The sequence below is a fragment of the Pseudomonas sp. DR 5-09 genome, from assembly GCF_001655595.1.
Taxonomy (GTDB): Bacteria; Pseudomonadota; Gammaproteobacteria; order Pseudomonadales; family Pseudomonadaceae; genus Aquipseudomonas; species Aquipseudomonas pharyngis.
Window position 1 is genome coordinate 2,055,447 of record NZ_CP011566.1, and the last position, 115,343, is coordinate 2,170,789.

The 115,343-nt window shown below is 61.7% G+C and carries 70 protein-coding genes and 5 tRNA genes (1 of these 75 only partly in view); 49 read left to right on the plus strand and 26 right to left on the minus strand.

Going from position 1 to position 115,343, the window contains the following annotated elements; all coding sequences use genetic code 11:
* Positions 1-106: 106 nt before the first annotated feature.
* Positions 107-793 (minus strand): isonitrile hydratase, encoded by a 687-nt coding sequence (gene inhA, locus PDR5_RS09300; protein WP_064594749.1) that lies wholly within the window; start codon positions 791-793, stop codon positions 107-109.
* Between the two features lie 88 nt (positions 794-881).
* Here inhA and PDR5_RS09305 point away from each other — a divergent pair, with 88 nt between their 5' ends.
* Entirely contained in the window at positions 882-1,865 is a 984-nt protein-coding gene (locus PDR5_RS09305; RefSeq protein WP_064594751.1) for a GlxA family transcriptional regulator, read from the plus strand.
* On the opposite strand, the gene PDR5_RS09310 is transcribed toward PDR5_RS09305, so the two are convergent.
* The 4 genes from PDR5_RS09310 to PDR5_RS09325 form a co-directional block, all read right to left on the minus strand.
* Entirely contained in the window at positions 1,834-2,733 is a 900-nt protein-coding gene (locus tag PDR5_RS09310) for an alpha/beta fold hydrolase (RefSeq protein ID WP_064594753.1), read from the minus strand. The genes PDR5_RS09305 and PDR5_RS09310 overlap by 32 nt on opposite strands.
* An 11-nt stretch (positions 2,734-2,744) precedes the next feature.
* Positions 2,745-3,134 (minus strand): hypothetical protein, encoded by a 390-nt coding sequence (locus tag PDR5_RS09315; RefSeq protein WP_064594755.1) that lies wholly within the window; start codon positions 3,132-3,134, stop codon positions 2,745-2,747.
* A gap of 308 nt (positions 3,135-3,442) precedes the next feature.
* The gene (locus PDR5_RS09320; RefSeq protein WP_064594757.1) at positions 3,443-5,272 is read right to left on the minus strand and encodes a glycoside hydrolase family 15 protein; all 1,830 of its coding nucleotides are present in this window, start codon (positions 5,270-5,272) and stop codon (positions 3,443-3,445) included.
* A complete protein-coding gene (locus PDR5_RS09325) occupies positions 5,265-6,065 on the minus strand; it encodes a glucose 1-dehydrogenase (RefSeq protein ID WP_064594759.1) in 801 nt (266 codons plus the stop codon). The genes PDR5_RS09320 and PDR5_RS09325 overlap by 8 nt, the downstream gene beginning before the upstream one ends.
* Before the next feature lie 208 nt (positions 6,066-6,273).
* Between PDR5_RS09325 and PDR5_RS09330 the strand changes: the two genes are divergently transcribed.
* The 5 genes from PDR5_RS09330 to PDR5_RS09350 all read left to right on the plus strand — a co-directional run bounded on the left by PDR5_RS09330 (position 6,274) and on the right by PDR5_RS09350 (position 38,646).
* The gene (locus PDR5_RS09330) at positions 6,274-7,446 is read left to right on the plus strand and encodes an MFS transporter (protein ID WP_064594762.1); all 1,173 of its coding nucleotides are present in this window, start codon (positions 6,274-6,276) and stop codon (positions 7,444-7,446) included.
* Between the two features lie 78 nt (positions 7,447-7,524).
* Positions 7,525-8,259: a thioesterase II family protein gene (locus tag PDR5_RS09335; protein ID WP_082934373.1), complete on the plus strand. Its 735-nt coding sequence runs from the start codon at positions 7,525-7,527 to the stop codon at positions 8,257-8,259.
* Between the two features lie 180 nt (positions 8,260-8,439).
* Positions 8,440-24,000 carry a non-ribosomal peptide synthetase gene (locus PDR5_RS09340; protein WP_064594766.1) on the plus strand — a complete coding sequence of 5,187 codons (15,561 nt, stop codon included), beginning with the start codon at positions 8,440-8,442 and terminating at the stop codon, positions 23,998-24,000.
* 12 nt (positions 24,001-24,012) lie between these two features.
* Positions 24,013-37,635, plus strand: a complete 13,623-nt coding sequence (locus tag PDR5_RS09345; protein ID WP_064594767.1) for a non-ribosomal peptide synthetase — start codon at positions 24,013-24,015, stop codon at positions 37,633-37,635.
* 63 nt (positions 37,636-37,698) lie between these two features.
* A complete protein-coding gene (locus PDR5_RS09350) occupies positions 37,699-38,646 on the plus strand; it encodes an alpha/beta hydrolase (RefSeq protein WP_064594768.1) in 948 nt (315 codons plus the stop codon).
* Between the two features lie 112 nt (positions 38,647-38,758).
* On the opposite strand, the gene PDR5_RS09355 is transcribed toward PDR5_RS09350, so the two are convergent.
* The 7 genes from PDR5_RS09355 to pvdM form a co-directional block, all read right to left on the minus strand.
* Positions 38,759-39,019, minus strand: coding sequence for a bacteriocin immunity protein (locus tag PDR5_RS09355; protein ID WP_064594769.1), 261 nt, complete (start codon positions 39,017-39,019; stop codon positions 38,759-38,761).
* The gene (locus PDR5_RS09360; RefSeq protein ID WP_237233822.1) at positions 39,016-41,118 is read right to left on the minus strand and encodes an S-type pyocin domain-containing protein; all 2,103 of its coding nucleotides are present in this window, start codon (positions 41,116-41,118) and stop codon (positions 39,016-39,018) included. Before PDR5_RS09360 ends, PDR5_RS09355 begins: the two co-directional genes overlap by 4 nt.
* Before the next feature lie 290 nt (positions 41,119-41,408).
* Entirely contained in the window at positions 41,409-43,835 is a 2,427-nt protein-coding gene (locus tag PDR5_RS09365) for a TonB-dependent siderophore receptor (RefSeq protein WP_082934374.1), read from the minus strand.
* A 153-nt stretch (positions 43,836-43,988) separates the two neighbouring features.
* Positions 43,989-45,638: a cyclic peptide export ABC transporter gene (locus PDR5_RS09370; RefSeq protein ID WP_064594771.1), complete on the minus strand. Its 1,650-nt coding sequence runs from the start codon at positions 45,636-45,638 to the stop codon at positions 43,989-43,991.
* Between the two features lie 118 nt (positions 45,639-45,756).
* Complete coding sequence (pvdO, locus tag PDR5_RS09375; RefSeq protein ID WP_064594772.1) at positions 45,757-46,650, minus strand: dihydropyoverdine dehydrogenase; 894 nt, start codon at positions 46,648-46,650, stop codon at positions 45,757-45,759.
* Between the two features lie 30 nt (positions 46,651-46,680).
* Positions 46,681-47,961 carry a pyoverdine-tailoring periplasmic protein PvdN gene (pvdN, locus tag PDR5_RS09380; RefSeq protein WP_064594774.1) on the minus strand — a complete coding sequence of 427 codons (1,281 nt, stop codon included), beginning with the start codon at positions 47,959-47,961 and terminating at the stop codon, positions 46,681-46,683.
* A 28-nt stretch (positions 47,962-47,989) separates the two neighbouring features.
* Complete coding sequence (gene pvdM, locus PDR5_RS09385; protein ID WP_064594775.1) at positions 47,990-49,339, minus strand: pyoverdine-tailoring dipeptidase-like protein PvdM; 1,350 nt, start codon at positions 49,337-49,339, stop codon at positions 47,990-47,992.
* A gap of 222 nt (positions 49,340-49,561) precedes the next feature.
* Between pvdM and pvdP the strand changes: the two genes are divergently transcribed.
* Positions 49,562-51,190, plus strand: a complete 1,629-nt coding sequence (pvdP, locus tag PDR5_RS09390; RefSeq protein WP_064594776.1) for a pyoverdine maturation tyrosinase PvdP — start codon at positions 49,562-49,564, stop codon at positions 51,188-51,190.
* Between the two features lie 100 nt (positions 51,191-51,290).
* On the opposite strand, the gene PDR5_RS09395 is transcribed toward pvdP, so the two are convergent.
* From PDR5_RS09395 to PDR5_RS09405, 3 genes are read right to left on the minus strand one after another with little or no spacing between them, the layout of a single operon-like run.
* Positions 51,291-52,694 carry an efflux transporter outer membrane subunit gene (locus PDR5_RS09395; RefSeq protein WP_064594777.1) on the minus strand — a complete coding sequence of 468 codons (1,404 nt, stop codon included), beginning with the start codon at positions 52,692-52,694 and terminating at the stop codon, positions 51,291-51,293.
* A 7-nt stretch (positions 52,695-52,701) separates the two neighbouring features.
* On the minus strand, positions 52,702-54,675 hold the full coding sequence (locus PDR5_RS09400) for a MacB family efflux pump subunit (RefSeq protein ID WP_064594779.1): 1,974 nt from the start codon (positions 54,673-54,675) through the stop codon (positions 52,702-52,704).
* On the minus strand, positions 54,676-55,848 hold the full coding sequence (locus PDR5_RS09405; RefSeq protein ID WP_064594782.1) for an efflux RND transporter periplasmic adaptor subunit: 1,173 nt from the start codon (positions 55,846-55,848) through the stop codon (positions 54,676-54,678). It lies immediately after the preceding gene.
* Between the two features lie 333 nt (positions 55,849-56,181).
* Between PDR5_RS09405 and PDR5_RS09410 the strand changes: the two genes are divergently transcribed.
* The 7 genes from PDR5_RS09410 (at position 56,182) to PDR5_RS09440 (ending at position 66,633) form a co-directional block, all read left to right on the plus strand.
* On the plus strand, positions 56,182-56,664 hold the full coding sequence (locus PDR5_RS09410) for a sigma-70 family RNA polymerase sigma factor (RefSeq protein WP_064594786.1): 483 nt from the start codon (positions 56,182-56,184) through the stop codon (positions 56,662-56,664).
* A gap of 133 nt (positions 56,665-56,797) precedes the next feature.
* A complete protein-coding gene (locus tag PDR5_RS09415; protein ID WP_064594788.1) occupies positions 56,798-58,135 on the plus strand; it encodes a lysine N(6)-hydroxylase/L-ornithine N(5)-oxygenase family protein in 1,338 nt (445 codons plus the stop codon).
* Between the two features lie 516 nt (positions 58,136-58,651).
* Positions 58,652-61,351, plus strand: a complete 2,700-nt coding sequence (mgtA, locus tag PDR5_RS09420) for a magnesium-translocating P-type ATPase (protein WP_064594790.1) — start codon at positions 58,652-58,654, stop codon at positions 61,349-61,351.
* 54 nt (positions 61,352-61,405) lie between these two features.
* Positions 61,406-62,122 (plus strand): MgtC/SapB family protein, encoded by a 717-nt coding sequence (locus PDR5_RS09425; protein WP_064594791.1) that lies wholly within the window; start codon positions 61,406-61,408, stop codon positions 62,120-62,122.
* A gap of 109 nt (positions 62,123-62,231) precedes the next feature.
* The gene (locus PDR5_RS09430) at positions 62,232-62,666 is read left to right on the plus strand and encodes a hypothetical protein (RefSeq protein WP_064594792.1); all 435 of its coding nucleotides are present in this window, start codon (positions 62,232-62,234) and stop codon (positions 62,664-62,666) included.
* A gap of 108 nt (positions 62,667-62,774) precedes the next feature.
* Positions 62,775-63,401, plus strand: a complete 627-nt coding sequence (locus PDR5_RS09435; RefSeq protein WP_064594793.1) for a response regulator transcription factor — start codon at positions 62,775-62,777, stop codon at positions 63,399-63,401.
* A gap of 10 nt (positions 63,402-63,411) precedes the next feature.
* A complete protein-coding gene (locus PDR5_RS09440) occupies positions 63,412-66,633 on the plus strand; it encodes an ATP-binding protein (protein WP_156669315.1) in 3,222 nt (1,073 codons plus the stop codon).
* Positions 66,634-66,637: 4 nt separating this feature from the next.
* Here PDR5_RS09440 and dkgB read toward each other — a convergent pair whose 3' ends face one another.
* Positions 66,638-67,441, minus strand: coding sequence for a 2,5-didehydrogluconate reductase DkgB (dkgB, locus tag PDR5_RS09445; protein WP_064594794.1), 804 nt, complete (start codon positions 67,439-67,441; stop codon positions 66,638-66,640).
* 222 nt (positions 67,442-67,663) lie between these two features.
* On the opposite strand from dkgB, the gene PDR5_RS09450 reads away from it, so the two are divergent.
* Both PDR5_RS09450 and PDR5_RS09455 read left to right on the plus strand, forming a co-directional pair.
* On the plus strand, positions 67,664-68,530 hold the full coding sequence (locus PDR5_RS09450) for a pirin family protein (RefSeq protein ID WP_064594795.1): 867 nt from the start codon (positions 67,664-67,666) through the stop codon (positions 68,528-68,530).
* A 140-nt stretch (positions 68,531-68,670) separates the two neighbouring features.
* Positions 68,671-70,113 (plus strand): mechanosensitive ion channel family protein, encoded by a 1,443-nt coding sequence (locus PDR5_RS09455; protein ID WP_064594797.1) that lies wholly within the window; start codon positions 68,671-68,673, stop codon positions 70,111-70,113.
* Positions 70,114-70,117: 4 nt separating this feature from the next.
* Here PDR5_RS09455 and PDR5_RS09460 read toward each other — a convergent pair whose 3' ends face one another.
* Entirely contained in the window at positions 70,118-70,705 is a 588-nt protein-coding gene (locus PDR5_RS09460; protein ID WP_064594798.1) for a GNAT family N-acetyltransferase, read from the minus strand.
* A 117-nt stretch (positions 70,706-70,822) separates the two neighbouring features.
* Here PDR5_RS09460 and PDR5_RS09465 point away from each other — a divergent pair, with 117 nt between their 5' ends.
* Both PDR5_RS09465 and PDR5_RS09470 read left to right on the plus strand, forming a co-directional pair.
* Entirely contained in the window at positions 70,823-71,617 is a 795-nt protein-coding gene (locus tag PDR5_RS09465; RefSeq protein ID WP_064594799.1) for an exodeoxyribonuclease III, read from the plus strand.
* Positions 71,618-71,718: 101 nt separating this feature from the next.
* Positions 71,719-72,546, plus strand: a complete 828-nt coding sequence (locus tag PDR5_RS09470) for an arylamine N-acetyltransferase family protein (RefSeq protein WP_064594801.1) — start codon at positions 71,719-71,721, stop codon at positions 72,544-72,546.
* A gap of 3 nt (positions 72,547-72,549) precedes the next feature.
* Here the strand turns inward: PDR5_RS09470 and PDR5_RS09475 are convergent, their stop codons facing one another.
* Positions 72,550-72,879, minus strand: a complete 330-nt coding sequence (locus PDR5_RS09475) for a BrnA antitoxin family protein (RefSeq protein ID WP_064594803.1) — start codon at positions 72,877-72,879, stop codon at positions 72,550-72,552.
* A 347-nt stretch (positions 72,880-73,226) separates the two neighbouring features.
* Between PDR5_RS09475 and PDR5_RS09480 the strand changes: the two genes are divergently transcribed.
* Positions 73,227-74,747: a nucleobase:cation symporter-2 family protein gene (locus PDR5_RS09480; RefSeq protein WP_064594804.1), complete on the plus strand. Its 1,521-nt coding sequence runs from the start codon at positions 73,227-73,229 to the stop codon at positions 74,745-74,747.
* A 123-nt stretch (positions 74,748-74,870) separates the two neighbouring features.
* On the opposite strand, the gene PDR5_RS09485 is transcribed toward PDR5_RS09480, so the two are convergent.
* Positions 74,871-74,946 (minus strand) — tRNA-Asn (locus PDR5_RS09485).
* A 228-nt stretch (positions 74,947-75,174) separates the two neighbouring features.
* Between PDR5_RS09485 and PDR5_RS09490 the strand changes: the two genes are divergently transcribed.
* Entirely contained in the window at positions 75,175-75,405 is a 231-nt protein-coding gene (locus tag PDR5_RS09490; protein ID WP_064594806.1) for a hypothetical protein, read from the plus strand.
* Here the strand turns inward: PDR5_RS09490 and PDR5_RS09495 are convergent.
* Positions 75,402-75,602, minus strand: coding sequence for a hypothetical protein (locus PDR5_RS09495; RefSeq protein ID WP_007956421.1), 201 nt, complete (start codon positions 75,600-75,602; stop codon positions 75,402-75,404). The genes PDR5_RS09490 and PDR5_RS09495 overlap by 4 nt on opposite strands.
* A 112-nt stretch (positions 75,603-75,714) precedes the next feature.
* Positions 75,715-76,911: an amino acid aminotransferase gene (locus PDR5_RS09500; RefSeq protein WP_064594808.1), complete on the minus strand. Its 1,197-nt coding sequence runs from the start codon at positions 76,909-76,911 to the stop codon at positions 75,715-75,717.
* 336 nt (positions 76,912-77,247) lie between these two features.
* On the opposite strand from PDR5_RS09500, the gene uvrB reads away from it, so the two are divergent.
* Entirely contained in the window at positions 77,248-79,263 is a 2,016-nt protein-coding gene (gene uvrB / locus PDR5_RS09505; RefSeq protein WP_011333338.1) for an excinuclease ABC subunit UvrB, read from the plus strand.
* Between the two features lie 60 nt (positions 79,264-79,323).
* Here uvrB and PDR5_RS09510 read toward each other — a convergent pair whose 3' ends face one another.
* A complete protein-coding gene (locus PDR5_RS09510) occupies positions 79,324-80,814 on the minus strand; it encodes an MDR family MFS transporter (protein ID WP_172829521.1) in 1,491 nt (496 codons plus the stop codon).
* A 49-nt stretch (positions 80,815-80,863) separates the two neighbouring features.
* Positions 80,864-81,913 carry an HlyD family secretion protein gene (locus tag PDR5_RS09515; protein ID WP_064594815.1) on the minus strand — a complete coding sequence of 350 codons (1,050 nt, stop codon included), beginning with the start codon at positions 81,911-81,913 and terminating at the stop codon, positions 80,864-80,866.
* Between the two features lie 230 nt (positions 81,914-82,143).
* Here PDR5_RS09515 and gltX point away from each other — a divergent pair, with 230 nt between their 5' ends.
* The 12 genes from gltX (at position 82,144) to PDR5_RS09575 (ending at position 91,571) form a co-directional block, all read left to right on the plus strand.
* Positions 82,144-83,625: a glutamate--tRNA ligase gene (gltX, locus tag PDR5_RS09520; RefSeq protein WP_007956429.1), complete on the plus strand. Its 1,482-nt coding sequence runs from the start codon at positions 82,144-82,146 to the stop codon at positions 83,623-83,625.
* Positions 83,626-83,827: 202 nt separating this feature from the next.
* Positions 83,828-83,903: transfer RNA gene (locus PDR5_RS09525), tRNA-Ala, on the plus strand.
* Positions 83,904-83,982: 79 nt separating this feature from the next.
* Positions 83,983-84,058: transfer RNA gene (locus PDR5_RS09530), tRNA-Glu, on the plus strand.
* 53 nt (positions 84,059-84,111) lie between these two features.
* A tRNA-Ala gene (locus PDR5_RS09535) sits at positions 84,112-84,187 on the plus strand.
* 78 nt (positions 84,188-84,265) lie between these two features.
* Positions 84,266-84,341 (plus strand) — tRNA-Glu (locus PDR5_RS09540).
* 183 nt (positions 84,342-84,524) lie between these two features.
* Positions 84,525-85,064: a TetR/AcrR family transcriptional regulator gene (locus PDR5_RS09545; RefSeq protein ID WP_039770145.1), complete on the plus strand. Its 540-nt coding sequence runs from the start codon at positions 84,525-84,527 to the stop codon at positions 85,062-85,064.
* Between the two features lie 30 nt (positions 85,065-85,094).
* Entirely contained in the window at positions 85,095-85,928 is an 834-nt protein-coding gene (locus tag PDR5_RS09550; RefSeq protein ID WP_039770146.1) for an alpha/beta fold hydrolase, read from the plus strand.
* A gap of 47 nt (positions 85,929-85,975) precedes the next feature.
* Entirely contained in the window at positions 85,976-86,437 is a 462-nt protein-coding gene (locus PDR5_RS09555) for an acyl-CoA thioesterase (RefSeq protein WP_011333342.1), read from the plus strand.
* A 35-nt stretch (positions 86,438-86,472) separates the two neighbouring features.
* Positions 86,473-87,432, plus strand: coding sequence for a tRNA dihydrouridine synthase (locus PDR5_RS09560; protein WP_064594817.1), 960 nt, complete (start codon positions 86,473-86,475; stop codon positions 87,430-87,432).
* A 121-nt stretch (positions 87,433-87,553) separates the two neighbouring features.
* On the plus strand, positions 87,554-87,997 hold the full coding sequence (locus PDR5_RS09565; RefSeq protein WP_011333344.1) for an Hsp20 family protein: 444 nt from the start codon (positions 87,554-87,556) through the stop codon (positions 87,995-87,997).
* A gap of 185 nt (positions 87,998-88,182) precedes the next feature.
* Positions 88,183-88,878, plus strand: coding sequence for a DUF1266 domain-containing protein (locus PDR5_RS09570; RefSeq protein WP_064594819.1), 696 nt, complete (start codon positions 88,183-88,185; stop codon positions 88,876-88,878).
* A complete protein-coding gene (locus PDR5_RS09575) occupies positions 88,875-91,571 on the plus strand; it encodes a J domain-containing protein (RefSeq protein ID WP_064594821.1) in 2,697 nt (898 codons plus the stop codon). Before PDR5_RS09570 ends, PDR5_RS09575 begins: the two co-directional genes overlap by 4 nt.
* Here PDR5_RS09575 and PDR5_RS09580 read toward each other — a convergent pair.
* The 3 genes from PDR5_RS09580 to PDR5_RS09590 all read right to left on the minus strand — a co-directional run bounded on the left by PDR5_RS09580 (position 91,568) and on the right by PDR5_RS09590 (position 97,604).
* A complete protein-coding gene (locus tag PDR5_RS09580) occupies positions 91,568-93,259 on the minus strand; it encodes a molecular chaperone HscC (protein WP_064594823.1) in 1,692 nt (563 codons plus the stop codon). The genes PDR5_RS09575 and PDR5_RS09580 overlap by 4 nt on opposite strands.
* A 107-nt stretch (positions 93,260-93,366) precedes the next feature.
* A complete protein-coding gene (locus PDR5_RS09585; RefSeq protein WP_064594824.1) occupies positions 93,367-96,645 on the minus strand; it encodes a bifunctional diguanylate cyclase/phosphodiesterase in 3,279 nt (1,092 codons plus the stop codon).
* 68 nt (positions 96,646-96,713) lie between these two features.
* Complete coding sequence (locus PDR5_RS09590) at positions 96,714-97,604, minus strand: LysR family transcriptional regulator (protein WP_007956444.1); 891 nt, start codon at positions 97,602-97,604, stop codon at positions 96,714-96,716.
* Positions 97,605-97,744: 140 nt separating this feature from the next.
* Between PDR5_RS09590 and leuC the strand changes: the two genes are divergently transcribed.
* The 16 genes from leuC to PDR5_RS09670 all read left to right on the plus strand — a co-directional run.
* Positions 97,745-99,163: a 3-isopropylmalate dehydratase large subunit gene (gene leuC, locus PDR5_RS09595; protein ID WP_011333350.1), complete on the plus strand. Its 1,419-nt coding sequence runs from the start codon at positions 97,745-97,747 to the stop codon at positions 99,161-99,163.
* An 11-nt stretch (positions 99,164-99,174) separates the two neighbouring features.
* Positions 99,175-99,819, plus strand: a complete 645-nt coding sequence (gene leuD, locus PDR5_RS09600; RefSeq protein WP_064594825.1) for a 3-isopropylmalate dehydratase small subunit — start codon at positions 99,175-99,177, stop codon at positions 99,817-99,819.
* A gap of 144 nt (positions 99,820-99,963) precedes the next feature.
* Positions 99,964-100,728, plus strand: coding sequence for a class I SAM-dependent methyltransferase (locus PDR5_RS09605; RefSeq protein ID WP_064594826.1), 765 nt, complete (start codon positions 99,964-99,966; stop codon positions 100,726-100,728).
* 68 nt (positions 100,729-100,796) lie between these two features.
* Positions 100,797-101,879, plus strand: coding sequence for a 3-isopropylmalate dehydrogenase (leuB, locus tag PDR5_RS09610; RefSeq protein WP_064594828.1), 1,083 nt, complete (start codon positions 100,797-100,799; stop codon positions 101,877-101,879).
* A 66-nt stretch (positions 101,880-101,945) separates the two neighbouring features.
* Positions 101,946-103,058, plus strand: coding sequence for an aspartate-semialdehyde dehydrogenase (asd, locus tag PDR5_RS09615; RefSeq protein ID WP_011333354.1), 1,113 nt, complete (start codon positions 101,946-101,948; stop codon positions 103,056-103,058).
* A gap of 193 nt (positions 103,059-103,251) precedes the next feature.
* The gene (locus tag PDR5_RS09620; protein ID WP_064594829.1) at positions 103,252-104,262 is read left to right on the plus strand and encodes an aspartate-semialdehyde dehydrogenase; all 1,011 of its coding nucleotides are present in this window, start codon (positions 103,252-103,254) and stop codon (positions 104,260-104,262) included.
* Between the two features lie 209 nt (positions 104,263-104,471).
* Positions 104,472-107,102, plus strand: a complete 2,631-nt coding sequence (locus tag PDR5_RS09625) for a FimV/HubP family polar landmark protein (RefSeq protein WP_064594831.1) — start codon at positions 104,472-104,474, stop codon at positions 107,100-107,102.
* Positions 107,103-107,252: 150 nt separating this feature from the next.
* Positions 107,253-108,077 carry a tRNA pseudouridine(38-40) synthase TruA gene (gene truA / locus PDR5_RS09630; RefSeq protein ID WP_064594832.1) on the plus strand — a complete coding sequence of 275 codons (825 nt, stop codon included), beginning with the start codon at positions 107,253-107,255 and terminating at the stop codon, positions 108,075-108,077.
* Positions 108,078-108,141: 64 nt separating this feature from the next.
* Positions 108,142-108,756, plus strand: a complete 615-nt coding sequence (locus PDR5_RS09635) for a phosphoribosylanthranilate isomerase (RefSeq protein ID WP_039771595.1) — start codon at positions 108,142-108,144, stop codon at positions 108,754-108,756.
* Between the two features lie 192 nt (positions 108,757-108,948).
* On the plus strand, positions 108,949-109,869 hold the full coding sequence (gene accD / locus PDR5_RS09640) for an acetyl-CoA carboxylase, carboxyltransferase subunit beta (RefSeq protein WP_064378840.1): 921 nt from the start codon (positions 108,949-108,951) through the stop codon (positions 109,867-109,869).
* Positions 109,866-111,173: a bifunctional tetrahydrofolate synthase/dihydrofolate synthase gene (gene folC / locus PDR5_RS09645; protein WP_064594838.1), complete on the plus strand. Its 1,308-nt coding sequence runs from the start codon at positions 109,866-109,868 to the stop codon at positions 111,171-111,173. Before accD ends, folC begins: the two co-directional genes overlap by 4 nt.
* Positions 111,157-111,825: an SPOR domain-containing protein gene (locus PDR5_RS09650; RefSeq protein ID WP_064594839.1), complete on the plus strand. Its 669-nt coding sequence runs from the start codon at positions 111,157-111,159 to the stop codon at positions 111,823-111,825. The genes folC and PDR5_RS09650 overlap by 17 nt, the downstream gene beginning before the upstream one ends.
* Positions 111,826-111,923: 98 nt before the next feature.
* Entirely contained in the window at positions 111,924-112,484 is a 561-nt protein-coding gene (locus PDR5_RS09655) for a CvpA family protein (protein ID WP_039771589.1), read from the plus strand.
* A gap of 41 nt (positions 112,485-112,525) precedes the next feature.
* Positions 112,526-114,031 carry an amidophosphoribosyltransferase gene (gene purF, locus PDR5_RS09660; RefSeq protein WP_007956466.1) on the plus strand — a complete coding sequence of 502 codons (1,506 nt, stop codon included), beginning with the start codon at positions 112,526-112,528 and terminating at the stop codon, positions 114,029-114,031.
* Between the two features lie 80 nt (positions 114,032-114,111).
* Positions 114,112-115,323: an O-succinylhomoserine sulfhydrylase gene (locus tag PDR5_RS09665; protein ID WP_064594841.1), complete on the plus strand. Its 1,212-nt coding sequence runs from the start codon at positions 114,112-114,114 to the stop codon at positions 115,321-115,323.
* A protein-coding gene (locus PDR5_RS09670; RefSeq protein ID WP_041475192.1) for an SDR family oxidoreductase crosses the window boundary here: on the plus strand, positions 115,320-115,343 show its 5' end (the start). It continues 753 nt past the right edge of the window; 24 of the gene's 777 nt are visible here — the first part of the coding sequence; its start codon is at positions 115,320-115,322; its stop codon lies off the right edge, out of view. The genes PDR5_RS09665 and PDR5_RS09670 overlap by 4 nt, the downstream gene beginning before the upstream one ends.

Consider the following 115,343-nt stretch of genomic DNA (forward strand, 5'->3'; position numbering starts at 1 on the left):
GCTGGCTTGCCAGCGATGGCGTCTGCACAGTCGACACCTTCATTAACTGACTCACCGCTATCGCTGGCAAGCCAGCTCCCACAAGTTCTCGGGTGTGGCTGAAATGTCAGCGCAGGTTGAGCTTTGCCGCCGCGCGCTCGGTGATCTCCTTGCGCAACTTCAACGAAGGCGCCGCACGTTTGCGGGCTTCTTCAACAACCGCACCCGGCGCCGTCTCCGGGCTGCCCGAATCAAACGGCGGCGCCGGCGCATATTCCAGCTGCAACTGCACCAGTTGCGCCGTATCGACACCGACCAGCTCTTGCGCCAGGGTCAGGGCAAAATCGATCCCGGCCGTGATGCCGCCTCCGGTGAACAGATTGCCGTCACGCACCACCCGATCCTTCACCGCAATCGCGCCCAGCGTCGGCAGCAGATCGTGATAAGCCCAGTGCGTGGTCGCCCGCTTACCTTGCAACAGACCCGCCGCGCCGAGCACCAGCGATCCGGTGCACACCGACGTCACGTACCGCGCCTCCGCCGCTTGCGCCTTGATGAACGCCAGCGTCTGCTCATCTTCCATCAACGGCCCGACGCCCGCACCGCCGGGCACGCAGATCACATCCAGAGCCGGGCAATCCTCGAAGGTGGTGGTCGGTTTCAGCACCAGCCCGGTGCTGGCGGTGACCGGTACCAGATCCTTCCAGACCAGATGCACCTGCACGTCCGGCAATGAGGCCAGCACGTCGTACGGGCCGGTCAGGTCGAGTTGCTGCACCTGGGGAAACAACAGAAAACCGATCTGCAACGCCATGGTTCTTCTCCGTGAAAAGGGGTGGACGGCTTTACTGTAGGCGCGTAGGTTTTGGCGCATACGCCAATCAGCCCACGAATTACGCCAAATGCCGAAAACCATTCACGTCCTCGCGTTCGCCAATGTGCAATTGCTCGATGTCACCGGGCCGTTGCAGGTCTTCGCCTCGGCCAACGATATCGCCCGTCAGCAGGGTTTGCCTGCGCCATATGCGCCAACGGTGATTGCCAGCGGTGGCGGGGCGGTCAACTCTTCCGCCGGGTTGGCGATGTTGGTCGAGCCGCTGCCGAAACTGCCCAGCGATACGCTGATCATTGCCGGCGGCTGGGGTGTTTACGCCGCTGCCGAAGACGCCGGGTTGGTGAATTGGGTGCGTGAACATGCGAATGGCTGTCGGCGCGTGGCCTCGGTCTGCACCGGCGCCTTTCTGCTGGCAGCCAGCGGCTGGCTCGACGGTCGCCGGGTCGTCACCCACTGGACCCGCTGCGAGCAACTGGCGCAGCAGCACCCGCAATTACAGGTCGAACCGAATCCGATCTTCATCAACGACGGCCCGGTCTGGACCTCGGCGGGCGTCACCGCCGGTATCGACCTGGCGCTGGCCATGGTCGAAGACGACCTCGGCCGCGACATGGCCCTGGACGTCGCCCGGCAACTGGTGGTGTTCCTCAAGCGCCCGGGCGGGCAGTCGCAGTTCAGCGTGACGCTGTCGCTGCAAAAACAGGGCAACCGCTTTGACGATTTGCACGCGTGGATCGCCGAACACCTGACCTGCGACCTGGGCATCCCGACCCTCGCGGAACAGGCCGGCATGAGCGAACGCAGCTTCGTGCGCCACTACCGCGCCGACACCGGCCAGACCCCGGCCCGGGCCATCGAACTGATCCGCGTCGAAACCGCCCGCCGGTTGCTGAGCGACACCGGATTGCCGATCAAACGGGTCGCGGCCAACTGTGGATTTGGCAGTGAAGAAACCTTGAGACGCAGTTTCCTGCGGGCCATGGGCGTGACGCCGCAGGCGTATCGGGAGCGGTTTTCGGTCAGCGCTGCAGCAGATCCAGTAATGCCTTGAGCGTTTCGCCCGGCGCTTCCTCGGGAATGTTATGCCCGACACCCGTCAGCACTCGCCGCTCATAAGGCCCGGTAAAGTGGTGTGCATCTTCATCGTCCGCCGGTGCCGGGCCAACGCCATCATCGGCACCGCACAGCGAAATCGTCGGCACGCCGATCGCCGGTTGTTTCTCCAGCGCCTGCTCCATCCCCTCCAGCGCCGGATCGCCCGGCGCATACATGAAGCGATGACGGTAGGAGTGAATCACCACCTCAACGAAATCCGGGTTGTCGAACGCCGGCGCGCTCAGTGGAAAACGCTCGGCATTCCGCGCCCAGGTTGGTGACCACAATTGCCACAGCAACTCGCACAGCGCCCGACGATTCTGCGTCAGCCCTTCAACGCCACGGGGCGTGTGGAAGTAATACTGATACCAGAAGCGATGCTCGGTCTCGGGATCAAGCGGCCGGACCGAATTCGGAATGTCTTGCAGGTTATAGCCGTCGCCCGTCACCAAACCGCGCACACGCTCGGGAAACAGCGCCGCCACAATGCACGCCGCCCGACCGCCCCAGTCGTAACCGCACAGCGTCGCTTGCTCGATTCCCAGCGCATCCATCAACTCCAGCAGATCCTGAGCCAGCGCCGCTTGCTGGCCGGAACGCAGCATTTCCGGTCTGTTGAAACGGGTTGGGCCGTAACCGCGCAGGTAGGGCACGATCACCCGATAACCCTGGGCGGCGAGCGGCGGGGCGATTTCGTCGTAGGCGCGGGGAGAGTAGGGGAAACCGTGGAGCAGGATGACCGGCGTGCCGTTTTCCGGGCCGTGATGCTCATAGGCGATGGTCAGGCTTGGTGTCTGGCTGAATCGGATTTCCGCACGGGTCATGGACAGTCTCCTTACATCTCGGCTTCCGCAACCTGATTGAAATACTTGCTGCGATCCGGGGTAAACGTCACCACCATCTTGGTCCGCGAGCAGGTCATGACCCGCTCGGCGCCCAGATCAATATCCAGATCCTCCCCGCGCAAACCCTGCCACTGGGCGAGGTATTTCAGCGATCCGTATTTTTCGTTTTTCTTCAGGCTGCGGCTCACGCCGCCTTTCCAGCCGAGTACCGGTAATTCGTCGGCACGACAGCGTTGGGCGAGGTCGGGGAAGCGGGTGGCGCGCTGGCGACCGATTTCCCAGCATTTGATCAGGCCCTTGTCGGTGGCTTCCCACAGTTCGTCGCGGGTCAGGCCTGTGCGCAGAGGGGTGTCGATCTGGCGGTGGATGCGTTGGCTCATTCTGGTTCCTTGAATCGGGTTTTTATTGGACAGCTCCGCTGTGCCCGTTGCGGTGGATGGTAGGGGGGGATGTAACAGCTGGCAACAAGGTATTTCGGGGTGTAAGTGCGAGTTGCGGGCCAAGCGTTACACGGGGTTGGCAGGTTTCTGTAGGCCGTGCCATCAACAAGTTGTATCCAAAGGAATCGATTGTGTGGGCCAGCCCTCCAACCGCAAGGGTCTGGGGTGTTTGCCGTTCGTAGGTGGTCATCCTACAAACGGCGGTTGGAGTGGAGATCTTTCTTACAGGCTCTATCGAAAAAGGACGACTACGGCTGCCAGTAATTCTTCTCCCCACTCAACTTGCGATCGAGAAAACTCGCCGCGCTGATCAGCGCCAGATGGGTCAACGCCTGTGGCGTGTTGCCCAGATGCCGGCCGCGGTTGTCGAATTCCTCCGCATAAAGCCCCAACGGATTGGCATAACGCAGCAGTTGCTCGAACTCCAGGTGGGCCTTTTCCACTTGCCCGGCGCGGGCCAGGCATTCGACGTACCAGAACGAGCACGCGGCGAACGCGCCTTCGGTGCCGGACAAACCGTCGATGCCGGCATCATCGTTGCGATAGCGATAAACCATGCCGTCACGCACCAGATGTTTCTCGATGGCTTCCAGCGTCGCCAGCCATTTCGGATCCTTGGCGCTGACGAAGCGCACCAACGGCATCAGCAACATCGAGCCATCCAGCGCTGTGCCGCCCTGGTACTGCACGAAATGCCCGCGCTCTTCATTCCAGAAGTTGTCCCAGATGTCGGCATGGATCGCCTGACGGGTCTGGTCCCAGCGGGCGAAGGGCGCCGGCAGCGATCGTTTTGAAGCCAGGCGGATCGCCCGGTCCAGCGCCACCCAGCACATCAGTCGCGAGTGCAGGAAGTGATGTTGCTCACCGCGCATTTCCCAGATGCCTACGTCCTTGGTCTGCCAGGTCTCACAGACCTGATCGACCACTTCCGTCACGTGTTGCCAGCCTTCGTGAGAAATCGCGTCGCCGTACTTGTTGACCAGATAAACGGCGTCCATCAGTTCGCCGAAGATATCCAGTTGAATCTGGTCGTAGGCGCCATTGCCGATGCGCACCGGTTTGGCACCGCCATGCCCGGCCAAATGCGTGAGTTCGGTTTCCGGCAGTTCCTGGCGGCCGTCGATGGCGTAGAGGATGTTCAGCTTCATCGATGACTGGCCGCAGCAGTCGCTGACCCGCCCGCGCAGCCAGCGCATGTAGGCGTTGGCTTCATCGACAAACCCCAGGCGCATGAAGGCGTAAACGGTGAAGGAGGCGTCGCGGATCCAGGTGTAGCGATAGTCCCAGTTGCGTTCGCCGCCGGGTGTTTCCGGCAGGCCGAAGGTGGCGGCAGCGAGGATTGCGCCGTGCTGGCGTGAGGTCAGCAGCTTCAGGGCCAGGGCCGAGCGGTTGACCATTTCCCGCCAGCGACCGCGATAGTTGGACTGGCCGATCCAGTCACGCCAGAATTTCAGCGTGCGTTCGATGCACAGTTGGGCGGCGCCTTCGGCGAAGCGCGGATCGTCGCTGGCGCCGAGCATGAACGCCGCCGTCTGATCCTGCTTGAGGGTGAATTGCCCGACCGCTGCTTCCTGATCGACGCTCAAGGCTTGATCCGAGGCCAGCCGCAGTGTCGGCTGCCCGCTGGCGCTGAACAGCACATCCTGTTTATCGATGACGGCGCGGGTCTCAGCGCGGGCGTAGTCATGCCGTACCGCGCAGCGCAGGTGAAACGTCGCCTGCCCGCTGACCACCCGCACCCGGCGTATCAACAGCGGCAGGGCATCGTCGTTGTCGCCAATCGGCAGCAGATCGGTGATTTCCACCACGGCGTGATCGCTGAGCCAGCGGGTTTGCAGGACGTTGGTGTCCGGCAGGTAGATCTGCTCGCGCCGGGCATCGGGCAGGTCCGGCGCAAGCTGGAAAATCCCCGCGTCGGGGGTGTCCAGCAGCGAGCAGAAGATCGACGGGCTGTCGAACGCCGGCCAGCAGAAAAAATCCACGCTGCCCTTGTCATTGACCAGCGCGGCGCTGCGCAGGTCGCCAATGATGCCGTGGGCGTCGATGGGGCTTTGTCGTTCGGATTGATGCTCAGCCATTGCCACGGAACTCCGGATAGAGGCTCATGCCGCCGTCGATGAACAGGGTGGTGCCGACGATGTAGTCGGAGGCATCGGAGGCGAGAAACACCACCGCGTTGGCCACGTCCTCGACATCGCCGATGCGACCGTAGGGGATGAGTTTGAGCAGCTCCTGCGCGGCGTCGCCTTCGGTGGCGTCTTTATTGATGGCCGTGCGAATCGCCCCCGGCGCGATGCCGTTGATGCGGATGCGCTGGTGGCTGACTTCCTGGGCCAGGGTCTGCATCAACTGATCGACGCCGCCCTTGGATGCCGCGTAATTGACGTGCCCGGCCCAAGGGATGCGCTGGTGCACCGAACTCATGTGGATGATCTTGCCGGCGGCTCGCGACACGCCTTCGCGCACGCCCTGGCGGTTGAAGATCCGCAGCGCGGCACGGGCGCAGAGGAACTGGCCGGTGAGGTTGACGCCGATCACCGCGTTCCAGTCGGCCAGCGACATATCCACCGCCGCCGCGTCTTTTTGCAGGCCGGAGTTGGCCACCAGAATGTCCAGCGTTCCAAAGGCGTCGAGGGTCTGCTGGAACAGCCGCTCAACGTCTTCCTCCTTCGAAACGTCGGCGCCAATGGCGATGGCCTGGCCACCGTCGGCGACGATCTGCCGGGCCAGCGCTTCGGCGGGCTCGGCCTGACGGTTGTAGTTGATGACCACGGCAGCACCGGCGTCGGCCAGGGCTTTGGCGGCACCGTGGCCGATGCCGGAACTGGCGCCGGTGACCAGTGCCACCTGACGGGCGAGGGAAATCTGCATGCAGGGTCGCGCCTTGGGTTGAGGGCTTACTTAGCTGACTGATGGGCGGCGGCGAGAGTTCATCCGCGTACATGAAATCATCGACAGCTTTATGCTGCAGCGATTGGCCCTGCACGCCACAGGGACTTCACACTCCACCAACAATTCCTCGCTTCCCCGCCCGTCAGGCTTTGTGGCAACTTGGCCGCCCCTGATGAGGCTGCATCCGATGGCAAACCCTTACCGCGAACTGTTCAACGCCCCCGGCGCCCGGGCTTTTGTGATTGCCGCGATGATCGCGCGCATGCCGATTTCCATGACCGGCATCGGCGTCATCACCATGCTCTCGCAATTGACCGGCGGCTACGCACTGGCGGGTGGGGTGGCGGCGACGTTTGCGCTGGCCACGGCGTTTTGCGCGCCGCAGGTGTCACGGTTGGTGGACCGTTTCGGCCAGGGGCGGGTGCTGCCGGTGGCGGCGCTGATCGGCGGGGGCGCGCTGTTGATGTTGCTATTGTGTACCCGTTTGCAGGCGCCGACCTGGACGCTGTTTGTCTGCGCCGCATTGGCCGGTTGCATGCCGAGCATGTCGGCGATGGCGCGGGCGCGCTGGACCGAAATCTATCGCGGCCAGCCGCAATTGCAGACCGCGTATGCGCTGGAGTCGGTGCTCGACGAAGTCTGCTTCATCGTCGGCCCGCCGTTGTCGGTGGGCTTGTGCGTCGGCGTGTTCCCTGAGGCCGGGCCGCTGGCGGCGTTGTTGATGCTGGCGATTGGTGTGACGGCGTTTGTGGCCCAGCGCAGCACCGAGCCACCGGTGCATCCGCACGAATCGCAGCATCAGGGTTCGATCATTCGTTCGACCGACGTGCAGTGGCTGCTGGCGTTGATGCTTGCCATGGGCGTGATCGTCGGCGTGGTGGATGTGGTCAGCGTCGCGTTCGCCCAGCAGCAGGGCCAGCCGGCGGCGGCAAGCATCGTGCTGTCGGTGTACGCCATCGGTTCCTGTCTGGCCGGTATCGCCTTCGGCGCGATGCGCTCGAAACTGCCGTTGTCCAGGTTGTTTCTGTATGGCGGGATCGCGACGGCGGTGACCACTTTGCCGTTGTTGCTGGCGAACAACATTTTCGGGTTGGCTGTCGCGGTGTTCATCGCCGGGCTGTTCTTCTCGCCGACCCTGATCGTGGCGATGGCTTTGATCGAGCGCATCGTGCCGCCGGCCAAACTCACCGAAGGCCTGACCTGGCTGGTGACCGGTTTGAGCATCGGCGTGGCCATCGGCGCCGCCGGTTCCGGCGCACTGGTGGATGCGTTCGGCGCCCGCAGCGGCTTCTGGCTGGCGATTGCCGCCGGGGCGGTGGTGCTGGGCTCGGCGGTGCAGAGTTTCCGCCACTTGAAATGACTGGATAGACGCGCGCGGGCTAATTTCTGCAGGGCCGCCTTCGTTCTTTTATACAGACAACTTTTCGAGGTAAGCCGGGTGACTCAGCTGACATTGCTGTGCCTTCCTTATTCGGGCGCCAGTGCCATGGTCTACAGCCGCTGGCGCCGCAAATTGCCGCAGTGGCTGACGCTGCAGCCGGTAGAGCTACCGGGTCGCGGCGCACGTTTTGGCGAAGCGCTGCAAACCGACATGCGGGCGCTGGCCCGTCAGTTGGCCAGCGAACTGCAAACGACCCTGCGTGCGCCTTATGCCATTTTCGGCCACAGCCTCGGCGCGCTGCTTGCCTGCGAACTGGCCCATGCCTTGCGCGCTCTGGGGTTGCCGGAGCCGGTTGCGCTGTTCGCCTCCGGCACGGCGGCGCCGACGCTGCGCAGTGAATATGACCGCGGCTTTGCCGAACCGAAGAGCGATGCCGAACTGATCGAGCAGTTACGCACCTTGAATGGCACCAGCGAGGAAATTCTCGCCAATGCCGAATTGATGAGCCTGACCCTGCCGGTGCTGCGTGCCGACTTTCTGTTGTGCGGACGTTTTCAGCCGATCCAGCGTCCGCTGCTCAAATGCCCGGTGCATGTGCTGGGTGGTACGACCGACCGCGCGACCACCGAGCAATTGATCGGCTGGAGCAAGGAAACCCTCGGCAGTTTCTCCGTGGACATGCTTGCTGGCGGTCATTTCTTCATCCATGAACACGAGGCCAAGGTGCTGAAGGTCATCAAGGATCAGCTCGACGTACACCATCGCCGGCACTCAATGCCCGCCATTGCCTGAACAACGGGAAACCCTGTGTGAGCGAGCTGATCGCGCCCACAGGGTTTCCTGCCCGTCTGAAACTTCCCGCCTGCTTCCCTCCTGATAGTTCTTCTCATTCGCTAATTTTTCCGATGTGCATTCGTTTTATAGGGACGACGTGCCTTTGTGCTTCCTGCCTACTGATCCGGATGCTAAGAAATGAATGCTGAAGACTCCTTGAAACTTGCTCGCCGGTTTATCGGGTTGCCCCTGGAAAAGCGCCAGATGTTCCTCGCGGCCCTGCAAAAGGAGGGCGTGGATTTCGCCCGTTTCCCGATTCCCGCCGGGATCGAGGCCGACGATCGCCAGGCGTTGTCTTACGCGCAGCAACGGATGTGGTTTCTCTGGCAACTGGATCCGCACAGCGGCGCCTACAACTTGCCGGGCGCGGTACGCCTGACCGGGCGGCTGAATCTGTCAGCGCTGGAGCAGGCCTTTGCTGCGCTGGTGGCGCGACATGAAACCTTGCGCACGGTGTTCCAGCGCCAGGCGGATGACAGCCTGCTGCAAGTGCCGGCCCCGGCGACCTTGAACATCCATCATGAAGATTTCACTGTGCTGCCGGCCACCGAACGCGAGGAAGCGGTTGTTCGTGCCGCCGAGCAGCAATCGGTGTTGCCGTTCGATCTGGCGGTCGGGCCGTTGCTGCGAGTCACCTTGCTCAAGCTCGCCGAGCAGGAGCACGTCTTGCTGCTGACCCTGCACCACATCGTTTCCGATGGCTGGTCGATGAACGTGCTGATCGACGAATTCATCCGTTGCTACGACGCCTTTGACGCCGGCCAGTCGCCGGCGCTGGCAGTCCTGCCGGTTCAGTACAGCGATTACGCCCTGTGGCAGCGTCGCTGGCTGGAGGCCGGGGAGCAAGCGCGGCAACTGGAGTATTGGCAGGCGCAACTGGGTGATGAGCATCCCGTGCTGGAACTGCCGCTGGACCATTCGCGTCCGGCCATGCCGAGCTATCGCGGCACACGCTATGAGTTTGCCGTCGACGGCCAGTTGGCCGACCAGTTGCGCGCCACCGCGCAACAGCATCAGGTCACGTTGTTCATGTTGTTGCTTGGCGCGTTCAATGCGCTGCTGCACCGTTACACCGGGCAGACCGATATCCGTGTCGGCGTGCCGATTGCCAACCGCAATCGCGCCGAGATCGAAGGTCTGATCGGTTTCTTCGTCAACACCCAGGTGCTGCGCACAAAAGTCGATGGCCAGACGCGCGTCGATGCGTTGCTGCAGGCGGTCAAAGAGACGGCGCTCGGCGCCCAGGCGCATCAGGATCTGCCGTTCGAGCAACTGGTCGAAGCACTGAAACTGGAGCGCAGCCTCAGTCACACGCCGCTGTTCCAGGTGATGTACAACCACCAGCCGCAGGTGGCCGATATCGCCGCCCTGGGCACAGCCTCGGGCCTGGTGCTCGAAAGCCTCGACTGGCAAAGCCGCACCACTCAGTTTGACTTGACACTCGACACCTACGAGAAGGGCGGCAAGCTGCACGCCGCACTGACTTACGCCAGCGACCTGTTCGACGCGCCGACCATCGAACGCATGGCGCGCCACTGGTTGCGTCTGCTCAAGGCCATGGTCGCTGATCCTGCGCAACGCATTGGCGAGCTGCCGTTGCTGGACGCGGATGAGCAGCACACGCTGGTGCATGCCTGGAACGGTGCAACAGCGGTTTATCCCACCGAGCAACCCATTCATCAATTGATCGAAGCCCAGGTGACCCGCACTCCGGATGCACCGGCGCTGGTGTTCGGCGAACAAACCCTGAGCTACGCGCAACTCGACGCGCGGGCCAACCAACTGGCCCATCTGCTGCGTGAGCAAGGCGTGCGAGCCGACAGCCTGGTGGGGATCTGTGTCGAGCGTTCGCTGGAAATGGTCATTGGCCTTTTGGCGATTCTCAAGGCCGGCGGCGCCTATGTGCCGCTGGATCCGGAGTACCCGCAAGAGCGCCTGGCCTACATGATCGAGGACAGCGGCATTACCTTGCTGCTGACCCAGAGTGCGTTGCTGGCGTCGCTGCCAACGGCCGGGGTGAACGTCATTACGCTTGATCAGGAAGCCGAATGGCTGGATCGCTACAGCGAAGGCCGTGTCGAGGCGGTCATCGATCCGCAGAACCTTGCGTACGTGATTTACACCTCCGGCTCCACCGGTAAACCGAAAGGCGCCGGCAACAGTCATGCGGCGCTGGTCAACCGTTTGTGCTGGATGCAGGAGGCTTACCGGCTGGATGCCAGCGATTCGGTGCTGCAGAAGACACCGTTCAGTTTTGACGTGTCGGTCTGGGAGTTTTTCTGGCCGCTGCTGACCGGCGCCCGACTGGTCGTGGCAGCGCCGGGCGCGCACCGCGATCCATCGCTGTTGATCGAGACCATCAACCACTACGGCATCAGCACGTTGCACTTTGTCCCGTCGATGTTGCAGGCGTTCATTCATGAGCCGGGCGTCGAGGCCTGTGTCGGCCTCAAACGCATTGTCTGCAGCGGCGAGGCACTGCCGCTGGACGCGCAACTGCAGGTGTTTGCCAAGCTGCCGAACGCCGGGCTCTATAACCTGTATGGCCCGACCGAAGCGGCCATCGACGTCACCCACTGGACCTGTGTCGACGAAGGTGCCGACAGCGTGCCGATCGGACGGCCGATCGCCAACCTGCGCACCCATGTGCTCGACGCCGAACTGATGACGGTGCCGAGCGGCGTGGCGGGTGAGCTGTACCTGGGCGGAGCAGGGTTGGCGCGCAGTTATCACCAGCGCCCGGCGCTGACCGCCGAGCGTTTTGTCCCGTGCCCGTTCCACGAAGGTGCGCGTCTGTACCGCACCGGTGACCGGGTACGCCAACGTGCCGACGGCGTCATCGAATACCTCGGGCGTCTCGATCATCAGGTCAAGCTGCGTGGCTTGCGTATCGAGCTGGGCGAAATCGAAACCCGCCTGATGCAGCATCCGCTGGTGCGTGAAGCCGTGGTGCTGGTGCAGGGCGGCAAACATCTGGTCGGCTATCTGGTGCTGGAAAATGCTCAGGCAGACGAACAATGGCAACAGGACGTCAAGGCGTGGCTGCTCGGCAGCCTGCCGGAATTCATGGTGCCGACCTACCTGATGACGCTGGCCAAATTGCCGGTCACCGCCAACGGCAAGCTCGATCGCAAAGCCTTGCCGCAGCCGGATGCTGCGCCGCAGCAAGCTTTTGTCGCGCCGCAGGATGCTATGCAAAAAGCCCTGGCGGCGATCTGGGAAGACGTGCTCGGTTTGCAACGCGTGGGTCTGGAGGACAACTTTTTCGAGCTGGGCGGCGATTCGATCATTTCGATTCAAGTGGTCAGCCGCGCGCGGCAGGCCGGGATCCGTATCAGCCCGCGCGATCTGTTCCAGTATCAGACTGTGCGCAGTCTGGCGCTGGTCGCGATCCTCGACAGCCACAGTTCGGTGGATCAGGCGCCGGCCACGGGCGAGGCCTTGTTGGGGCCGATCCAGCAGCAGTTCTTCAGCCGGGTGATGCCTCGGCGTGAACATTGGAACCAGTCCCTATTGCTGACCCCGCGCGAGGCGCTGAATGCGCAGTGGCTCGATGCCGCATTGACCCATGTGATCAATCATCACGATGCCTTGCGCCTGCGTTTTGTCGAGGGCGCCGACGGCTGGCAGCAAGCGTACGCCGCACAGGTCGAACGCGCTGATCTGTGGCTGCGCACGGCCGAGACGACCGAGCAACTGACCGCCCATTGCGACGATGCCCAGCGCAGTCTTGATCTGGCCAACGGGCCGTTGTTGCGTGCCGTGTTGGTGTCCATGGCCGATGGCAGTCAGCGCCTGTCGCTGATCCTCCATCACCTGGTGGTGGACGGCGTGTCGTGGCGCGTGTTGCTGGAAGATCTGCAGCAAGCCTACGAACAGCTGGCGGCGGGCGGTGGCGTGCAATTGCCGGCCAAAACCAGCGCGTTCCAGAGCTGGACGGCGCGCCTGAGCACCGAGGCTTCGCGCTTCGACGATCAACTGGCTTACTGGAAAGCCCAGCACCACGACGCACGGGATCTGCCGTGCGAGCGCCCTGAAGGCAGCCTGCAAAACCGCTTCGGGGAAAAGATCGAATGGCGTCTGGACGCCGAGCGCACGCGCCAATTGCTGCAACAGGCGCCGGCGGCGTATCGCACGCAGGTCAACGATCTGCTGCTGACGGCACTGGCGCGCACCATCAGTGGCTGGAGCGGTCAGCCGGGCACCTTGATTCAACTCGAAGGCCATGGCCGTGAAGACCTGTTCGACGACATCGACCTGACGCGCAGCATCGGCTGGTTCACCAGCCTGTTCGCCGTCAATCTGGTGGCGAGCGAGGATCTCGACGGTTCGATCAAGGCGATCAAAGAACAACTGCGTGCGGTGCCGGACAAAGGTCTGGGTTACGGCGTGCTGCGTTATCTGGCAGCGCCGTCGGTGCGTGAAGAGTTGGCGTTGCTGCCGCCGCCGCGCATCACCTTCAACTATCTGGGGCAATTCGACCGGCAGTTCGATGAGCAGGCGTTGCTGGTGCCATCCACCGAGTCCGGCGGTGTCGCCCAGGATTCACAGGCGCCGCTGGATAACTGGTTGACGATCGAAGGCCAGGTCTATGGCGGCGAATTGAGTCTGAGTTGGGGCTTCAGTTCGCAGATGTTCGACAGTGCCACCGTGCAAAGGCTGGCTGATCGCTACGCCGCCGAACTGATGGCACTGATCGAGCACTGCTGCACCCTCGACACCGCGCAAGCGACGCCATCGGACTTCCCGTTGGCACGCCTCAGCCAGGCGCAACTGGATGCATTGCCGGTCGCCGCCGCTGTCATCGAAGATGTCTATCCGCTGTCGCCGATGCAGCAGGGCATGTTGTTCCACACCTTGTACGAACCGCAGGCCGAGGCCTATATCAGCCAGATGCGTCTGGACATCCAGGGCCTTGATCCGCAGCGTTTTGCCAGTGCCTGGCAAGCGGCGCTGGCGCGTCATGATGTGCTGCGCAGCAGCTTCCACTGGCAAGGCCTGGACAGCGCCCATCAGGTGATCAGCCGCGAGGTGCAACTGCCGCTGCAGGTACTGGACAACACTGACACCGATGCGCTGGCCGAGACCGAGCGGGCGCAGGGTTTCGAACTCGACTGCGCGCCGTTGCTGCGCCTGAAACTGGTGCGCACCGGCGCCGATCATTGGCACTTGATCTACACCAGCCATCACATCCTGATGGACGGCTGGAGTAATGCGCAGTTGCTCGGCGAGGTGATTTCCCACTACGCCGCCGGGCGCCCACTGCCGGCGCCGGTCGGGCATTACCGCGATTACATGGGTTGGTTGCAGCAGCAATCGGCAGGCGCCGGCAAGGCGTTCTGGAATGCTGCGCTGGCCCCGTTGCAGGCGCCGACGCTGCTTGCCGACACTCTGCGTCCACCCGTGGGCGGCCACGGCACAGACGAACATCGCGAGGTGCTCGACGAAGCCGCAACACGGCGTCTGGGCGAGTTCGCCCGTCAGCAGAAAGTCACCCTCAACACGTTGTTGCAAGCGGCCTGGAGCCTGCTGCTGCAACGCTACACCGGTCAGGACTGCGTAGCGTTCGGCGCCACAGTGGCCGGTCGTTCGGCTCCGCTGCCAGGCATCGAGCAGCAACTGGGGCTGTTCATCAACACCCTGCCGCTGGTGTGCAATCCGCGCCCGGATCATCGCGTCGGCCAGTGGCTGGCTGATCTGCAGGCGCAGAACCTGGCCCTGCGTGAGTTCGAGCATGTGCCGCTGTACGACATTCAGGGTTGGGCAGGGCATCAGGGCTCGGCGCTGTTCGACAGCCTGCTGGTGTTCGAAAACTTCCCGGTCGCCGAGGCGCTGAAACAAGGTGCTCCGGCCGGGTTGACCTTCGGCAACCTGCACAACCATGAACGCACCCACTATCCGCTGACGCTGGGTATCGAACTCGGTGCCACGCTGAGCCTGGAGATGAGCTACGACGCCGCACGATTCAGCGCCGCCCAGGTGCACAGGCTCTGCGCCAACCTGCGCCACTTGCTTGAGCAACTGATCAGCAATGCCACAGGCTGCCTGGGCAACCTGACGCTGCTCGATGACGCCACCACGCGCGCCATGCTCGCCCACTGTCAGCCGCCAGCGTTGCAGTTGCAGCATGCAGGTCTGGTGCACGAACGCATTGCCGCGCAGGCCAAAGCCACACCGCAGGCGCTGGCCGTGCAGTGCGGTGAACAGCGCCTGAGCTATGACGAACTGAACCGCCAGGCGAATCGCCTCGCCCACCGTTTGCTGGCCAGCGGTGCGGCGCCGGGCAAGCGTGTCGGCCTGGCGCTGCGTCGTGGCCCGCAAATGATCGTCAGCCTGCTGGCAGTGCTGAAGACGGGCGCCGCGTACGTGCCGCTTGATGCCAACTACCCGGCCCAGCGTCTGGCCTACATGATCGAAGACAGCCGTGTCGATCTGCTGCTCGATGAATCCGCTCTCCTGCAAGACGTGCCGCTTGCGGCTGGCCTGGAGTATTTGCACCTGGGCGACATCATCCAGACGCTGGGTGCTTATCCGGACAGCGATCCGCTGAATCACGCCACGGCCGATGACCTGGCCTACGTGATCTACACCTCGGGCTCCACCGGTCAGCCAAAAGGCGTGGCGATTGCTCACGCGGCGCTGCGCGAGTTCTGCCAGACCGGTGCCGAGTATTCGGCGCTCACGGCCGATGATCGCGTGCTGCAGTTTGCGACCTTCAGCTTCGACGGTTTTGTCGAGCAGTGTTACCCGCCGCTGTGTGTCGGCGCGGCGCTGATCATGCGCGGCGACGAACTCTGGGACGTCGTGCAACTGGCGGACGAGATCGTCGACCATGGCGTGACTCTGGCGGACTTGCCGGCGGCCTACTGGTTCTTGCTGGCGCGTGAATGCGCGGGCGGCAACATCACCGGTCTGGGCGCGTTGCGTCAGGTGCATGTCGGCGGCGAAGCCATGTCGGTCGAAGGGCTGCGCCTGTGGCACGAAGCAGGACTGAGCCACGTGCGCTTGCTCAACACCTACGGGCCGACCGAGGCGACGGTGGTGTCGAGCGTTCACGACTGCCGCTTGAGCGATGCCAGCGACAGCTTCGGCATTCCGATTGGCCGGGCCATTGCTGGCCGCGCGTTGTACGTGCTCGACAGCGCCGGGCAATTGCTGCCTGCCGGTGGCGTCGGCGAGTTGTGCATTGGCGCGAGTGCCTGTCTGGCGCAGCAGTATTTCGATCGTCCGGCCCTCACCGCCGAACGTTTCCTGCCAGACCCGTTTGCCACCGAGCCGGGGGCGCGGCTGTATCGCAGTGGCGACCTGGCGCGTTACAACGAAAACGCTGATCTGGAGTACGCCGGGCGTATCGACCACCAGGTGAAGATCCGTGGCTTGCGCATTGAAATGGGTGAAATCGAAGCCTGCCTGCAAGCACAGGAGGGCGTGCGCGCCGCTGCGGTGATCGCTCAGGATTTCCCGGGTGGCGCGCAACTGGTGGCTTATGTGGTGCCCGAGACAGGAACCGAACCTGCGACCGCGCAGGCGCAGTGGCTGGACTCGCTCAAGGCTTCGCTGCAACAGCTGCTGCCTGATTACATGGTGCCGGCGCACCTGCTGTCGCTGGACGCGTTGCCGTTGAACAACAACGGCAAACTTGATCGTACCGCACTGCCGAACGTCGAACTGAGCCAGGACCTGAGCGTTTATGCAGCGCCGCAGACCTTGCTGCAAGTGCAATTGGCGCAGATCTGGGAAGCCGTACTGGAGTCCGGCGCGGTGGGGCTCAACGATCACTTCTTCGAGCGAGGCGGTCACTCGCTGCTGGCCACTCAAGTGATTTCCCGGGTCCGCCAGACGCTCAAACTCGATGTGCCGATGCGCACCCTGTTCGAGCAGCCGACGCTGCAAGCCTTTGCCGCCGCCTGCGCCACCCTGCAACACAGCGAAAGCGTGCCGATGATGGCGCTGCAGCGCGGTGCTGCACTGGCGTTGTCTTATGCCCAGGAACGGCAGTGGTTCCTCTGGCAGCTGGAGCCGGACAGTGCTGCTTACCACGTGCCAAGTGCGCTGCGCTTGCGCGGTGCTCTGGACATCGTCGGGTTGCAGAACAGCTTCAATCAACTGGTGGCGCGTCACGAACCGTTGCGCACCACGTTCCGCCAGGACGACGAGCGCACTGTGCAGGTGGTTCATGCGCACGGCCAATTGACGATTGAACAGCACAGCCTCGACGCCGAGGACAATCTTTCGAGCTGGGTGCAGGCGCAGATTCGTCAGCCGTTCGATCTGCTGAACGGGCCGCTGCTGCGCGTCAGTCTGTTGCGGTTGGCGGCGGATGATCACGTATTGGTGATCACCCAGCACCACATCGTGTCTGACGGCTGGTCGATGCAAGTGATGGTGCGCGAACTGATGGCGATGTATGCCGCAGAACGCGCCGGACAACCCCTCGAACTGGCCGCGCTGCCGCTGCAATACGCCGATTTCGCGCAGTGGCAACGGCAGTGGATGGAGGCGGGCGAGCGGCAGCGTCAACTCGATTATTGGGTGGGCCAGCTTGGCGGCGAACAACCGGTGCTGGAGTTGCCGCTGGACCATTCGCGTCCGGCGGTGCAGAGCTACCGTGGCGCGCGGCTGGAGGCGCCATTGGAATCTGCATTGAGCGCGCAGTTGCAGGCGCTTGCCGGACGTGAGGGGGTGACGATGTTCATGCTCTTGCTGGCCTCGTTTCAGACCCTGCTGCACCGCTACAGCGGTCAGGACGATATCCGCGTCGGCGTGCCGATTGCCAACCGCAACCGCGCCGAAACCGAGGGCCTGATCGGCTTCTTCGTCAACACCCAGGTGATGCGCGCACAGTTTGCCGGCGACCTGAGTTTCCGTGATCTGCTGGCGCAGACCCGGCAGGCTGCAATGGGCGCCCAGGCGCATCAGGATCTGCCGTTCGAGCAATTGGTGGAAGCACTGGCGCCGGAGCGCAGCCTCAGCCACAGTCCGTTGTTCCAGGTGCTGTTCAACCATCAGCGTGACGCCGCGCCGGTCACCGATGTGGCGGATCTGCGCATCGAAGGCCTGCCGTGGGACAGCGCCACCGCACAGTTCGACTTGACCCTGGACACCACGGAAACCGCCGCCGGGCTGATGGTCAGCCTGACCTACGCCAGCGACTTGTTTGAAGCGGCAACCATCGCGCGCCTGTTCGAACACTGGCAGGCATTGTTGCGGGCGATTGTCGCAGCGCCGCAGCAATCGATCGCTGCGTTGCCGATGCTCGCCGCGCAAGAACGCCAACGGATTCTCGAAGACTGGAACGCTACCGCCACCGAGTACCCGTTACACCTGAGCGTGCAGCAGCTGATCGAGGCACAGGTCCTGCGCACCCCGGACGCCGCAGCGCTGAAGTTCGCCGATGAATGCCTGAGCTACGCGCAGCTCAATGCCCGCGCCAACCGGTTGGCACACAAGCTGATGGCGCTGGGTGTCGGACCTGAAAGCCTGGTCGGCATCGCTGCCGAACGGTCGATGGAAATGGTCGTCGGTCTGTTGGCCGTGCTCAAGGCCGGAGGCGCCTACGTGCCGCTCGACCCGGAATACCCGCAGGATCGCCTGGCCTACATGATCGAAGACAGCGGCGTGCAGCTGTTGCTGACCCAGGCGCATCTGCTCGATGCCTTGCCATTGAACGGGCAGGTGCAAACCCTGTTGCTTGAAGCATCGCTGAAGGGCTTCGCCAGCCACAATCCGGACGTGGCGGTCACCGGTGAAAACCTCGCCTATGTGATTTACACCTCAGGCTCCACCGGCAAACCGAAAGGTGCCGGCAACCGTCATATCGCCCTGACCAACCGTCTGTGCTGGATGCAACAGGCCTATGAGATCGGCGCGGGCGACAGCGTGCTGCAGAAGACGCCGTTCAGCTTTGACGTTTCGGTGTGGGAGTTCTTCTGGCCACTGATGACCGGCGCACGGCTGGTCGTCGCAGCGCCGGGCGATCACCGCGATCCAGCCAAACTGGTGGCGTTGATCAAGCGCGAACACATCACCACGCTGCACTTTGTGCCGTCGATGTTGCAGGCCTTCCTGCAGGACGCCGACGTTGCCACGTGCACCAGCCTGCAACGCATCGTGTGCAGCGGCGAAGCGCTGCCGGCGGACGCGCAACAGCAAGTCTTCGCCAAACTGCCAACGGCCGGGCTTTATAACCTTTACGGCCCGACGGAAGCCGCCATCGACGTCACGCACTGGACGTGTGTAGAGGAGGGCCGCGACAGCGTGCCGATCGGACAGCCGATTGCCAACCTCGGCTGCTACATCCTTGACGACAATCTCGAGCCGGTGCCGACCGGTGTGCTCGGCGAGTTGTACCTGGCGGGCGTCGGTCTGGCGCGCGGCTACCATCAGCGTCCGGCGCTGACCGCCGAACGTTTTGCCGTCAGCCCCTATGGCGATGGCGAGCGGATCTACCGCACCGGTGACCTGGCGCGTTACCGCGCCGACGGCGTGATCGAATACGCTGGCCGGATCGACCATCAGGTCAAGCTGCGCGGCTTGCGTATCGAGCTCGGTGAAATCGAAGCGCGTCTGCTGGAGCATGGCAACGTCCGTGAAGCGGCGGTGCTGGTGATCGACGGCAAGCTGCTGACCGCTTACGTGGTGTTGAACGAAGAAAGCGCGGACTGGCGCGACGCCCTGATGCGGCATCTGCACGCCGGACTGCCGGAGTACATGGTGCCCAATCAGTGGCTGAATCTTGCGCAGATGCCGTTGAGCCCCAACGGCAAGCTGGATCGCAAGGCGCTGCCGAAACCTGAATGGGGGGCGGGCAAGGCCGAATACATCGCGCCGCGCAATGCGCTGGAGCAGCGTATCGCTGCGGTGTGGGCCGATGTACTGAAGCTGCCGCGAGTCGGGCTGGGCGATAACTTCTTTGAACTGGGTGGCGATTCGATCATTTCGATTCAGGTGGTGGCCCGTGCCCGTCAGGCCGGCATCCGCTTTACCCCCAAAGACTTGTTCCAGTACCAAACCGTCCAGGCGCTGGCGGGTGTGGCAACGCTGGGCGATGGCGCGGGGCAGATCGATCAGGGCCCGGTCGGCGGCGCTACGCCGCTGCTGCCGTTCCAGCAGTGGTTCTTCGCGACGGACATTGCCGAGCGTCACCACTGGAACCAGTCGGTGATGCTCAAGCCGGCCATCAGCATCGAGGCCGACGCACTTGAGCAAGCCTTGCAAGCGTTGGTCGAGCATCACGATGCCTTGCGCCTGTCGTTCACTGAAACCACCGACGGCTGGACCGCGAATCACCACGCAACAACCGTTCGGCACAACCTGCTGATGCAGGCTTCAGTCAGCGATGAACAACAGTTGCAGGCCGCCTGCCTGGCAGCGCAGCGCAGCTTCGACCTGGCGCAAGGCCCGCTGTTGCGTGGCTTGCTGGTGACTGTGGGCGATGGTTCGCAACGCTTGCTGCTGGCGGTGCACCACCTGGTGGTGGACGGTGTGTCCTGGCGGATTCTGCTGGAAGATCTACAAAGCGCTTATCAGCAGCGCATCGACGGCAAGCCCCTGGTTCTGCCGGCCAAGACCAGCGCCTTCAAGCATTGGGCAGAACGTTTGCAACAGCACGCGCCACGACTCGCGGGTGAACTCGAGCTGTGGCGTACGCAACTGGCCGATGCGCCGGTCGACCTGCCGTGCATCAATCCGCAGGCCAGTCTGCAAAACCGCGATGCGCACACCGTACAGACGCGCCTCGATCAAGCGCTGACCCGACAACTGCTGCAACAGGCGCCGGCGGCGTATCGCACTCAGGTCAATGACTTGCTGATGACCGCGCTGGCCCGAGTCATCTGCCGCTGGACGGGGCAGGCCTCGACCTTGATTCAGCTGGAAGGACACGGTCGTGAAGACCTGTTCGACGACCTTGACCTGAGTCGCAGCGTCGGCTGGTTCACCAGTCTGTTCCCGGTGCGCCTGACCCCGACTGCGTCGGTCGACGGTTCGATCAAGCAGATCAAGGAACAGTTGCGGGCGATTCCCGGCAAGGGCCTGGGCTTCGGCGTGCTGCGTTACTTCGGTGATGAAGCGACCCGCCGTGAGCTGGCGGCGCTGCCGACACCGCGCATCACGTTCAACTACCTCGGACAATTCGACCGCCAGTTCGATGACGGCGCGCTGTTCGCCCCGGCCCGCGAAAAGGCCGGGGACGAACAGAGCCCGTTGGCGCCACTGGGCAACTGGCTGGAACTCAATGGTCAGGTTTACGCGGGCGAGTTGAGTCTGGGCTGGACGTTCAGCCGCGAGATGTTCGATGAAGCCACCATTCAGCGTCTGGCCGATGAGTACGCGATCGAACTGGCGGTGCTGATCGAACATTGCTGCGCTGCACAGAATGCCGGCGTCACACCGTCGGACTTCCCGTTGGCGCCGCTCGACCAGCAACAGCTCGATGCCTTGCCGGGCGCCGGTGCCGAGGTCGAAGACATCTACCCGCTGTCGCCGATGCAACAGGGCATGTTGTTCCACAGCCTGTACGAACAGGGTTCGGGGGATTACATCAACCAGATGCGCGTCAGCGTCGAAGGCCTCGATCCCGAGCGTCTGCGTCAGGCCTGGCAGGGCGCGGTCGATCGCCATGGGATTCTGCGCACGCGTTTTGTGTGGATTTCCGAGCAGGAGCAGCCGCTGCAAATCGTCCAGCGTCAGGCCGAGTTGCCGTTCAGCCTGCATGACTGGCGAGGTCGCGCTGACCTGACGGGGGCGCTCGACGTGCTGGCACAGGAGCAACTGCAACAAGGCTTCGACCTGTTGCAGGCGCCACTGCTGCGTCTGGTGCTGGTCCGCACTGACGATGACCGCTTTGAGATGATCTACACCAGCCATCACATTCTCATGGACGGCTGGAGCAACTCGCAGTTGCTCGGCGAAGTGATGCAGCGCTACGCCGGTGAAACCCCGGCCGCGCCGGTGGGCCGTTATGGCGATTACATTGGCTGGCTGCAGCGTCAGGACGGTCAGGCCAGCGAGCGATTCTGGACTGAGCGTCTGGCCGACCTGGATGAGCCGACCCACCTGGCCCGCAGCTGCCTCGATACGCTGGCGACCGCCGGGCAGAGCGGTTACGACCAGCAGACCCGTTGGCTGGACCGTGAGCAGACTCAACGTCTGGGGGCGTTCGCCCGTCAGCACAAGGTCACCCTCAATACCGTGGTGCAGGCCGCCTGGTTGTTGCTGTTGCAGCGTTACACCGGGCAACTGACCGTGGCGTTCGGCGCTACGGTCGCCGGGCGTCCGGCCGAGCTGCCAGGTGTCGAGCAACAGATCGGTTTGTTCATCAACACCTTGCCGGTGATCGCCACCCCGCGTGTCGAGCAATCCCTCGGTGAGTGGCTGCAAACGGTGCAGGCGCTGAACCTGGCCATGCGCGAATTCGAATACACGCCACTGGCGGACATTCAGCGCTGGTCCGGGCAACGCGGCGAAGGCTTGTTCGACAGCCTGCTGGTGTTCGAGAACTACCCGGTGTCGGAGGCGTTGAACAACGGTGCGCCGCAAGGCTTGCGTTTCGACCAGGCACGCAGCCAGGAACAGACCAACCTGCCGTTGACGGTGCTGGTGGACCTGAGCGACAGCCTGTCGTTGCAATTGGCCTATGCCCGGCAGCATTTCAGCGCTGCGCAGATCGAGCAGATCGCCGGCCACTTGCAGCACCTGTTGCAGCAAATGGCCGACTCGCCCGCGCAACGTCTGCTGGCCGATCTGAGCCTGTTCGATGCCGCACAACAACAGGCGACGCTGCACGACTGGAACCGTGCGCCAGCCACCTTTGCCCAAACCCGCACCCTGCCACAGCTGATCGAAGCACAGGTGCGTCGCGCACCGCAGGCGATTGCCGTGAGTCTGGGCGAGGAGCAATTGAGTTACGGCGAACTCAACGCCCGTGCCAACCGTCTGGCTCATGCCCTGATCGCGCGGGGTGTCGGTGCCGATGTGCTGGTGGGTCTGGCTGCCGAGCGATCCATCGAAATGATCGTCGGCCTGGTCGCCATCCTCAAGGCTGGCGGGGCTTACCTGCCGCTGGATCCGCAGTACCCGGCCGAACGTCTGCAGTACATGATCGAGGACAGCGGCATTGCCCTGCTGCTGATGCAGCCGGGTGTGCTCGATCACCTGGAGGTTGCCGAGAGCGTTGAAACCCTGCTGTTGGGTGATGACAGCCGCTGGCAGGATCAGTTGGCAACCGACCCGCAGGTCTGGGCCGACAGCGCCAGCCTCGCTTACGTGATCTACACCTCGGGCTCCACCGGCAAACCGAAAGGTACGCTGCTGGCTCACGACAACGTGCTGCGCCTGTTCGAGGCAACAGAGCCTTGGTTCAGCTTCGGTGCCGAGGATCGCTGGACGCTGTTCCACTCCTACGCGTTTGACTTCTCGGTCTGGGAAATCTTCGGCGCACTGCTGCATGGCGGGCGCCTGGTGATCGTGCCGCACAGCGTCAGCCGCTCGCCGCAGGAGTTCCATGCGCTGCTGTGCCGTGAGCGCATCACCGTGCTCAACCAGACGCCGTCGGCATTCAAGCAACTGATGCAGGTCGCTTGCGACGCGCCCCAGGATCCGCAACTGTCGTTGCGTTACGTGGTGTTTGGCGGTGAAGCGCTGGAAGTACGCAGCCTGCGCCCATGGTTCGAACGCTTCGGCGATACCGCGCCACAGCTGATCAACATGTACGGCATCACCGAAACCACGGTTCATGTGACTTACCGTCCGTTGACCCTGGCCGATCTCGAACAGGACGCCGGCAGCCCGCTGGGCGAGCCGATCCCGGACCTGGGCTGGTACGTGCTCGACGCCGACCTGAAACCGGTGGCCAAGGGCTGCATCGGCGAGTTGCACGTCAGCGGCGCCGGGCTGGCACGCGGTTATCTCAAGCGTGCCGACCTCAGCGCCTTGCGTTTCGTGCCCAACCCGTTCGGGGGCGACGGTGCGCGGCTGTATCGCACCGGTGACCTGGCGCGCTATCGCGCCGATGGCCGGATCGAGTACGCCGGGCGCATCGACCATCAGGTGAAGATCCGTGGTTTCCGGATCGAGCTGGGTGAGATCGAGGCGCAACTGTTGGCGCTGCCGCAAATCCGTCAGGCCGTGGTGCTGGATCAGCCAGGCGCCGGCGGCGTGCAGCTGGTGGCGTATCTGGTGGCCGATCAGTCGGTCGACCTCGACCAGCAGGGCCAGTGGCGTGAGCTGCTGCGCCAGGCGCTCAAGCACAACCTGCCGGATTACATGGTGCCGGCGCACCTGTTGCTGCTCGACAGCCTGCCGCTGACCGCCAACGGCAAGCTTGACCGCAAGGCCCTGCCACAACCGGACGCCAGCCTGCTGCAAAACAGCTATGTGGCGCCCGAAAGTGAACTGCAACAGCAGATCGCCGGGGTCTGGGCCGATGTCCTGAAACTGGAGCGGGTCGGCCTGACAGACAACTTCTTTGAACTCGGCGGTCATTCCTTGCTGGCCACCCAGGTGGCCCTGCGTCTGCGCGAGTTGCTGGGCTTCGACGTGCCGTTGGCCAGCCTGTTCGCCAGTGCCGATCTGGCGGCTTTCAGCGACGCCGTACAAGCTCTGCAACCCGATTTGCAGCCCGTTCATGATGTTTTGGCTAAATCCTTGGAGGCTCTCAATCGTTTATCAGCAGATGAACTTGAAAAACTGATTTCCTGAGAGGACCACGGCATGCAGCAGTTGATTGAATCGGTAGGCGCGCTTTCTCCCGAGAAACGCAAGGCGCTGGCGATTCTACTGGGCAAACAGGGCATTAACCTTTATGGCATCGCGCCGATTTTTCGGCGCACCGAAGGTGAACCGCTGCTTTTGTCTTATGCCCAGGAGCGGCAGTGGTTTCTCTGGCAGATGGAGCCGGACAGCGCGGCGTACCACATTCCCACGGCGTTGCGCTTGCGCGGTGCCCTGGACATGGCGGTACTGCAGCGCAGTTTCGATACGCTGATCGAGCGTCACGAAAGTCTGCGCACCGGGTTTGCCCGAGGTGATCAGGACAAGGCCATTCAGCTGATCAAGGCGCCGTTTGCCTTGCAGATCGAGGTTCGCGAGCTGGAGGGCGAAGTCGATGAGCCGCGTTTGCGCGCGGCCATCGAGGCCGAAATTGCCCGCCCGTTCGATCTCGAACAGGACACCTTGCTGCGCGTCTGCCTGCTGCGGCTGGCACCGGACGATCACGTTCTGGTGATGGTGCAACATCACATCATTTCCGATGGCTGGTCGATGCAAGTGATGGTCGGCGAACTGATCGAGCTCTATGCCGGGTTCAGTCAGGGCGCACCGGCCACGCTGGCACCGTTGCCGATCCAGTACGCCGATTTCGCCCAGTGGCAACGCAGCTGGATGGACGCCGGTGAGCGCGAACGGCAATTGAGCTATTGGGTCGAGCATCTGGGTTCGGATCCGGGCGTGCTGGAACTGCCGGCCGATCACCCACGCCCGCTGGTGCAAAGCTATCGCGGTGCACGTCTGGATATGCAGCTGGATGCCGCGTTGAGCAAAGGCCTGCAAGATCTTGCGCGTCGTGAAGGCGTGACGATGTTCATGCTGTTGCTGGCGGCGTTCCAGACCTTGCTGCATCGCTACAGCGGTCAGGACGACATTCGCATCGGCGTGCCGATTGCCAACCGCAACCGTGCGGAAACCGAAGGGCTGATCGGCTTCTTCGTCAACACCCAGGTCTTGCGTGCCACCCTCGACAGCAGCATGACGTTCAGCGCCTTGCTGGCCCAGGCCAGGCAATCGGCGCTGGGCGCCCAGGCGCATCAGGATCTGCCGTTCGAGCAATTGGTCGAAGCCCTGGCGCCGGAGCGCAGCCTGAGCCGCAGCCCGTTGTTCCAGGTGATGTTCAACCACCAGAGTGGCGCGCGGCAGGCCGGACAGGCCATGCAATTGCCGGGGCTTGCCGTTGAAAGTGTGAATTGGGACAGCCTCACGGCGCAGTTCGACCTGACCCTGGAAACCCATGAATCGCCGGAAGGCGTGTGGGCCTCGCTGATCTATGCCACGGACCTGTTTGAAGCGGCGTCCATCGAGCGTATGGGCAGGCATTTGCAGACGTTGCTCAAGGCTATCGTCAGCGATGCGCAACAACGTGTCGGCGAGTTGCCATTGCTCGATGCCCGTGAGCGGCAGGTATTGCTGCACGACTGGAACCCCGTGGACGTACCGTTTGCCAGCGATCTGTGCATTCATCAGTTGATCGCTCGTCAGGCGATTCGGACCCCGGATGCGCGGGCGGTGACCTTTGCCGAGCGGCATCTGACCTATGCTCAGCTTGAAGCACGGGCCAACCCGTTGGCGCATGCCTTGATCGAGCGAGGCGTCGGCCCGGAGGTGCGCGTCGGTGTGGCGATGCAGCGCTCGGAGCATCTGCTGGTCGCGCTGCTGGCCGTGCTCAAGGCCGGGGGCGTGTACGTGCCGCTCGATCCGGATTACCCGGCCGACCGTGTCGCCTACATGCTCGAAGACAGCCGTGCGCTGTGCCTGCTGACCGAACGGGACGTCGCCGCCAGTCTGGCGATTGCGGCGGACATTGACGTGCTGCTGATGGACAACGCCGCCGATGATTTCGCCGCGTACCCGGCGCATGCACCGCAAACGCGGGTGTCGGCCGACAACCTTGCGTATGTGATTTACACCTCCGGTTCGACCGGCAAACCGAAAGGCGTGGCGATTGCCCACCGCAACGTGCTGGCGCTGATCGACTGGTCGCAATCGGTGTACAGCCGCGACGATATCCAGGGCGTGCTGGCCTCGACGTCGGTGTGTTTCGACCTGTCGGTGTGGGAGCTGTTTGTCACACTGGCCAACGGCGGTTCGTTGATCATCGCCCGTAATGCCCTGGAGTTGCCGCAGTTGCCGGCCCGCGATCAGGTGCGCCTGATCAACACCGTACCGTCGGCGATTGCCGCCCTGCAACGCAGCGGCGAGATCCCGCCGAGCGTGCGCATCATCAATCTGGCCGGCGAGCCGCTCAAGCAGTCGCTGGTCGACACCTTGTATGCACAACCGACGGTCGAACACGTTTTCGACCTGTACGGCCCGTCGGAAGACACCACCTATTCGACCTGGACACGGCGCACGGCCGGTGGCCAACCAAGCATCGGCCGGCCGCTGAAACACACCGCGAGCTATGTCCTTGATGGCGAGCTGCAACCGGTGCCGCAAGGCGTCGCCGCCGAACTGTATCTGGCCGGTGCCGGCATCACCCGCGGTTATCTGGCCCGGCCGGCGTTGACCGCGGAAAAGTATCTGCCGAACCCGTTCGGCGCTCCGGGCGAGCGTTTCTACCGCACCGGTGACCTGACGCGTTATCAGGCTGACGGCAACCTGCAATACGTCGGGCGTATCGACCATCAGGTCAAGGTGCGTGGTTTTCGCATCGAGCTGGGCGAGATCGAAGCGCGTCTGCTGCAACAAGACACGGTGCGCGAACTGGCGGTGCTGGCGCAGGAAGGCGCGAGCGGTCAGCAATTGGTCGCCTACATCGTGCCGAGCGCTGCGCTGGGTAACGCCGAAGAACGAGCGCGGCTGCGTGAAGTGCTCAAGGCCGGCCTGCGCGAGCACCTGCCGGAATACATGGTGCCGGCGCACTTGCTGTTCCTCGAACAGCTGCCGCTGACGCCCAATGGCAAGCTCGATCGCAAGGCTTTGCCCAAACCTGACGCAGCGCTCGAGCAGCACACCTATCTGGCGCCGGGCAATGACAACGAACGGCAGTTGTGCGAGATCTGGCAAGCCGTGCTCGGGCTGGAGCAGGTAGGCGTCACTGATAACTTCTTTGCCCTTGGCGGCGACTCGATCATCTCCATTCAGGTGGTCAGCCGTGCACGTCAGGCCGGCCTGCGCATCACCCCCAAGGATCTGTTCCAGTACCAGACTGTGCAAGGTCTGGCCCGGGTCGCTCAGCGGGGTGAAGCGGCGTTCAGCATCGAGCAGGGCGCTGTCACCGGCAGCACGCCGTTGCTGCCGTTCCAGCAACGATTCTTCGAACTGGCGATTCCCGAGCGGCAGCGCTGGAACCAGTCGTTGCTGCTGAAACCTTCCCAGGCCATTGACGCCAGTGTCCTCGAGCAGGCCTTGCAGGCGCTGGTTGCGCATCACGATGCCTTGCGCCTGAGCTTCAGCGAAGGCGCTGAAGGCTGGACGGCCATGCACCGCGCGCCGGATAACCGGCCGTTGCTGCAACAGGCGGGCGTGCAGCACACCGACGAAATCGAAGCGGTGTGCGACGCCGCGCAAGGCAGCCTCGATCTGCAAGACGGCCCGTTGTTGCGCGCCGTGCTGTTGAATGTGGCTGACGGCAGCCAGCGCTTGTTGCTGGCGATCCACCACCTGGTGGTCGACGGTGTGTCCTGGCGCGTGTTGCTGGAAGATTTGCAGAATGCCTGCGAGCAGGCGCAAAGCGGCCAGGGGATCAAGCTCGCGGCCAAGACCAGCCCGTTCAAGGACTGGGCGCAACGTCTGCAAACATTCGCCACCGGCGAGCTGCACGACGAACTGACGTGGTGGGCCGGACAGTTGGGCGAAGCGCCCGCGGATCTGCCTTGCGACAACCCTGCGGCAACCTTGCAAAACCGTCACGCGGTGAGCGTGGAAACCCGCCTTAATGCGGATCAGACCCGCCAACTGTTGCAGCAGGCGCCCGCCGCCTATCGCACGCAGATCAACGATGTGCTGCTGACAGCACTGGCGCGGGTGATCTGCCGCTGGACCGGTCAGGCCTCGACCCTGATCCAACTCGAAGGTCATGGCCGTGAAGAACTGTTCGACGACATCGACCTGAGCCGCACCGTTGGTTGGTTCACCAGCCTGTTCCCGGTGCGTCTGACCCCGGCCGTGGGCCTGGCCGACTCGCTCAAGTCAGTCAAGGAACAACTGCGTGGCGTACCGAACAAGGGCCTGGGTTTTGGTGCCCTGCGTTACCTGGGCGATGAACACGCGCGACAGACGCTCGCCGCGCAGCCGGTCCCGCGCATTACCTTCAACTACCTGGGCCAGTTCGACAGCCAGTTCGACGAGGCCGCGCTGTTTGTGCCTGCCAGTGAAAGCACCGGCCGCGAACAGAGTTCGCTGGCACCGCTGGCAAACTGGCTGGACATCAACGGCAAGGTCTATGGTGGTGAGCTCAACCTCAGCTGGTCGTTCAGCCACGAAATGTTCAATCAGGCGACGATCCAGCGTCTGGCTGACGACTATGCGCAAGAACTCAATGCGCTGATCGCCCATTGCTGTGAAGCGCACAACCGCGGTGTGACGCCGTCGGACTTCCCGCTGGCTGAGCTGACTCAGGCGCAGCTCGATACGCTGATCACGGATCCGCAAGCGGTGGACAACGTTTATCCGCTGTCGCCGATGCAGCAGGGCATGCTCTTCCACACCCTGTACGAACAAGGTTCGGGGGATTACATCAACCAGATGCGGGTGTCGGTGGAAGGGCTTGATGTCGAGCGTTTCCGTCAGGCCTGGCAAGCGGCGCTGGAGTCCCATGACATTCTGCGCACGCGGTTTGTCTGGGGAGGGGAGCAGGCCCAGCCGCTTCAGATCGTCGAACGCTCGGCGACGCTGCCGTTTACCGTTCACGACTGGCGCGGTCAGCCGGGCGAAGCGCTGGATGCGCTGGCCGAGGCCGAGCGCAGCCGTCCGTTCGATCTGAGCGAGGTGCCGTTGTTGCGCCTGGTGGTGGTGCGCACCGCGCAAGACCGTCACGAACTGCTCTACACCAGCCACCACATTTTGCTGGACGGCTGGAGCAACTCGCAGTTGCTCGGTGAAGTGCTGCAGCGCTATGCCGGGCAAGTGCCTGCAGCGCCCATCGGCCGCTACAGCGATTACATCGCCTGGCTGCAGCGTCAGGACAGTCAGCTCAGCGAGCAATTCTGGCTTGAGCGTCTGGCTCAATTCGATGAGCCAACCCGTCTGGCCCAGGGTTTGGCGGATCGTTCGGCGAACGCCGATGGCGGTACCGGACACTATCAGCAGTGGATCGACGCCACTGGCACGTTGCGCTTGAGTGAGTTTGCCCGTCAGCAAAAAGTCACCCTTAACACCCTGGTGCAGGCGGCGTGGCTGTTGCTGTTGCAACGTTACACCGGGCAACCGACCGTGGCCTTCGGCGCCACTGTGTCGGGACGTCCGGCCAACCTGCCGGGGGTCGAGCAGCAGGTCGGCCTGTTCATCAACACCTTGCCGGTGATTGCCCGTCCGGAACCGCAACTGACGGTCAGCCAGTGGCTGCAAACCGTGCAGGAACTCAACATCGCCCTGCGTGATTTCGAACACACGCCACTGGCCGATATCCAGCGCTGGTCGGGGCAGGGCAGCGACGGCCTGTTCGACAACCTGTTGGTGTTCGAGAACTACCCGATCTCCGAAGCGCTGGAGCAAGGCTCGTCGCTGGGCCTGAAGTTCGGCGCGGTCGACACCCGTGAACAAACCAATTTCCCGCTGACGGTCGGGGTCAACCTCGGCGAAACCCTCTCGGTGCATTACAGCTTTGCCGCCGCCCGTTTCAGCCCGGACTCCATTGTGCGTTTGCACGCGCAACTGGCCTCGCTGCTGGAGCAGTTCGTACAGTCGGCGAATGCGCGTCTCGGCGCGTTGACCCTGCTCAGCGGTGAAGAGCAGCGTCGATTGCAGGAAAACAATCGTGCGCAACCGTGCACGGATCCGTTGCTGGTGCATCAGCGCATCGCGGTGCTTGCGGCGCAGCAGGCGCAACAGGAAGCCGTGCGTTGTGGCGATCAGGCGTTGACCTTCGCCGAGCTTGAAAGCCACGCCAATCGCCTCGCGCATGTGCTGATCAATGAAGGCGTCGGGCCGGAAGTGCGCGTCGGCGTAGCCCTGCCGCGCAGCCCATCGATGCTGGTGGCCTTGCTCGCGGTGCTCAAGGCCGGCGGCGCCTATGTGCCGCTGGATGCCAGTTATCCGCGCGAGCGCCTGGCCTATCTGATCGAAGACTCGGGCATCGCGCTGTTGCTCAGCGATTCGCAACTGCGTCCTCGGTTGCCACTGAGCGCCGGAGTGCGTGCCCTGGATCTGGACACGTTGTCGACTGCCGAATGGCCAGACGTTGCGCCGCAGGTCGAGGTACACGCGCAAAACCTGGCTTACGTGATTTACACCTCGGGTTCCACCGGCCAGCCCAAGGGTGTGTGCGTGGAGCACGGACCGCTGGCGATGCATTGCCAGGCCATCGGCCAGCGCTATGAAATGACCCCGGACGATTGCGAGCTGCACTTCATGTCGTTCGCGTTCGACGGCGCTCATGAACGCTGGTTGACCCCGCTGACCCATGGCTCGCGGCTGTTGCTGCGCGATGACAGTCTGTGGAGCCCGGAGCAGACCTACACCGCCATGCAACAACACGGCGTGACGGTGGCGGCGTTCCCGCCGGTGTACTTGCAGCAATTGGCCGGGCACGCCGAACAGGTCGGCCAGCCGCCCGCTGTGCGGATCTACTGTTTCGGCGGCGATGCCGTGCCCAACGACAGTTTCGAGCGGGCGCGTGCGGCGCTGGCGCCGCAGTACATCATCAACGGTTACGGGCCGACCGAAACCGTGGTCACCCCATTGATCTGGAAGGCCGGGCGGCATGACGCATGCGGCGCAGCCTATGCACCGATCGGCACGCGGATCGGCGACCGCAGCACCTGTGTGCTCAGCGCTGACCTCAATGCGTTGCCCCAGGGCGTGATGGGCGAGCTGTATCTGGGCGGCACCGGGCTGGCCCGGGGTTATCTGGATCGTCCGGCGATGACCGCTGAGCGCTTTGTACCCGATCCGTTCGGGGCGCCGGGCAGTCGTCTGTACCGCAGCGGTGACCTGGTGCGTGAGCGTGCCGATGGCGTGTTCGACTATCAGGGCCGCGTCGACAACCAGGTGAAAATCCGTGGTTTCCGCATCGAACTGGGCGAAATCGAAGCGCGTCTGCTGGAACTGAGCAGCGTGCGCGAAGCCGTGGTGCTGGCGCATGCCGGGCCAAGCGGCAAGCAACTGGTGGCCTATCTGGTCCCGACACAACCGGTGGCAGACGCACATCTGGCTGAATGGCGCGACAGCGTGCGCAACGCTCTCAAGGAGAGTCTGCCAACGCACATGGTGCCGGCGCACTTGATGGTGCTGGCGCACCTGCCGCTGACCCCGAACGGCAAACTGGACCGCAAGGCGCTGCCTGCACCGGACGCCAGTCTGCTGCAGAACAGCTACGTGGCGCCGCGCAATGAAATGGAGCAACTTATCGCCACGATCTGGGCCGATGCGCTGCGCCTTGAGCAGGTCAGCGCCACGGACAATTTCTTCGAGCTGGGCGGCGATTCGATCATCTCGATTCAAGTAGTCGGCCGTGCGCGGCAGGCCGGTATCCAGTTCACGCCCAAGGATCTGTTCCAGCACCAGACCGTGCAGGCACTGGCGGCGGTAGCACAGTCGGGCGGCACGGTGCTGAGCATCGACCAGGGGCCGGTCAGCGGTGCGACGCCGTTGTTGCCGTCCCAGCAATGGTTCTTCGCCAGCGAGATCCCCGAGCGGCATCACTGGAACCAGTCGTTGCTGCTCAAACCGGCGATGACGCTACACGCCGAGACCGTTGCGCAGGTGCTCCAGGCACTGGTTGCGCATCACGATGCCTTGCGCCTGTCGTTCATTGAAACGACTGACGGCTGGACAGCCACTCACCGCCCGATCGAGCCTGTGCAAGCACTGCTCTGGCAGCGCACGCTGACGGATTCGGCTGCAATCGAAGTGCTCTGTCAGCAGGCCCAGGGCAGTCTCGATCTGCACGACGGTCCGCTGCTGCGCGGCGTGCTGTTCGATCTGCCGGATCAGACTCAGCGCTTGTTGCTGGTGGTGCATCACCTGGTGGTCGACGGTGTCTCCTGGCGGATCCTGCTGGAAGATCTGCAAACCGCATTCAGCCAGATCCAGGCCGGGCGCGAGGTCGCGTTGCCGGCCAAGACCAGCGCCTTCAAAACCTGGGCCGAGCGCCTGCAGGCGCACACCGTCAGCCTCGATGACCAACAGGCCTTCTGGCGTGGGCATTTGCAGGGGGCGACCGCCACGTTGCCGTGCGAGCGCCCGGACGGCAGCCTGGAAAACCGCTACGCGCAAAGTGTGCAGACGCGCCTTGCCCCTGAACTGACCAGACAACTGTTGCAACAGGCCCCGGCGGCTTATCGCACGCAGGTCAACGACTTGCTGCTGACCGCACTGGCCCGGGTCATCAGTCGCTGGAACGGACAGGCCTCAGCCCTTATTCAACTGGAAGGACATGGTCGTGAAGACCTGTTCGACGACATCGATCTGAGCCGCACCGTTGGCTGGTTCACCAGCGTGTTCCCGGTGCACCTGACCCCGGCCAGCGGTTTCGCTGATTCGATCAAGCAGATCAAGGAGCAACTGCGTGCGATTCCCGACAAGGGCATCGGTTTTGGCGCCTTGCGTTATCTGGGCGATGCCTCGGCGCGTGAGGCTCTGGCAGAACTGCCCACGCCGAAAATCACCTTCAATTACCTCGGCCAGTTCGATAGCCAGTTCGACGAAGCCGCGCTGTTCCTGCCGGCCGGCGAAAGTGCCGGCAGTGACCTCAGCGATCGCGCCCCACTGGGTAACTGGCTGTCGGTCAATGGTCAGGTGTATGGCGGTGAACTGAGCCTGTCGTGGAGCTTCAGCGAGCAGATGTTCGACACCGCGACCGTGCAGGCAGTGGCCGATGAATACGGGCGTGAACTGACCGCGCTGATCGAACACTGCGTGACCCCGGGCAACCACGGCCTGACGCCGTCGGACTTCCCGCTGGCAGCGCTGGACCAGACGCGTCTGGACGGTTTGCCGGTGCCGGTCGCGGACATCGAAGACATCTATCCGTTGTCGCCGATGCAGCAGGGCATGTTGTTCCATACCTTGTCCGATGACGGCGACGATCTCTACGTCAACCAGCTCAACCTGACGGTGGAAGGCCTCGATATCGAGCGCTTCCGTGCCGCGTGGGAATGCGTGGTGGAGCGCCACGAAATTCTGCGCACGTCGTTCCATTGGCAAGACAGCCAGGCGTCACCGGTGCAGGTCGTCCACCGTCAGGGCATTGTTGACCTGCAAGCACTGGACACGCCGATGGATGAGGCGCAACTCGCCGAGTTTGCCCGTCAGCAGCGGGTTCAGGGCTTTGCGCTGGACCGCATGCCGTTGCAACGCACGCGCCTGATTCGGCTGGATGCCGACAAGTACCAGTTGATCTGGACCAGCCATCACATCCTGATGGACGGCTGGAGCAGTTCGCAGTTGTTCGGCGAGGTACTGCAGCACTACGCCACCGGCCAGGTCGAAGGCGAAAGCGGTCGGTATCGCGACTTTATCGCGTGGTTGCAGCAACAGGATTCGGCGCAGCTCGAGCAATTCTGGCGCGGCCACTTGCAGACGCTGGTCGAACCGACCGCGCTGAGCCAGGCGATGCACCCGCGTCACGAATCCGCCGAGCACGGCCACCAGGCGTTGTACACCCGTTGGGATGCGCAGCAGACCGCCTTGTTGCAGCAGCATTGCCGGGCTCAGGGCATCACCGCCAACACGTTGATTCAAGGCGCATGGTTGCTGCTGTTGCAGCGCTACACCGGTCAGCACAGCGTGGCGTTTGGTGCCACCGTGGCCGGGCGCCCGGAGGGTTTGCCGAATGCCGGCAGCATGCTGGGGCTGTTCATCAACACCTTGCCGGTGATCCAGACCCTCGATCCGGCGCAGCCGCTGAATGCCTGGCTGAGCAATCTGCAGGCCTATAACCTCGATCTGCGTGAACATGCTCACGCACCACTGGCGGACATTCAGCGCTGGTCGGGGCAGGGCGGGCAAGCCTTGTTCGACAGCATCATCGTGTTCGAGAACTACCCGATCGACCAGCGTCTGGAACAGGCATCGGGCGGCCTGCGTTTCGGCACCTCGGCCAGCCATGACGTGACCAACTTCCCGATGGACCTGGCCGTGCATCTTGGCGAAGAGTTCTCCATCGAGTACCTGTTCCTGCGTGATCGGTTCAGTGTCGAAGCGGTCGAGCGGATCCGCCAGACCATGGAAGTGCTGCTGCACAGCATGATGCAGCAGCCGACGGAGCGTCTGGGCAACCTGCAGCGTCTGGCCGCGCCACAATGGCAGGCCTTGCAGCAGTGGGGCGCAGAACCGGCGGCGGTGCACAACCGTGAGCTGTTGCCGGCGATGATTGCTGCGCAACGGCCTGAGGCCATTGCCGCCGAATGTGGTGACGAGCAGTTGAGCTATGCGCAACTCGAGCACCGGTCCAACCAGCTGGCGCATCATTTGATCGCGGCGGGTGCCGGTCCGGAAGTCCTGATCGGTGTCGCTCTGGAACGTTCGCTCGACATGCTGGTGGCCTTGCTCGCCGTGTTCAAAAGCGGCGCTGCCTACGTGCCGCTGGACATCGACTATCCAGCCGATCGCTTGGCCTTCATGATTGAAGACTCCGGCATGCGTCAGATGATCAGCCGTGGCGCCGCCAGCCAGCGTTTGCCGCTGCCGGCGAATTTGCCATTGCTTGATCTGGATCTTTTCGATGGCAGTCAGTACCCGAACACGGCGCCGCGGGTGCAGACCTGTGATGACAGCCTCGCCTATCTGATCTACACCTCGGGTTCCACCGGTTTGCCCAAAGGTGTGGCGGTAACCCACGGACCGCTGAGCATGCATTGCCAGGCAATCCGCGAGTTGTACGAAATGGACGCCAGCACGCGCGAATTGCACTTCATGTCGTTCGCTTTCGACGGCGCCCATGAACGCTGGCTGACCACCCTGGCCTTTGGCGGCACGCTGGTGCTGCGCGATCATGAACTGTGGACACCGGAGCAGACCAGTCACGCCTTGCTCAACCGTTCGATCGATATCGCCTGCTTCCCGCCGGCCTACCTCAAACAGGTGGCCGAGTACGTCGAGGCCAGCGGCATGGCCGTGCCGAAGGTGCGCATTTATTGCCTGGGGGGTGACGCGGTGCCGGAGCAGACCCTGGCGCAGGTGCGCCGCGTGTTGCAGCCGCAGTTCATCACCAACGGTTACGGCCCGACCGAAACCGTGGTCACGCCGATGCTCTGGAAAGCGCCGAATGATGAGGCCTGTGCGGCTGCCTATGCGCCGATCGGGCGAGTGGTCGGTCAACGCTCGCTGTGGGTTCTGGACGACGATCTCAATCCGCTGCCACAAGACTTGTCCGGCCAGTTGTATATCGGAGGCTACGGGGTTGCCCGTGGTTACCATGGCCGTGCGGCGATCACCGCCGAGCGCTTCGTGCCGGATCCATTCGGCGCGCCGGGCAGTCGTCTGTACCGCAGCGGTGACCTGGTGCGCCTGCGCCATGACGGCATCCTCGATTACGTCGGCCGCGCCGACCATCAAGTGAAGATTCGCGGTTTCCGCATCGAGCTGGGTGAAATCGAAGCCTGCCTGCGCGCTCAGGAAGGTGTCACCGACGCTGTGGTCATCGCCCGTGACGGCGTCTCCGGCAAGCAGTTGATCGGCTATGTGGTCAGCAGCGACGACAACGTCGGGGATCGTCTGAAGACCCTGTTGCGCGCACAGTTGCCCGAATACATGGTGCCGCTGCAGATCATGGCTCTGGCGCGCCTGCCGATTTCGCCGAACGGCAAACTGGATCGCAAGGCGCTGCCGCAGCCCGAGTTTTGCGCCGATCAATATCAGGCGCCGCGCAACGCGCAGGAAACCTGGCTGGCCGATATCTGGGCCGACGTGCTGCAAGTGGAGCAGGTTGGCATCAGCGACAACTTCTTCGAGTTGGGCGGTGATTCGATTCTCAGCCTGCAGGTGATTTCCCGGGCGCGGAACCATCCGCAACTGAAACTGGACATCAAGCTGCGCGACCTCATGCGCTTCCAGACCATTGGCAACCTGTTCGACCAGCAAGCAGTCACCCGCTCGAGCCAGACTGGCGACAGCAGCCACGTAGCACAGGCGGGTGCGTTTGGATTGTTGCCGATCCAGGAGTGGTTCTTCGCCGAGGGCATGAGCGAACCGCATCATTTCAACCAGGCAATGATGCTGCGTTCGCGCCAGGCGCTGGATGCCCCGGCGCTGGAGCAGACGCTGCGGTTGATGCTGGCCCAGCATGATTCGTTGCGGCTGCGCTTCTATCAGGATCAGGGCCGCTGGTTGCAGCACTATCAAACGTTGCAGGACAGCCTGCGCAGCGCCGAGCACAAGCCGTTGCTGTGGCAGCGTGAGATCAGCGACATCGAGCAACTCGACGCACTGGTCAACGAAGCCCAGCGCAGCCTCAACCTGCTCGACGGGCCACTGATGCGCGGTCTGCTGGTGAATCTGCCGGACGGCGAGGTGCGCCTGCTGCTGGTGGTGCATCACCTGGTGATCGATGCGGTGTCGTGGCGGGTGTTCCTGCAAGACTTGCAACTGGCCTACGAGGCGTTCAGTCAGGGTCGCGAGCCGCAACTGGCGCAGCGCACCAGCAGCTATCGCGCCTGGGCCGATGGCCTGGCGGCGCAGGTGCCGGCACTGGTCGAGCAAGAGCTGGATTACTGGCTCGGACAGCTGGATCAGCCGGGCCAGGATCTGCCGTGTGACAACCCGCGCGGCAAGAACCTGGTGCGTTTTCGCGAAGAAACGTTCATGGGCCTCGACGCCACCCGCACCGGGCAACTGCTCAAACAGGCGCCAGCGGTATACGGCACGCAGATCAACGACCTGCTGCTGACCGCGCTCGGTCGTGTGCTGTGTCGCTGGAGCGAGGCCGAGTCGGTGCTGGTGCAACTGGAAGGGCACGGTCGTGAGGACCTGGTCGAAGGGCTGGACCTGAGCCGCACCCTCGGCTGGTTCACCACCATGTTCCCGGTGCGGCTGGCGCCGTTGGCGGAGCAGGATTTCGGCGCATCGATCCTGGCGGTACGCGAGCAGTTGGCGGCGGTGCCGCAGAAAGGCGTCGGCTACGGCGCGCTGCGCTACATGGCCGATGCGTCGGTGCAACAGCGTCTGGCGACGTTGCCACAGGCGCGGCTGACCTTCAACTACCTGGGGCAGTTCGACCAGACCTTTGACGAGCAGGCGATGCTGATGCCGGCGGACGAGCACATCGGCGACGTCTATAGCCTGGATGCCAACCTCGGCAACTGGCTGGAAATCGTCGGTCAGGTGTTCGACGGCAAACTGTCGATGCGTTGCATGTACAGCACCCGTCGCTTCCGCCCTGGCACCATCGAGACCTTGATGCAGCAGTATCAGGCCGAGCTGGAAGCGTTGGTCGACCATTGCCTGCAACAGTCGGCGCGTTGAGCCGGTCTTTAACTTTTTGAGAGGGCCGGTGCGCATTGTGTGCATCGGCCCGGGATGTGGTGCATGTCATTGAATTCGGAAGTAGCGGCGTTTCTTGATCTGGTCGAAGACAGTCAGAACGGCGCGTTTCACCAAGGGACACCTGAGCAGGCCCGTGAGGCGTTCGAGCGGTCCTCACAACAGATGCGCTGGGACGTGCCGGATGTCGAAGTGAGTGAGGTGCGACATCTTGCCCGCGACGGCGCTGAGCTGACCCTGCGGCTGTACCGTCCGTTGCACAGGGGTGGTGTCCTGCCGGTGCTGCTGTTTTTGCACGGCGGTGGTTTTGTGGTCGGCAGCCTCGATTCCCACGACGGTATTTGCCGTGAATTCTGCGCGCGCACGCCGTGTGCAGTGCTGTCGGTCGGCTACCGCCGCGCGCCGGAACACAAATTCCCGGTGGCGTTGCACGATTGTGCCGATGCACTGGATTGGCTGCGCGAACAGGCCGGCGAATTCGATCTCGACCTGTCGCGCCTGGTGTTTGGCGGCGACAGCGTCGGCGCCACGCTGGCGACCGTGCTGGCGCTTGAGGCGCGCGCGCCCGGCGCGCTGAAACCGTGCCTGCAATTGCTGTGCTACCCGGTAACCGACGCCTCGCAGCGCCGTGAATCGATGGACCTGCTCGGCGAAGGTTATCTGCTGGAAAGCGATACCCTGGAATGGTTCTACCAACACTACGCCCGCCGCCTTGAGGACCGCCGCGACTGGCGTTTCTCACCACTGCTGAGCACCGACCTTGCCGGCGCCGCACCGGCCTACGTCGCCCTGGCAGGCTTCGACCCGCTGGTGGACGAAGGCCGCGCCTACGCCGAACGTCTGGCCAGCGCCGGAGGATTGCTTGAATGCCGAGAGTTCAGTGGCCACGTGCATGACTTCCTGCGCATGCGCATGGTCACGCAAGAGGTGGAGGCGATCTATCAGGAACTGGTGAGCGTGCTGCGCACCGTGATGTATTCGGAAACGGTCTGATCCGACTTGGCCTGATGTGCGCGTCCACACACCAGGCCATCAACACCCCGTCTCCGTTGGAGCGGGCTTGCTCCCTAAGAGGGCGCCTCTGAAACCGCGTTTCAGGAACTGACTATTGCGGTTTGAAACCTGGTTTTCCGTTGGCGGCCCGCCATTCCTTGATGGCTTTTAATGCACCAGCGGGGCTGTCTTCGACCCCCTCGGCAGGGTAGTACAAAATATCCGAGCCGCTCGGGTGTTCCGAAATTTTCACTATGTTGTCCACTATCGCGTCGTGCTCTCTCTCGGATGAGTAGTCTCCTTCAACCAAGCGGTTTATGAGGGCGATAAACTCTGACTCTGTATATTCTTCAAACCTGGATTTAAATTTCATTGTTTGGTCCTCCTCTGCTTGGCGTGGATTTTTATGTGTTGGCGCGGTGTCAACAGTCGGAGATTGTCTGCATCGTAAACCATGCCACCTTCACCGATAGGCACAACATGATGTATCTCTATTTTTACCCTTCTCCCTACATGTTCTGCTTGGGGGGCACGTGGTGAAAGCCCCTTTTTGATATCGAGTTGATTAAAGTATGGAAACTCATGCATTAATTGCTCATTACTTTCCACTGCCTTCCAAAACGCCCGCCTAAACGCTTTAAAACTGGAAAATTCCTGTCCCCTCAGCGTATCCGCAATCTGCGCGGGTATCGGCGCACCTTCCGGGGTTGACGCGGCCCCCAGCCAATTCCCCGATATCACTTGCCCATTCCCCGAAGCGACTCCCGGATCCTGACGACGATCCCTGAACATCGTGAAGGTCGGCGGGATGCCGGACTCGATCGGGAATACGGTGATGAAGCCACCGAAGTCGTACTGGTCCAGTTCGGGAAAGGGGTCGATTCGCCCGCCTTGCGGGGTGACCGTTGCACCTTCGTAGATCGGCAGATCGGTGTCGGCGAACGGCAAATCCGTCGAAGGATTCAGCGGTTGTACCAAAGGTGTCCAGGTCAGGGTGGGACCCTTGGCCTCGGCGTCGCCGGAGATGTACGCATTTTTTCCTGCATCAAAACGGGCCAGTCTTACCGGCACGTTGGCCGGTACTGTGACGCCGTCCGTACCGACGACAACAATCTCCGCGCGGTTGCCGATCGTCCTGGAACCGAGCCTCACCGGCAGGTCGACATCTTTGCCGCTGGCCGCCCGTTCGTACAGGTCGACAGCGTTCAGATCGGGAGCGAGTTCCGAGAGCGGAACACTGGCCGAATAAAGATCGCCATTGCCCAGCCTGGATGGCATCAGCAGTGCTGCGAAACCGACCAGAACGGGCGCCGCTGCGGCGCTCACGACAGAAACGGCGGTGCGCAAAGCAGTTCTGAGCGCCAGTGAGGTGGCCTGGCTGGTGGCGATGTGGCCGAGCGTGCCGCTAAACGTTGAGTCAAACGCAGCCAGTGAACCAACGTTGGCAAATGTCGGGTTTTGCCAGCGGGCGTCGCTCTCGGCTTGCCATTTTTCATGCAGGCGTTTTTGTTGCGCGGCCAATCTGGCCCTGGCCCGGCGCGCTTGCTGCTGCTTTTTCCTTTTGGCCTTCCTCTGCGCCTGACGCTGCTCCTTCAAGCGCTGTGCTTCCTGTTCTCTTTGAACCCGCGCCTGTTCAGCCTCTGCCAGTTCACGTTGGCGACGAGCCTCTTCGGCCAACGCATGTTGACGCTGCTGCTCGGCGGCGATAAGGGCGCGTTCGGCAGCCACGCGCTGAGCCTCTGCCTGTTCACGCTGGCGACGTGCTGCATCTGCCAACGCCTGCTGACGCTGCTGTTCAGCGGCGATTCTGGCGCGCTCGGCGGCCTGACGCGCCGCTTCGGCGGCAGCGGCTTGTGCCCGTTCGTTGGCCTGCACGGTGGCCAGCCAGTTGTGCACATTGGCTTGTTGTTGATGAAGAACGTTGAGGGTCTGAGCCAGCAATCTGGCTTCGAGCGCTGCTCGATAGGACAGTTTCCACAGGTTCATTCCCGGGCCGTTGGGGCTGAGAATCGGGTCGATGATCTGTGCGCGGGAGAGGAACTGGGAAACCGTTTTGTCGGTAGGATCGCTGCCGTAGAAACCGTGGGACAAATGGGTCTGGTGTTGCAGTTGTTGGTTTTTTCGCTGAATCACGGTGTTGCGTACACCCAGCTCGCGGACCAACGATGCAGCCGGTGGTAGCGGGTGGGTCGAGATTTCCTGTCGTGCGGCTGCCAGATCCGTTTCAATGGTCTGCGGAATCTGTGCTGTCTTGCCTTGATATTCCGCCTCCAGCGGGCCGGTAAAGTTTTGCAGTACTTGCTGATATTGGCCGGTGCTTCGCGGAGGGCCGAACCGGCCGCTGTTGGGAATCGTGGTGCCGGTCGAGGGGTTTATTCGCATGCCTGGAGGTGCTTTCCCGATTGTGTGGACGGCCTCGGTCAATTCGAACGACGATGGTTTTTGCATATTCATATCCTTTTGAATGTGCATTGTTTTTCGATAAGTAATGGGTGAGCAGTCAATTGCTTCCTGCCAATCAACGTTACAACGAAGTGCTCAGGGAAATACCCGAGTCTTCTGTAGGCGCTGACAGGAGATAAGGCGGAAGTTTTCGCCGAAAAGAGGGTTTTGGCGGATGCTTCTTTTATGTAATCGGACGTTTCCTATGCAACGAAAGGAAATACCTTTCAAGCCGCATGTTTTGTAGTGCCGTTAAACCTTCATCCAAAAAAAAAGCGCCCCGGTTTGGCCGGGGCGCTTTTTGTGTTGCAGCGGTTAAATCAGAACGTGTACTTGAAGCCGGTCATGATGTTGCGCGGTGCGCCGTACATGCCGTGGTCGCCGGCGTAGCTGAGGTATTCGCGGTCGAATACGTTGTTCAGGTTGACCGAGGCGCTGAGGTTTTTGCTGATGTCGTAACGCGCCAGCAGGTTGGTGACGGCGTAGCTGCCTTGCTGGAAGGTATGCAGGTCGGCACCGGTCTTGCTCTGCCAGTTCACACCGCCGCCAACGGTGACTTTGTCCAGAACGCCCGGCAGGCGATAGCTGGTGAAGGTCTTGAGGCTGTGACGAGGCAGGGTGGTGACGATGCGCTGGTCTTCGGCATCGGTGCTGACGGCATAGGCGTAACCGGCAGACGCTTGCCAGCCTTCGGCCAGTTCGCCATCGAGGGTGAACTCAGCACCTTTGGTGGTGGTGCCTTGTTCGGATTTGTAGGTGTTGCCGCCCGGGGTGTCGATCCAGATCGCCAGGTTGTCCTGCTCGATCTTGAACAGCGCGAAGCTGGAGTTCAGCTTGCCATCGAAGTGGCTGCCCTTGACGCCGACTTCGTAGCCGGTGCCTTCCATCGGGTCCAGAGGCTTGTTGTTGATGTCGCGTACCCAGGACGATTGCGGGTTGAAGATCTTGGTGTAGCTGGCATACAGCGACCAGGTGTCGTTGACGTCGTAGACCACACCCGCGTAAGGAATGTAGACACCGGTTTCCGATTCCTTGGTCTTGGTTTCTGCACCGCCGTACGGCTTGTCTTCGATGTCGCGATGCCAGTCGACCACGCGGCTGCCGAGCAGGATGCTCAGGTCATCGGTGGCACGCAGGCGGGTGGCCAGGTACGCGGCGTATTGAGTTTCATCGACGGTGGATTTGCCGGTGACGTTGAATTCGGGTTTGACCGAGTCGCCGTTCCAGTTCAGCAGGTTGTCGATGGCGCCGGCAGGGGAGCCGGAGTAGTCGTATTTCCAGCTGCCGTAGTTCGGCACGTTTTCGTTGTATTGCGACAGGGTCACACCGGCGATCAACTCATGCTCGCGACCCAGCAGGCCGAACGGGCCGGTCAGGTAGGCGTCGATGTTGTTCTGGCGCGGGGTACCGGAGAAGCGCACCGGCAGTTGGGTCGTGCCGCTGCCGTCCGGGTTCAGGCCACCGTTGACGTAGTTGAAGACCTCGTCGAACTTGTTCTCGGAGTGAGTGAATTCAACCTTGCCGCTCCAGCCATTGCCGAACTGCTGTTCGATCGAGGTGAAGAAGCTGGTTTGTTCGTGATCGTTATACGACCAGGTCTGCGCCGAGTTCAGCGAACGGCTGAGGTTGGTGCGCGAGCCATCGGTGAAGCGGGTTGGCAGGCCCGAACGCATTGGCGAATCGACGTCGGTGCGCTGGTAGCTGAAACCCATGGTCAGCAGCGTGTCTTCGCTCAGGTCGAATTCAGTGATGCCGTACATCAGCTGCGAATCTTGCTTGTAGCGGTCGATCCAGGACTGTTCGGTCTTGAAGTCGCCGACCAGTCGGCCACGGATGTTGCCGGTTTCGGTCAGCGGCCCGGAGACATCGAAACCGGTGCCGTAGCGATCCCAGTTGCCGGCTTCAGCGGTGACGCTGGCCTGAGCTTCGGCAGTCGGACGCTTGCGGATCAGGTTGATGGTGGCCGAAGGGCTGCCCAGGCCGCTGATCAAACCGGTGGCGCCACGCACCACTTCCACACGGTCGTACATCGCCATGCTCTGGGTGTAGTTGTCCATGCGCTTGACGGTCGGCACGCCGTCGATTTCGAAGTTCTGGATCTCGAAACCACGGGAGAAGTAACCGTCGGACTCTGCGCCCTGGCCGTCACGCAGCACAATGATGCCCGGTGTGGCGTCGAGGGTGTCGCTGAGGTTGGTCAGACGCTGGTCGTCGAGGCGCTGACGGGTCATGACGGTCAGTGACTGCGGAGTTTCCTTGGGTGTCAGGTTCAGGCGCGTCGAGCTGCTGGACGAGTACGTGGTGTACAGCCCGGAGCCTTCAGTGGTCGACCCCGGCGCCTTGCCGGAAATCGATACCGCGCCCAGCTCCAGTGCGTTTCCCGCGCCTGCACCGGTGGCCGGCACCAGCGAAACGGAGTTGCCGGTCAGTTGATAGGTCATGCCGCTCCCCAGCAGCAAGTTGTCCAGTGCCTGTTTCGGCTCCAGGTGCCCGGATACCGCGTTCGAGTTCAGGCCAGCCAGGGATTCCGGGCTGTAGAGAATCTGCAGATTGGCTTGTTGCCCCAGCTGTTGCAGTGCTCGGGACAGCGGTTGCGCAGGGATGTTGACGTCGACCGGCGTCGCTTGAACCTGGGTGCTGCCCAACAGCATCAGCGTCAGCAGAGCACCTGACAGCATTGCGCCACGCGGATTGCGGCGGGAGATGGCCTCGGCCAGAGGGGTGCGGGACAACTTTAAGGCTTGCATTTGCTCGGGATGCTCCTGAAGTGCGAGTGCAGTTTTATTAGTTAATGATAATTAGACGCAACACTGCGTAAAAACCGGAAAAATCCCGCGAACCGCGAAAGTCTCTGCTATCGCGCGAAGGCGGGATCAGCTCATCCCTGAGCGGTTGGCGTATCAGGCCGGGTTGAGCGCGGTTTTGACTTTGCCGGCATCCATGCGCACCAACTGGTCGGCGACATCGAAATAACGGTCATCGTGGGAGATCACGATGATGGTCTTGCCCAGGCGTTTGAGATCGGGCAGCAGCTCGGTGTAGAAGATCCGGCGGAAGGTCGGGTCCTGATCCGCGGCCCATTCGTCGAACACCAGCACCGGGCGCTCCTCCAGCCACGCATTGACCAACGCCAGACGCTTGCGCTGGCCGGTGGACAGGTCGGTGGTGGTGAAGCTGCCGTCCTGCACGCTGACCTTGTGGGCGATTTCCAGGCGTTGCAGGTATTTGTTGGCGTCGTCGGGAATGTGCGTATCGCCTTGCACCACGTCATCGAACAGGTAGTAGTCGGCAAACACCGTGGTGAACAACTGGCGGTAATCGTCGCGGGTGAGGGCAGTCACGCATTCGCCGTTGAGACGGATTTCTCCTTGTTGTGGCGGATACAGGCCCAGCAGCAGTTTGATCAGGGTGGTCTTGCCGCAGCCGTTTTCGCCGACGATGAATACGATGTCGCCTTGTTCGATCTTCAGGTTCACCGGCCCCAGCGTGAACGGCTTGGCCTCGCCCACGGCCGGGAAGGCGTAGCGCACGTCCTTGAGTTCCAGGCTCTGCACCGGCTCGGCTTTCTTGCCCTGATCGCTGAGCAACAGATGCGGCTCGGGCGAGGAGAACTGCGCCGACAGTTCAGCGATGCGGCGGAAGGCAATCTGCGCGCGGCTGACCACCGGCAACGTGCCGACCAGGTGTTCCAGCGGACCTTTCATGTACAGCAGCACCAGGACGAAACCGCTCATCACGGTTTTGTCAGCGCTGGGCCAGAACGATTGCAGGGCCAGCGCCAGACCGATGACCACAAAGAACAGCATCGAGCCGAAACTCTTGGCAATCACGAACGTGTTGATCGATTTGATCTGGGTCTTGCAGATGAAATCGGCCGTGCCCTTGATGCCACTATTGAACATACGCTGGCGGCGCGGGCGGTGTATGCGCAGTTCCTTGGCGCCTTCGGCAATCGCGTTGTAGTGCTTTTGCAGTTCGTCTTCAGCGTCACGGGCGGCGAAGAAACCCTTGATCCCGCGACCTTGGGCGAAGTACTGGATGCCAGTGCCGATCAGGATCGCCACGACCATGATCAGGAACATTGGCCACGACAGCATCGCCAGGTACCCCATGCAACCGAGGGTCACGGTCAGCGAGATGGCCAGTGGCGCGAAGGCGAAGGCGAAGTCACTGATGGTGTCGACGTCGTGGGTCAGCACCGGAATCAGGCGATGGCTGCGATAGCGTTCAATCTGTTCGATCGGTGCCGACAGCACTTTCTCGCCCAGCTGTTTGCGCAGGGTGGCGATGATGTGCTGGCCGACATAGTTGGTGCCGATGTCCGAGCAGATCGAGCTGAGCAGCGCCAGCACGCACAGGCCACCGAACAGCGCGACCACGCCTTGGGTCAGGCCGGATTCGGAGTGCAGCGCGTTATTGATGGTGGCCAGCAGGACCGTAACACTCAGGCCACCGACCATACCCAGAATGACCGACAGTGCGACGACGAGCCGAAAAGGTTTGAGTAGGGTGAACAATTCATGAATTGCACCGCGCGTAGGCTGGGTCATGACAGGACAGTTCCTTGGGTCGTAAGGCAGATACCCTGTAGAACGTCTGATCCGGAGCTTAATTTAGACGGTCGCCGACTGGCGGCGACCGTGGGGAGAGCAGAAGCGTTACTGCGGATTACAACTCACGCACGACACGGAAACCGATCCAGTCGCCGCGGGTCTTCGGATCGATGTCGTTGCGGTTGCCCGAACGAGAGAATACCGGCGCTTCCCCCCAGTCATTGCCACGAATGCGCAGGGTGTCGCAGTTGGGTTCAAGCCACGCGCTGCCATCGGTTGGCGCACCCTTATAGTCCGGGTGATAGCAGTCTTCGACCCATTCATAGACATTGCCGTGCATGTCATACAGGCCAAAGGCGTTGGCCGGGTAGCTGCCCACCGGTGAGCTGAAGCTGTAACCGTCCGCCGGGCCGTAGGTGTTGGCGTGTTTGGCGATGCTATAGCCTTTGCCCTCGTCGAACGGGAAGGGAAAAGGGCCTTTGGATCCTGCCCGGGCACCGTATTCGCGCTGGGCTTCACTGAGCATGCTGTACTTCTGCCCGGTTTTTTTCGACAGCCAGGCGACGTAGTTCTTGATGTCCTGGAAATCCATGCACACCGCCGGCTGACGCGGGGTTTGCGGATAGCGCGGTTTGCTGGCGATGCACTCGCGACCGGGGCGCGTGTCGCCGTTGGCGATCACTGCACCGCTCTGGCGAATGTAGCTGTCCCATTCACCGGCGGTGATCTGGAAGCGGCTCATGGCGAAGGGTTTGGCGAAGGTTACTTCATGCATCGGGCCTTCGTCAGGTTCGCGGCCCACTTCATCCTCAGGCGTGCCCATGGTAAAGGTGCCGGCCGGGAGTACGACCATTTCCGGGCAGTCTTTGCAGTCCTTGAATACTTTACCCGCGGCGGGCGGTGTCGCGGCCTGTGCGGCAGTCGGCAGCAGACCGGTCATGAGGGCGGCGAGGGCCAGTGCCTTGAGCGCGTTGGCGCCGTGGGCAGGGGGCAACAGATCACGTTTCATGAGTCATCTCGTTTAAAGGAAAGCGGGGTGTCAGAGCTGTTTGTCGAGTACGGCCATGAAACGCTCGATGTCGTTTTCGCTGTTCAGCAGGCCGGGGGCGATGCGGATCACCGGGCCGACGTCGCGCTCCACCGCGTCACACACCACGCGGTTTTGCATGAGCTGGGCGGCGACCTGTTCGCAGTCGCGATCCTTGATCCGGAAGAAGGTAAAACCGGCAGACAAATCGGCGCTGCGGGGTGTTACCAGTTCAATCGAGCGGTGTTCCAGCAAGCGGTTCTTGGCGTAGGTGTTGAGTTCGTGAATGCGCGTTTGCACCTCGCGTTTGCCCAGCGCCAAATGCAGCTTGAACGCTTCGTCCAGTGCCCAGCGGTGTTCGAAACTGTGATACCCGCCGGGGGTCATGATGGTCGAGAACGTGGTGGCCTCGGAAAAGGTCGGGATGGTCGGGGTGACGTCCTTGAGTTCACTGGAACGTGCGCAAATGATCCCGGTACCGCGGGGGCCGAACATCCACTTGTGGGTGCCGGCGATAAAGAAGTCGCAATGCATGTCGGGGAAGTCGAGGTCATCGACACCGAAACCATGCACGCCGTCGACGACGTACAGGATGCGATCCTTTTCCTCGCGCTGGCGATTGTGCTGATCCACCAGTTTGCCGATCTCGCCGATCGGCAGTTTCACGCCGCTGCCCGATTGCACCCAGGTCATGCCCAATACGCGTGTTTCGCGGCGAATGCCTTTGTCGATGTTGCTCAGCACTTCGTCGACGGACACTTTGGCGCTGCTGTCGAACAACTTCAGTTTGCGCACCTTTACGCCATCTTTCTGTTGGCGATAACCCAAGGTGTAATTCGTCGAGTAATGTTCGTGTTCGGTGGTGAGGATTTCCTGATCGGCGCGTACATGAATGCCGCTATAGATCAGCGCCAGACCTTCGGTGGTGCTGCCGGTGAGAGCAATCTGCTCGGGCTTGGCCTTGAGGTAGCGACCGGCCCATTCGCGCACGGCTTGCTCGCGCTTTTCGCTTTCACCCAGATCCCAATCCATCGCACGTCCGGGGTTGCGGTCGAGGGTTGCGCGGTAACGCTCGATGGCTTCGCGCACCGGGCGCGGATGGGAGGTCACGAGGAAGTTGGCGAAATGCAGGTAATCCGGGTCCTGATCGAACAGCTGGCGCAATTGCGCCCATTTGTTTCCGGCGGGCGGTTGTGGATTGGCGGCGCCGGCCGGCAGGTTGACGGCAGCGCCCAAGGGCAGGCCGGCGGCAAGGATGCCGGCCTGTTTGAGGAAAGAACGACGGTTGGTCATGAGATCAGATCGCTTGTTCGAAGAGGTGTCAGCGGTTGACCACGGGCCTGGAGGATTTTTGTACCTGTTCCCAGACCCGCAAGAAGTTGCCGCCCCACAATTTGGCGATGTCGGCCTCGCTGTAGCCACGCGAGATCAGCTCGGCGGTTACGTTGCGCGCTTCGCTGACGTCCTTCCAGCCATCCAGGCCGCCGCCATCGTTGAAGTCGGAACTGATGCCGACATGGTCGATGCCGATTTTCTTCACGGCGTAATCAATGGCGTCACCGAAGTCCTTGAGGTTGGCCTTGGGTTCTTCGTCGACGATTGAATAGAGCTGGCCGGCGTACTCGCCAAAGCGTTGTTCCGGCCACACAGTGATGATCGGGTCGCCAGGCATCAAGGCCATTTCCAGGCCCTGCAGCGGCTGCAGATCAAACTTCGCACGCAAGGCGTTGAGCTTGTCCTGGGTGGCCTGGCTCAACGGGCGCAGGTAAGTCGGGAAACCGACAATCTGCACGACGCCGCCGCTGTTCTTGATCAGTTGCATTTCCTGGTCGCTGATATTGCGCGGGATATCCACCAGCGCCCGGGGAGCCGAATGGGAGGCCACGATCGGTGCGCGGCTCAGCTGTGCGACTTGTTCCAGGGCCTTGGTCGACATCTGCGAGACGTCGATGATCACGCCCAGATCGTTGAGCCGATGCACGGCCTGTTTGCCAATGTCCGACAGACCGCCAAGCGCATCGCGGGTGTCATTGAAAAACGGCAGGGGGCGCGAAGAGTCGGCCCAGTCGTTGTTGCCCACGTAACTGAAGCCGAACATGCGCATGCCCCGTGCGGCCCACTTGTCCAGGGCGTTGAGATCGTTGCCCAGTGGATAGGCGTTGAGCATGCTGATGAAAATCGCAAACTTGCCTTCGCCATGCAGGCGGCGGAAATCGTCCGGGGTGTAGGCGATGGCGACCTGATTGGGGAAATCGCGGACCAGGGTGCTGATGATCTTGTAGCGGGTTTCCTGTTCGAAGCGGGCCTCTTCTACAAAACCGGCGGTGGGACGGTGTGGCGCGTTGGCGCCGTTCCAGATTTCCGGCCAGCCGAAGATCGTCAGGGCGGCACCGGACAGGCGCCCGCGGGCGGTTTTCACCAGATCGAACTGGCCGCTGCCATCCTTGTCGGCTTCGTTGCCGGCTGTGCCGAAATCCAGCGGCACGGTGATGTGGCTATCGAACGAAATGATCCGATCCTGCAACTCATCGGCTTGCTGCATGACTTTGACCGGGTAGCCGGGATTGTCCTTGAACCAGTGTTCCCAGACCGCAAAGCCTGCGGCAGCGCTGATCGCCAGGGCCAGCGGCAGGCCAATGTAAAGAGCCTTTTTCGAACGTGGTGTTGTCATTGCCATCTCAGTCAGGTTCGCCGTCGAGTTGCGGGCGCAGGGGCCTTCGCTATTTGGGTGGAACGACTGGGCAGCCGGGTAATTTAGGCCTGGCTGAAAAGAACGCAGCCCGATTCAGGCACTGCCGAAGGCTGCGAACTTTTCGGGGCGCCATAAATTTACCTCTGCAACAAACGTTCTAGCTTGGATAAAGCCTGCTTCATGGCTGACACAGGTAGGGCAATGAAGATTTCTCGACGATGGTTCATGGCGGGCCTGGCACTGACCGGCGCCGCTGTGCCAGCAGCGTATTTTGGGCATCGTGAATGGACGAAGCCGGATCCGACGATCACCCCGGGTGAGGCGTCGTTCGACATCGCGGATGTTGCCGGGCAACGCCTGGCGGATGCGCTGCGCGGTATCTGGCAGATTCGTTTCGAGGGCCATGACGCCGGTATCGCGGGTTTACCCAGGGACGGTCTGGAAGTGTTTCTCGATGTGGCCCACAAAGGGCGCGGCGTTATCGGCTTTCTCGACACGGCCGAGCGTTTGCGCTCGCCTCAGGCGCCGCGCTACCGCATTCTCGCGGACCTCGCCGATGTCAAAGCCTCGCAGTTGAGCTGGCGTCTGGTCAGCGCATCGGCGGCCGACGGTGCACCGGACTACGAATTCAACATGGCGCTGGATGAAGTCTGGGGCGGCTTCGGCAACGCCGGCAGCGGCAGCCTCAGCGGGCGCGTCCTCAGACTGGATCGGCCGTTAATGCTGCCGGCGCAGGACAATCGTTTTATTGCCGTAAAACGCATGTTCCCCGAGGCACGCGAGCGGGCCGGGTTGAACCCGACGTTGCTGGCCTGGCTGATCTCCCCCGAGCACCGCCTGTTCCACCAACTCTGGCACGCCAGCCGCGACAAGTGGCACACCTTGAGCGAGGAAAAACGCGGCGCCCTGCGCGGTATCGGCTGGCAGCCTGGCCCGCGTGGCAAGGAGCGCGACGCCCGTGGCCCGCGCAAGGATCGCAATGGCTCGGGTATCGATTTCTTCTTCATGCACCGGCACATGCTGGGCACGGCGCGATCAATGCAGGATCTGCCGTCGTGGCAGCATTTTCCCCTGCCGCAGCCGGAATTGATCCGCGATCGCCAGGGTTTTGCCGATTATTTCGACAATCACGACGGCACTTCGCTGCCGCCGACCTGGCTGGCCGAGGACGATGACGAATACTCGCAATGGGTCAGCGACATCAAGACGGCCGAGACTTATCACAGTAATTTCCTGGTGTGGGAATCGCGCTACCGTGACCCGCGCTACCTGGCCAAACTGACCTTGGGGCAGTTCGGCTCGGAGGTTGAGCTGGGGCTGCACGACTGGCTGCACATGCGCTGGGCGTCTGTGCCGCGCGATCCCTCCAACGGTCACCCGGTGCCGTTTGCGCGTGATCCGGCCGATTTTTCCGCGCGTTGGTACGCCGCTGAAAACGATTTCCTGGGCGATCCGTTCTCCTCTCATGTGAGCCCGGTGTTCTGGGCGTTCCATGGCTGGATCGATGATCGTCTGGAAGACTGGTTCCGCGCGCACGAGCGCTTTCATCCGGGCGAAGTCAGTCGCTTGCAGGTCAATGGCGTGCCGTGGTTTGCACCGGGACGCTGGGTGGAAGTCGCCGACCCATGGCTCGGGCCGAGCACCCACGGCTGCAGCACGGTACCGGGCCTGCAGCCAGGCAAGTCAGTGGAGATGGATCCGGAAACCATGAAGCTGGCCCTGCGCATCACCTTCAGCGATGACGAGAAAGTGTTGTCGTCGTTGTTGCGCAAGGTGCCGCAGCGTCCGTGGTATGCGCGTCATCTGAAGCCCAGACAGACTCAGGTCTGAGACGGTATTCACTGCCATCGCCAGCAGGCTTGCCCCCCCACCCATTCAGCTGCACCGATGAATGTGGTGGGTCCGGCCTGCTGGCGATTGCACTTGCAGGTCAGCGCGATGCCAGTACCTGCCAGCCGCCGCCTAATGCCTTGTACAAGGCAATGCTTGCCTGCATTCGTGACAATCTCAACTGCACATTCAAATCCTGCGCGGCATAGAGCGTGCGTTGGGTTTCCAGCACCGTCAGCAAATCCTCTGCGCCGGCCTGGTAGCGACTCTGGGCGATGTCGAACGCCGTTTGCGCTTGCCGCAGCTCCTCGCTTTGCCATTGCCGTTGCTCGTCGAGGCCGCGAATGCTGTTCAAGGCTTTTTCGACATCGGCGAAGCCATTGATGATCGCGCCGCGATAGTTCTGCAGCAGTTCTTCCTGGCGCGCAGTGGCTTTGTCGCGCTCTGCGCCGAGACGACCGTTATTGAAGATCGGCCCGATCAATCCGGCGGTCAGGTTGTAGAAGGGGTTGCGCAGAACGTCGCGGAACTGGTCGGCCCCGGAGCCGATATCGGCACTGAGGCTGACAGTCGGCAGCATGGCAGCGCGGGCAACCTTTACGTCGGCCTCGGCGGCGGCCAGTTGCGCTTCGGCGCGCGCGATGTCCGGGCGGCGATTGAGCAGATCGCTTGGCACGCCAGTGGCGATTTCCGGCCAATGCAGTTGATCGAACGATTCCCGGTTCAGCACGAGAGCCTGAACCGGGCGACCCAGCAGGGCTGCGAGGCTGATCGAAGCGTCCCGGGCCTGTTGTTGCACCAGCGGCAATTGCCGTTGCTGGGCTGCTACCAGGCTTTTCTGCTGAGCCAGTTCCAGGGCGGTGGCTGAGCCTGAGTCAAAACGTGTTTGCACCAGTTTCAAAACGCTTTGCGCGTTGGCCAGATTGAGCTCGGCAATGCGGCTCTGCTCGCGCAGCGACAAGGTTTGCGCATAGGTGTCGGCGACACTGCCGAACAAGGTCAGCTCCACCGTGGCACGATCGAACTCGCTGGCCTGCAAGGCGAATTGCGCACTGTCGCGAGAGGCTTGTTTGCCACCCCAAAAGTCGATTTCGTAACTGGCATTCAGATTGGCGTCGAAGTAATCCACGGCCTTGTTACTGCTGTCGGCGTCCAGTTGGCTGTAGCCCTTGCCGCGTAACAGTTTCTGCCGATTGGCATTGAGCGTGGCCTGCACTTCAGGCAATTGTGAGCCGCCGGCGATCACGGTGCCGGCCTGGGCCTGGCGTACCCGAGCCATGGCGGCGGCGAGGTCGAAACTGCCAGTGCGAGCCTGTTCGATCAGGCGATCGAGCTCCTGGCTGCCGAACTGCGTCCACCATTGCGGGTTGTTGCGGGCAGTGCTGGCAGCCTGCGCTGACTGCCATGCGGCGGGAGGCTGCAAGCCGCTGTCCGGACGCTGAAGGGGATTGGCGCAGGCGCTGAGAATCAGGCACACGGTCAACAAACTGAAGCGCGGTTTCATAGATCGATCATTCACTGGTAAGGGCCGTGACCGGGTCGAGCCGGGCAGCTTTGCGGGCCGGCATGAAGCCGAAGACAACACCGGTGATCAGGGCGCAGCCAAAAGCGCCGAGCACTGCCAGCAGCGAGAAGGCGACGGCGATGTCACTGAGGATCAGCACGCCACCGACGATCAACGCCAGGGCAATCCCGGCGATCCCGCCGACCACCGAGAGCATCACCGCTTCGGTGAGGAACTGACGCAGGATGTCGCGCTGGCGAGCGCCGGTGGCCATGCGAATACCGATCTCGCGGGTACGTTCGCGCACCGTCATGAGCATGATGTTCATCACGCCGATACCGCCGACCAGCAGCGAAATCGCCGCAATCGATCCGAGCATCAGCGACAGGGTATTTTGCGTGCGCGCTTCGGCCTGGATCATGGCGGCGTTGTTGGTCAGTTCGAAATCCTTTTTGCCGTTATGCAGGCGCAGCATCATGCGCTCGATTGCCTGTTCGGTTTCCTTGACCTTGCGTGCATCGGCGGCAGCGATGGCGACGTACTCCGGGTTGTACGTGCCAAACAGGCGCGTGCTGGCGGCGGAGTAGGGAATGGCGATGCGGTCGTCACTGTCGGAATCGCCGGAACTGGAGCCTTTTTCGGCGAGAACCCCGACCACTTGAAAGGGCACGTTTTCAATCAGGATGTACTGCCCGATGGGATTGGCGACGTCCTTGAGCAACTTGCTTCGGACTTTGTGGCCGATGACGGCAACCGCAGCGCCACTGGCTTCGTCGGCGGCGGTGAAGTAAGCCCCTTCAACCACCGGCCAATTGAAAATCTTCGGGAAATTGGTGTCGTTGCCGCCCACGTAACTGTTGTGATCGAGATTGCCGTAACGCACCACGGCTTCGGCGCCGTTGACGGGCATGATCTGCTTGATCAGCGGCAGGGTGGCGAGCACTGCGAGGTCGTCGAGGGTGATGATGCCCTGCGGTGCACGTGGGTGCGGAGGGACGCCACCCAGGTAAATGATGTTCGAACCGAAAGCGCCCATCTGCGCCATGACCTGACGCTTGCTGCCTTCGCCCACGGCGAGCATGACCACCACCGAGGCTACGCCGATGATGATCCCGAGCAGGGTCAGCGCCGTGCGAAAGCGGTTGATCCACATCACTCGCCAGGCGGCATGTAGAGCGTCCACCAGCTCGCCTTTCCAGGCACCGGAGGCTTGCGCACCTTCGCTCAGGCGCTTGCGCAGATCGACGGCTTGCAGGGCGCCGGGGTTGGCCGTGGCCTGGGCTTCGGGGTTGTCCCGGGCGCTGTCGCTGATGATCAGGCCGTCGCGGATCTCGATGATGCGCTTGGCCCGCGCTGCGACTTCGCGGTCGTGGGTGATCAGGATGACCACGTGGCCCTGGCTCGCCAGCTCGTCGAGCAACGCCATGACTTCCTTGCCGCTGTGGCTGTCGAGGGCGCCGGTGGGTTCGTCGGCCAGGATGATGTGGCCGCCGTTCATCAGTGCCCGGGCGATCGACACCCGCTGCTGCTGGCCGCCCGACAACTGATGTGGACGGTTGCCGGTGCGCGAGGCCAGGCCGAGGCGATCGAGCAGGGCGGCCGCGCGGGCGTGGCGTTCGGCGGCGGGGGTGCCGGCGTAGATTGCCGGCATCTCGACGTTCTCCTGGGCCGAGCCGGACGGAATCAGGTGATACCCCTGAAACACGAAACCGAAGGCTTCACGCCGTAGCCAGGCCAGTTCGTCGGTGTCGAGGCCGGCGACGTTTTCCCCGGCAAAACGGTATTCGCCAGAGGTGGGTCGGTCGAGGCAGCCGAGAATGTTCATCAGCGTCGATTTGCCGGAGCCGGAGGCGCCGACAATCGCCACGAACTCACCGGCGTGGATCGACAGGTCGATCCCGCGCAGCACATGCACTTTGGGGGCGTCGCCACCGCCGTAGGATTTGCGGATGTCCTGCAGGTCGATCAGGGGCGTCTGCATTCAGCCTCCGCTGCCGTCGGCCGGGCCGATCAACAGGTGATCGCCCTCGTTCAAACCTTCCAGCACCTGGACTTTCAAGCGATCGCTGATGCCGGTGTGTACTTCGCGGGACTGGATGTCGCCATTGGCGGCGATCACCTGCGCGGTCTGCCGGTTTGCCGTGGCAGTGCCTTGCAGGGCGGCAACCGGTGCGGTGAGAACGTCTTTTGCCTGACTGGCGACGAAGAATACCTGGGTGGTCATTTCCGCCATCAGTACGTTGTCGGCGTTGTCGACATCCAGCAGCACGGTGTAGAGCACCACGCGGGCGCTGCCGCTTTTGCTGGAACTGACAGGACTGCCGCCGCCCTGGCTGGTCTGGTCCAGCGGCTTGGGCGGCACCGGCAGGATTTGCCGCACGGTGCTGCTCCAGCGCCGCTGGCCGCCGCTGAGGGTGGTGAAGTAGGCGGTCATGCCCGGTTTGACGTGGCCGATGTCGGCTTCGGAAACCTCCGCCCACACGGTCATTGGCGACAGCTTGGCGATGCGCAGGATCAGCGGTGTCTGTTGTTGTGCGTTGAGGGTCTGGCCTTCGCGGGCATCGAGGGCCACCACGGTGCCGGCCATCGGCGCATAAATGCGGGTGTAGCCGAGTTCCGCCTGATCGCTGCGCAGGCTGGCTTCGGCCTGACGGATCTGGGCCTGGAACATGTCGATGCGTGCCTGGGTGGCTTTAAGTTCGGCGCGGGCGGTCTGCACGTCTTCTTCGCGGGTGGCGCCGCCAGCGGCGAGATGCTGCTGGCGCTGGTATTTCTGCTGCGCGAGTTCGTGCTGGGCTTTCTGTTCCTGTAATTGGGCCTTGAGGTTTTCGATGGAAAAACGCCCGGCGTCGAGTTTGGCTTTCTGGGTCGACGGATCGATTTCCACCAGCAGCTGACCTTCCTTGACCACGTCGCCGACCTCTACATGTATCTTGCGGATCTGCCCCGACGCCTGGGCGCCGACGTCCACATAACGCCGTGGTTGCAGGGTGCCCAGTGCGGTGACGCTGCTTTCGATATCGCCGCGGGTCACTTGTACGGTGGCGAACCTGTCCCGCCCGGGAGGCAGGATCTGCCAGGCGGCGTAGGCGATAACGGGGATCAAGCAAAGGACTACGAGCAGGGCGCGTCGGGCGGGGCGGGGACGTTTCATGCAGGGTTCCGGCCAGTGGAAATCGGCCCGTCGTTCAGAGGAGTGCGCGGGGTCAGGCACCGTTGAACGCTGCCGCAGGGCGCGACAGACACGGGGAGCTGTCCTGTAAACGAAGAAAGCGGAACGGAATTTAAGTGGCGACACAGGTTGTTACAGCAATCTGAAGGTATAGCCGGCCACTATTTGTCGGGCAACGACAAACACTACTTTAAATCTATATGAGAATTACTATAAATTACGCACCTCAAGTTGCCACTATCTTGCTACTGCCTCGGGCGGCTCGGCAGAACAGTGTGCTCAAGGACAAAACCCGCACTCGAGCGGCCGGGAGTCATGTTGGAAAACTACTATCGTGAGCTGGTGTGTTTCCTGAACGCCAGGCTCGGCAACCGACAGGTGGCCGAAGATGTGGTGCATGACGCTTATGTACGGGTCCTGGAGCGTTCCAGCGATACGCCGATCGAACAGCCCCGGGCCTTCCTTTATCGCACCGCGCTGAACCTGGTGATCGACGACCATCGGCGCAATGCCCTGCGTCAGGTCGAATCGCTGGAAGTGCTCGACAGCGAAGAGCGCTATTTCACGCCGTCCCCCCACAGCACCCTCGATCATGGCCAGCGCCTGGACATGTTGCAGCGTGCGCTGGACGAGCTTTCGCCGCTGTGCCGCGAGAGTTTTCTATTGCGCAAGATCGAAGGCCTGTCGCACCCCGAGATCGCCGAGCACCTTGGTATTTCCAAGGCCCTGGTGGAAAAGCACATCGTCAACGCCATGAAACATTGCCGCCTGCGAATCAAACAATGGGATGCCCATTGAGCCGTCGCCGTTAAATTTTATTTCACTGTCCTCGTTCCTACTCAACAGACGATCTGCTGTCCTGCTCCGGGCCGGCCGGTCACCCAAGCTCTTCCTCCGCGCTGTTCGGGGGTTCATCCAGAGGACACTGGAAATGACACAGGCAATTGCATCGCCCATCGTTCACGACCTGATCGGCGTCGGTTTCGGCCCTTCGAACCTGGCGCTGGCCATCGCTCTGCAAGAGCGCGGCGCGACCCAGGGCGAGCTGGATGTGCTGTTCCTCGATAAACAACCCAACTACAGCTGGCACGGCAACACCCTGTCGACCCAGAGCGAGTTGCAGATTTCCTTTCTCAAGGATCTGGTCACCTTGCGCAATCCGACCAGCCCGTACTCGTTCGTCAACTACCTCAAGCACCACGGTCGTCTGGTGGACTTCATCAACCTCGGCACCTTCTATCCGTGCCGCATGGAGTACAACGACTATCTGCGCTGGGTGGCCGCGCAGTTCACTGAGCAGAGCCGCTACGGCGAAGAAGTGCTGACCATCGAGCCGGTGCTGCACAATCATCAGGTCGAAGCCCTGCGGGTGATTTCCCGCGGCACGGACGGCCAGCAGTTGGTGCGCACCGCGCGTTCGGTGGTGGTCAGCGCCGGCGGCACGCCGCGCATTCCCGAGGCGTTCAAGGCGCTGAAGGGTGACGCTCGGGTTTTCCATCACTCGCAATACCTGGCCGAGATGGCCAAGCAGCCGTGCATCAACAACCAGCCGATGAGCATCGCAATCATCGGTGGCGGCCAGAGTGCGGCGGAAGCCTTCATCGACCTGAACGATTCGTTCCCGTCGGTGCAGGTGGACATGATCCTGCGTGGCTCGGCCCTGAAGCCGGCGGACGACAGCCCGTTCGTCAACGAAGTGTTCTCGCCGGAGTTCACTGACCTGATCTTCCAGCAGAACAGCAGCGAGCGTGAGCGTCTGGTCAACGAGTACCACAACACCAACTACTCGGTGGTCGACATCGACCTGATCGAGCGTATCTACGGCATCTTCTATCGCCAGAAAGTCTCGGGCGTGGCACGCCACGCGTTCCGCACTCTGACCACCGTCGAGAAAGCCACCGCCACCGAACGCGGTATCGAACTGACCGTGCGCAACAACGCCACCGGCGAAGTCACCGTGCGTGCCTACGACGCGGTTGTGCTGGCCACCGGTTACGAGCGTCAGATGCATCGCAAACTGCTGGCGCCGCTGGAGGAGTACCTGGGCGACTTCGAGGTCGATCGCAATTACAAGCTGATCACCGACGAGCGCTGCAAGGCCGGTCTGTACATGCAGGGCTTCTGCCAGGCCAGCCACGGTCTGAGCGATACGCTGTTGTCGATCCTGCCGATCCGCGCGGACGAGATTGCCGGGTCGCTGTATGAGCATGGCAAGAACCGTGGGCACAGCCGTTCGGTGATGGACTTGTTGTTGGCGACTGCCAGCTAAACCTGCGGCGTTTGCCAAATCGTCTTCGCGGGCTTGCTCGCGAAGAGGCCTTCAAGTAAACCGCAAAAACTCAATCCTGAACCCTTCCTGAACACCCGCCACATTCCCCGACACACTTCCTTTTGCGGGTTTACTCTCCAGACATCGGGGCGTAAGCTTCGCGCGTTTTCATCAATAGCGGAGACCCACAGTGGGTACTTGTTCGAGTGACAGTTGTCGGCCGGTCCTTGTAACCGGCGGATTCTCGGCAAGATAACGCGCATTCCTTTGTGCCGTTGTCTCGCCGAACAGCGAGCAGCGGCATCCCGATCATGACCGGTCCCGGTCATGTCCCGACGTCCTTCTCATCGACACTGAAAAGCCTGTGAAGTCGACTTCATCGTCGTCATTGCAGCCCTATCGACACGCCTGTCTTTTCTGACCGGCGCGCCACGCCTTGCCGTGCCGGTTTTCCGGTGCCCAGGACGAGGACGTACCTGCTCGACGGTTTCCCGGCTGACCATAGGGGCAACAGCCATGAAACTTACGCTCAAGGAATTTTTCGCAGGCTTCCTGCGGACCCGTCACATCGCCCGGCACTTCCGTCGCCTGGCCTTGCTGGAAACCCTCAGCGACACCACGGTCAGCCGTGAAGTGCCGCCCACCCTGGCCAATACACTGGTGGACGCCGCCCATTGCGACAGCGGCGTGCTGTTGTCGAACCTCGGCACCCACACCGATGGCCTCACTGATTTCGAAGTCGATGTACTGCGTGCGCAGCACGGCCTCAACGAAGTCGAACACGAGCAACCGCTGCCGTGGTGGACCCATCTGTGGCATTGCTACAAAAACCCGTTCAACCTGCTGCTGACCCTGTTGGCGGTGATCTCGTGGCTGACCGAAGACCTCAAGGCCGCCATCGTGATTTTCTCGATGGTGGTGCTGTCGACGCTGCTGCGCTTCTGGCAGGAAAGCAAATCCAACCAGGCCGCCGACGCGCTCAAGGCGATGGTCAGCAACACCGCCACCGTGCTGCGCCGGGATGCGCCGCGCGCTGAACTGCCGATCAAGCAACTGGTACCCGGCGATCTGATCGTGCTCTCGGCCGGCGACATGATTCCTGCCGATTGCCGGGTGCTCAGCGCCAAGGACCTGTTCGTCAGCCAGGCGGCAATGACCGGTGAATCGATGCCGGTGGAAAAATTCCCGCGTCAGGCCGATCGCGACACGCGCAATCCGCTGGAACTCGAGAACATCCTGTTCATGGGCACCAACGTGGTGTCCGGCACGGCGGTGGCGGTGATTCTCACCACCGGCAACAGCACCTATTTCGGTGCACTGGCGCAGCGGGTCGGGGCGACCGATCGCGCGGTGACTTCGTTCCAGCAAGGGGTGAACAAAGTCAGCTGGCTGCTGATCCGCTTCATGTTCGTCATGGCGCCGCTGGTGTTGTTCATCAACGGTTTCACCAAGGGCGACTGGACCGAAGCGCTGCTGTTCGCGCTGTCGATCGCCGTGGGCCTGACCCCGGAAATGCTGCCGATGATCGTCACCTCGACCCTGGCCAAGGGCGCGGTGTTTCTGTCGCGCAAGAAAGTCATCGTCAAACGCCTGGATGCGATCCAGAACTTCGGCGCGATGGACGTGCTATGCACCGACAAGACCGGCACCCTGACCCAGGACAGGATCTTCCTGGCGCGCAATGTCGACGTCTGGGGCGAAGACTCCGACGACGTGCTGGAAATGGCTTACCTCAACAGCTACTACCAGACCGGGCTGAAAAACCTGCTGGATGTGGCGGTGCTGGAGCACGTGGAAATCCACCGTGAGCTGAAGGTCGGTACGGCCTTTCGCAAGGTCGATGAAATCCCGTTCGACTTCAACCGCCGGCGCATGTCGGTGGTGGTCGAAGGGCGCGGCCAGCCGCATCAACTGATCTGCAAGGGCGCGGTGGAAGAAGTATTGGCAGTGTGCAGCCGGGTGCGTCACGGTGAAGTCGACGAAGCCTTGAGCGATGAATTGCTGGCGAAAATTCGTCAGGTCACCGCAGCATTCAACGCTGAAGGCTTGCGTGTGGTCGCGGTGGCAGCACGATCGATGCCTGAAGGTCGCGACACTTACAGCCTTGGCGACGAGCAAGAACTGACGCTGATCGGTTACGTGGCGTTCCTCGATCCGCCGAAGGAAAGCACCGCCCCGGCACTCAAGGCCCTGGCCGAGCACGGCGTGGCCGTGAAAGTGCTGACCGGTGACAACGAACTGGTGACCGCCAAGATCTGCCGCGAAGTGGGCCTGGCCCAGCAAGGCCTGTTGATGGGCAACGACATCGAACGCATGAGCGACGCCGAACTGGCCGTGGCGGTAGAAACCACCAACGTGTTTGCCAAACTGACGCCGTCGCACAAGGAACGCATCGTGCGCATCCTCAAAGGCAACGGCCACGTGGTCGGGTTCATGGGCGACGGCATCAACGACGCACCGGCGCTGCGCACCGCCGACATCGGGATTTCCGTGGACAGCGCGGTGGACATCGCCAAGGAAGCGGCCGACATCATCCTGCTGGAAAAGAGCCTGATGGTGCTGGAGGAGGGCGTGCTGGAAGGGCGTCGGACCTTCGCCAACATGCTCAAGTACATCAAGATGACCGCCAGCTCGAACTTCGGCAACGTGTTCTCGGTGCTGGTCGCCAGTGCGTTCATTCCGTTCCTGCCGATGCTGCCGATGCACCTGCTGGTGCAGAACCTGCTGTATGACATTTCGCAGATCGCGATCCCGTTCGACAACGTCGACGACGAGATGCTGAAGCAGCCACAACGCTGGCAGCCAGGGGACGTCGGGCGCTTCATGCTGTTCTTCGGCCCGATCAGTTCGATCTTCGACATCACAACGTTCGCCTTGATGTGGTACGTGTTCGATGCCAACACCCCGGATCACCAGACCCTGTTCCAGTCCGGCTGGTTCGTGGTGGGGCTGCTGACCCAGACGCTGATCGTGCACATGATCCGCACGCCGAAGATTCCGTTCCTGCAAAGCCGCGCGGCGATGCCGCTGCTGGTGATGACCGCAATCATCATGGCCGTGGGCATCTTCCTGCCGATGGGGCCGCTGGCGCACTACTTCAAATTGCAGGCGCTGCCGTCGATGTACTTCGTGTTTCTGCCGGTGATCCTGCTGGCGTACATGGCGCTGACCCAGGCCGTCAAAGGCTTCTACATCCGCCGCTTCGGCTGGCAGTAACAGGCAAGATTCCCCCCTTGTGGGAGCGAGGGGGGCGGTTTCAAGGAGTTCGACATGCAAGCGATCAACAATCTCAACCTCACTTCGTTGCTCGATACCCTGGTCAGCCTCAGCGCGGCGTTCATTCTCGGCGGCCTGATCGGCTTCGAACGCCAGTACCGGCAGCGCACGGCGGGCTTGCGCACCAACGTGCTGGTGGCGGTCGGCGCGGCAATTTTCGTCGACATGGCCAACCGTCTCGCCGGGGCCGAAGGCGCGGTGCGAGTGGTTGCCTACGTGGTTTCCGGCATCGGTTTTCTCGGTGCCGGGGTGATCATGCGCGAAGAGGGCAACGTGCGTGGGCTCAACACCGCCGCCACGCTCTGGACCTCGGCGGCGGTTGGTGCCTGCGCCGGTGCCGACCTGCTGGCCGAAGCGGTCCTGGGCACCTTGTTTGTGCTGGCCGCCAATACCTTGTTGCGGCCGATCGTCAACAACATCAACCGTCAGCCGCTGGACGTGGTCTCGGCGGAAGTCACCAACATTGTTTATGTCATCGCTCGGCGTTCGCAGCAGAAAGCCGTGTTCGCCTTGCTCGAGGCCGAGCTGGAACGCAGCAATTACCCGGCCAGCGATGTCGATGTGCACGCCTTCGGTGCCGATGAAATCGAGATCGAAGCGACGCTGGCAACCACCTCGGTGGACGGTGATGAGCTGGACGCACTGGTGGCGCGAATCTCGACCTCGGCGCTGGTGGTGCAGGCGTTCTGGAGTCCGAGCACCACGGAGTAACTTTTTCAATCCCGATGAGTGACCGTGTTTTTCGGAAAAGTCCTACAGAGTGTATCCCGATGCTTGGGTAGTCTTGCCGCCACTTGAAGCGACTACCCGGACTTCCACATTGACCGACAAAACCCTGCGCATCCTGATCGCCGACTTGCAGCATTTTCAGCGGATGAAGATCGAGCGCCTGTTCAATGGCCTTGATTATTACCGCATTGCACCGGTGCAAAGTCTTGCCGAACTGTTGACCCTGGTCGATTACGGCTGTCAGCCGTTCGATGTCCTGGTGGTTAATGCCGAACTGGCGAACGGGATCGCGGATCTGCCCGGTGTTCTGTTCGATCACCCACAAGTCCGACGGGCCCTGGTCTATGGTGAGCCGGCGGATTCCACAGGTGTTCCCGGGCATTTTGGGGCAAAGGTCATCACCAGCCCTGCAGCGCTGCCTTCATTCGACGAAATCGAACAGCTGATGACCTCGGTCGAGGCATCGCTTGGGCGGTCATCGCGTGCGCTATCACAGATCGGTCTGGCGCGCACCTGTCAGATCTGACAGGTGCTTCATCGTAAAGTCTGTGCAACAGTTGTAGCGCAGCTACCAATAGTCCCGTTCATGCAAGATCGGTGGCTTCATCACTATGTAATCGCACCGGGAGTGGTCATGGGTCGAGTATTGCTTGCCGAAGATCACCCGGTGGTCGTCTCTGCCATCCGTATGCTGTTGCATGGGTTGGGCTATAAGCAGATTCACGTGGTGTCGAGCGGCGTCGACGTCGTGCCGATGATTCGTGAACATGCGCCGGATCTGATGATTCTCGACCTGAACCTTGCAGGTATGGGCGGGCTGGATGTATTGGAGCGTATCAGGACTATCGGGCTGGTTTGCAAAGTCGTGATTTTTACCTCGGCTCCCCAGGACAGTTTCCTGATGCGCTGCCGGCGTGCCGGAGCGATGGCCTTCGTGGAAAAGTCCGCCGACCTGAAACAGCTCGAGAATGCGATCAAGGCTGTGCGTTCGGGCTACACTTTTTTTCCTGAAATGCACGGTGTCAGTTCAGGACAACTCGATGCACTGAGTGATGAGCGGCAGTTGATTGATCGGCTGTCCGACTGCGAACTGCATATTCTGGTGCAACTGGCTCACGGCAAGTCCAACAAGCTCATCGCCTTGGAAATGAACCTGAGTCACAAAACCGTCAGCACCTACAAGACCCGATTGATGCTCAAACTGGGAATAACGTCCTCAGTGACGTTGCGAGAGCTGGTCGTGCGCAACGATCTGTTCTGAGAGGCTTTCCATGATGAGACCGTTGCGGTTGGTGTTTCTGTTGGCACTTTTGTTTGCAGGCACAGTTCAGGCGGCGACGAGTGCGCAAAGACTGGAAATCGTTTCCCGCACCCGCCTGGAAGGCGTGCAGGTTCGCCTTGATGATCAGGATAAACAGTGGCTGAGCGCGCATCCGGTATTGCGCATCGGTGCCTCCTGGCCGGATTACCCGCCCTTTGAACTGACGCGCAAGCGCCATGAGCTGGAAGGCCTCACCGCCGATTACGCCGATGCGATTGCACAGGTACTCAATCTCGCCGTCGAAGTCTGGTGCTATCCCGACCGCGCAAGTGCGATGGCCGCGCTCAAGGCCGGTGATCTGGATTTGCTGGGCACGTCGAACAACTTCGAGATCGCCGACCCCGAACTGATGCTGTCCCGTGCTTACGCCGAAGATCAGCCGATGTGGGTGACCCGGCTCGACGAACCATTGCCCGACGATCTGGCCGGCAAGCGAATCGCCATGGTGGACGACTACCTGCCAGCCTCGACCATCGAGCAGGCTTACCCGCAAGCCTCCCTGCAGCGTTATCGCTCGATTCTCGATGCCCTCGGCGCGGTGGCGTTCGGTCGGGATGCGCTCTACCTTGGCGACTTCATCAGCGCCAGCTATCTGATCAACACTCATTTTTATAACGACCTGCAACTGGCGGGCCCCTCGGGCCTTGACGCCAACCCGTTCGGCTTCGCACTGACCCGCAGCAACACGCGGTTGAAACGTCTGGTCGACAAGGCACTGCTGGCGATTCCCATGGAACAGCGCCTCGCGATGGAGCTGCGCTGGAGTGCCGGGCGCGCCGACAGGGCAGCGCAGTCGCGGGTAAGTCTGAGCGACAGCGAGCAACAATGGCTGGATCAGCATCCGGTGGTGCGGGTCGGTGCTATCGACGATTTTGCGCCACTGGCATTCTTTGATGCCGATGGCCGATTCAGCGGCCTGACTGCACAACTGCTCAACCTGATCAGTCAGCGCAGTGGCCTGACATTCGAGGTGGTGCGCGGTCAGTCTCTGGATCGTCAGGTCGAGCAGCTCAGGAGCGGGGCGCTGGATCTGTTGCCGGTGCTGACACCGAGCCGCGAGCGTGAACTTGAAATGCGGTTCACCCGGTCGTACGCCAACAGCCCCTTCGTCTTGATCACCGATTCGAAGGCACAGGCGCCGCGCAGTCTCGAGGAGATGGCGGGTAAACGTCTGGCGCTCTATCGCGGTAATCCGCTGCGCGAATATCTGTTGGAGCACGTGCCGCAGATCAACCTGATCGAGTTGCCGAGTCCGGCGGACGGTACGCGGGCGCTGCTTGATGGTCGGGCTGATGCGACATTGAGCTCGTTGCTAGTGGCGCGTTATCAGATCGATCACCAGTACCGTGAGCGCTTGCGGATTGTCTCCACGCTGGGTGATCAACCGGCCCGGATTGCCATGGCCACGGCGCCCGATGCCCCGCAACTGCAATCGATTCTGAACAAGGCGCTGCTGGCCATTGCCCCCCAGGAAATTGATGGTCTGGTCGCGCGCTGGAGTCGTAACGTGGTGCTGCAGGACAGCTATTGGCAGCGTCATAGAGAGCAAATCCTGCGCGGCTTTGCCATTGCCGCCGGGTTGCTGTTGCTGGCGTTGGGCTGGATCGCCTTTCAGCGTCGGCAGATCCGTCAGCGTCAACAATGGTTAAGACAGTTGCAGGAGGCCAAGGAGGCAGCCGATGAAGCCAATCGTGCCAAGAGCACGTTTCTGGCGACCATGAGCCATGAAATCCGCACACCGATGAACGCCCTGATCGGCATGCTTGAACTGGCCCTCAAGCGTGCCGATGAAGGCGTGACCGATCGCCAGGCGATCGAGGTGGCGTCCAGTGCCGGGCAGCAATTGCTGGCATTGATCGGCGATATTCTCGACATCGCGCGCATTGAGGCTGGGCATTTGTCGCTGGTTCCCGAACGGGTCAATCTGCGCGAGGTGGTGCAGTCGGTGTGTCGGATTTTCGAAGGCCTGGCCCGGCAGAAGCAATTGTTGTGGCATGTGGAGCTGGATGAACGCAGCAACGTCGAGGTGATGATCGATGCCCTGCGTTTCAAACAAGTACTGTCGAATCTGTTGAGCAATGCCATCAAGTTCACCGATGACGGCGAGGTGAGCCTGCGCTTGCGCGTATTCGGCGAACAGGACGGGCTGATTGAAGTGGGTGTAGCCATTGAAGACAGTGGCCGGGGAATCAGCGCCGAGGATCAGCAACGCTTGTTCAGCCCGTTTGTGCAGGTCGGCGATCATCAGACTGCGGCGCAGGGCGGTTCTGGCCTGGGGTTGGTGATCAGCCGCAACCTGTGCCGGATGATGGGTGGTGATTTGTGGATGACCAGCGAACCGGGCAGGGGCACTCAGGTCATGCTGCGACTGGAACTGCCAGTGCTGCAGCCGCTGGTGCAGGAGGCTGCACCGGCACCCGTGGCGACGGCGGTCAAGTCGCTGAACGTGCTGGTGGTGGATGACCATCCCGTGAATCGCCTGTTGTTGTGCCGACAGTTGAGTGAACTCGGCCATCGCCCCGTGGAAACCGATGGTGGTGGGAGCGGGCTGGCGCTGTGGCGCGGGCACTCCTTCGATGCATTGATCACTGACTGCAACATGCCGGGGCTCAACGGTTACGAGCTGGCGCGCGCGGTGCGTCAGGAAGAGGCCGCGACGGGCAGGGCGCCCTGTCTGATCCTTGGATTTACCGCCAATGCGCAAATGGAAGAAAAGCAGCGATGCCGGGCAGCCGGGATGGACGACTGTCTGTTCAAACCGGTTCTGCTGCGCGAATTGAGCCAGGCGCTGATGGTCGCTACATCCGGGGGAACGCAGGTTGAGAGTGTGGACGATCCGGCAGTGGCCGCGTTTGACCTGAGTGCGCTGTTACAAATGGCAGGCGCGGACAACCCGCTGATCGCGCAATTGCGTGAGGAGGTGCTGAGCAGTCTGCGCATTGACCTGAAGCGTCTGGATGAATCGGGCCGCAAAAATGACCGCGCCGATTTGCGTGATCTGGCGCATCACGTCACGGGCGGGGCGCACATGATCGGTGCCGAGCGTGTGGTCTCGGCGTGTCGGGTGCTCGAACAGGCCTGCCGGGCCGATCAGCCCGAAGCGGCATTGATGGCCGCCATCGATTCGCTGCGCGAGGCCATGCACGACCTCGCGCAGCAGCTTCAGGCCTGATCGATCAGTCCCACTGCGGCGCGATGCCTTTGGGGCTGGTCAGGCGATGGCCGCGCTCCAGTGTGGCGATCAGCGCCATGTCGGCGTCGCTCAGGGTCAGCGCCGTGGCACCGAGGTTGCCTTGCAGGTTGGCGCGTTTGGTCGACGACGGAATCACCGCATAACCCGATTGCATCGCCCACGCCAGCGTAACCTGCGCCGGGGTGGCATGCAGGCGCTCGGCGATCTGCACGATCAGCGGATCCTTCAGCACTTCGCCGTAGGCGAGGGTCATGTACGACGTGATCTGGATGCCCTGACTTTGCGCGAACTCGACGACCTTGCGGTTTTGCAGGTATGGGTGCAGTTCAATCTGGTTGGTGGCGATGTTTTGCGCACCGACCGCAGCAATCGCCTGTTTCATCAGGTCGATGGTGAAGTTGGACACGCCGATCTGCCGGGTCAGGCCCAGGCGTTTGGCTTCCAGCAGCGCGCCCATGAATTCCTCCACCGGCACCTGATCTTCCGGCGACGGCCAGTGGATCAGCGTCAGGTCGAGGTAGTCGGTCTGCAGCTTTTTCAGGCTTTCCTTGAGGCTTTCGATCAGACGATCCCCGGCGAAGTTGGCGATCCAGATCTTGCTGGTGATGAACAGCTCTTCACGGGCAATGCCGCTGGCAGCGATGGCTGCGCCAACGTCGGCCTCGTTTTCGTAGATCTGTGCGGTGTCGATGACTCGGTAACCAAGTTCAAGGGCAGTGCTCACCGAATCGATGACCACCTGACCTTGCAGGCGAAACGTACCAAGACCGAAAGCGGGAACAGACATGCAGGGGCTCCAGGATTGCAGTGGGATTGGGCAGGAGTATCCGCGTCTGATTCCTTAAGAAAAACCGCTGTGGGGGCAAAGTACTGTTGACTGAAAGTCACGAATCACGCCAATCAGTCATCGTTCCATCGGTAGGACGATGAGGACGGTTTTGGCTGACTAGTACTAAATACGTGGCGAATTTATGATCGGCCCATGATCAACCCGATTACGGAGTCCACCATGAAAAATCTTATCGGTCTCTACACCAGCCCTCGCGGCCACTGGGTCGGCGATGGGTTTCCGGTGCGCACCCTGTTTTCCTACGACAACATGGGCCAGCACATCAGCCCGTTCCTGCTGTTGGATCACGCCGGGCCTGCGCATTTCACCCCGACTACTGAACGCCGCGGCGTGGGGCAGCATCCGCACCGTGGCTTCGAAACCGTGACCATCGTTTACGAAGGCGAAGTGCAGCACCGCGACTCCACCGGCAGCGGCGGCACCATCGGTCCGGGGGATGTGCAGTGGATGACGGCGGCTTCCGGAATCCTGCATGAGGAATTCCACTCGGAAAACTTCGCCAAAACCGGCGGCAACCTGGAAATGGTGCAGCTGTGGGTGAATCTGCCGGCGAAGGACAAAATGGCCGCGCCGGGTTACCAGACCATTCTGGACAGTGATATTCCGCAAATCGCGCTAAAGGACGGTGCCGGCAGCCTGCGGCTGATCGCCGGTGAATTCGACGGCCACAAAGGTCCATCCCGCACGTTCACGCCTATCGACGTGTGGGATCTGCGACTGAACACTGGCAAGTTGCTCTCGCTGGATCTGCACGAAGGCCGCAACACGGCGCTGGTGGTGTTGAAGGGTTCGGTTCAGATCAACGGTGGGGAGTCGATGCGCGAAGGCCAGTTGGCGCTGTTCGAGCGTGATGGCGATCGCATCACCCTTGAAGCCAGCGCGGACGCGGTGGTGCTGCTGCTCAGCGGCGAGCCGATCGACGAGCCGATTGTCGGCCACGGCCCGTTCGTGATGAACACCGAGCAGGAAATCCATCAGGCTTTCGCCGACTTCCAGTCCGGCCGCTTCGGCCAGATGCACAGCTAAAAAAACCGGCAGGCGCCACGTGCGCCTGCCGGTTTTTTTTTGAGCGCGTGCAGTGGCGCTCATCCCGCCAAATCAATTCCTCCTACACTGAGCCCAATCTGTGCGATCTTCTCGCGACTGGCCCCTGTCGGAGTTGTTTGATGCTGTCTCTGCTCACCGATCATCCGTTGTTTTGCGCCTTGATCCTGATCCTGGTCGATCTCGGTCTGTGGCGCCTGATCAGCGCCCACGGCAGCGCGTGGAAACTGTTGGTGCGGGTGCTGATTTTTGCCCTGTTCAGCATTCTGCTGTTCAACGAAGGGCTCAACCCGATGGAGCCTGCGCCGTGGGCCGACAATGTACCGTTGCACCTGGCGGCGACCGGGTTGCAGATCGGCTGGTGGCTGTTCGGCGCGCGCACCCTGACGGTTCTGATTGGCGCGGTGATGATGCAGCGGGTCGGGCACACCGGGCGGCTGTTGCAGGATCTGCTCGGTGCGGTGATTTTCCTGATCGCCATTATCGCGGCACTGGCCTATGTGCTGGATCTGCCGGTCAAGGGCGTGCTGGCAACCTCCGGGGCGCTGGCGATCATCGTCGGTCTGGCGTTGCAGAGCACCTTGAGCGACGTGTTTTCCGGGATCGTGCTCAACACCACCAAGCCTTATCAACTGGATGACTGGATTTCCATCGACGGCACCGAAGGTCGGGTCACCGACATCGACTGGCGCGCCACGCGCCTGCAAACCAGTCAGGGCAGCATGGCGGTGATTCCCAACTCGCTGGCGGCCAAGGCCAAGATCATCAACTTCAGCCGACCGAGCAATATGTTCGGGGTGGCCGTCAGCGTGCAGGTCAGCCCCCATGCGCGGCCCAGTTCGGTGATCGAGGCCCTGGAGCGGGCGATGCAGGGTTGTCGCCAGTTATTGGAGAGCCCTGCGCCGAGTGTCGCGCTGAAGAGCTCCAACAGTGCGGGTGCCGAATATGAAATCAGCGGGTTCGTCGCCTCGATGAGCGAAAAGCGCGTGGTGCGCAATCAGCTGTTCGACCTGGCGTTCCGGCACTTGCAAGCGTCCGGGGTCAATCTGCTGTCGAGCGATGAGCCCGGCGTGGCGAGCAATCTCTCGCGGCCACGGGCGTTGCTCGACAGCTCGCCGATTTTCTCCACCCTGCGTCAGGAAGAGAAAGAAACCTTCAGCCAGAACATGACCCTGCAAACCTTCCGCGCCGGCGAGACGATCCTCGCGGGCGGCGAGGTCAGCGATCACCTGTTCATCATCGAATCCGGCGTGGTCTCGGTGACGCTCAAGCGCCATGGCACGCCGTTCGAGTCTGGACGGATGGGGCCGGGTGAGGTGATCGGCGAGGCGGGGATTCTGTCCGATACGTCGTTGCCGGCCGATTTCTCCGCCAAGACCTTCTGCGCGCTGTACCGCATCGAGAAGTCTTATCTCAAGCCGTGCCTGGACGCTCGTCACGACATCAACGACGCGATGCAGGCGCTGCTCGATTTCCGCCTGCACAAGGCGCAATCCCTGACGGAAGAAACGCCGGTGCTGGCGCCGAAAAAAGGGTTCCTGCAATGGCTGCGCAATCGCGTCTGAGCCTTCAGCGCAGGCCGTAATCCGCCAGTTTGCGTTCCAGTTTCAGGCGCACCTGCGGCCATTCGTCATCGATGATGCTGAAGCGCACCGAGTTGCGCTTGCGGCCGTCCGGCATGATGCGTTCGTGGCGGACGATGCCTTCCTGTTGCGCGCCGAGCCGCAGGATCGCGTTGCGCGACTTCTGGTTGTTTTCGTCGGTGGTGAACTGCACCCGCACGCAATCGAGCACCTCGAAGGCGTGGCACAGCATCAGGTACTTGGCCTCGGTGTTGACGAAGGTCTTCTGAAAGCGTGCGGAAATCCAGCTGCTGCCGATCTCCAGCTTGCGATTGAGCGGGTCGATCTTCCAGAAGCGGGTCGAGCCGATCACCTCGCCGGTTTCCTTCAATACGATGACAAACGGCATGACGGTCCCAGCCTCACGGCCGTCGAGGGCCTTTTTCAGGTAAGCGTCGACGGTGGTGGCCGACGGCACCACGGTGACCGTCAGATTCCACAGTTCACCGTCAGCGGCAGCGCGGAGCAGGGCATCGGCGTCGGCGTATTGAAGCGGGCGCAGGATGATGCCCTGGCCTTGCAGCGTTGTTTGCATGTGGGGATTCTCGGCGATCGGGCAAGGGCTTATTACGCCGTACGGGAAGGATCCGACGCAACCGTCGCGGTGGGCGGATGTCACAGTTTTTATCGGTCAATGGCAGGAACCCGGACGATGAAAAAAATGCGCATTGCCACGTTCAACGTCAACGGCCTGCGGGCCCGACTGCCGAACCTGCTGGAATGGCTCAAGCGCGAGCAGCCGGACATCGCCTGTTTGCAGGAGCTGAAACTGGTGGACAGCGCGTTTCCCGCCGCCGAGTTGGAGGCCGCCGGCTACGGCGCCATCTGGCACGGCCAGGCGTCATGGAACGGCGTGGCGATTCTTGCCCGCGATGCGCAACCGCTGGAGAGCCGGCGCGGTTTGCCCGGCGATCCCGACGATAAACACAGCCGCTACCTCGAAGCGGCGGTGCACGGGGTGTTGGTGGGATGCCTGTACCTGCCCAATGGCAATCCGCAACCGGGGCCGAAGTTCGACTACAAACTGGCCTGGTTCGAGCGCCTGATCAAATACGCCAAGGATCTGCAAAGCAGCGATCACCCGGTGGTGCTGGCCGGCGATTACAACGTGGTGCCCACCGATCTGGATATCTACAACACCCGTTCGTGGCTCAAGGATGCGTTGTTGCAACCGCAAAGCCGCGAGTGCTATCAGCGTCTGCTGGATCAGGGCTGGACCGATTCGTTGCGGCATCTGTATCCCGAGGATCGGCTCTATACGTTCTGGGATTACTTCCGCCAGCACTGGCAGAAGAACTCCGGGCTGCGGATCGACCATCTGCTGCTCAATCCGACGCTGAGCCCTTATCTGCACGAGGCCGGTGTGGATGCCTGGGTGCGCAACGAACCGCATGCCAGCGACCACGCGCCGACGTGGATTCGCATCGATTCGCGTAAAAGACGCTAGCCGGTGATTGGTTAATTCAATTGTCGATTCGAGGCCCGGATCCCGTATACATGGCGACCATCGGCGGAACGATCCGCGCCCCCATGCGAAAGGACCCAGCCATGAGCGAGCCACGCCTGACGAATCTGAAACAGTATCTGCAACGCCTGGGATTCGATACGCCCCCGGCACCGACCCTTGAAACCCTGCGCCTGCTGCAGCTGCGCCATACCGGCGCCTTTGCTTTCGAAAACCTGTCGACGCTGAGTGGCGAACCTGTGCTGATCGATCTGCCCTCCATTGAGCGCAAGGTCCTGAACGACGCCCGTGGCGGTTACTGCTACGAGCTGAACTACCTGTTTCTGGCCTTGTTGCTGGAGCTGGGGTTCGATGCGCGGGGCATCAGCGGGCGCGTGGTGATGAATCAGCCCGAAGGCAGTTGGACGGCGCGCACCCACCGCTTGAGCCTGGTGACCATTGACGACGTGCGCTACATCACCGACGTCGGCTTCGGCGGCATGGTGCCGACCGCGCCGCTGGTGCTGGATACCGACGCCGAGCAATCCACCCCGCACGAACCGTATCGCATCGAAGTGCAGGCCGATGGCTACATGCTGCGGGCCAGGGTTGCTGGCGAATGGCGGCCGATGTACCTGTTCGACCTGCAGCGCCAGGAAGACATCGATTACACCCTCGGCAACTGGTACGTCTCGACCCACCCGGACTCACCATTCGCCCAGCGCCTGATGGTGGCGCGTACCGGCGACGGCTGGCGGCGTACGCTGAACAACGGCAGTTTCGCCATTCACAGCATAGGCGCCGAGAGCGAGCGGCGCGAAGTGACAGATGTTGATGAACTGATCGAGTTGCTGGAACGGGAATTTGGCCTGAACTTGCCGCACCAGCCCGGTGCACGAGAGGCTCTGGCGCGCTTGATTCAGCCAGTTTGAACGCTACGGTTTGACGTCCGGTTCCAGCACCCGCCGGATCTCGTTCACGGCCGCCGACAGTTTTTTCTCAAGGCTCTTGAGGTCGGTGGCGGTGATGCCTTGCTTGAATTGCCCGCTTGAATGCTCGAGTTCCTCGGTTGCGCCACGGCTGTTAAGCAATGCGCGGCGCAGGGTGTTGTTGATTACCGTCTGATAGCCAAACCCCTCGCTTTCAGCGACCTCGCGCGCGGCTTCGATCACCGCGTCATCGAGCATGATGGTGATGCGGGTCTTGCCCTTGATCGGCGCGATGGCGCCGCGTTTACCGTCGCTGAAATTGTATTCATTTTTCATTGATTACCTCTGCGCAAAGTTGCCATTGCTCGCTGGGCTCGAATGCGTTGGCAGCATTCTTGCTTTTGTCGAACTGAATCTTGAATGACTTCATTATGCATACTTTATATGTATAAAAAAGAGTGCGGCCGCGCCGTCGGTCGCCGTGAACACTTCAGCCTAGGCGGATAAAACGTGAACTCGATTGGGGATGTGTTGCCGGATTTGTGGAATGAAAGCAGCGGGATAGAAGGTTGGGTGGCTAGCTAACCATTATGTGACTGACAAGTTGTATACAAGTCTATGGACATTTGTCCTGATTCTTGCATACAGTGTGTGCATAACAAAAACCAGGGAACTCCCCCACCATGAAAACGCCCCATGTTTCACACCAACGGCCCGAGGACGAGAATCTCGGGGTCGGCGCGAATATGGCTTACGGCCTGCAACACGTTCTGACCATGTATGGCGGTATCGTCGCGGTGCCACTGATCATCGGTCAGGCCGCCGGGCTATCGCCGGCGGACATCGGTCTGTTGATTGCTGCTTCATTGTTTGCGGGGGGGCTGGCCACGTTGCTGCAAACCCTGGGTTTACCGTTTTTCGGCTGTCAGTTGCCGCTGGTGCAGGGCGTGTCCTTCTCTGGCGTTGCCACCATGGTGGCGATTGTCAGCAGTGGCGGGGAGGGCGGCTTCCAGTCGGTGCTCGGCGCGGTGATTGCGGCGTCGCTGATCGGCTTGCTGATCACGCCGGTGTTCTCGCGAATCACCAAGTTCTTCCCGCCGCTGGTCACGGGCATCGTGATCACCACCATCGGCCTGACGCTGATGCCGGTGGCCGCACGCTGGGCCATGGGCGGCAACAGTCATGCGCCTGATTTCGGCAGCATGCAGAACATCGGTCTGGCGGCGGTCACGCTGGTGCTGGTGTTGTTGCTGAGCAAGGTCGGCAGCTCGACCATCTCGCGTCTGTCGATCCTGTTGGCCATGGTGATCGGCACGGTGCTGGCGGTGTTCCTCGGCATGGCGGACTTCTCCAACGTCACCCAGGGCCCGATGTTCGGCTTCCCGACGCCGTTCCATTTCGGAATGCCGACCTTCCACTTCGCCGCGATCCTGTCGATGTGCATCGTGGTCATGGTGACCCTGGTGGAAACCTCGGCGGACATTCTGGCGGTCGGTGAAATCATCGGCACCAAGGTCGACTCCAAACGCCTGGGCAACGGCCTGCGGGCGGACATGCTGTCGAGCATGTTTGCACCGATCTTCGGCTCGTTCACCCAAAGCGCCTTCGCCCAGAACGTCGGGCTGGTGGCGGTGACCGGGATCAAGAGCCGCTATGTGGTGGCGACCGGCGGTATCTTCCTGGTGATCCTCGGTCTGCTGCCGTTCATGGGCCGGGTCATCGCAGCCGTGCCGACGTCGGTACTCGGCGGCGCCGGTATCGTGCTGTTCGGCACCGTGGCGGCAAGCGGTATCCGCACGCTGTCCAAGGTCGATTATCGCAACAACGTCAACCTGATCATCGTCGCCACCTCGATCGGCTTCGGCATGATCCCGATTGCCGCGCCGAACTTCTACGATCACTTCCCGAGCTGGTTCGCGACCATTTTCCATTCGGGCATCAGCTCGTCGGCAATCATGGCGATCCTGCTGAACCTGGCATTCAACCACTTCACGGCGGGTAACTCGGATCAGCAGTCGGTGTTCGCGGCAGCAGAAGAGCGGACCCTGCGTTATCGCGATCTGGCAGCGCTGCGTGAAGGCGACTACTTCAGCGACGGCAAGCTGCATGACTGCGACGGCAACGAAGTACCGGTGATCGATCCGGATGCGGATCACGGTCATGGCATACCGAAGGCACATGCCAAGAGCAGCGAGCACGTCTGACCGTTGTAGTTGAATGAAAAGGGCCGATCAGCTGGAAAACTGATCGGCCCTTTTTCTATGTCGCCGTTTTTTTCAGCGCCCACTAAAAAGCCCCTGAATCTTTCGATTCAGGGGCTCTGTATTTGGCTCCACAACCTGGACTCGAACCAGGGACCCAGTGATTAACAGTCACTTGCTCTACCAACTGAGCTATTGCGGAATTGGTGCGTATGTTACTGATTTAAAAAGACTAGTCAAGCGCGAGATGTAAATTTGTTGGAAAGGTCAGGACGGGCGGCGGTTTATCGGCGATTGGCGGTTACCAGAACTCCACCAGAGGTCTACCATGGCCGCCCGGAAGTGGTCACACGCGCTGCCGGCCATTCGCCGAAAAGGTACGCGCCATGAATAGTCCCATCCTCACCCATTGTCCTGTCGAGGTGTTCGCATGAGCACCGCGCAAATCAGCCTGCCCAAAGGCGTTGGCCCACATGCCGAAAAGCTTTTCGACGCGATCACTCAGGCCGGTACGGCTGAAGAGCTGAACCGCGCAGGCGGCAAGGCCGAAGGTTTTGTCCTCGGCCTGGAAAGCACCAAGGCCATCAAGAGCCAGATCGCCGAATCGCTCTACGTCGTTTATGACGATGCGGCGACTCAGCGTGCAGCGGAACTGGCTTAACCGCCGAACGTGAAGGTGCCGAGCATCAGTTTGGCGTACAGCATCGTCGCACCCAGTTGCACCAGCCACAGCGCCAGCCCGCCGAGAAACACCCCGGCCGCGACTTGCAGCACCAGATTGTTGCCGCGTTTGGCCGGAGCGCGGGGGATGAAGTCATCCAGATCGTCGCGGTCGGCGCGCAGGTCATCGTTTTTCATGTCGGTTCTCTGAAATATCGTTTGGGTGCAGTCTAGAGGGTGTAGCGGTTTTTCTTCAGACAAATAAAAAACGGGAAGCCCGAAGGCTTCCCGTTTTCAGTGCGGCGCCGGATCAGATGACCTGAACGATGGCGTCCGTCACGGCTTCGATGTTGCTCTGGTTCAGCGCAGCGACGCAGATGCGGCCGGTGTCCAGGGCGTAGATGCCGAACTCGTTGCGCAGGCGATGAACCTGTTCGGTGGTCAGGCCGGAGTAAGAGAACATGCCGCGCTGACGACCGACGAAGCTGAAGTCACGCTGCGGGGCTTTCTTCGCCAGCAGAGCAACCATCTGCTCGCGCATGCCGCGAATGCGCAGGCGCATTTCAGCCAGTTCGGCTTCCCACTGGGCGCGCAGTTCCGGGCTGTTCAATACCGCAGCAACGATGCTTGCACCGTGGGTCGGCGGGTTGGAGTAGTTGGTGCGGATCACGCGTTTGACTTGCGACAGTACGCGCGCGCTTTCTTCTTTCGATTCGCTGATGATCGACAGCGCACCGACGCGCTCGCCGTACAGCGAGAACGACTTGGAGAACGAGCTCGATACGAAGAAGGTCAGGCCGGATTCGGCAAACAGCCGCACGGCAGCGGCGTCTTCGGCGATGCCGTCACCGAAACCCTGGTAAGCCATGTCGAGGAACGGCACGTGACCTTTGGCCTTGACCGTTTCCAGCACGTTGTTCCAGTCCGCCGGGCTCAGGTCGACGCCGGTGGGGTTGTGGCAGCAGGCGTGCAGCACGACGATCGAGCCATTCGGCAGGGCGTTGAGGTCTTCGAGCAGGCCGGCACGGTTCACGTCGTGGGTGGCGGCGTCGTAGTAGCGGTAGTTCTGCACCGGGAAACCGGCGGTTTCGAACAGCGCGCGGTGGTTTTCCCAGCTCGGGTCGCTGATCGCCACAACGGCATTTGGCAGCAGTTGCTTGAGGAAGTCGGCACCGATTTTCAGTGCGCCGGTCCCGCCGACGGCCTGGGTGGTGACAACGCGGCCAGCCGCCAGCAGTGGCGAATCATTGCCGAACAGCAGCTTTTGCACGGCCTGGTCGTAGGCCGCGATGCCGTCGATCGGCAGGTAGCCACGGGAGGCATGCTGAGCGGCGCGAATGGTTTCGGCTTCGATAACGGCGCGCAGGAGTGGAATTCGCCCCTCTTCGTTGCAGTACACACCCACCCCGAGGTTGACCTTATTGGTCCGGGTATCGGCGTTGAATGCTTCGTTGAGGCCCAGGATTGGATCGCGGGGTGCCATTTCGACAGCGGAGAACAGGCTCATTTTTACGGCAGCTCTATTGGAGAGTGGAGGGACGTGTGGCGCTCCAGCCGAATGCACTAGAGCGGTGCACAAACGGGGAGCTAGTATAGAGGCCATCATCGATCAATGGCGACAGGCGAATCGGCTTTTGGGGTAAGTTTTTCCGATTATTTCTCGACCGTTAGTCGAATGGATCTGTCGGAGACTTTACCGGATGTAGGACGTTTGCCTTGAAAGGCGAGGCAATCGGCTCCACATTCAGCACAATCTTCGTTTTTTCTTGCGCGACATCGGTCGTTTGCGGTCATTCTCGTGGTGCTGCGGTTTGCCAGCAGCGTCGCGATTCCAGAGGTGTTTATGTCTGAATTCCAGCTCGTCACCCGTTTCGACCCCGCCGGCGATCAACCCGAAGCCATTCGCCTGATGGTCGAAGGCATCGAAGCCGGGCTGTCGCACCAGACGCTGCTCGGGGTGACCGGGTCGGGCAAGACCTTCAGCATCGCCAATGTGATCGCCCAGGTGCAGCGCCCGACCCTGGTGCTGGCGCCGAACAAGACGCTGGCCGCGCAGTTGTACGGCGAGTTCAAGTCATTCTTCCCGAACAACGCCGTCGAGTACTTCGTTTCCTACTACGACTACTACCAGCCCGAAGCCTATGTGCCGTCGTCCGACACCTTCATCGAGAAGGATGCGTCGATCAACGACCACATCGAGCAGATGCGTCTGTCGGCGACCAAGGCGTTGCTGGAGCGCAAGGACGCGATCATCGTCACCACGGTGTCGTGCATCTACGGTCTGGGCAGTCCGGAAACCTATTTGAAAATGGTCTTGCACGTCGATCGCGGCGACAAGCTCGACCAGCGTGCGCTGGTGCGGCGGCTGGCCGACCTGCAATACACCCGCAACGACATGGATTTCGCCCGGGCGACCTTCCGGGTGCGCGGCGATGTGATCGACATCTACCCGGCGGAATCCGACCTCGAAGCGATCCGCATCGAGTTGTTCGATGACGAAGTGGAGAGCATTTCCGCGTTCGACCCGCTGACCGGCGAGGTCATCCGCAAGCTGCCGCGCTTCACCTTCTATCCGAAAAGCCACTACGTGACGCCTCGGGAAACCCTGCTCGACGCCATCGAGGGGATCAAGGTCGAATTGCAGGAGCGCCTGGAATACCTGCGCAACAACAACAAACTGGTGGAAGCCCAGCGCCTGGAGCAGCGCACCCGATTCGACCTGGAGATGATCCTCGAACTCGGTTATTGCAACGGCATCGAAAACTACTCGCGCTACCTGTCGGGTCGTCCGGCCGGTGCGGCGCCGCCGACGCTCTACGATTACCTGCCAGCCGACGCCTTGCTGGTGATCGACGAATCCCACGTCAGCGTGCCGCAGGTCGGCGCGATGTATAAGGGCGACCGCTCGCGTAAAGAGACCCTGGTGGAATACGGCTTCCGCCTGCCATCGGCGCTGGACAACCGGCCGATGCGCTTCGACGAGTGGGAAGGGGTCAGCCCGCAGACGATTTTCGTCTCGGCCACGCCCGGCAACTACGAAGCCGAACACGCCGGCCGGGTGATCGAACAGGTTGTGCGCCCGACCGGTCTGGTCGACCCGCAGGTTGAAGTGCGTCCGGCGCTGACCCAGGTCGACGATCTGCTCTCGGAAATCACCAAGCGCGTCGCGGTAGAGGAGCGAGTGCTGGTCACCACGCTGACCAAGCGCATGGCCGAAGATCTGACCGATTACCTGGCCGATCACGGCGTGCGTGTGCGTTATCTGCACTCGGACATCGACACCGTCGAGCGGGTGGAAATCATCCGCGACCTGCGTCTGGGTACTTTTGATGTGCTGGTGGGGATCAACCTGCTGCGTGAAGGTCTGGACATGCCGGAAGTGTCGCTGGTGGCGATTCTCGACGCGGACAAGGAAGGTTTTCTGCGTTCCGAGCGTTCGCTGATCCAGACCATCGGCCGGGCGGCGCGTAACCTCAATGGTCGGGCGATTCTCTACGCGGATCGCATCACCGGTTCGATGGAGCGGGCCATCGGCGAAACCGAGCGCCGTCGCGACAAGCAGATCGCCTTCAACCTGGCCAACGGTATCACGCCGAAGGGCGTGTTCAAGGACGTCGCCGACATCATGGAAGGCGCCACCGTGCCCGGTTCGCGCAGCAAGAAGCGCAAAGGCATGGCCAAGGCCGCCGAAGAAAACGCCAAGTACGAAGCCGAACTGCGCTCGCCGAGCGAGATCACCAAGCGCATCCGCCAACTGGAAGAGAAGATGTACCAGCTGGCCCGCGACCTGGAATTCGAAGCGGCGGCGCAGATGCGCGACGAAATCGCCAAGCTGCGTGAGCGGCTGTTGGCCGTTTAACGGATCGTTCCCACGCTCTGCGTGGGAATGCAGCCCTGGACGCTCTGCGTCCGCTCAAGGTTAATGTGCCTCGCCGGCCTTCAGTCCGGCTGGCAATTTCTTGGTCAGCAAAATCGCCAACATGCTGATCCCCAGCGCAATCCCGACAAAATGAAACGCATCGTTGTAGGCCATGATCAGCGCCTGCTGATGAACGATCTCGCTCAACTTGCCCAACGCCGCCGTGTCACTGCCGAAACGATCGCTCATCGACGCCAGGCGTTCGGCCACCTGCGGATTGGTCGGCACCACCGCTTCACGCAGGTAATCGAAGTAGGTCTTGGTGCGCGCATCCAGCAGCGTCGCGAGCAGGGCGATGCCGATGGCGCCGCCGAGGTTGCGCAGGATGTTGAACAGGCTCGACGCCGAACCCGCGTCCTGCGGCAGGATATATGCCGTGGCGATCAGCGAAATGGTCACCATGATCAGCGGCTGGCCCAGTGCGCGGATGATCTGGATCTGGTTGAACTGCGGCCCGGCGAAATCCGGGTTGAGCACGCCGGAGGAAAAACTCGCCAGCCCGAACAGGCCGAATCCGATCGTGCACAGCCATTTCGGCGAGACGAATTTCATCAGTTTCGGCACCAGCGGAATCAGAAACAGCTGCGGCACGCCCATCCACATGATCACTTCGCCGATCTGCAGGGCGTTGTAGTTCTGGATCTGCGCCAGATACAGCGGCAGCAGATAGATCGAACCGTACAGCCCAACGCCCATGCCGAGGCTGGAAATACTCGACAGCCCGAAATTGCGGTTGCGCAGGATGCCCAGGTTGATCAGCGGATTGGGCTTGGAAATCTGCACGATCACAAAGGTGATCAGGCTCAGCAGGGCGATGCTGCCCAGCGTCACGATCAGGCTCGATTCCAGCCAGTCCTTGCGATGGCCTTCCTCAAGGAAAACCTGCAGGCAACCAAGCCCGATACCCAGCGTGAGAATGCCGGTGTAATCGGTGCTTTTCAGCAGCTCCCAATGCGCTTCTTTTTTCTCCAGGCCGTACATCAGCCCGGCGATCATGATCAGGCCCGGCGGGATGTTGATATAGAAGATGTATTCCCAGCCCCAGTTCTCCGTGAGCCAGCCGCCGAGGGTCGGGCCGATGGACGGGGCGAAGGTAGCGGTCATGGCAAACATCGCCATGCCTTTGGCGCGGTGATGTTCGGGGAGTTTGATCAGGGTCAGGGTGAACGCCAGCGGGATCAGCGCGCCGCCGGTGAAGCCCTGCATGGCGCGAAACACGATCATGCTCTCCAGGCTCCAGGCCATTGAGCACAGCAACGAAGAAATCAGAAAGCCCAGCGACACCCACACCGCCAGCCGCCGTGCCGACAGCAACTGCACCAGCCAGGCGGTCAGCGGGATCATGATGATTTCCGCCACCAGATAAGACGTCGAAATCCACGAGCCTTCTTCCAGCGTCGCCGACAGGGCGCCCTGAATATCCTTGAGCGAGGAGTTGGTGATCTGGATGTCGAGCACCGCCATGAAGGCGCCGAGCATCACGCTCATCACCGCAATCCAGTCCCGCCGGGTCGGTTCGCCGACCGGGCGGATCAGTGAATCACCGGCCATTGTCCGGGGCGTCTTTGATGTTCACGGTGGCGGTGACGGACATGCCCGGACGGATCTTGCCGTGCAGCGGGTTATCGGCCTTGAAGGTCAGCTTGACCGGAATCCGCTGCACGACCTTGGTGAAGTTGCCGGTGGCGTTGTCCGGCGGCAACAGGCTGAACTGCGCGCCGGAGGCGGCGAACAGGCTGTCGACCCGGGCCTCGATCGGCGTATCGCCGTAGGCATCGAAAAGCAGCTCGGCTTTCTGGCCCGGCTGCATGTGACCGATTTGGGTTTCCTTGAAATTGGCCTGCACCCAAATGTCTTCGTCCGGAACGATTGAAAGCAGATAGGCGCCGGCCTGCACCACCTGACCATTGCGCGCGGCACGCTGGCCGATCAGGCCGCTGATCGGTGCGTGGATTTCGCTGCGGGTCAGGTTCAGTTCGGCTTGGGCGAGGTCGGCGCGGGCGTTGGCGATCTGCGCATCGAGGCGTTTGATCTCGGCGGTCAGCGCGTTGACCTGCTGGCGCTGGCTCTGGGCATCGGCCTGGGCCTTGGCCACTTGCGAGCGGGCGATATGAGCGTCGGCGGAGAGGGTGGTGACCCGCTCCTCGGAGACGTAGCCGGGTTTACGCAGGGTTTCTGCCCGCGACAAATCCATCTGCGAGCGCCCGAGGGTGGCTTGCGTGGTTGCCACTTGCGCATCGCTGGCGGCGATCAGGCTCGATTGCTGAGTCAATTTGCTCTGGGCCTGCAGGCGTTCGGCTTCGCGGGTGGCGAGGGCGGCATTGGCGCGATCGACGGCGAGACGGAAATCATTCGGTTCGAGACGAATCAGCAACTGGCCTTTTTCCACATGCTGGTTGTCCTGCACCAGCACTTCCTCGATGCGTGCGCTCAACTGGCTCGACACGCGGGTGATTTCACCCTGGACATAGGCGTTGTCGGTGCTTTCATAAAAGCGTCCCTTGAAAAACCAATGGGCGAAAAAGCCCCCGGCAATCAGCAGGACCAGCAACAGGAAAATGAACAGGCGACGCTTGAGTTGGGCAGGCATGGGCAAACTGTAGTCGAGGAATTGTAAGGAAAGTTATCAGCAGGCGAATCTGGCACACAGCCGATGAGCGGTAAATGCCGTCTGTTGATATTCGGCCATTCACCACGGCCAACGGGCGTTCCAGACGCAACCTTGGCTTAAATGCCCTGCCCGCTGGAGCGGGGCGGGTGTCGCCTGTTACCATTCGCCGCTTGATCGTTCTTTGCTTTTCATTCTTTTCGAGACATGCCATGACCACCGTCCGCACTCGCATCGCGCCATCGCCTACCGGGGATCCCCACGTAGGTACCGCTTACATCGCACTGTTCAACTACTGCTTTGCCAAGCAGCACGGCGGTGAGTTCATCCTGCGGATCGAAGACACCGATCAGTTGCGTTCGACCCGCGAGTCCGAACAGCAGATCTTCGACGCCCTGCGCTGGCTGGGTATCGACTGGAGCGAAGGCCCGGACGTCGGCGGCCCGCACGGTCCTTACCGTCAGAGCGAGCGCGGCGATATCTACCAGAAGTACTGCCAGCAGTTGGTCGACATGGGCCACGCCTTCCCGTGTTTCTGCACCGCCGAAGAGCTGGACCAGATGCGCGCCGAGCAAATGGCTCGCGGCGAAACTCCGCGTTACGACGGCCGGGCGCTGTTGCTGTCCAAGGAAGAAGTCGCCCGTCGCCTGGCTGCCGGCGAGCCGCACGTGATCCGCATGAAGGTGCCGAGCGAAGGCGTCTGCGTGGTGCCGGACATGCTGCGTGGCGATGTCGAGATCCCGTGGGATCGCATGGACATGCAAGTGCTGATGAAGACCGACGGCCTGCCGACGTACTTCCTGGCCAACGTGGTCGACGATCACCTGATGGGTATCACCCACGTGCTGCGTGGCGAAGAATGGCTGCCGTCGGCGCCGAAACTGATCCTGCTTTACGAGTATTTCGGCTGGGAACAGCCGGAGCTGTGCTACATGCCGCTGCTGCGTAACCCGGACAAGAGCAAGCTGTCCAAGCGCAAGAACCCGACTTCGGTGACGTTCTACGAGCGCATGGGCTTCATGCCTGAGGCGATGCTCAACTACCTGGGCCGCATGGGCTGGTCGATGCCGGACGAGCGCGAGAAGTTCTCGCTGCAGGAAATGGTCGACAACTTCGACCTCAAGCGCGTGTCGCTGGGCGGGCCGATTTTCGACATCGAGAAACTGTCGTGGCTCAACGGCCAGTGGCTGCGTGATCTGCCGGTGGAAGAGTTCGCCGCTCGCGTACAGAAGTGGGCGTTCAATTCCGAATACATGATGAAGATCGCGCCGCACGTTCAGGGCCGCGTCGAAACCTTCAGCCAGGTTGCACCGCTGGCCGGATTCTTCTTCGCCGGTGGCGTGAACCCGGATGCCAAGCTGTTCGAATCGAAAAAGCTGTCGGGCGATCAGGTTCGTCAACTGATGCAGTTGATCCTGTGGAAGCTTGAGAGCCTGCGTCAGTGGGAGAAGGACAGCATCACCGCGACGATTCAGGCGGTGGTTGAATCCCTCGAGCTGAAGCTGCGTGACGCGATGCCGCTGATGTTTGCTGCAATCACCGGGCAGGCGAGTTCGGTGTCGGTGCTCGATGCGATGGAAATCCTCGGGCCGGACCTGACCCGTTTCCGTCTGCGCCAGGCGATTGACCTGCTGGGCGGCGTGTCGAAGAAAGAAAACAAAGAGTGGGAAAAACTGTTGGGCGCCATCGCCTGATTGCGTTTGACTCTGCAGGACGCGCCGAAGGTCATGATCTTTTGATCCTGTCCTTCGGTGTTTTCCCCCGAATTTACGGGGGGAGGGCGGTAAGTGATTGTAATGCCGACAAAAAATTTTGAATTTTTTCAAAAATAAGTTTGACAGCCTTTCGATACGCCCTTAAGATTCGCCCCGTCCTCAGCGATGACATCAACGATGAGGGGCTATAGCTCAGCTGGGAGAGCGCTTGCATGGCATGCAAGAGGTCGACGGTTCGATCCCGTCTAGCTCCACCAATTTACACTTCGAAGCCTGGCCGCACCGGCTTCGAAGCGATCAACACTCAGCGTTGATCAGTTGTATAGAAGGGTTTGCGTCCCCTTCGTCTAGTGGCCTAGGACACCGCCCTTTCACGGCGGTAACAGGGGTTCGAGTCCCCTAGGGGACGCCAGTTTTACAGAAGCGATGTTGCAAGATGTCGCTCCGCCGAGAGGCGAAAAATCCGGGGCTATAGCTCAGCTGGGAGAGCGCCTGCATGGCATGCAGGAGGTCAGCGGTTCGATCCCGCTTAGCTCCACCAATTTACAGTTCAAGGTCTGGCCACGCCGGCCTTGAATCGATCAGTACTCAGCGCTGATCAGTTGTACAGAAGGTTTGTGTCCCCTTCGTCTAGTGGCCTAGGACACCGCCCTTTCACGGCGGTAACAGGGGTTCGAGTCCCCTAGGGGACGCCACGATTACCCGCTCTGCGGGATTTTATAAGGGTCATTCAATTATTGAATGGCCCTTTTGTTTGTCTGGCGTTTGGCCAAATCCTCTTTTTCCTTAACACTGTGCTTCAGACCAGCGGTCACGCGTGTGACTTGCGGAATATTATTATGAGAATAATATTGCTATCGTAATATTCGGAGGCGACGATGAACGACAAGAAAGCTCAAACCCGCGAACGCATTCTCAAGGCCGCCAGTGCTGCACTGATCCAGCGCGGTCCGGCTGAACCGAGCGTGGGCGAAGTGATGGGGGCGGCCGGCCTGACCGTCGGCGGCTTCTATGCCCACTTCGAAAGCAAGGACGCCATGATGCTTGAGGCCTTCAAGCAATTGCTCGGTCGTCGACGCGACCTGATTGCCGACATGGACAGCGAGCTGACCGGTGAAGAGCGCCGCGCTCTGGTAGCCGCGTTCTATCTGTCGCGCAAGCATCGCGATTCCAGCGATTCGGCCTGCCCGATTCCGGCCTCCATTGGTGAGCTGGGCCGTCTGCCGGAGGCCTTTCGGATCGCGTTGAACGAACACTTGGAATTGATGATTGCGCAGTTGGCCGCAGCGCCGGAAGACACCGACAAAGCGTTGGCCGACGTGGCCTTGATGGTGGGTGGCCTGGCGCTCGCGAGGGCGTTGGGGCCTGGGGATTTATCCGATCGATTGCTGCGCGCCGCCAAGTCGGCGGTGCGTTGACCTGAAGGCTACAAGCCCGGGGAGAGAGCGATGAGCACGTTGAAGTGGGTTCGTGGCGTTAATGGCACCTTGGGCTGGTTCGCACCGAAACTGGTGGCGAGCAAAATGCGGTTGGCGTTCATGACGCCGCGCGTGAATAAACCGAGGGACTGGGAATTGCCGCTGCTGGCGAAATCCGAACGCATCACCTTGCGCTTCGGTCTTTCGGCCCTGCGCTGGGGGCAAGGCCCGACTGTTTTGCTGATGCACGGCTGGGAAGGGCGGCCCACCCAGTTTGCCGCGTTGATCACCGCGCTGGTTGAAGCGGGTTACACCGTTGTCGCGCTTGATGGCCCGGCCCACGGTCGCTCACCGGGGCGCGAAGCCAATGTGGTGCTGTTCGCCCGTGCGATGCTTGAGGCCGCTGCTGAGCTGCCGCCGTTGCAAGCGGTCATTGGTCACTCCATGGGCGGCGCCAGTGCCATGCTCGCCGTGCAATTGGGCTTGCGCACTGAAACCCTGGTCAGCATTGCCGCTCCGGCGCGAATTCTTGGTGTTTTGCGCGGATTTGCCCGTTACGTCGGCATGCCACCCAGAGCTCGTTCCGCGTTCATTCGCGAGGTTGAACAGGACGTCGGCATGCGCGCCGCCACTCTCGATGTCGCCCACTATCAACTGGATATGCCGGGCCTGATCGTGCATGCCGAAGACGACACCTTCGTCTCGGTCAAGGAATCCCAGCTGATCCACGAATCCTGGTTCGACAGTCGCCTGTTGCGTCTGGAAGCCGGCGGTCACCAGCGCGTACTGGCCGACCCTCGGGTGATTGATGGTGTGTTATCACTGCTGGCCGGGCGCAGCCTTCAGGCGCGGCAATCGGCGTAGTCATCCGTTACACTGCCCCGGTTGAATCATCTGACCGGGAGTAGGGCATGGGCTGGGATCGGGCAACGCCATTTACCATTGATCTGCAAGTGGGCGCCGAGGACATCGACGGGCTGGGCCATGCCAACAACGCGGTCTACGTGACCTGGCTCGAGCGTTGTGCCTGGCGCCACTCGCAGCGCCTGGGCCTGGATCTGGTCGAGTACCGGCGTCTGGATCGGGCGATGGCCGTGGTGCGACACGAAATCGATTACCTGGCCGCCGCCTACGAAGGCGATGAGCTGCAACTGGCGACCTGGATCGTCGATTGGGATCAGCGCCTGAAAATGACCCGTCACTTCCAGCTGATCCGCCCCAGCGACAACGCCACGCTGCTGCGCGCCCAGACCACCTTCGTCTGCATCGAGCTGTCCACCGGCAGGCCCAAGCGCATGCCCGCCGAGTTCATCGAAGGCTACGGCCCGGCCATACAGACGGCGGACATGGGTTTAACCCGCGAAACCCAGTAAACTGCCGCACGTTTTTCCTTGAGTGTGTGTTCCCCATGCAAATTGCTCTGGCGCCGATGGAAGGGTTGGTCGACGACATCCTGCGCGATGTTCTGACCCGTGTCGGCGGTATTGACTGGTGCGTGACCGAGTTCATTCGGGTCAACGACCAGTTGCTGACCCCGGCCTATTTCCACAAATTCGGCCCTGAACTGCTCAACGGTGCGCGCACCGCTTCCGGCGTACCACTGCGCGTGCAGTTGCTGGGTTCCGATCCGGTGTGCCTGGCGGAAAACGCGGCGCTGGCCTGCGAACTGGGCTCTGAAGTGATCGACCTGAACTTCGGCTGCCCGGCCAAGACCGTCAACAAATCCCGTGGCGGTGCGGTGCTGCTCAAGGAGCCGGAGCTGCTCAACCGGATCGTCGAGCACGTGCGTCGCGCCGTGCCCGCACACATTCCCGTTACCGCCAAGATGCGCCTGGGGTTCGACAGCCCGGACGGCGCGCTGGTGTGCGCCACGGCGCTGGCCGAGGGCGGCGCCGAGCACATCGTGGTTCACGCCCGCACCAAGGTCGACGGCTATAAGCCGCCGGCGCATTGGGAGTGGATTCCACGCGTGCAGGACGTGGTCAAGGTGCCGGTGTTCGCCAACGGCGATATCTGGAGCGTCGAAGACTGGCGCCGCTGCCGGGAAATCAGCGGCGTCGAAGACATCATGCTCGGTCGTGGTCTGGTGTCGCGCCCGGATCTGGCCCGTCAGATCGCCGCTGCCCGTGCCGGTGAGGAGGTCGTCGAGATGACCTGGACCGAACTGATGCCACTGATCCAGGACTTCTGGCTGCAAGCCAAAGCGCAAATGACCGCGCGCCAGTCGCCGGGCCGTTTGAAACAGTGGCTGGCCATGCTGACCCGCAATTACCCCGAGGCCGTCGAGCTGTTTACCATGCTGCGCCGGGAGACCGAGCCGGATCAGGTCTCGCGTTTGCTGGGTTTGCCGGTCGCCGAAGCCGCCTGAAAAAAATCTTCAAACGATCTCTTGAAAACAAAACGCAGGTCCCTATCTAAGGGTTACGCGATGCCGAATTCGGGTCGCGGAGACAAAAAAACTTGCTGATTGTTTTCAGGAGATTTGAATCATGAGTACTGCATTTTCCCTCGCTCCACTGTTCCGTTCCTCGGTGGGTTTCGACCGTTTCAACGACCTGTTCGAAACTGCCCTGCGCAACGAGCCAGGCAGCACCTATCCGCCTTACAACGTGGAAAAACACGGTGACGATCAATACCGCATCGTCGTGGCGGCGGCCGGTTTCCAGGAAGAAGACCTGGAACTGCAAGTCGAAAAAGGCGTGCTGACCATCAGTGGCGGCAAGCGCGATGCCAACGAAGGCGTCACGTTCCTGCACCAGGGCATTGCCCAGCGTGCATTCAAGCTGTCCTTCCGTCTGGCCGATCACATCGAGATCAAGGCCGCCGGCCTGAGCAACGGTCTGTTGAGCATCGACCTGTTGCGCGTGATTCCGGAAGAGGCGAAAGCCAAGCGCATCCCGATCAACGGGGCGCAGCCGGCTCTGCAACACTGAGTCACTTGCAGAAACAAATCGTCTGAACGGGCGATAAGCCGCTGAATGAAGGCCCCGATACGTCGGGGCCTTTTTTGTGGGCGCAGGAAAATGGCTGTTCGACTTTGCCGCCAGCGGCGGTTTCTCTACAATCCGCCGCAGTTTTGCCGACCCCATCCTTATCGGTCGGCCTGGAGCCTTTTTTCATGGACGATATTCAACAGCGCTGGCTGTGCGCCCTTTCTGCGCCAATGGCAGCGCTCAACACCGGCGCCGGGTACGACGACCCCGCGTTCTGCGACGACCGCTACATCGATCTGAAAGACAGCTGGGGTATCGATGACCGGCGGCAATTGTTCGACATGCTCCAATGGATGACGGACGACGGACATGCCAAGCACCTGAGTGGAGCCTACTCGGCATGGCAACGTTGTCTGCCGAGTGAATGGCAACGCCTGCTCGAAGGGCTGAGCCCTCGTGAGCGTGTTCTGCATGAGTTTGCCAGTCGCACTTTCGGCGGTTGTGGTCCCGGAGGAATTTTGTCCTGGGACTACGGGCGGATGGGATTTCTCCTGCGTTGCGCGGTGCGCAATCAGTGGATTGATCTGGCCGAAAGCAACTGGCTGCACAGTCGTTTGGCCGTCAGGGCGCAGTTTCACTACGGTAGCTGGATGTCCTACTTCAATGGCTTTGTTGTGGGTCGCAGCTTTTGGTGCTGCCTAAACACAAGCGATGACGAGTTGGCCTGGGAGCTGGAACGGCAGGGTGACAGTGCTCATAACCTGCGGATCACCCGCGGCCTCGCCCAGAACATCCCGCACTTTCTGGCCGACCTGCCCTGGCACATGGAAATTGATTCGTTACCCCGTCCGGAATCGCTCAAGGAGTTCGACTGGTCATGAGTTGCTGGATTCGCTTGGGCATCGAGCCTACATCCGACGAAACCCTGATTCGCGATGCCTACCGCGCACGATTGCCGTCGCATCATCCGGAAACCGATCCTGAAGGATTTCAGGCGCTGCGCATGGCCTACGAAAATGCCTTGCGCCTGGCGCGTGAAGACGAGCAAGAAGCGCTCGAGGAAGAAACTGAAGAGTCAGAGCAGGAGGTTGTCGAGATCCCGCAGGCGTTCGCGGATTTCTGCGAGTTGCTTGACGATCCCGCGCGGCGTTTCAACTTCGAGGCGTGGCAGGCATTTGTCCGGGCGCTGGATGAGCTGTCGCTGGAACAGCTCGATGAACTCAGTTGGGGGCTCTACCACCGGATGGCCGATGCCGGTCCGCTGTCCTACCGCTGCGCGAATCTGTTGGCCAGGCGAATGGCCTGGGATCAGCAGTTGCTGGATCTGGAATTCGAAGACGCACAGCGGGTTGAAGCCTTTCTGCAACGAATTGAAACGCCTGACCCGTTCGATACCGATCTGATGAGCGCTTGGTCAGAGGCTGCGCAGACCGAAACACTCTGGTACGCACGCAGCCTCGACTTCATTTTCGCCAAGCGTCCACTCCATGAGTTTGCCGACTTCGCCGGTCAGCACACCTGTCTGCCGTTGCCGGATGATGCTGCGTTCATCAAGCGTTTGCTGGTGCAGTTCACTCAGGCGGGCATCGGTGCATCGACATTTTTGCAGTGCTGCGTCGAAAAGCAGCTGGAAGCACCTGATGACGTGGACTGGCTTTACCTGTTGGCGTGTCAGAGCAGTCTGCTGGGGCGGGACGATCAGGCATTGCCTTGCTGGATCCGACTGTGGAACGAGTTCCGCCATCCGATGGCCGAAAGTCGTCTGCTGGAATTGTGCGCCAAGCGGCAACCGACTTTTCTGCCCCTGCTGATTCAGGCGTTCGATTGTCTGGACGATTTTTCTGACTGGCCTGCGGATCTCGGGGATGACGCGCAGGTATACGGCAGTCCGTCACAACGCCCCGAGACGCTGAACCGTTGGTTGGGTGTCGGGCGGTTGAAGCTCGATAGCCTGGCGCAAAGTTTTGTCGATTGGCGCATGACAGGCGATGAGCTCCCGTTGCTTGCCCAACTGCTGGGTGAGAATGCCGACAGCCGGCTGCTGCAACTGTACCGGCATGCCTGGGCGCTGCATCGCGGTGATGCGGTCTTGCTGCAGCGGATTCTGGATCAGCCGCTTCCGGTCGATGCGCTCGAATGCCTGGTGTTGAGCGGGTTCAAAGTTCAGGCCGGGCAGCATCTGCGCTGGTTGGCGAATGCGCCGATTGCACAGGCGATGAGCGCCTTCAGCGAAGCGGATTCAACATCGCAGCAATTGCCGCAGGAGCTGACAAAAGGCGAGCTGCACAAGGTCTGTCGCCTGTGGCTGCGTCGCTTGCGGCCGTACAGTGACACCGCCCTGGAGCGCATCGCCGAAGCGTTCAGGTTGGGTGCCGTCAAAGACGACTGTGACCTGTCCGAACTCGATCTGCTTTTTCAGTTGAGCCGTCGCGGGATCGGGTTGCCGTCGGTCGGGCTGGGGGAGGCAGTGTGGGAGTGGCACGCTCAAACCATGTCTTTGCTGGCGTTGCTGGATCAGCCGGAACGTTGTCTGCAATTGATAGATGGGCAGTGCCTGGAGCGTCTGCCGTTCAATCCGGCTCATCCCTTGAGCCGATTGCAGCCACTGTTGCGCCGTTTGCAACGCGAGCAAGGCAATTGCGACGGTTTGCTGGGCTGGCTGCAAGGCAATGATCCGGTACACGGCTTGTTGGTGCAGCAATTGTTCAGCGTTCAGCAGGCCCTCGATAGTTCCCGATTGCCTTCCAATACCCTGCTTTACACCTGCATCGAAAGCGATCGCGCTGCATGTGGCGACGACCTGCTGGGTTTGTTGATGTTCTGGGGCGTGCTCTATCACGACCCGAGCCTGAGCGCCGAGCAGCACCGTGCGTTGTTGCAATCCATCGCGGCGGTCAGTTGCGAAGACGACTGGTTCGAAGGGTTTCGTGACGGCTTGATCAAAGGCGAGCCAGTGTGGCCGCCGCGCAAGGTGTTGACGGATTTCGGCGTCGACAAATTGTTGGCGTACGAGTCTCTCGATGCGCTCAAGGCCATGGTTCGCTATGGCGCTGCCGGAGTGCCGAAAACGCGAGTACTGCGCCAATTGCAGCAGGGCAAGGATGACTTGCAGAACAGTATCGGCTTGCGCCTAGCGCTGTGTGCCTTGCTGTCCTGGTCGGAGCGTTTGATGTTGGCCAAAAGTGATATTCAGCCGGTGCCGGCAGGGGCGATCTGGCGCCTGGGGTCGCGGCTGGGGCGCAAGGCTTTTATCGCTCAGGTTCTGGGGTGTGTAGTGATTGCGCCGGTGGCAGGATTGATCAGCGGTACTACATTTTTTGGCGTTCTGATCCTGTTACTGGGTGTTCTGGTGTTATTCGGCGCCACTCTGCGCCGTTTGCATGATATGGGGCGAGGCCTGCCCACATTGCTGATATTCATGGCCTTGTCGCCGATCTTGCCGTTCCTGCCGCTGCTGCTGTTCGGCTTTCCCGGTGACAAGTTGCCCAATCGATATGGCGTGCCACCGGACAGCGGCGCTGGCGAGATGCTGTCCGGTGGTCTGCAGGCTGCTCTGCGGCGGCTCAACGGTTAGAAGCGCAGTTGGTCCAGCGCCTTGTTGAGTTCTGAGCGGTGGCTGGCGATCTCTGCCGGCTGCTGTCCGGCGAGTACCGTGGTGAAGTTGTGCAGCCACTCGGCAATGTGTTCGCGCTGCGTGCCCAGACTTTGCATCCATGCCCGCTCCAGACGGGCCAGCAGTGTGCGGTTGGGCAATGCGTCGCGTGGATGGACCTTCAGCGTCGACAGTCGGTTATGGCTGTCTCTGCGCGCTTGTTCATTCAGCCCGGTGGGACTGCGGTCGATGCTGTGGCTGTGGCGTTCGCCGGTCTCGAGCAGCGTGACGTCTACTTCGAGCAAACCGTTGATGTCGTAACTGAAGCGTACGTCCAGCTCCTGAATGTTATCGGTGGGCGTCAAGGTGACATCGAAAGCGTCAATGAGGATGTTGTCACGTACCCACGGCCGCTCACCCTGATAAACGGCAATGCGCAGCAGCTCCTGTCGGGGGTGGGTTGTGTGGTAGCGCTCGACCCGTGACGTCGGAATGATGGTGTTGCGTTCGATGATCGGCGAAAAGGCGCCGTCGATGCCTTTGCCACGCATAGTTGCGATGCCCAGCGTATACGGGCAGACATCGGTCAGAATCAGTTCTTCGATCGCGCCATCGCGCGCCTTGCAGGCCGCTTGCGTGGCTGCACCCAGTGCAACGAGGGTGTCGGGATCAAGATGCCGGTAGGGCAGGCGTCCGAACAGGGTCGCGACCATCTGTTGTACCGCAGGCATCCGCGTTGCCCCACCAACCAGCACCAGACTGTCGAGATCCCGTGGTTTCAGGCGCGCATCGCGCAGGGCCTGCTCGATCGGCGCGCGCAATCGTGCCAGCAGCGGTTCCCAGATCTTCACGGCAGCGGCTTCGTCCAGCGACCATTCGTGCAGTTTGTCGGCATGGTGCCAGCTCAAAGATTGAGGGCCTTCGCCGAGTTTGCATTTGAGTTGTTCCAGGGCATCGCCCAGGCTGGCCATGCCTTGCGGATCAATCATCGACGGAGTCAGTCGCCAGTTTTTCAGACAGGCATTCAGCAGTGCAGCGGTAAAGTCCTCCCCACCCAAAAAGTTGTCGCCGGTGGACGCATGCACTTCAATCAGCGGCAACGCATATTCCAGCACAGTGACATCGAACGTCCCGCCGCCCAGATCGAATATCAGCGTGCGTTCGAATTTCTGCTCGTGCAGCCCATACGCCATCGCGGCGGCGGTCGGCTCGTTGATCAGTCGGGAAACCTTCAGGCCTGCCAGTTCGGCGGCAAACAGGGTGCGTTTGCGTTGTTCGTCACTGAAATACGCCGGCACGGAAATCACCGCTTCAGCCACCGGGTGGCCGAGAAAAGCCTCGGCGTCCTGCTTGAGTGAGCCCAGCACCAGTGCCGACAATTCTTCCGGGCTGAAGGTTGTGGTGCCGAGTTCGATCTGCCGGTCGCTGCCCATGAAGCGCTTGAACGCGGCGGCTGTACGTTCCGGGTGGGTTGTCAGGCGTGCGCGTGCAGCCTTGCCGACCAGAATGGTCCCGTCTTCATCGAGGCTGACCACTGACGGGGTCAGCACCTCGCCGAGGGCGTTGGGGATCAATCGGGCCTGACCGTCCTGCCAGACGGCGATCAAACTGTTGGTGGTGCCAAGGTCAATGCCCAGCAGGGCCGGGCGGGGGAGGGATGCATCCTGCATGATCGATCTCGAAACAGCGCGAAAAAAACGCGACCCTACAGGTTGCCGCCAACCCTGGCAATTACCGGCCAGGGGTCAATGCTCGGGGTAGTAACCGCAGATGTCCGTCATTCCAGCAATCCCTTCAACCCCTCCAGCGGCAACGGCCGGCTGTGCAGATAGCCCTGATACAAATGGCAGCCCAACCCTTGCAGGAACGCCAGCTGTTCCGGGGTTTCCACGCCTTCGGCGATCACTTCCAGTTCCAGGCTGCGGGCCATGGCGACGATGGCGCGGATGATTTCGGCGTCGTTGGGGTCGGTGGTGGCGTCGCGGATGAATGACTGATCGATCTTCAGCGTGTCCACCGGCAATCGTTTCAGATAGGTCAGCGATGAATAGCCGGTGCCGAAATCGTCCATGGCAAAACTCACGCCGAGTTTTTTCAGTCGACGCATTTTGCTGATGGTGTCTTCCAGATTCTGAATGACGATGCCTTCGGTGATTTCCAGTTTCAGCAAGGAGCAGGGCAGGCCGTGGCTGCTCATGCTGTGCTCGATGCGCTCGACGAAGTCGTTCTGGCGGAACTGCCGGGGGCTGATGTTCACACACAGGCTGAAGGCCAGAGGATCGATCAGCTTTTCGGCGATCAATTGTTTGAAGGCTTCGCACGCCTCGTCGAGGATCCAGGTGCCGACCTCCAGAATCAGCCCGCTGTCCTCCAGCACCTTGATGAATTCGGTAGGCGATTGCGCGCCGAGTTCCGGGTGATTCCAGCGTACCAGGGCTTCGGCGCCGATGATGCGGTTGTCCTGGGCGTCGATCTGCGGTTGGTAATGCACGTCGAATTCCCCCCGGGCCAGCGCCAGACGCAGGTCGGTCTCCATGCGCAGCCGTTCGCTGGCCGCTTTCTGCATGGTGTTGTGATACATCTGCGTGGTGTTGCGCCCGGAATCCTTGGCGCGGTATAGCGCGATATCGGCGCGTTTGAGCAGATCGGTCGGGGTCGAGCCGTGATCGGGAATCAGCGCCACGCCGATGCTCGGCGTCACTTGCAGACGCTGGCCGTCGAGGAACATCGGCTCCGACAGCAACTCGCGAATGGTGTCGGCCAGCTCGCGCACCTGAGCGCTGACGTCATTGCGTGTGCCTTCCAGGCCACTGAGCAGCACCACGAATTCATCGCCACCGAGCCGCGCCACGGTGTCTTCCATGCGCACGCTGGCTTCAAGCCGTGCGGTGATGATTTTCAGCACCGTGTCGCCGACCGGGTGACCCAGCGAGTCGTTGATGTGCTTGAAGTGATCCAGATCGAGAAACAGCAGCGCCCCGCGCAGGTTGTGACGCTTGAGCAGGGCGATCTGCTGGCTCAGGCGATCCATCAGCAGCGCGCGGTTGGGCAGGTTGGTCAGCGGGTCGTGATAGGCCAGATGGCGGATCTGCGCTTCGGCGTTCTTCAGCAGGCTGACGTCCCGGGCGGTGAGCAGCAGGCAGGCGGTTTCGTTGAGAGTGATCGGCTCGACCGAGACTTCCACCGTCAGGATCTCGCCGCGCTTGTTGCGCCCGAGCATTTCCTGATGGTGCACGCGGCCCTTGATCTGTAGCTCGGCCAGCAGTGCCGAACGCTGTTTTTCCTCGGCCCAGATACCGACCTGATACACGGTTTTGCCCACCACTTCGTCGGCGCGATAGCCGGTGAGGCGGCAGAAGCCGTCGTTGACCTCCAGATAGCGCCCGGTGTCGCGTTCGGTGATGGTGATCGCGTCGGGACTGGAGTGAAACGCCTTGGCGAATTTCTCTTCGCTGGCTTTGAGCGCCGCTTCCGAGCGCTGTTGCTGGGTGATGTCGCGCAGCGTGGTGACGATGCACGGCTGGTTACCGACGCTGATCTGGCGGCTGGAAATTACGCAGGTCAGCGACTGGCCGTCCTTGTGCTGGACGATGATCGCGACGTTGCTCAGGCCCTGTTCGCGGATCACCCGTTCGATGCGTTGCAGGCTTTTCGCCGAGGCGTCCCACAGGCCGATTTCTTCGGCGGTGTGGCCAATCACATCGCTGGCACTCCAGCCGAAGGTCTGGGAAAAGCTGGAGTTGATCTCGATGAATTCCCCGGTTTCCTGGCGCGTGACGCAGATCGGGTCGGGGCTGACCTGGAACAGCGTGGCGAATTTCTCTTCCGAAGCCACCAACCGTTGTTCGCGCTCGACCTGATCGGTGATGTCCAGCAGGGTGCCGGCCATCCGCAGCGGTACGCCGTTGTCGTCGCGATAGAGGCGGGCGCGGCTTTCCAGGTAGCGCGAGCTGCCGTCCGGCAATTGCACGCGGTAAGTCAGCTGATAATTGCCCGCCGGGCCTTCGCGCAGACTGCGATAGGCGTCGCGCATGCTGTCGCGTTCTTCGCCGGGGACGCCCTCGAAAAACTCTTCAAAGGATTCATGGAACGGTTTCGGCTCCAGTCCGTGTAATTGCGCAGCGCGGGCCGAGCCATAGAGCATGCCGCTGGGAATGTGCCAGTCCCAGGTGCCGAGTTGCGCCGAATCCAGCGCCAGGTCGAGGCGTTCCTGGCTGTCTTTCAGGGCATGTTCGGCGGCTTTGCGTTCGGTGGTGTCGAGAAAGGTGCTGAGCAGGTAAGGCTGGCCTTCGAGCTCAACCTTTTGCGCGCTGAGGATGCCGTCGTGGATCTGGCCGTTGCTGGCGCGGAACTGCACCTCCATGCTGACCAGTTCACCCTTGGCCTTGGTTTTCTTGACCAGCTCCGCCCGTTGCTCGGGATGCACCCACAGGCCCAGTTCCAGGGTGGTGCGCCCGATGGCGCTTTGTACCGGCCAGCCGAACAGGCTTTCGAAATACTGGTTGGCCTCGCTGATCAGGCCGTCTTCCTGGCGGGTCAGCAGCACCATGTTCGGGCACAGATGAAACAGTGTCGCAAAACGTTTCTCCGAACTGCTGAGCGCCTGTTCCCGTTGCCGCTGGTGGGTGATTTCGCGGATCACCCCGATCATTCGGGGTCGACCGTGTTTGTCGGGGAGCAGGCTGCCGTTGATCTCCAGCCAGTGCAGGCTGCCGTCGGGCCAGCGGATGCGATGGTGCATCGCCTGTTCCAGCGGAGCGCCGGCAATCACCGCGTGGAAGGCGCGGATGGTTTTCGCCCGGTCTTCCGGTGGCAGCAGATCGAGGTATTCCAGGTCTTCGGGCAGCGGTTGCCGAGGATCAAAGCCGAACAAGGCCTGGGTGCCCCGCGACCAGCTGATCTGCCCGCGCTCGATGTCCCAGTACCAGGCGCCGAGCCGGGCACCGTTGAGTGCCGCGAGCAATTGCGGCGCGCTCTCCCAGCTCTGCTCGGATCGCCGTGGATCAATGGCCTGAATACGCGGCATCGGCGGAATACGGTTAACAGATTTCGGCATTGTTAAGGGGCCTTGAGCTGATTTGGGCGTTTGGCACAGGGGCGGCAGCTCTATAGGAGTAGCACAAGTTAGCCGAGAGTCCCTGGCAGATCGATTTGAGCGTCCAGCAGGGCCATAAACGCCCGTGCAGCATTCGACAGCGTCCTTTCAGTGTGCAGGATATAGCCTAGCTGGCGACTGAGCTGTATGCCCGGTAAAGGTATGCGCGCCACCTGTTCATCGAGCATGGTGCGCGGCAAAACGCTCCAGGCCAGGCCGATCGACACCATCATCTTGATGGTTTCCAGGTAGTTGGTGCTCATGGCGATGTTCGGCGTCAGGCCCTGAGCCTCGAACAGCCGCTGCACAATATGGTGGGTAAAAGTGTTGCCGCCGGGGAAAACCGCCGGATGACCGGCAATGTCCGCCAATGTGACGGCGCCGTTGCTGATCAATGAATGTTCCGGGGCCACCACGAAATCCAGCGGGTCATCCCAGACTGGCGTGGCCTTGACCAGCGTATGCGGCTCAGGCGCCAGGGTGATGACTGCCAGTTCTGCCCGGCCGTGGAGAATTTCCTCGTAGGCCACTTCCGAATCGAGGAACTGAATATCCAGCGCCACCTGTGGGTAGCGGCGAGTGTATTCCCTCAATAAGGGCGGCAGACGGTGCAGGCCGATGTGGTGACTGGTGGCCAGGGTCAGGCGGCCGGTGACTTCGCCGGTCAGGTTGGTCAGGGCGCGGCGCGTGTCGTCCAGCACGTTGAGAATCTGATAAGCCCTTGGCAGCAGGGCCCGGCCGGCCTCGGTCAGGCCCACTTCACGACCGAGGCGGTCGAACAGCCGCACATTCAATTGCTGCTCCAATCCGGCGATGCGTTTGCTGATGGCCGGTTGTGTCAGGTGCAGCCGTTCGCCGGCACCGGAGAAGCTTCCAGTCTCGGCAATCGCGATAAAAGCATTGAGGTTGGCCAGGTCCATGTTCGTATTCCAGTTGGTTATCCAAAGCATAAAAAATATGAATTTGAGTTATTTAATCTAACCCCATAGGATCGGCCTCACAAGCCAAAGGGTTATTGATAAGCCCAGGGCATAGAAACAAGCTGATGAGGAACCGTCTGATGGCCGGCAAAACGCTCTACGACAAGCTCTGGGATTCGCATTTGGTCAAGCAGCGCGACGATGGCTCGGCGCTGATCTATATCGATCGTCACATCATCCACGAAGTGACCTCGCCGCAAGCCTTTGAAGGCCTGCGTCTGGCCGGACGCAAGCCGTGGCGCATCGATGCCAACATCGCCACCCCGGACCACAACGTACCGACCACCCCGGAGCGCAAGGGCGGCATCGAAGCCATTGCCGACCAGGTCTCGCGTTTGCAGGTTCAGACCCTCGACGACAACTGCGATGAATACGGCATCGTCGAATTCAAGATGAACGACGTGCGCCAGGGCATCGTTCACGTGATCAGCCCGGAGCAGGGCGCGACCTTGCCGGGCATGACCGTGGTCTGCGGCGACTCGCACACCTCGACCCACGGCGCGTTCGGTGCCTTGGCTCACGGTATCGGCACCTCCGAGGTCGAGCACGTGCTCGCCACCCAGTGCCTGGTCGCCAAGAAAATGAAGAACATGCTGGTGCGCGTCGAAGGCCAGTTGCCGTTCGGCGTGACCGCCAAGGACATCGTCCTCGCGGTCATCGGCAAGATCGGCACCGCCGGCGGTAACGGCCATGCCATCGAATTCGCCGGTAGCGCGATCCGCGATCTGTCCATCGAAGGCCGCATGACCATCTGCAACATGTCCATCGAAGCCGGCGCCCGCGTGGGTCTGGTGGCGGCGGACCAGAAGACTGTGGATTACGTCAAGGGTCGTCCGTTCGCACCGAAAGGCGCCGAGTGGGATTTGGCTGTCGAGTCCTGGAAAGACCTGGTGTCCGACGCCGACGCGCATTTCGACACCGTGGTCGAGCTCGACGCCACACAGATCAAGCCGCAGGTCAGCTGGGGCACTTCGCCGGAAATGGTGCTGGCCGTTGATCAGAACGTGCCGGACCCGGCTAAAGAGATGGACCTGGTCAAGCGCGACTCGATCGTCCGCGCCTTGAAATACATGGGTTTGACCGCCAATCAGGCGATCACTGACATTCAGCTCGACCGCGTATTCATCGGTTCCTGCACCAACTCGCGGATCGAAGACTTGCGCGCTGCAGCGGTCATCGCCAAGGGCCGCAAGGTCGCCTCGACCATCAAGCAGGCCATCGTGGTGCCGGGCTCGGGTCTGGTGAAGGCCCAGGCCGAGGCCGAAGGTCTGGACAAGATCTTCCTCGAAGCCGGTTTCGAATGGCGCGAGCCGGGTTGCTCGATGTGCCTGGCGATGAACCCGGACCGTCTGGAGTCCGGCGAGCATTGCGCCTCGACCTCCAACCGTAACTTCGAAGGCCGTCAGGGCGCCGGTGGCCGTACCCACCTCGTCAGCCCGGCCATGGCCGCTGCGGCGGCGGTGAACGGTCGTTTCATCGACGTTCGTGAATTGATCTAAAGGAGCGCAGCATGAAAGCTTTTACCCAGCACACTGGTCTCGTCGCGCCTCTGGATCGTGCCAACGTCGACACCGATCAGATCATTCCGAAGCAGTTTCTGAAATCGATCAAGCGCACCGGTTTCGGCCCGAACCTGTTCGACGAGTGGCGTTACCTCGATGTGGGTCAGCCGTATCAGGACAACTCCAAGCGTCCGCTGAACAAGGAATTCGTGCTCAACGCCGAGCGCTATCAAGGCGCCAGCGTGTTGCTGGCCCGCGAAAACTTCGGTTGCGGTTCCAGCCGTGAACACGCGCCGTGGGCGCTGGAAGAATACGGTTTCCGCAGCATCATCGCGCCGAGCTATGCCGACATCTTCTTCAACAACAGCTTCAAGAACGGTTTGCTGCCAATCATCCTGAGCGACGCCGAAGTCGACGAGCTGTTCAAGCAGGTCGAGGCCGAACCGGGCTATCAGTTGCAGATCGATCTGCACGAGCAGACCGTCACCAGCCCGAACGGCAAGGTCTACCGCTTCGAGATCGACGCCTTCCGCAAACACTGCCTGCTCAACGGCCTGGACGACATCGGCCTGACCTTGCAGGACGGCGATGCGATTGCCGCGTTCGAAGCCAAACATCGCGCTAGCCAGCCGTGGTTGTTCCGCGACGCGTGAGATTGATGTAGTCAGGGCTGACCCCATCGCGGGCAAGCCCGCTCCCACAGGTTTTGTGAACGCTGCATTTACTGTGGGAGCTGGCTTGCCAGCGATGAGGCCGGCAAAGGCAGCGCAAGACTTGGCCCAGAAAAGGACGTATCCATGACCAGCACCGCCCACAGTCAGGTTGTACAAAAGCAATTCGGTGAACAGGCCGCCGCCTACCTGAGCAGCGCCGTTCACGCTCAAGGCACTGAATTTGCGCTGCTGCAGGCTGAGTTGGCGGGGCAGGGCGAGGCGCGGGTGCTGGACCTGGGTTGCGGCGCCGGGCACGTGAGTTTTCACGTCGCCCCGTTGGTGAAGGAAGTGGTGGCCTACGACCTGTCGCAACAGATGCTCGACGTGGTTGCCGCCGCGGCCGTTGATCGCGGCTTGAGCAATGTGTCCACGGTCAACGGCGCCGCCGAGCACCTGCCGTTCGCCGATGGCGAATTCGACTTCGTGTTCAGCCGCTATTCGGCGCACCATTGGAGCGATCTCGGTGTGGCCTTGCGCGAAGTGCGCCGGGTGCTGAAACCGGGTGGCGTGGCGGCGTTCATCGATGTGCTGTCGCCGGGCAGTCCGCTGTTCGACACCTATTTGCAGAGCGTCGAAGTGCTGCGCGACACCAGCCATGTGCGCGATTATTCGGCCGGCGAGTGGTTGCGCCAGGTCAGCGAGGCCGGTTTGCACACCCGCAGCACTACGCGTCAGCGCCTGCGTCTGGAGTACAACAGCTGGGTCGAGCGCATGCGCACACCCGAAGTGATGCGCGTCGCGATCCGCCAGTTGCAGCAATCGATGGGCAACGAAGTGCGCGAATATTTTGAGATTGAGGCCGATGGTTCATTCAGTACAGATGTACTGGTGCTCTGGGCCGAAAAGTAAGTTCGAACGACAAGCATTTTTCCCGGCGCGCCCGTCGACGGCGCACCGACTGAAGACACGAGGAAAGCATGAGCAAGCAGATTCTGATTCTCCCAGGCGACGGTATTGGTCCGGAAATCATGGCCGAAGCGGTCAAGGTGCTGGAGCTGGCCAACGACAAGTACAGCCTGGGCTTCGAGCTGAGCCATGACGTGATCGGTGGCGCCGCCATCGACAAGCACGGCGTGCCGCTGGCCGACGAAACCCTCGATCGCGCCCGTGCCGCCGACGCGGTGCTGCTGGGCGCCGTCGGCGGCCCGAAATGGGACACCATCGAGCGTGACATCCGCCCTGAGCGCGGTCTGCTGAAAATCCGTGCGCAACTGGGCCTGTTCGGCAACCTGCGTCCGGCGACCCTGTACCCGCAACTGGCCGAGGCTTCGAGCTTGAAGCCGGAAATCGTTGCCGGCCTGGATATCCTGATCGTCCGTGAGCTGACCGGCGGCATCTACTTCGGCGCACCGCGCGGCACCCGCACCCTGGAAAACGGCGAGCGCCAGTCCTACGACACCCTGCCGTACAGCGAGAGCGAAATCCGCCGCATCGCCCGCGTCGGTTTCGACATGGCCCGCGTGCGTGGCAAGAAGCTGTGCTCGGTGGACAAGGCCAACGTGCTGGCGTCCAGCCAACTGTGGCGTGAAGTGGTCGAGCAGGTGGCCAAGGATTACCCGGACGTTGAACTGAGCCACATGTACGTCGACAACGCCGCCATGCAACTGGTGCGTGCACCGAAGCAGTTCGACGTGATCGTCACCGACAACATGTTCGGCGACATCCTGTCCGACGAAGCGTCGATGCTCACCGGCTCCATCGGCATGCTGCCGTCGGCCTCGCTGGATGCCAACAACAAGGGCATGTACGAGCCTTGCCACGGCTCGGCACCGGACATCGCCGGCAAAGGCATTGCCAACCCGCTGGCGACCATCCTGTCGGTGTCGATGATGCTGCGTTACAGCTTCAATCTGCACGAAGCCGCCGACGCCATCGAGAAAGCGGTCAGCGTGGTGCTGGATAAGGGTCTGCGCACCGGCGACATCTTTTCGACCGGTTGCACTAAAGTCGGTACGCAGGAAATGGGTGACGCAGTAGTCGCCGCGCTGCGGAATCTGTAATCTCTCGGGCCCGCTGCGAAATTCAATACAAAGCAGCGGCCCACTTTTCAAGAAGGTGTAGTTGCGATGAAACGTGTAGGTCTGATCGGTTGGCGCGGCATGGTCGGTTCCGTGCTCATGCAGCGGATGCTGGAAGAGCAGGATTTCGATCTTATCGAGCCGGTGTTTTTCACCACTTCCAATGTCGGTGGCCAAGGCCCGTCCGTGGGCAAGGACATTGCTCCGCTCAAGGACGCTTACAGCATTGAAGAGCTGAAAACCCTCGACGTGATCCTGACCTGCCAGGGCGGCGACTACACCAGCGAAGTATTCCCGAAGCTGCGCGAAGCCGGCTGGCAGGGTTACTGGATCGACGCGGCCTCGAGCCTGCGGATGAACGACGACGCCGTTATCATCCTCGATCCGGTCAACCGCAAGGTCATCGACCAGCAGCTCGACGCAGGCACCAAGAACTACATCGGCGGCAACTGCACCGTCAGCCTGATGCTGATGGGCCTGGGTGGTCTGTTCGAGGCCGGTCTGGTCGAGTGGATGAGCGCCATGACCTATCAGGCGGCGTCTGGTGCCGGTGCACAGAACATGCGTGAACTGATCAAGCAGATGGGCGCGACCCACGCCGCTGTCGCCGATCAACTGGCCGATCCTGCCAGCGCGATCCTCGACATCGACCGCCGTGTGGCCGAAGCCATGCGCAGCGACGCATACCCGACCGAAAACTTCGGCGTACCGCTGGCCGGCAGCCTGATCCCGTGGATCGACAAGGAACTGCCGAACGGCCAGAGCCGCGAAGAGTGGAAGGCCCAGGCCGAGACCAACAAGATCCTCGGTCGCTTCAAGAGCCCGATCCCGGTCGACGGCATCTGCGTGCGCATCGGCGCCATGCGTTGCCACAGTCAGGCGCTGACCATCAAGCTGAACAAGGACGTGCCGATCGCCGACATCGAAGGGCTGATCAGCCAGCACAACCCTTGGGTCAAGCTGGTGCCGAACAACCGTGAAATCAGCATGCAGGAGCTGAGCCCGACGAAAGTCACCGGCACCCTGAACGTACCGGTCGGTCGTCTGCGCAAGCTGAACATGGGTTCGCAGTTCGTCGGTGCCTTCACCGTCGGCGACCAACTGCTGTGGGGCGCGGCCGAACCGCTGCGCCGCATGCTGCGGATTTTGCTTGAGCGTTGATCGCTTGATGCAATGAAAGAACCCGCGCCTTGCAAGAGGCGCGGGTTTTTTTGTACCTGTTGATCGTTCCCATGCTCTGCGTGGGAATGCAGCCATGGACGCTCCGCGTCCGCTCTTCGCGGCGGGCGCGAATTGCCTGCGTGCGACTCACCCGGTAAAGTGCCGCTCCCCCCGTTTCGCCAGAGGTAGCAACATGACCCAGACCCTTGATATTGCCGTGATCGGCGCCACCGGTACTGTCGGCGAAACCCTTGTGCAGATTCTCGAAGAACGCGACTTCCCGGTCGGCACGCTGCACCTGTTGGCCAGCAGCGAATCCGCCGGCAGCTCGGTGCTGTTTCGCAACAAGAACGTGCGCGTGCGTGAAGTCGACGAGTTCGATTTCAGCAAGGTCAAACTGGCGTTCTTCGCCGCCGGCCCGGCCATCACCCTGAGTTACGCCGCCCGCGCTCACGCGGCGGGTTGCTCGCTGGTCGATCTGTCCGGCGCCTTGCCGGCGGATCAGGCGCCGCAAGTGGTGCCGGAAGCCAATGCCGATGTGCTGGCCGGTTTGAAAGTGCCGTTCCAGGTCAGCAGTCCAAGCCCGTCGGCCACTACTTTGGCCGTGGTGTTGGCGCCGCTGCTCGATCTGATCGAACTGCAATACGTGCATGTCACCGCCAATCTGGCGGTTTCCGCCCAGGGCCGCGAAGCCGTGACCGAGCTGGCGCGCCAGACCGCCGAGCTGCTGAACATGCGTCCGCTGGAGCCGACATTCTTCGACCGGCAGATGGCTTTCAACCTGCTGGCCCAGGTCGGCACACCGGATGCGCAAGGTCATACGCTGCTGGAAAAACGCCTGGTGCGCGAGCTGCGTCAGGTGCTGACCAAGCCTTTATTAAAGATTTCCGCAACTTGTGTTCAAGCCCCGGTGTTTTTTGGCGATAGCTTTAGCGTGACCTTGCAGTCAGCGAGCGCGGTCGACCTGGAAAAGGTTAATGCTGCGCTGGAAGATGCCGAGGGTATCGAGCTGGTCGAGGCCGGTGATTATCCGACCGCCGTCGGTGACGCGGTGGGGCAGGACGTGGTCTACGTCGGGCGGGTACGTGCCGGTGTCGACGAACCGTCGGAACTTAATCTGTGGCTGACGTCAGATAACGTACGCAAAGGTGCGGCCCTCAACGCCGTGCAGGTCGCCGAGTTGTTGATAAAAGACCTGCTGTAAAAGATACTTGGCAACAATTTGTCGACTGATTCTAGCCGGGCGCTATGCTTGGCCGGAGCAGTTGGCAACGTGTCACCCTCCGGGACTTTCCGGGGCATCAAAGAAATGATCGCGCGCGGCATGCTGTCGTCGTCGCGCGCAATGCCTTACGGCAGCGACTATCAACATCTTCTCGCTGGCCGAGGAACGTTCAAACAAAGGAAGAGGCTATGGTTCAAGTTCGCAAACTGGTGTTAGCAATAGCGGCCGCCTCGGCGCTGTCCTCCGGTATGGCGCATGCCCTCGGGCTCGGGGAGCTGACCCTGAAGTCGACCCTGAACCAGCCGCTGGTAGCGGAAATCGAGCTGCTCGATGTCAAGGATCTGACCGCTGCCGAAGTGGTGCCGAGCCTGGCCTCGCCGGAAGATTTCGCCAAGGCCGGCGTCGATCGCCAGGCCTTCCTCAATGATCTGACGTTCACCCCGGTGCTCAACGCCAGCGGCAAAAGTGTGCTGCGCGTTACCTCGAGCAAACCGCTGTCGGAACCGATGGTGAAATTCCTCGTGCAGGTAATGTGGCCGAACGGCCGCCTGCTGCGTGACTACAGCGTGCTGCTGGATCCGTCGAAGTTTTCGCCGCAGACCGCCGATGCCGCCGCTCAACCCGCGCCAGCGCAAACCATTACCGCACCGACCACCGGCGCCACACATTCGACCCACACCACCACGCCGCGCGACACCCTGTGGGAAATCGCCGCGAAGGCGCGCACCGGCGGTTCGGTGCAGCAGACCATGCTGGCGATCCAGGCCTTGAACCCGGACGCGTTCATCGGCGGCAACATCAACCGCCTGAAAACCGGTCAGGTGCTGCGTCTGCCGGACCAAGTGCAAAGCACCGCACTGCCGCAGTCCAAAGCGATTGCCGAAGTGGCCGCGCAGAACGAAGCCTGGCGTCAGGGCCGTCGTTATGTGGCCAAGCCGGGCACCGGTCAGCAGCAACTCGATGCGACCAATCGTGGCCGCGCCAATACCGGCGCTGCGCAAAACGCCAAGGACAACCTGAGCCTGGTGTCCGCCGAAAGCGCCAAGGCGCGTGGCAAGGGTCCGGCCGGCGACGCCAAGGCCCTGAGCAACAAACTGGCGGTGACCCAGGAGAGTCTCGACACCACCCGCCGTGACAACGAAGAGCTGAAAAGCCGCATGGCCGATCTGCAAAGCCAGCTGGACAAGCTGCAGCGCCTGATCGAGCTGAAGAACAATCAACTGGCGAAAATGCAGGCCGAAGGCTCGGGCGCTGCTCCCGCGACCGCCGCCACTGCGCCAGTGGTGCCGGCGATCACCGCGGAACTGGCGGCCACGCCGCCGGCCACTCCGGCAGAGGCTGCTCCGGGCGCACCTGCGCCTGAAGCCGCCGCTCCGGCACCAGTCGAGCCGGTTGTCGAGCCTGTGGTTGAAACCACGCCGGCCGCCGATGACGAGAAAACCTTCAACGAACTGCTGACCAATCCGATCCTGCTGGGTCTGGTCGGTGGCGGTGCGGTGGTTCTGCTGCTCCTGCTGTTGCTGCTGGCCCGCCGCCGCAAGGCGCAGCAGGAAGCCGAAAAACACCTGCGCATGGCCCGTGCCCTGGAGGAGCAATCCTTCTCTCAGGATCTCGATCTGCCTGAAAGCAGCTTCGAAGGTCTGGAAGTGCCAGCCGCCAGCGTCAAGCTGAACCCAGCCCCAGCCCCAGCCGCTGCTGCTGTAGTGGCGCCAGTCGTGATGGCCGAGCCGATCGCCGCTCCGTTGGTGGCTCCGGCCGCCGAGCGTTCCGACGACGTGCTGGACAAGGCGCAGTCGCACATCGACGGCGGTCGTCTGAATCAAGCGGCCGCGCTGCTGGAGGAGGGCGTGAGCCTGGAGCCGCAGCGCAGCGATCTGCGTTTGAAACTGATGGAAGTCTACGGTCGTCAGGGTGATCGCGATGCGTTCGTCGGTCAGGAGCGCCAACTGGTCGCCAATGGCGACAATTTCGCCAAGGTCGAAGAGCTGAAAAGCCGCTTCCCGGCCATGGCGGTCGTCGCGGCAAGCGGTCTGGCGGCTGCGGCCATGGCTGCCGAGCTGGACGCGGAATACGTCAAGGAGCTGCTGCTCGACGAGCCTGAAGCGCCTGCCGCGGCAAATGCTGAACTGGACAGCGCTTTCGACCTGAGCCTCGACGATCTCGACAACATCACGCCGGTTGAGCCTGTGGCTGCTGTCGAGCCGGAAGCGCCGGTCGAACTCGACGAATTTCCATCGGACGACGATCTGAGCTTCGAGTCGGTGCTGCAACAGCAGACCGACATCAAGGAAAACCTCGACGACCTGTCGGATTTCGACCTGGATATGGATCTCGGTGCCGACCCTGCGCCTGCGCCGGTCGAGCTGGCAGACGATGATTTCCTGCTGGATCTGGACGAAGGCGTGAAGGATCTGCCGCTGGTCGAAACTCCAACCGTGGCCGACGTGCCGCAGGACGATCTGGAGCTGCCAGCCGATTTCGACCTGTCCCTGGCTGACGAAATGGACGCGGCGCCAGCCGAGCCGGATGCGTTCGCCGCCGAACTGGACGACGTCAACGCCGAGCTGGATCGCTTGTCGGGCAGCATCAACGAGCCAAGCTTCACCGAAGCCGATGCGGCGCTGGGTGATGATCTGGGGGAGGATGACTTCGACTTCCTGTCCGGTACTGACGAAGCCGCGACCAAGCTCGATCTGGCTCAGGCCTATATCGACATGGGCGACAACGACGGTGCGCGCGACATCCTCAATGAGGTCATCAGTGAGGGCAACGACAAGCAGAAAAGCGAAGCGAGCGAAATGCTGTCGCATCTGGCCTGAGTCGGCATTCAGCGGTAAACAAAACGGCAGCCCATCAGGCTGCCGTTTTTGTTTGGGTCTGGTTTCCCCGTCCCGCCGCCTTATAATGCCCGCCTTTGTAGATCAGCAGGCTGTACCGACTTGGCAAACATAGATAACCCGGCCGCCGAAATGGCACCCGAAGGCTTTTTCCGCGTCGCGCTGGGCGTTGAATACAAGGGCTCGCGCTACAGCGGCTGGCAGCGCCAGTCCACCGGTGTGCTCACCGTGCAGGAAACCCTGGAAAAAGCCCTGTCGAAGGTCGCCGACTCGCCGATCTCACTGCAATGTGCCGGGCGCACCGACGCCGGTGTGCATGCCTGCGGGCAGGTGGTGCATTTCGACACCCACGTCGACCGTTCGCTGAAAGCCTGGGTCATGGGCGCCAACATCAATCTGCCCCACGACATCAGCGTCAGTTGGGCGAAGGTCATGCCGGCGCATTTCCATGCGCGATTCAAGGCGATTGCCCGGCGCTATCGCTACGTGATCTACAACGATCAGATCCGCCCGGCGCATCTCAACGAAGAAATCACCTGGAATCACCGTCCGCTGGACGTCGAGCGCATGGCCGAGGCCGCGCAGTACCTGATCGGTACTCATGATTTCAGTGCCTTCCGTGCCGGCCAGTGCCAGGCCAAGTCGCCGATCAAGAAGATGCATCACCTGCGCGTGACCCGTCACGGCAAAATGATCGTTCTGGATATCCGCGCCAACGCGTTCCTGCATCACATGGTGCGCAACATCGCCGGTGTGCTGATGACTATCGGTGCCGGCGAGCGGCCGGTGGAGTGGATGAAAGAAGTGCTGGAGAGCCGCGAGCGGCGTTCCGGCGGAGTCACGGCGCATCCGTTCGGCCTGTATCTGGTGCAGGTCGAGTACCACGACGAGTTCCCGTTGCCCGAGCGTTTCATCGGGCCACATTTCCTTACGGGTTTCGCGGAACTTGACGGCTGACGCCCTCGAACGCATTTGTTACCATCCGGGACTTTCTCGGATTTGCCTTGGGGTTTTTATCGACATGTCAGCCGTTCGCAGCAAGATTTGCGGGATTACCCGCATAGAAGATGCGTTGGCAGCCGTCGAGGCCGGGGCCGATGCCATCGGTTTTGTGTTCTACGCTAAAAGTCCCCGGGCCGTGACCGTGCAGCAGGCGCGGGCGATCATCGCTGCATTGCCGCCGTTCGTGACCACGGTCGGGCTGTTCGTCAATGCCAGCCGTTGCGAGCTCGGGGAAATCCTCGATGCCGTGCCGCTGGATCTGTTGCAGTTCCACGGCGACGAAACCGCCGCCGAGTGTGAAGGCTGGCACCGGCCTTACATCAAGGCCTTGCGGGTCAAGGCGGGCGATGATATTGCCGCCGCCTGCGATGCCTACCCGAGCGCCAGTGGCGTGCTGCTCGACACTTATGTCGAAGGCGTGCCCGGCGGAACCGGCGAGGCGTTCGACTGGTCACTGATTCCGCAGGGTTTGAGCAAGCCGTTGATTCTGGCCGGCGGCCTGACGCCGGAGAACGTCGCCGATGCGGTCGCCCGGGTGCGGCCGTATGCCGTGGATGTCAGCGGCGGGGTAGAGGCGAGCAAGGGCATCAAGGATCACGCAAAGATTCGTGCATTCATCAACGCCGTACGCTGATGTGACGGCTGGCAGACTGCCGCCGTCCACAGCTCTGTAGAAAAGAGGCTGAGGGTCTTTTCGGGGTGTACGCAGGTCAGTTCCGCTGACCCGGCAGCCCGGCCGATCATCGCCACACATGAATTTAGCTGAAGGGCATACGCGGGGCCGCGAACCAGAGCGTTCGGGCCGCCGGTACTGGAGAAAGAAAGCATGAGCAACTGGTTGGTAGACAAGCTGATCCCTTCGATCATGCGTTCCGAGGTCAAGAAGAGCTCGGTCCCTGAAGGTCTGTGGCACAAATGCCCGTCCTGCGAGGCTGTGCTGTATCGTCCGGAGCTGGAAAAGACCCTGGACGTTTGCCCTAAATGCAACCACCACATGCGCATCGGCGCACGGGCGCGCATCGACATCTTCCTGGACGCCGAAGGCCGTGCCGAACTGGGTGCTGACCTGGAGCCGGTTGACCGTCTGAAATTCCGTGACGGCAAGAAGTACAAGGACCGTCTGGTCGCTGCCCAGAAGCAGACCGGCGAGAAAGACGCACTGGTTTCCATGAGCGGCACCCTGCTGGGCATGCCGGTCGTGGTTTCGGCGTTCGAATTCAGCTTCATGGGCGGTTCCATGGGCGCCATCGTCGGTGAGCGCTTCGTGCGCGCCGCCAACTACGCGCTGGAAAACCGTTGCCCGATGGTTTGTTTCTCCGCTTCCGGTGGCGCGCGCATGCAGGAGGCCCTGATCTCTCTGATGCAGATGGCCAAGACTTCGGCCGTGCTGGCGCGCCTGCGCGAAGAAGGCATTCCGTTCATCTCTGTGCTGACCGATCCGGTCTACGGCGGCGTTTCCGCCAGTCTGGCGATGCTGGGCGACGTGATCGTCGGCGAGCCAAAAGCCCTGATCGGCTTCGCCGGCCCGCGCGTGATCGAGCAGACCGTGCGTGAAAAACTGCCGGAAGGCTTCCAGCGCAGCGAGTTCCTGCTGGAGCACGGCGCCATCGATTTGATCATCGACCGTCGCGAACTGCGCCCGCGTCTGGGTAACCTGCTGGCGCAACTGACCGGCAAGCCGACGCCTAAATTCGTTGCTGCGCCGATCGAGCCGATCGTCGTTCCGCCGGTGCCTGCCAACGTATGACCGAGCGCACCCTTGGCGAGTGGCTCGCCTACCTTGAACAGTTGCATCCATCGGCCATCGACATGGGGCTGGAGCGTTCGCAACAGGTAGCGTCCCGCATGGGACTGGGCCAGCCGGCGCCACGGGTGATTACGGTCACCGGCACCAACGGCAAGGGTTCGACCTGCGCTTTCGTGGCTTCCTTGCTGCGGGCGCAGGGCCTGAACGTCGGTGTCTACAATTCTCCGCACCTGCTGCGTTACAACGAGCGGGTGCAGCTCAATGGCGTCGAAGCCACTGATGCGCAGCTGTGCGAAGCCTTCGCGGCGGTCGAAGCGGGGCGCGGCGACACTTCCCTGACTTACTTCGAAATGGGCACCCTGGCGGCGTTCTGGCTGTTTCAACGGGCCGGGCTCGATGCGGTGGTGCTGGAAGTCGGGCTGGGCGGGCGTCTTGACACGGTCAACGTGGTCGATGCCGATATCGCGCTGGTCACCAGCATTGGTGTCGATCATGCCGACTATCTGGGCAATACCCGTGAATCCGTGGCCTTCGAGAAGGCCGGGATTTTCCGCCAGGGCAAACCTGCGCTGTGCGGCGATCTGAATCCTCCACAACCCTTGCTGGACAAGGCGCGCGAGCTTGCTTGCCCGTTCTTCCTGCGCGGGCGGGATTTCGACCTGGGTATCACGGATCAGTTCTGGCAGTGGCGTGGCACCGATGCTGACGGTCAGGTCGTCGAACTGCGTGATTTACCGCTGCTCGACCTGCCGATGGAGAACGCCGCGTTGGCGTTGCAGGCTTATCTGCTGCTCGGGTTGCCATGGGAGGCCGGGCAGATTGTTGCGGCGTTGCAGGCGACTCGTGTGGTCGGTCGCCTGGATCGTCGCTCGTTCGAATGGAACGGCAAGCGTCTGAATCTGCTGCTGGATGTTGGCCACAACCCGCATGCGGCGGAGTATCTGGCCCAGCGTCTGGCTGCGCGTCCACCGGTCGGCAAGCGTCTGGCGGTGTTCGGCCTGCTGGCGGACAAGGATCTGGACGGTGTCATCGGTGAGTTGAATGCCAGCGTCCAGCACTGGGCGGTGGCGCCACTGGATTCGCCACGTGCGCGTCCGGTGGATGAATTGAATCAGGCATTGCAGAACCTTGGCGCCTCGGTCACGTCTTATGACAGCGTGGCGGCCGCTCTGGAAGGGCAGTGTGCAGTGGCCACCAGCGACGACGAGATCTTGCTGTTCGGATCATTTTATTGTGTCGCCGAGGCCCTCGAATGGCTGTCTCGGCGCTCCACGGAGGAAGCGGCAAATGGCTTTGCTGGATAAAGCGTACAAGCAGCGCATGGTCGGTGCCCTGGTGCTGGTGGCGCTGGCGGTGATTTTCCTGCCGATGCTGTTTTCCCGTCAGGATGAACAGCGTCAGGTGATCGTCGAGGCGCCGGCTGCGCCGCAAGCGCCCGCCGTGGCGCAGATCCAGATGGAAACCGTGGCGGTGCCTGAGCCTCAGGTTCTGCCGCAAGAGCCAGTGCCAAGCGATGACGAAGTCGCCGAGCAGGCTGTGCCAACGGCGCCGATTGCTTCCGCCGCACCAGCTCCGGCTCCGGCTCCGGCGCCGGTAGCCAAACCGGTTGCGCCGGCTCCCGCTCCCGTGGCCAAGCCAACCACGGCTCCGGCGCAGCCGATCGCTGCGCTGTCTGCCAAACCGGATACCACTCAAAGCCGCGTCGATGCCAATGGCCTGTCGGTGAGCTGGTCAGTGCAACTGGCCAGCCTGTCGAGCCGTGCCAGCGCCGAAAGCCTGCAGAAAACCCTGCGCAGCCAGGGTTACAACGCTTACATCCGTTCGGCCGATGGCAAGAACCGGGTGTTCGTCGGCCCGCTGATCGAGCGCGCCGAAGCCGATCGTCTGCGCGATCTGTTGAGCCGCCAGCAGAACCTCAAGGGGTTTGTGGTGCGCTTCCAGCCTGAACGCGGCTGATATCTATCACTTCGATAGAAATGCACTGAAAATCGCAGCTTACCGACAGCCATGCGCTCTGCTAAAATGCGCCGCCTTATCCGTCTGTAGGCTGCACTGTGCCATTTACCTGGGTTGACTGGGCGATCGTTGCAATCATCGCCATCTCCGCTTTGATCAGTTTGAGCCGCGGCTTCGTCAAAGAAGCATTGTCGCTGGTGACCTGGATCATCGCAGGAGCTGTTGCCTGGATGTTCGGTGGCTCACTGTCCGAGTACCTCGCCGGATACATCGAAACACCGTCGGCTCGCGTGATCGCGGGCTGTGCCATCATGTTTGTCGCCACACTGATCGTGGGCGCAATGATCAATTATCTTATCGGCGAGTTGGTTCGCGTCACCGGGTTGTCCGGAACCGATCGATTCCTCGGCATGGCCTTCGGCGCTGCGCGTGGCGTGTTGCTGGTGGTCGTGGCGGTCGGGCTGTTGAGCCTGGGGCCGGTACAGCAGGACGGGTGGTGGAAAGAATCACAGCTCGTGCCAAAGTTTCTATTGGTCGCAGACTGGTCCAAGAACCTGATTCTCGGGTGGAGCAGTCAGTGGCTTGCCAGCGGAATCAGCGTACCCGCTGATATTCCGTTCAAGGAGCAACTCTTGCCGTCGGCCAAAACGCCTCAGTGAGTGTTGTTCAGTTCAGATCCATTAAGTAGGGGTTGCGTCGCATGTGTGGCATCGTCGGTATCGTCGGTAAGTCGAACGTCAATCAGGCGCTGTATGACGCGCTAACCGTGCTCCAGCACCGCGGCCAGGACGCTGCCGGTATCGTGACCAGCCATGATGGCCGGTTGTTCTTGCGCAAGGACAATGGCCTGGTGCGTGACGTGTTTCAACAGCGTCACATGCAGCGCCTGGTCGGCCACATGGGTATCGGCCACGTCCGTTACCCGACTGCCGGCAGCTCGACGTCGGCCGAGGCTCAGCCGTTCTACGTCAACTCGCCGTACGGCATCACCCTGGCGCACAACGGTAACCTGACCAACGTTGAACAGTTGGCCAAAGAGATCTACGAATCCGATCTGCGTCACGTCAACACCAGCTCCGACTCGGAAGTGCTGCTCAACGTGTTCGCTCACGAGCTGGCCCAGCGCGGCAAGCTGCAACCGACCGAAGAAGACGTGTTTGCCGCCGTGACCGACGTGCATAACCGTTGCGTCGGTGGTTACGCCGTTGTGGCGATGGTGACCGGTTACGGCATCGTTGGTTTCCGCGACCCGCACGGCATCCGCCCGATCGTGTTCGGCCAGCGTCACACCGACGAAGGCGTCGAGTACATGATCGCTTCCGAAAGCGTTTCGCTGGACGTGCTCGGTTTCACCCTGATCCGCGACCTGGCGCCGGGCGAAGCGGTCTACATCACTGAAGACGGCAAGCTGCACACCCGTCAGTGTGCGACCAACCCATCCCTGACCCCGTGCATCTTCGAACACGTCTATCTGGCGCGTCCGGATTCGATCATCGACGGCGTGTCGGTCTACAAGGCCCGTCTGCGCATGGGTGAGAAGCTGGCCGAGAAGATCCTGCGCGAGCGTCCAGAGCACGACATCGACGTGGTCATCCCGATTCCGGACACCAGCCGCACTGCCGCGCTGGAGCTGGCCAACCATCTGGGCGTGAAATTCCGCGAAGGCTTCGTCAAGAACCGCTACATCGGTCGTACCTTCATCATGCCCGGCCAGGCCGCGCGCAAGAAATCGGTACGTCAGAAGCTCAACGCCATCGAGCTGGAATTCCGCGGCAAGAACGTGATGCTGGTCGACGACTCGATTGTTCGCGGCACCACCTGCAAGCAGATCATCCAGATGGCCCGCGAAGCCGGCGCGAAAAACGTCTACTTCTGCTCGGCGGCTCCGGCTGTTCGCTTCCCGAACGTGTACGGCATCGACATGCCGAGCGCTCACGAGCTGATCGCGCACAACCGTTCGACCCAGGACGTGGCTGATCTCATCGGTGCTGACTGGCTGATCTATCAGGACCTGCCTGACTTGATCGAAGCGGTCGGCGGCGGCAAGATCAAGATCGAAAACTTCGATTGCGCAGTGTTTGACGGCAAGTACGTCACCGGAGACGTCGACGAGGCTTACCTGAACAAGATCGAACAGGCACGCAACGATGCCTCGAAGGTCAAGACCCAGGCGGTCAGTGCGATCATCGATCTGTACAACAACTGAGTTTCAACCGGCCCTTAGGGGCCGGTTTTGTATCTGGCAAAAGACTTTTATTTATCGAGAACAGGGCAAGGAGTGACAGCATGAGTCAGGAATGGGATGCCGGTCGGCTGGACAGCGACCTCGAAGGCGTAGCGTTCGATACCCTGGCCGTACGTGCCGGTCAGCACCGTACGCCGGAAGGCGAGCACGGTGATCCGATGTTCTTCACTTCCAGCTACGTGTTCCGTACCGCCGCCGATGCGGCTGCGCGGTTTGCCGGGGAAGTGCCGGGCAACGTCTACTCGCGTTACACCAACCCGACCGTGCGCGCGTTCGAAGAGCGCATCGCCGCGCTGGAAAGCGCCGAGCAGGCGGTGGCCACGGCCACTGGCATGGCCGCGATCATGGCAGTGGTGATGAGCCTGTGCAGTGCCGGCGATCATGTGCTGGTGTCGCGCAGCGTGTTCGGCTCGACCATCAGCCTGTTCGAGAAGTACTTCAAGCGTTTCGGTGTGGAAGTCGATTACGTGCCGTTGGCCGATCTGTCGGCCTGGGACGCAGCGATCAAGTCCAACACCAAATTGCTGTTCGTCGAGTCGCCGTCCAATCCGTTGGCTGAGCTGGTGGATATCACCGCGCTGTCGGAAATCGCGCACGCCAAGGGCGCGATGCTGGTAGTCGACAACTGCTTCTGCACGCCTGCCTTGCAGCAGCCGCTGAAGCTGGGCGCAGACATCGTTGTGCATTCGGCCACCAAGTTCATCGATGGCCAGGGCCGTTGCATGGGCGGTGTGGTTGCCGGTCGCAGCGAACAGATGAAAGAAATCGTCGGCTTCCTGCGTACCGCCGGGCCGACCCTGAGCCCGTTCAACGCCTGGATCTTCCTCAAGGGTCTGGAAACCCTGAACCTGCGGATGAAGGCGCATTGCGCCAACGCCCAGCAACTGGCCGAATGGCTGGAGCAGCAGGACGGCATCGAGAAGGTGCATTACGCCGGTCTCAAGAGCCATCCGCAGCACGAGCTGGCTCAGCGTCAGCAGAAAGGCTTCGGCGCGGTGGTGAGCTTTGAGGTGAAGGGCGGAAAAGAGGGCGCCTGGCGCTTCATCGATGCGACCCGTTTGATCTCGATCACCGCCAATCTGGGTGACAGCAAAACCACCATCACCCACCCGAGCACTACGTCCCACGGCCGTCTGGCGCCGCAGGAGCGCGAGGCTGCCGGCATTCGTGACAGCCTGATCCGCATCGCGGTCGGTCTGGAAGACGTGGCTGACCTGCAAGCCGATCTGTCGCGCGGTCTGGCGGCGTTGTGATCGAGTTGTCTACGCCGAAG

Excerpts from the sequence above, each read along its gene's own strand:
- inhA (WP_064594749.1), bottom strand. The coding sequence starts at position 793 with ATGGCGTTGCAGATCGGTTTTCTGTTGTTTCCCCAGGTGCAGCAACTC.
- PDR5_RS09305 (WP_064594751.1), top strand. The coding sequence starts at position 882 with ATGCCGAAAACCATTCACGTCCTCGCGTTCGCCAATGTGCAATTGCTC.
- PDR5_RS09310 (WP_064594753.1), bottom strand. The coding sequence starts at position 2,733 with ATGACCCGTGCGGAAATCCGATTCAGCCAGACACCAAGCCTGACCATC.
- PDR5_RS09315 (WP_064594755.1), bottom strand. The coding sequence starts at position 3,134 with ATGAGCCAACGCATCCACCGCCAGATCGACACCCCTCTGCGCACAGGC.
- PDR5_RS09320 (WP_064594757.1), bottom strand. The coding sequence starts at position 5,272 with ATGGCTGAGCATCAATCCGAACGACAAAGCCCCATCGACGCCCACGGC.
- PDR5_RS09325 (WP_064594759.1), bottom strand. The coding sequence starts at position 6,065 with ATGCAGATTTCCCTCGCCCGTCAGGTGGCACTGGTCACCGGCGCCAGT.
- PDR5_RS09330 (WP_064594762.1), top strand. The coding sequence starts at position 6,274 with ATGGCAAACCCTTACCGCGAACTGTTCAACGCCCCCGGCGCCCGGGCT.
- PDR5_RS09340 (WP_064594766.1), top strand. The coding sequence starts at position 8,440 with ATGAATGCTGAAGACTCCTTGAAACTTGCTCGCCGGTTTATCGGGTTG.
- PDR5_RS09345 (WP_064594767.1), top strand. The coding sequence starts at position 24,013 with ATGCAGCAGTTGATTGAATCGGTAGGCGCGCTTTCTCCCGAGAAACGC.
- PDR5_RS09350 (WP_064594768.1), top strand. The coding sequence starts at position 37,699 with ATGTCATTGAATTCGGAAGTAGCGGCGTTTCTTGATCTGGTCGAAGAC.
- PDR5_RS09355 (WP_064594769.1), bottom strand. The coding sequence starts at position 39,019 with ATGAAATTTAAATCCAGGTTTGAAGAATATACAGAGTCAGAGTTTATC.
- PDR5_RS09360 (WP_237233822.1), bottom strand. The coding sequence starts at position 41,118 with ATGCACATTCAAAAGGATATGAATATGCAAAAACCATCGTCGTTCGAA.
- PDR5_RS09365 (WP_082934374.1), bottom strand. The coding sequence starts at position 43,835 with ATGCAAGCCTTAAAGTTGTCCCGCACCCCTCTGGCCGAGGCCATCTCC.
- PDR5_RS09370 (WP_064594771.1), bottom strand. The coding sequence starts at position 45,638 with ATGACCCAGCCTACGCGCGGTGCAATTCATGAATTGTTCACCCTACTC.
- pvdO (WP_064594772.1), bottom strand. The coding sequence starts at position 46,650 with ATGAAACGTGATCTGTTGCCCCCTGCCCACGGCGCCAACGCGCTCAAG.
- pvdN (WP_064594774.1), bottom strand. The coding sequence starts at position 47,961 with ATGACCAACCGTCGTTCTTTCCTCAAACAGGCCGGCATCCTTGCCGCC.
- pvdM (WP_064594775.1), bottom strand. The coding sequence starts at position 49,339 with ATGACAACACCACGTTCGAAAAAGGCTCTTTACATTGGCCTGCCGCTG.
- pvdP (WP_064594776.1), top strand. The coding sequence starts at position 49,562 with ATGAAGATTTCTCGACGATGGTTCATGGCGGGCCTGGCACTGACCGGC.
- PDR5_RS09395 (WP_064594777.1), bottom strand. The coding sequence starts at position 52,694 with ATGAAACCGCGCTTCAGTTTGTTGACCGTGTGCCTGATTCTCAGCGCC.
- PDR5_RS09400 (WP_064594779.1), bottom strand. The coding sequence starts at position 54,675 with ATGCAGACGCCCCTGATCGACCTGCAGGACATCCGCAAATCCTACGGC.
- PDR5_RS09405 (WP_064594782.1), bottom strand. The coding sequence starts at position 55,848 with ATGAAACGTCCCCGCCCCGCCCGACGCGCCCTGCTCGTAGTCCTTTGC.
- PDR5_RS09410 (WP_064594786.1), top strand. The coding sequence starts at position 56,182 with ATGTTGGAAAACTACTATCGTGAGCTGGTGTGTTTCCTGAACGCCAGG.
- PDR5_RS09415 (WP_064594788.1), top strand. The coding sequence starts at position 56,798 with ATGACACAGGCAATTGCATCGCCCATCGTTCACGACCTGATCGGCGTC.
- mgtA (WP_064594790.1), top strand. The coding sequence starts at position 58,652 with ATGAAACTTACGCTCAAGGAATTTTTCGCAGGCTTCCTGCGGACCCGT.
- PDR5_RS09425 (WP_064594791.1), top strand. The coding sequence starts at position 61,406 with ATGCAAGCGATCAACAATCTCAACCTCACTTCGTTGCTCGATACCCTG.
- PDR5_RS09435 (WP_064594793.1), top strand. The coding sequence starts at position 62,775 with ATGGGTCGAGTATTGCTTGCCGAAGATCACCCGGTGGTCGTCTCTGCC.
- PDR5_RS09440 (WP_156669315.1), top strand. The coding sequence starts at position 63,412 with ATGATGAGACCGTTGCGGTTGGTGTTTCTGTTGGCACTTTTGTTTGCA.
- dkgB (WP_064594794.1), bottom strand. The coding sequence starts at position 67,441 with ATGTCTGTTCCCGCTTTCGGTCTTGGTACGTTTCGCCTGCAAGGTCAG.
- PDR5_RS09450 (WP_064594795.1), top strand. The coding sequence starts at position 67,664 with ATGAAAAATCTTATCGGTCTCTACACCAGCCCTCGCGGCCACTGGGTC.
- PDR5_RS09455 (WP_064594797.1), top strand. The coding sequence starts at position 68,671 with ATGCTGTCTCTGCTCACCGATCATCCGTTGTTTTGCGCCTTGATCCTG.
- PDR5_RS09460 (WP_064594798.1), bottom strand. The coding sequence starts at position 70,705 with ATGCAAACAACGCTGCAAGGCCAGGGCATCATCCTGCGCCCGCTTCAA.
- PDR5_RS09465 (WP_064594799.1), top strand. The coding sequence starts at position 70,823 with ATGAAAAAAATGCGCATTGCCACGTTCAACGTCAACGGCCTGCGGGCC.
- PDR5_RS09470 (WP_064594801.1), top strand. The coding sequence starts at position 71,719 with ATGAGCGAGCCACGCCTGACGAATCTGAAACAGTATCTGCAACGCCTG.
- PDR5_RS09475 (WP_064594803.1), bottom strand. The coding sequence starts at position 72,879 with ATGAAAAATGAATACAATTTCAGCGACGGTAAACGCGGCGCCATCGCG.
- PDR5_RS09480 (WP_064594804.1), top strand. The coding sequence starts at position 73,227 with ATGAAAACGCCCCATGTTTCACACCAACGGCCCGAGGACGAGAATCTC.
- PDR5_RS09490 (WP_064594806.1), top strand. The coding sequence starts at position 75,175 with ATGAGCACCGCGCAAATCAGCCTGCCCAAAGGCGTTGGCCCACATGCC.
- PDR5_RS09495 (WP_007956421.1), bottom strand. The coding sequence starts at position 75,602 with ATGAAAAACGATGACCTGCGCGCCGACCGCGACGATCTGGATGACTTC.
- PDR5_RS09500 (WP_064594808.1), bottom strand. The coding sequence starts at position 76,911 with ATGAGCCTGTTCTCCGCTGTCGAAATGGCACCCCGCGATCCAATCCTG.
- uvrB (WP_011333338.1), top strand. The coding sequence starts at position 77,248 with ATGTCTGAATTCCAGCTCGTCACCCGTTTCGACCCCGCCGGCGATCAA.
- PDR5_RS09515 (WP_064594815.1), bottom strand. The coding sequence starts at position 81,913 with ATGCCTGCCCAACTCAAGCGTCGCCTGTTCATTTTCCTGTTGCTGGTC.
- gltX (WP_007956429.1), top strand. The coding sequence starts at position 82,144 with ATGACCACCGTCCGCACTCGCATCGCGCCATCGCCTACCGGGGATCCC.
- PDR5_RS09545 (WP_039770145.1), top strand. The coding sequence starts at position 84,525 with ATGAACGACAAGAAAGCTCAAACCCGCGAACGCATTCTCAAGGCCGCC.
- PDR5_RS09550 (WP_039770146.1), top strand. The coding sequence starts at position 85,095 with ATGAGCACGTTGAAGTGGGTTCGTGGCGTTAATGGCACCTTGGGCTGG.
- PDR5_RS09555 (WP_011333342.1), top strand. The coding sequence starts at position 85,976 with ATGGGCTGGGATCGGGCAACGCCATTTACCATTGATCTGCAAGTGGGC.
- PDR5_RS09560 (WP_064594817.1), top strand. The coding sequence starts at position 86,473 with ATGCAAATTGCTCTGGCGCCGATGGAAGGGTTGGTCGACGACATCCTG.
- PDR5_RS09565 (WP_011333344.1), top strand. The coding sequence starts at position 87,554 with ATGAGTACTGCATTTTCCCTCGCTCCACTGTTCCGTTCCTCGGTGGGT.
- PDR5_RS09570 (WP_064594819.1), top strand. The coding sequence starts at position 88,183 with ATGGACGATATTCAACAGCGCTGGCTGTGCGCCCTTTCTGCGCCAATG.
- PDR5_RS09575 (WP_064594821.1), top strand. The coding sequence starts at position 88,875 with ATGAGTTGCTGGATTCGCTTGGGCATCGAGCCTACATCCGACGAAACC.
- PDR5_RS09580 (WP_064594823.1), bottom strand. The coding sequence starts at position 93,259 with ATGCAGGATGCATCCCTCCCCCGCCCGGCCCTGCTGGGCATTGACCTT.
- PDR5_RS09585 (WP_064594824.1), bottom strand. The coding sequence starts at position 96,645 with ATGCCGAAATCTGTTAACCGTATTCCGCCGATGCCGCGTATTCAGGCC.
- PDR5_RS09590 (WP_007956444.1), bottom strand. The coding sequence starts at position 97,604 with ATGGACCTGGCCAACCTCAATGCTTTTATCGCGATTGCCGAGACTGGA.
- leuC (WP_011333350.1), top strand. The coding sequence starts at position 97,745 with ATGGCCGGCAAAACGCTCTACGACAAGCTCTGGGATTCGCATTTGGTC.
- leuD (WP_064594825.1), top strand. The coding sequence starts at position 99,175 with ATGAAAGCTTTTACCCAGCACACTGGTCTCGTCGCGCCTCTGGATCGT.
- PDR5_RS09605 (WP_064594826.1), top strand. The coding sequence starts at position 99,964 with ATGACCAGCACCGCCCACAGTCAGGTTGTACAAAAGCAATTCGGTGAA.
- leuB (WP_064594828.1), top strand. The coding sequence starts at position 100,797 with ATGAGCAAGCAGATTCTGATTCTCCCAGGCGACGGTATTGGTCCGGAA.
- asd (WP_011333354.1), top strand. The coding sequence starts at position 101,946 with ATGAAACGTGTAGGTCTGATCGGTTGGCGCGGCATGGTCGGTTCCGTG.
- PDR5_RS09620 (WP_064594829.1), top strand. The coding sequence starts at position 103,252 with ATGACCCAGACCCTTGATATTGCCGTGATCGGCGCCACCGGTACTGTC.
- PDR5_RS09625 (WP_064594831.1), top strand. The coding sequence starts at position 104,472 with ATGGTTCAAGTTCGCAAACTGGTGTTAGCAATAGCGGCCGCCTCGGCG.
- truA (WP_064594832.1), top strand. The coding sequence starts at position 107,253 with ATGGCACCCGAAGGCTTTTTCCGCGTCGCGCTGGGCGTTGAATACAAG.
- PDR5_RS09635 (WP_039771595.1), top strand. The coding sequence starts at position 108,142 with ATGTCAGCCGTTCGCAGCAAGATTTGCGGGATTACCCGCATAGAAGAT.
- accD (WP_064378840.1), top strand. The coding sequence starts at position 108,949 with ATGAGCAACTGGTTGGTAGACAAGCTGATCCCTTCGATCATGCGTTCC.
- folC (WP_064594838.1), top strand. The coding sequence starts at position 109,866 with ATGACCGAGCGCACCCTTGGCGAGTGGCTCGCCTACCTTGAACAGTTG.
- PDR5_RS09650 (WP_064594839.1), top strand. The coding sequence starts at position 111,157 with ATGGCTTTGCTGGATAAAGCGTACAAGCAGCGCATGGTCGGTGCCCTG.
- purF (WP_007956466.1), top strand. The coding sequence starts at position 112,526 with ATGTGTGGCATCGTCGGTATCGTCGGTAAGTCGAACGTCAATCAGGCG.
- PDR5_RS09665 (WP_064594841.1), top strand. The coding sequence starts at position 114,112 with ATGAGTCAGGAATGGGATGCCGGTCGGCTGGACAGCGACCTCGAAGGC.